This is a genomic window from Alteromonas sp. W364, assembly GCF_031846205.1.
In the GTDB taxonomy this organism is placed as follows: domain Bacteria; phylum Pseudomonadota; class Gammaproteobacteria; order Enterobacterales; family Alteromonadaceae; genus Glaciecola; species Glaciecola blandensis.
On the sequence record NZ_JAVRID010000011.1, the window covers coordinates 1 to 99,933 of the forward strand.

General features: G+C 42.8%; 84 protein-coding genes, 1 tRNA gene and 1 pseudogene. 28 read left to right on the plus strand and 58 right to left on the minus strand.

Annotated features, from left to right (window positions below):
* The first annotated feature begins 36 nt into the window (after positions 1-36).
* The gene (locus tag RM556_RS15640; RefSeq protein WP_311360513.1) at positions 37-453 is read left to right on the plus strand and encodes a DUF3429 domain-containing protein; all 417 of its coding nucleotides are present in this window, start codon (positions 37-39) and stop codon (positions 451-453) included.
* 20 nt (positions 454-473) lie between these two features.
* On the opposite strand, the gene RM556_RS15645 is transcribed toward RM556_RS15640, so the two are convergent.
* The 4 genes from RM556_RS15645 to RM556_RS15660 form a co-directional block, all read right to left on the minus strand.
* Complete coding sequence (locus tag RM556_RS15645) at positions 474-1,928, minus strand: phosphomannomutase CpsG (RefSeq protein WP_311375037.1); 1,455 nt, start codon at positions 1,926-1,928, stop codon at positions 474-476.
* A 78-nt stretch (positions 1,929-2,006) separates the two neighbouring features.
* Positions 2,007-3,425 (minus strand): mannose-1-phosphate guanylyltransferase/mannose-6-phosphate isomerase, encoded by a 1,419-nt coding sequence (locus RM556_RS15650; RefSeq protein WP_311375038.1) that lies wholly within the window; start codon positions 3,423-3,425, stop codon positions 2,007-2,009.
* 172 nt (positions 3,426-3,597) lie between these two features.
* A complete protein-coding gene (locus RM556_RS15655; RefSeq protein WP_311375039.1) occupies positions 3,598-4,425 on the minus strand; it encodes a pirin family protein in 828 nt (275 codons plus the stop codon).
* Between the two features lie 37 nt (positions 4,426-4,462).
* A complete protein-coding gene (locus tag RM556_RS15660; RefSeq protein ID WP_311375040.1) occupies positions 4,463-5,422 on the minus strand; it encodes a glutathione S-transferase family protein in 960 nt (319 codons plus the stop codon).
* A gap of 152 nt (positions 5,423-5,574) precedes the next feature.
* On the opposite strand from RM556_RS15660, the gene tcdA reads away from it, so the two are divergent.
* Positions 5,575-6,354, plus strand: coding sequence for a tRNA cyclic N6-threonylcarbamoyladenosine(37) synthase TcdA (tcdA, locus tag RM556_RS15665; protein WP_311360518.1), 780 nt, complete (start codon positions 5,575-5,577; stop codon positions 6,352-6,354).
* An 8-nt stretch (positions 6,355-6,362) separates the two neighbouring features.
* Here tcdA and RM556_RS15670 read toward each other — a convergent pair whose 3' ends face one another.
* Positions 6,363-7,046, minus strand: a complete 684-nt coding sequence (locus RM556_RS15670) for a hypothetical protein (protein WP_311360519.1) — start codon at positions 7,044-7,046, stop codon at positions 6,363-6,365.
* 128 nt (positions 7,047-7,174) lie between these two features.
* On the opposite strand from RM556_RS15670, the gene RM556_RS15675 reads away from it, so the two are divergent.
* The gene (locus tag RM556_RS15675; RefSeq protein ID WP_311375041.1) at positions 7,175-8,083 is read left to right on the plus strand and encodes a LysR family transcriptional regulator; all 909 of its coding nucleotides are present in this window, start codon (positions 7,175-7,177) and stop codon (positions 8,081-8,083) included.
* 15 nt (positions 8,084-8,098) lie between these two features.
* On the plus strand, positions 8,099-8,506 hold the full coding sequence (locus RM556_RS15680; RefSeq protein ID WP_311360521.1) for a hypothetical protein: 408 nt from the start codon (positions 8,099-8,101) through the stop codon (positions 8,504-8,506).
* A 21-nt stretch (positions 8,507-8,527) separates the two neighbouring features.
* Here RM556_RS15680 and RM556_RS15685 read toward each other — a convergent pair whose 3' ends face one another.
* The 3 genes from RM556_RS15685 to RM556_RS15695 all read right to left on the minus strand — a co-directional run bounded on the left by RM556_RS15685 (position 8,528) and on the right by RM556_RS15695 (position 12,643).
* A complete protein-coding gene (locus RM556_RS15685) occupies positions 8,528-8,998 on the minus strand; it encodes a DUF2919 domain-containing protein (protein ID WP_311360522.1) in 471 nt (156 codons plus the stop codon).
* Positions 8,999-9,124: 126 nt separating this feature from the next.
* Complete coding sequence (locus RM556_RS15690; RefSeq protein ID WP_311375042.1) at positions 9,125-10,642, minus strand: hypothetical protein; 1,518 nt, start codon at positions 10,640-10,642, stop codon at positions 9,125-9,127.
* A gap of 192 nt (positions 10,643-10,834) precedes the next feature.
* Positions 10,835-12,643: a GGDEF domain-containing protein gene (locus tag RM556_RS15695; protein WP_311375043.1), complete on the minus strand. Its 1,809-nt coding sequence runs from the start codon at positions 12,641-12,643 to the stop codon at positions 10,835-10,837.
* Between the two features lie 232 nt (positions 12,644-12,875).
* Here RM556_RS15695 and rimO point away from each other — a divergent pair, with 232 nt between their 5' ends.
* A complete protein-coding gene (rimO, locus tag RM556_RS15700) occupies positions 12,876-14,318 on the plus strand; it encodes a 30S ribosomal protein S12 methylthiotransferase RimO (protein WP_311375044.1) in 1,443 nt (480 codons plus the stop codon).
* Positions 14,319-14,495: 177 nt separating this feature from the next.
* Here the strand turns inward: rimO and kdsB are convergent, their stop codons facing one another.
* The 5 genes from kdsB to RM556_RS15725 all read right to left on the minus strand — a co-directional run bounded on the left by kdsB (position 14,496) and on the right by RM556_RS15725 (position 20,779).
* Positions 14,496-15,269, minus strand: a complete 774-nt coding sequence (kdsB, locus tag RM556_RS15705) for a 3-deoxy-manno-octulosonate cytidylyltransferase (RefSeq protein ID WP_311375045.1) — start codon at positions 15,267-15,269, stop codon at positions 14,496-14,498.
* Complete coding sequence (locus RM556_RS15710) at positions 15,270-15,470, minus strand: Trm112 family protein (RefSeq protein ID WP_311360526.1); 201 nt, start codon at positions 15,468-15,470, stop codon at positions 15,270-15,272.
* A 50-nt stretch (positions 15,471-15,520) separates the two neighbouring features.
* Positions 15,521-16,516: a tetraacyldisaccharide 4'-kinase gene (gene lpxK, locus RM556_RS15715; protein WP_311375046.1), complete on the minus strand. Its 996-nt coding sequence runs from the start codon at positions 16,514-16,516 to the stop codon at positions 15,521-15,523.
* Between the two features lie 2 nt (positions 16,517-16,518).
* Positions 16,519-18,267: a lipid A export permease/ATP-binding protein MsbA gene (gene msbA, locus RM556_RS15720; RefSeq protein ID WP_311375047.1), complete on the minus strand. Its 1,749-nt coding sequence runs from the start codon at positions 18,265-18,267 to the stop codon at positions 16,519-16,521.
* A gap of 115 nt (positions 18,268-18,382) precedes the next feature.
* Positions 18,383-20,779 (minus strand): DNA internalization-related competence protein ComEC/Rec2, encoded by a 2,397-nt coding sequence (locus tag RM556_RS15725; RefSeq protein ID WP_311375048.1) that lies wholly within the window; start codon positions 20,777-20,779, stop codon positions 18,383-18,385.
* A gap of 31 nt (positions 20,780-20,810) precedes the next feature.
* Between RM556_RS15725 and RM556_RS15730 the strand changes: the two genes are divergently transcribed.
* On the plus strand, positions 20,811-21,320 hold the full coding sequence (locus tag RM556_RS15730) for a DUF2062 domain-containing protein (RefSeq protein WP_311360530.1): 510 nt from the start codon (positions 20,811-20,813) through the stop codon (positions 21,318-21,320).
* A 25-nt stretch (positions 21,321-21,345) separates the two neighbouring features.
* Here RM556_RS15730 and ligA read toward each other — a convergent pair whose 3' ends face one another.
* The 3 genes from ligA to smc are packed head-to-tail and all read right to left on the minus strand — an operon-like array spanning position 21,346 to position 28,469.
* Complete coding sequence (ligA, locus tag RM556_RS15735; protein ID WP_311360531.1) at positions 21,346-23,379, minus strand: NAD-dependent DNA ligase LigA; 2,034 nt, start codon at positions 23,377-23,379, stop codon at positions 21,346-21,348.
* Positions 23,380-23,384: 5 nt separating this feature from the next.
* Complete coding sequence (gene zipA / locus RM556_RS15740; RefSeq protein ID WP_311360532.1) at positions 23,385-24,938, minus strand: cell division protein ZipA; 1,554 nt, start codon at positions 24,936-24,938, stop codon at positions 23,385-23,387.
* 39 nt (positions 24,939-24,977) lie between these two features.
* On the minus strand, positions 24,978-28,469 hold the full coding sequence (gene smc, locus RM556_RS15745) for a chromosome segregation protein SMC (RefSeq protein ID WP_311375049.1): 3,492 nt from the start codon (positions 28,467-28,469) through the stop codon (positions 24,978-24,980).
* Positions 28,470-28,652: 183 nt separating this feature from the next.
* Here smc and cysZ point away from each other — a divergent pair, with 183 nt between their 5' ends.
* Positions 28,653-29,399: a sulfate transporter CysZ gene (cysZ, locus tag RM556_RS15750; protein ID WP_311360534.1), complete on the plus strand. Its 747-nt coding sequence runs from the start codon at positions 28,653-28,655 to the stop codon at positions 29,397-29,399.
* Between the two features lie 15 nt (positions 29,400-29,414).
* Here cysZ and RM556_RS15755 read toward each other — a convergent pair whose 3' ends face one another.
* From RM556_RS15755 to nhaR, 5 genes are all read right to left on the minus strand, one after another.
* Complete coding sequence (locus RM556_RS15755) at positions 29,415-30,998, minus strand: sel1 repeat family protein (protein WP_311375050.1); 1,584 nt, start codon at positions 30,996-30,998, stop codon at positions 29,415-29,417.
* A gap of 48 nt (positions 30,999-31,046) precedes the next feature.
* Positions 31,047-31,946, minus strand: a complete 900-nt coding sequence (nlpI, locus tag RM556_RS15760) for a lipoprotein NlpI (protein ID WP_409220097.1) — start codon at positions 31,944-31,946, stop codon at positions 31,047-31,049.
* A gap of 109 nt (positions 31,947-32,055) precedes the next feature.
* Positions 32,056-32,361 carry a DUF1244 domain-containing protein gene (locus RM556_RS15765; protein ID WP_311375051.1) on the minus strand — a complete coding sequence of 102 codons (306 nt, stop codon included), beginning with the start codon at positions 32,359-32,361 and terminating at the stop codon, positions 32,056-32,058.
* A gap of 116 nt (positions 32,362-32,477) precedes the next feature.
* Positions 32,478-34,592 (minus strand): polyribonucleotide nucleotidyltransferase, encoded by a 2,115-nt coding sequence (gene pnp, locus RM556_RS15770; RefSeq protein ID WP_311360537.1) that lies wholly within the window; start codon positions 34,590-34,592, stop codon positions 32,478-32,480.
* A 112-nt stretch (positions 34,593-34,704) separates the two neighbouring features.
* Positions 34,705-35,607, minus strand: a complete 903-nt coding sequence (gene nhaR / locus RM556_RS15775; protein ID WP_311360538.1) for a transcriptional activator NhaR — start codon at positions 35,605-35,607, stop codon at positions 34,705-34,707.
* 132 nt (positions 35,608-35,739) lie between these two features.
* Between nhaR and RM556_RS15780 the strand changes: the two genes are divergently transcribed.
* Entirely contained in the window at positions 35,740-36,072 is a 333-nt protein-coding gene (locus RM556_RS15780) for an HPF/RaiA family ribosome-associated protein (RefSeq protein WP_311360539.1), read from the plus strand.
* Between the two features lie 61 nt (positions 36,073-36,133).
* Here RM556_RS15780 and RM556_RS15785 read toward each other — a convergent pair whose 3' ends face one another.
* On the minus strand, positions 36,134-38,311 hold the full coding sequence (locus tag RM556_RS15785; RefSeq protein ID WP_409220098.1) for a S46 family peptidase: 2,178 nt from the start codon (positions 38,309-38,311) through the stop codon (positions 36,134-36,136).
* 233 nt (positions 38,312-38,544) lie between these two features.
* Here RM556_RS15785 and RM556_RS15790 point away from each other — a divergent pair, with 233 nt between their 5' ends.
* On the plus strand, positions 38,545-38,766 hold the full coding sequence (locus RM556_RS15790) for a hypothetical protein (RefSeq protein WP_311375053.1): 222 nt from the start codon (positions 38,545-38,547) through the stop codon (positions 38,764-38,766).
* Between the two features lie 146 nt (positions 38,767-38,912).
* Here RM556_RS15790 and RM556_RS15795 read toward each other — a convergent pair.
* The 6 genes from RM556_RS15795 to ftsH all read right to left on the minus strand — a co-directional run bounded on the left by RM556_RS15795 (position 38,913) and on the right by ftsH (position 44,558).
* A tRNA-Leu gene (locus RM556_RS15795) sits at positions 38,913-38,999 on the minus strand.
* A gap of 15 nt (positions 39,000-39,014) precedes the next feature.
* Positions 39,015-39,425 carry a preprotein translocase subunit SecG gene (gene secG, locus RM556_RS15800; protein ID WP_311360541.1) on the minus strand — a complete coding sequence of 137 codons (411 nt, stop codon included), beginning with the start codon at positions 39,423-39,425 and terminating at the stop codon, positions 39,015-39,017.
* Positions 39,426-39,435: 10 nt separating this feature from the next.
* The gene (gene tpiA / locus RM556_RS15805; protein WP_311375054.1) at positions 39,436-40,176 is read right to left on the minus strand and encodes a triose-phosphate isomerase; all 741 of its coding nucleotides are present in this window, start codon (positions 40,174-40,176) and stop codon (positions 39,436-39,438) included.
* Between the two features lie 95 nt (positions 40,177-40,271).
* Entirely contained in the window at positions 40,272-41,612 is a 1,341-nt protein-coding gene (gene glmM / locus RM556_RS15810) for a phosphoglucosamine mutase (protein WP_311360543.1), read from the minus strand.
* Positions 41,613-41,627: 15 nt separating this feature from the next.
* Positions 41,628-42,464, minus strand: a complete 837-nt coding sequence (gene folP, locus RM556_RS15815; RefSeq protein WP_311375055.1) for a dihydropteroate synthase — start codon at positions 42,462-42,464, stop codon at positions 41,628-41,630.
* Positions 42,465-42,626: 162 nt separating this feature from the next.
* Positions 42,627-44,558 carry an ATP-dependent zinc metalloprotease FtsH gene (gene ftsH / locus RM556_RS15820; RefSeq protein ID WP_311375056.1) on the minus strand — a complete coding sequence of 644 codons (1,932 nt, stop codon included), beginning with the start codon at positions 44,556-44,558 and terminating at the stop codon, positions 42,627-42,629.
* A gap of 387 nt (positions 44,559-44,945) precedes the next feature.
* Between ftsH and yhbY the strand changes: the two genes are divergently transcribed.
* Positions 44,946-45,242 carry a ribosome assembly RNA-binding protein YhbY gene (yhbY, locus tag RM556_RS15825; protein ID WP_311360546.1) on the plus strand — a complete coding sequence of 99 codons (297 nt, stop codon included), beginning with the start codon at positions 44,946-44,948 and terminating at the stop codon, positions 45,240-45,242.
* Positions 45,243-45,381: 139 nt separating this feature from the next.
* The gene (locus RM556_RS15830; protein ID WP_311375057.1) at positions 45,382-46,176 is read left to right on the plus strand and encodes an SDR family NAD(P)-dependent oxidoreductase; all 795 of its coding nucleotides are present in this window, start codon (positions 45,382-45,384) and stop codon (positions 46,174-46,176) included.
* A 76-nt stretch (positions 46,177-46,252) separates the two neighbouring features.
* Here the strand turns inward: RM556_RS15830 and RM556_RS15835 are convergent, their stop codons facing one another.
* The gene (locus tag RM556_RS15835; RefSeq protein WP_409220099.1) at positions 46,253-48,637 is read right to left on the minus strand and encodes a Lon protease family protein; all 2,385 of its coding nucleotides are present in this window, start codon (positions 48,635-48,637) and stop codon (positions 46,253-46,255) included.
* A 393-nt stretch (positions 48,638-49,030) separates the two neighbouring features.
* Here RM556_RS15835 and leuS point away from each other — a divergent pair, with 393 nt between their 5' ends.
* From leuS to lipA, 13 genes are all read left to right on the plus strand, one after another.
* Complete coding sequence (leuS, locus tag RM556_RS15840) at positions 49,031-51,655, plus strand: leucine--tRNA ligase (protein WP_311360549.1); 2,625 nt, start codon at positions 49,031-49,033, stop codon at positions 51,653-51,655.
* A gap of 15 nt (positions 51,656-51,670) precedes the next feature.
* Positions 51,671-52,318: an LPS assembly lipoprotein LptE gene (gene lptE, locus RM556_RS15845; RefSeq protein WP_311360550.1), complete on the plus strand. Its 648-nt coding sequence runs from the start codon at positions 51,671-51,673 to the stop codon at positions 52,316-52,318.
* On the plus strand, positions 52,319-53,350 hold the full coding sequence (gene holA, locus RM556_RS15850; RefSeq protein WP_311375058.1) for a DNA polymerase III subunit delta: 1,032 nt from the start codon (positions 52,319-52,321) through the stop codon (positions 53,348-53,350).
* 15 nt (positions 53,351-53,365) lie between these two features.
* Positions 53,366-54,055 carry a nicotinate (nicotinamide) nucleotide adenylyltransferase gene (gene nadD, locus RM556_RS15855; protein ID WP_311375059.1) on the plus strand — a complete coding sequence of 230 codons (690 nt, stop codon included), beginning with the start codon at positions 53,366-53,368 and terminating at the stop codon, positions 54,053-54,055.
* A 15-nt stretch (positions 54,056-54,070) separates the two neighbouring features.
* Positions 54,071-54,388 carry a ribosome silencing factor gene (gene rsfS, locus RM556_RS15860; protein ID WP_311360553.1) on the plus strand — a complete coding sequence of 106 codons (318 nt, stop codon included), beginning with the start codon at positions 54,071-54,073 and terminating at the stop codon, positions 54,386-54,388.
* Positions 54,389-54,411: 23 nt separating this feature from the next.
* Positions 54,412-54,882 carry a 23S rRNA (pseudouridine(1915)-N(3))-methyltransferase RlmH gene (gene rlmH, locus RM556_RS15865; protein ID WP_311360554.1) on the plus strand — a complete coding sequence of 157 codons (471 nt, stop codon included), beginning with the start codon at positions 54,412-54,414 and terminating at the stop codon, positions 54,880-54,882.
* Between the two features lie 13 nt (positions 54,883-54,895).
* Positions 54,896-56,830, plus strand: a complete 1,935-nt coding sequence (gene mrdA / locus RM556_RS15870; protein WP_311375060.1) for a penicillin-binding protein 2 — start codon at positions 54,896-54,898, stop codon at positions 56,828-56,830.
* Positions 56,820-57,932 carry a rod shape-determining protein RodA gene (rodA, locus tag RM556_RS15875; protein ID WP_311375061.1) on the plus strand — a complete coding sequence of 371 codons (1,113 nt, stop codon included), beginning with the start codon at positions 56,820-56,822 and terminating at the stop codon, positions 57,930-57,932. Before mrdA ends, rodA begins: the two co-directional genes overlap by 11 nt.
* Positions 57,933-57,964: 32 nt before the next feature.
* Positions 57,965-58,918 (plus strand): septal ring lytic transglycosylase RlpA family protein, encoded by a 954-nt coding sequence (locus tag RM556_RS15880; protein ID WP_311360557.1) that lies wholly within the window; start codon positions 57,965-57,967, stop codon positions 58,916-58,918.
* 166 nt (positions 58,919-59,084) lie between these two features.
* Positions 59,085-60,239: a D-alanyl-D-alanine carboxypeptidase family protein gene (locus RM556_RS15885; protein ID WP_311360558.1), complete on the plus strand. Its 1,155-nt coding sequence runs from the start codon at positions 59,085-59,087 to the stop codon at positions 60,237-60,239.
* Positions 60,240-60,246: 7 nt separating this feature from the next.
* Positions 60,247-60,510 (plus strand): DUF493 family protein YbeD, encoded by a 264-nt coding sequence (gene ybeD, locus RM556_RS15890; protein WP_311360559.1) that lies wholly within the window; start codon positions 60,247-60,249, stop codon positions 60,508-60,510.
* Position 60,511: 1 nt separating this feature from the next.
* The gene (lipB, locus tag RM556_RS15895; protein ID WP_311375062.1) at positions 60,512-61,168 is read left to right on the plus strand and encodes a lipoyl(octanoyl) transferase LipB; all 657 of its coding nucleotides are present in this window, start codon (positions 60,512-60,514) and stop codon (positions 61,166-61,168) included.
* A complete protein-coding gene (gene lipA, locus RM556_RS15900; RefSeq protein ID WP_311360561.1) occupies positions 61,161-62,123 on the plus strand; it encodes a lipoyl synthase in 963 nt (320 codons plus the stop codon). Before lipB ends, lipA begins: the two co-directional genes overlap by 8 nt.
* Positions 62,124-62,130: 7 nt before the next feature.
* On the opposite strand, the gene RM556_RS15905 is transcribed toward lipA, so the two are convergent.
* The 17 genes from RM556_RS15905 to malQ form a co-directional block, all read right to left on the minus strand.
* Complete coding sequence (locus tag RM556_RS15905) at positions 62,131-62,565, minus strand: hypothetical protein (protein WP_311375063.1); 435 nt, start codon at positions 62,563-62,565, stop codon at positions 62,131-62,133.
* A 112-nt stretch (positions 62,566-62,677) separates the two neighbouring features.
* Positions 62,678-63,685 carry a cytochrome d ubiquinol oxidase subunit II gene (gene cydB, locus RM556_RS15910; RefSeq protein WP_311360563.1) on the minus strand — a complete coding sequence of 336 codons (1,008 nt, stop codon included), beginning with the start codon at positions 63,683-63,685 and terminating at the stop codon, positions 62,678-62,680.
* Position 63,686: 1 nt separating this feature from the next.
* Positions 63,687-65,069 (minus strand): cytochrome ubiquinol oxidase subunit I, encoded by a 1,383-nt coding sequence (locus RM556_RS15915; protein WP_311375064.1) that lies wholly within the window; start codon positions 65,067-65,069, stop codon positions 63,687-63,689.
* A gap of 87 nt (positions 65,070-65,156) precedes the next feature.
* Positions 65,157-65,708: a GbsR/MarR family transcriptional regulator gene (locus RM556_RS15920; protein WP_311375065.1), complete on the minus strand. Its 552-nt coding sequence runs from the start codon at positions 65,706-65,708 to the stop codon at positions 65,157-65,159.
* 152 nt (positions 65,709-65,860) lie between these two features.
* Positions 65,861-66,895, minus strand: coding sequence for an asparaginase (gene ansA, locus RM556_RS15925; RefSeq protein WP_311375066.1), 1,035 nt, complete (start codon positions 66,893-66,895; stop codon positions 65,861-65,863).
* 51 nt (positions 66,896-66,946) lie between these two features.
* Positions 66,947-69,754, minus strand: coding sequence for a DUF349 domain-containing protein (locus tag RM556_RS15930; protein ID WP_311360567.1), 2,808 nt, complete (start codon positions 69,752-69,754; stop codon positions 66,947-66,949).
* Positions 69,744-70,037 (minus strand): DUF1315 family protein, encoded by a 294-nt coding sequence (locus RM556_RS15935; protein ID WP_311360568.1) that lies wholly within the window; start codon positions 70,035-70,037, stop codon positions 69,744-69,746. Before RM556_RS15935 ends, RM556_RS15930 begins: the two co-directional genes overlap by 11 nt.
* A 1-nt stretch (position 70,038) precedes the next feature.
* Entirely contained in the window at positions 70,039-70,362 is a 324-nt protein-coding gene (locus tag RM556_RS15940) for a zinc-ribbon domain-containing protein (protein ID WP_311360569.1), read from the minus strand.
* Between the two features lie 95 nt (positions 70,363-70,457).
* The gene (locus RM556_RS15945; RefSeq protein ID WP_311360570.1) at positions 70,458-72,119 is read right to left on the minus strand and encodes an amino acid carrier protein; all 1,662 of its coding nucleotides are present in this window, start codon (positions 72,117-72,119) and stop codon (positions 70,458-70,460) included.
* A 174-nt stretch (positions 72,120-72,293) separates the two neighbouring features.
* Positions 72,294-73,421, minus strand: coding sequence for a M14-type cytosolic carboxypeptidase (locus tag RM556_RS15950; protein ID WP_311375067.1), 1,128 nt, complete (start codon positions 73,419-73,421; stop codon positions 72,294-72,296).
* 117 nt (positions 73,422-73,538) lie between these two features.
* Positions 73,539-74,108, minus strand: coding sequence for a thioredoxin domain-containing protein (locus tag RM556_RS15955; protein ID WP_311360572.1), 570 nt, complete (start codon positions 74,106-74,108; stop codon positions 73,539-73,541).
* A 187-nt stretch (positions 74,109-74,295) separates the two neighbouring features.
* A complete protein-coding gene (locus RM556_RS15960) occupies positions 74,296-75,762 on the minus strand; it encodes a glyceraldehyde-3-phosphate dehydrogenase (protein WP_311360573.1) in 1,467 nt (488 codons plus the stop codon).
* A gap of 403 nt (positions 75,763-76,165) precedes the next feature.
* Entirely contained in the window at positions 76,166-76,558 is a 393-nt protein-coding gene (gene msrB / locus RM556_RS15965) for a peptide-methionine (R)-S-oxide reductase MsrB (RefSeq protein WP_311360574.1), read from the minus strand.
* A gap of 34 nt (positions 76,559-76,592) precedes the next feature.
* On the minus strand, positions 76,593-78,152 hold the full coding sequence (gene gndA / locus RM556_RS15970; protein WP_311375068.1) for an NADP-dependent phosphogluconate dehydrogenase: 1,560 nt from the start codon (positions 78,150-78,152) through the stop codon (positions 76,593-76,595).
* Between the two features lie 86 nt (positions 78,153-78,238).
* Positions 78,239-80,365, minus strand: a complete 2,127-nt coding sequence (glgX, locus tag RM556_RS15975) for a glycogen debranching protein GlgX (protein WP_409220100.1) — start codon at positions 80,363-80,365, stop codon at positions 78,239-78,241.
* Positions 80,366-80,370: 5 nt separating this feature from the next.
* Complete coding sequence (glgB, locus tag RM556_RS15980) at positions 80,371-82,548, minus strand: 1,4-alpha-glucan branching protein GlgB (RefSeq protein ID WP_311375070.1); 2,178 nt, start codon at positions 82,546-82,548, stop codon at positions 80,371-80,373.
* A 39-nt stretch (positions 82,549-82,587) separates the two neighbouring features.
* Positions 82,588-84,783 (minus strand): 4-alpha-glucanotransferase, encoded by a 2,196-nt coding sequence (gene malQ / locus RM556_RS15985; RefSeq protein WP_311375071.1) that lies wholly within the window; start codon positions 84,781-84,783, stop codon positions 82,588-82,590.
* Between the two features lie 262 nt (positions 84,784-85,045).
* On the opposite strand from malQ, the gene gap reads away from it, so the two are divergent.
* Both gap and RM556_RS15995 read left to right on the plus strand, forming a co-directional pair.
* The gene (gene gap / locus RM556_RS15990) at positions 85,046-86,041 is read left to right on the plus strand and encodes a type I glyceraldehyde-3-phosphate dehydrogenase (RefSeq protein WP_311360579.1); all 996 of its coding nucleotides are present in this window, start codon (positions 85,046-85,048) and stop codon (positions 86,039-86,041) included.
* A gap of 123 nt (positions 86,042-86,164) precedes the next feature.
* Positions 86,165-87,100 carry a D-hexose-6-phosphate mutarotase gene (locus RM556_RS15995; RefSeq protein ID WP_311375072.1) on the plus strand — a complete coding sequence of 312 codons (936 nt, stop codon included), beginning with the start codon at positions 86,165-86,167 and terminating at the stop codon, positions 87,098-87,100.
* 58 nt (positions 87,101-87,158) lie between these two features.
* Here RM556_RS15995 and RM556_RS16000 read toward each other — a convergent pair whose 3' ends face one another.
* From RM556_RS16000 to zwf, 5 genes are read right to left on the minus strand one after another with little or no spacing between them, the layout of a single operon-like run.
* Positions 87,159-87,794 (minus strand): bifunctional 4-hydroxy-2-oxoglutarate aldolase/2-dehydro-3-deoxy-phosphogluconate aldolase, encoded by a 636-nt coding sequence (locus RM556_RS16000; RefSeq protein ID WP_311360581.1) that lies wholly within the window; start codon positions 87,792-87,794, stop codon positions 87,159-87,161.
* Complete coding sequence (gene glk / locus RM556_RS16005) at positions 87,794-88,753, minus strand: glucokinase (RefSeq protein ID WP_311375073.1); 960 nt, start codon at positions 88,751-88,753, stop codon at positions 87,794-87,796. The genes RM556_RS16000 and glk overlap by 1 nt, the downstream gene beginning before the upstream one ends.
* A gap of 5 nt (positions 88,754-88,758) precedes the next feature.
* Positions 88,759-90,579, minus strand: coding sequence for a phosphogluconate dehydratase (edd, locus tag RM556_RS16010; RefSeq protein WP_311375081.1), 1,821 nt, complete (start codon positions 90,577-90,579; stop codon positions 88,759-88,761).
* Positions 90,580-90,588: 9 nt separating this feature from the next.
* Positions 90,589-91,281, minus strand: a complete 693-nt coding sequence (pgl, locus tag RM556_RS16015) for a 6-phosphogluconolactonase (RefSeq protein ID WP_311360583.1) — start codon at positions 91,279-91,281, stop codon at positions 90,589-90,591.
* 9 nt (positions 91,282-91,290) lie between these two features.
* Positions 91,291-92,796: a glucose-6-phosphate dehydrogenase gene (gene zwf, locus RM556_RS16020; RefSeq protein WP_311360584.1), complete on the minus strand. Its 1,506-nt coding sequence runs from the start codon at positions 92,794-92,796 to the stop codon at positions 91,291-91,293.
* Positions 92,797-93,260: 464 nt separating this feature from the next.
* On the opposite strand from zwf, the gene RM556_RS16025 reads away from it, so the two are divergent.
* Both RM556_RS16025 and pyk read left to right on the plus strand, forming a co-directional pair.
* Entirely contained in the window at positions 93,261-94,112 is an 852-nt protein-coding gene (locus RM556_RS16025) for a MurR/RpiR family transcriptional regulator (protein WP_311360585.1), read from the plus strand.
* An 86-nt stretch (positions 94,113-94,198) separates the two neighbouring features.
* Positions 94,199-95,635 carry a pyruvate kinase gene (gene pyk, locus RM556_RS16030; protein WP_311375074.1) on the plus strand — a complete coding sequence of 479 codons (1,437 nt, stop codon included), beginning with the start codon at positions 94,199-94,201 and terminating at the stop codon, positions 95,633-95,635.
* A 63-nt stretch (positions 95,636-95,698) separates the two neighbouring features.
* Here pyk and RM556_RS16035 read toward each other — a convergent pair.
* The 7 genes and pseudogenes from RM556_RS16035 to RM556_RS16065 all read right to left on the minus strand — a co-directional run.
* Positions 95,699-95,923, minus strand: a pseudogene (locus RM556_RS16035) (2OG-Fe(II) oxygenase); the annotation flags it as partial.
* 115 nt (positions 95,924-96,038) lie between these two features.
* Positions 96,039-96,347 carry a DUF1272 domain-containing protein gene (locus RM556_RS16040; protein WP_311375075.1) on the minus strand — a complete coding sequence of 103 codons (309 nt, stop codon included), beginning with the start codon at positions 96,345-96,347 and terminating at the stop codon, positions 96,039-96,041.
* 433 nt (positions 96,348-96,780) lie between these two features.
* Entirely contained in the window at positions 96,781-97,296 is a 516-nt protein-coding gene (locus RM556_RS16045) for a hypothetical protein (RefSeq protein ID WP_311375076.1), read from the minus strand.
* A gap of 80 nt (positions 97,297-97,376) precedes the next feature.
* The gene (locus RM556_RS16050; protein WP_311375077.1) at positions 97,377-98,123 is read right to left on the minus strand and encodes a hypothetical protein; all 747 of its coding nucleotides are present in this window, start codon (positions 98,121-98,123) and stop codon (positions 97,377-97,379) included.
* Positions 98,124-98,137: 14 nt separating this feature from the next.
* Positions 98,138-98,572 carry an SMI1/KNR4 family protein gene (locus RM556_RS16055; RefSeq protein ID WP_311375078.1) on the minus strand — a complete coding sequence of 145 codons (435 nt, stop codon included), beginning with the start codon at positions 98,570-98,572 and terminating at the stop codon, positions 98,138-98,140.
* 120 nt (positions 98,573-98,692) lie between these two features.
* Positions 98,693-99,067: a hypothetical protein gene (locus RM556_RS16060; protein ID WP_311375079.1), complete on the minus strand. Its 375-nt coding sequence runs from the start codon at positions 99,065-99,067 to the stop codon at positions 98,693-98,695.
* A 459-nt stretch (positions 99,068-99,526) separates the two neighbouring features.
* The coding region (locus RM556_RS16065) for a hypothetical protein (RefSeq protein WP_311375080.1) at positions 99,527-99,933 on the minus strand (407 nt) is incomplete at its 5' end.

Sequence of the window (99,933 nt, forward strand, 5' to 3'; positions counted from 1 at the left end):
CCTTGATTGGCTTGTAAACAGTAAAAAGAGAAAGCAATGAATAAACAATTTTGGATTTTGGGTTACGCGGGACTCATACCGTTTGTGGGGCTTCCACTGTTAGCGTTTACTAATTTTTTAGATAATATGCTTGCATATCAATACTTTGTGCAGTATTCAGCAATCATCTTGTCATTTTTTGGTGGAATCCATTGGTTTGATGCTCTCCAAAAGGATGAAGCATCACACCAGCTTTATGTTGCTATGCTACCCAGTATTGTTGCTTGGCTTAGCTTGGTTACCTTATCTGGTTCAATCCTGTTAGGTGTTTTATCCTGCTCGTTTATCGGGATGCTCATGTATGATAAATACACATTGAAGATGGAAAAACACAAGATTATTGCATATACCCAATTGAGAATGATTTTGACAACCGTGGTCGTGCTATCGCATTTAGCAATGAGCTTATTGTAAGCTCATTGCCGTCGTATCATCTAGGCAGTAATTAACGCCATCAATTCTGCGGTTTTTTCTTTCATTAATGGAATATCACCTTTTGATTCAACATTAAGTCGAATAACCGGCTCGGTATTAGACTTACGTAAGTTGAAACGCCAAGAACCAAACTCCATGCCGATACCATCTGTCTTATCGATATGCTCCGCTTGATCTTGATAGTGCTCAACTACTTTTTTAATCGTTAAACCTGCGTTCTCTACTGTAGAGTTAATTTCTCCCGACGAAGGAAATGCCGCAATACGTTCTTTTACCAGCATAGAAAGCGGTTTGCCGCTAGAGCTAATAAGCTCAGCAACCAGCATCCAAGGGATCATACCAGAGTCACAATAGGCAAAGTCACGGAAATAGTGGTGTGCACTCATCTCGCCGCCGTATACTGCATCTTCCTTGCGCATCCTTTCTTTTATGAAAGCGTGCCCTGTTTTAGACTTAATAGGTTTGCCGCCGTTAGTCTTAACAATTTCTTCGGTATTCCAATACACTCTCGGGTCATAGATGATGCTAGCCCCTTTCTCTTTGGCTAAGAATGCTTGAGCGAGCAAGCCAACAATATAGTAACCCTCAACAAACTCACCCTGTTCATCAAATAAGAAACAACGGTCAAAATCGCCATCCCAAGCAATGCCCATGTCAGCTTTGTGAGCCAGTACGGCATCCGCTGTATCAGCACGATTTTCAGGCAATAAAGGATTCGGAATGCCATTTGGGAAATTGCCATCAGCTTGATGATGAACTTTGACAAACTCCACTGGCACATTCTGATGTTGAAAAAATAACTCAATAGCGTCTAGTGCTGGGCCAGCAGCGCCGTTACCCGCATTTACAACCAACTTTATTGGTTTAAGCTTGCGATAATCAATATATTCACTTAAATGCAAGACGTAGTCGTTGACACAACTTACGCGTTCGTAGCGCCTGGTTTCGAGCAGCTTAATCTCTTTGATCGAGTGAGATCCTTCAAGAAAATCTTTGTCACTCACCAGTTCAGCCCCACTGTAGGCTATCATTCGAGCCTGAACATTCATTTCATCGTAAGTTTGCGCTCTATCACGAATAGCAAATAAACCACTGTCGCCAGATATAGGAACTGAGCCAGACTTCACTAGCTTCATGCCGTTATAATTAATTGGGTTATGCGATGCTGTCACTTCAATACCGCCATCTACGCCTAAATGTTTAGTCGCAAAATAAATCTCTTCCGTTCCTGCCATGCCGATATCGAGCACTTTAGCACCGCCATCGAGTAAGCCTGCAGATAAGGCCAATTTAAGAGGTATCGAGGTTTTTCTTACATCTGCACCGACTACAACTGTTCTAGTTTGTAGTTCTTCAGCAAAAGCGCGCCCTATCCGATAGGCTACAGATTCCGTCAGTTGCTCAATGAGTTCACCACGGATGTCGTATGCTTTAAAGCAAGTAATACTTGTCATGTCATCAATCTTTTTTTTAATAATTATAGCGTTAGAAACGCGAGAACTGAGCTTGGTAGGCCAAGCTCGTGACCTTATTTATTTTTTAACACCAGCGCGACCATAGCGGTCCGAAAAGCGAACAATATCATCTTCACCAAGGTAACTTCCCGACTGAACTTCAATAAGCTCTAGTAAGATTTTCCCCGGGTTTTCTAAGGCATGTACTTCGCCAATTGGGATATAGATGGACTCGTTCTCAGTCACCAGTTTTGTGGTTTCACCGACGGTCACGCTTGCAGTGCCCGAAACGACAATCCAGTGTTCTGCGCGGTGATGGTGCATCTGTACACTCAGTTTCTCTCCAGGTTTCACACTGATGCGCTTCACTTGATAACGTTCGCCGTTATCAACAGAATCATAACTGCCCCAAGGTCTGAAAACTTCACGATGGAACTGAAACTCCGGTCGTTTTTTGGCTTTTAGTTCGTTTACCACATGTTTGATATCTTGCACTTTATTTTTATTAGCAACCAAGACCGCATCTTTCGTTTCAACCACGACCACATTATCAAGGCCAATCACAGAAATCAGTCTTTGCTCAGAGTTAATATAGCTATTATTAACGCCTTCTAGCATGACGTCGCCGACCGTTACGTTGCCATTTGCGTCTTTATCACTAGCTGTGTCCCAAAGCGAACTCCAACTTCCAACATCACTCCACCCTGCGTCTAATGGAATGACACAGGCATCCGCTGTTTTTTCCATCACAGCGTAATCGATGGAGTCATCTGGACACGCCGCAAATGCTTCCTCATCTACGCGCAAGAAGGTCATGTCTGTATCTGTTGCATTCATTGATTTGACACACGCGTGATAGATTTCAGGCGCATGTTTTTCTAGCTCAGTAAGATAGACACTGGCTTTGAACATGAACATGCCGCTATTCCAGTAATATTCACCACTGGCTAAATACTTCTCTGCGGTGGCAGCATCTGGTTTCTCCACAAACTCCGCGACATCAAAACCGTCGTTGGTTTGGGCAGCGCCAGCTTTTATGTAGCCATACCCTGTATGAGCTTCGTTTGGTACCACGCCAAATGTAACTAACTTGTTTGCCTCGGCAAGCTTGGAAGCTTTAGCTATCGCTTGATGAAATGCACTATGCTGACTGATCAGGTGATCTGCGGCTAGTACTAGCATGATCGGGTCTTCACCACTGGCGACGGAGTGCAGTGCAGCCAGCGCAATTGCAGGAGCTGTGTTTCGCCCTACTGGCTCGAGGATAATTTTATCATATGAAATATCAGCTGAGCGCAATTGCTCTGCTGCTAGGAAACGATGATCTTCATTACAAATGAATAAAGGACTGTCCATCGTTGCTTTCGGTAATCGCTGTATGGTTTCTTGCAGCATGGTCGCTTGCGAAGTAAGTGCGAGAAATTGTTTTGGAAGTGCAGCGCGAGATTTGGGCCAGAGTCGGCTTCCAGTGCCACCAGCAAGTACGACAGGTTTCATTTGTATTCCTTTAAAATCACAATTACTTCGATGTTATTGAAGAATGGCCGATTTTTCAATGACAAAGAAGGTGTAAAGCAAGAAATACTGCGCAATACTGAGAAACGGCTCAATATTACGCCATAAAATACATTAATTTTAAAAAACTAATCGAAGTTCAGATTCTTATCGTTTATGCTAATATACCTTGTTGATAATCACGCAAGGCCTGATTAATCTCTTCCTGACTATTCATCACAAAGGGACCGTATTGAACAACCGGCTCACCTATAGGTTCACCGCTTACTAATATTGCTCTGGCATCATCTGACGTTTGTATTGTGAGTGTATCTGCAAAGTCAATCACACCTAATTGTCCTTTACTTAGGCGCTTTCCAGAAATCTCTATATCTCCTTCATAAACATAAACAAAGCCATTATGACTTGCTTTTGTTGGCAATGTGACTTCCTCTGTTCCCACAAAATGTAAGTCGAAGAACTGTGGTTTCACCGCTTGTGTGCTGACGGCTCCTTGTTGGCCCTCATATTCTCCTGCCAATACACGAACAGTGGACGCTTTACCTATCTTCAGTTCTGGCACTTGTTTAGACGGAATATCATGATAGCCAGGTGCTGACATTTTTTCACTCGCAGGCAAATTAACCCAAAGTTGAAAACCTCGCATACGCCCTTCTGTTTGCATTGGCATTTCTTCATGAATAATGCCTTTTCCTGCATTCATCCATTGCAATCCACCGTCTTCGATAATACCTTCATTGCCAACAGAGTCCTTATGTCCCATCTTTCCAGTCAGCATATAAGTCACGGTTTGGAACCCGCGATGCGGATGTTGTGGAAAGCCTGCAATATAGTCCTGAGCATCTTCAGAACCGAACTCATCTAACATCAGAAAAGGATCGAGGCGCTTGAGTGCAGGCTGACCTAATACTCTTTTCAGTTTAACACCCGCACCATCCGACGCAGCCATGCCCTGCACTATCTGTATAATTTTACTATTCATAATATCTCCTAATGAGCCAATTTGCCCAAACGCTAGCCTACAGGTGCTCACGACCATGTGCTGATTGCAAATCCATCACGGGGCCCTTTGGGACAACTTGTGTTGGGTTGATCATCGTGTGGCTGTAATAATAATGACGTTTGATATGATCAAAGTTAGTTGTTTCTTCAATGCCGTCAATTTGATAAAGCTCCTTCACATAGCCAGACAATGCAGGATAGTCTGCTATCCGTTTCAAATTACACTTAAAATGCCCAACGTAAACTGGATCAAAACGAATTAAGGTTGTAAATAAGCGCCAATCGGCTTCAGTGATGCGGTCGCCCATCAAGTAACGTTGTGTGCTCAATCGTTCGTTTAGGGTATCTAAACCGTCAAACAATGCGCTTACGGCCGATTCATACGCCTCTTGAGTCGTTGCAAAACCAGACTTGTAAACACCATTGTTCACTTTGTCGTAAACAAACTCATTCACTTCATCGATACCATCGCGCAAAGTTTCTGGGTAATAATCATCTGTATTGCCAGTCAATTCATTAAATGCAGAATTAAAAATGCGAATGATGTCTGCAGATTCATTATTGACGATCTGATTTGTATGTTTGTCCCATAGAACGGGCACAGTGACACGAGTTGTAATATCGGCCTGAGCTTTGGTGTATATTTCATGCATGTAAGTGGACGAAAAAAGGTGGTCTTCTGTTGCACCATCATAACCACCAAACACCCAACCATTGTCCAGCATATCCGGACTGACCACTGACACACTGATATGCTTTTCTAAGCCTTTCAGCTTTCTAAAAATCAAGGTTCGATGTGCCCACGGACACGCTAGGCTAACATAAAGATGGTAGCGACCAGATTCAGGTGTAAACTCACTGCCATCTTCCTTGGATATAGTGTGTCTAAACTTCGAATCCTGGCGAACGAATTTGCCATTACTCTTTTTAGTATCGTACCATTGGTCTTGCCATTTACCGCCTACTAGTAATCCCATGATGATTTCCTCATAATGCCTTGCGTTTTCAATGTAGTTATTAAAGCATTAAATTTATCGGACGTAACTTGCTATTAATCGCATAAATCGTTCGATTAAATAGAATTATTTAAATGAATGGCATGATAAGAAACTTATTTAAGAGAAAATGAATGAACGAAGCGAGTATTCCAAGCCGTTTTTCTGGCTTAAGCCGATTATATTCGGCACAAGGTGTTAGAAAATTGATGAGCGCAAATGTTGCCGTTGTTGGCATTGGTGGCGTTGGCTCATGGACTGCTGAAGCGCTGGCCCGTAGCGCCGTTGGTAATATTACATTGATAGATTTAGACGACATTGCTAGCACTAACATTAATCGTCAGTTGCATGCCCTCGATTCGACGATAGAACAATCGAAAGTCGAGGTGATGCGAGCAAGAATGCTGGATATTAATCCCGATTGTCAGGTTAATGCTATTGAAGACTTTCTGACGTCAGAAACCCTTTCAAGCTATCTGTCCAATGAATTTGATGTGGTGATAGATGCAGTGGATAGTGTGCAGGCGAAAGCATCTATGATTGCATTTTGTAAACGCAACAAAATAAAAGTCATTACTGTCGGTGGCGCGGGCGGACAAATCGATCCGCTGCTGGTAACATGCAACGACTTAGCCAAAACAATACAAGACCCACTCGCGGCTAAACTTCGATCAGAATTAAGACGTTCTTATAATTTCAGTAAAAATCCAAAGCGTAATTTTGGAGTGGAATGCGTTTACTCCTCAGAGCAACTGCGCTATCCACAGCCCGATGGCACTGTTAGCTTCCAAAAAACACAGCAACAAGGCAGCGGTAAAATGGATTGCAGCACTGGCTTTGGAGCGTTTGTTGGTGTGACAGCCACATTTGGTTTAGTTGCTGCCAGCAGAGCAATCAAACATATACTCAAATAAGACTAATACTATGCTTTTGCGTCACCTTTATCGTCGCCTTTATTGTCACTTGAGCGATGCTTTTTCACATCAAAATACAAAGCGATAAGCAGCCACAAGGATACAATGCTGATGAGTAGCGCGGTATTTTCAGCCATCGCCATTACTTGTTCGCTCAGCACGGCAGTGCCGGCTATCAGCAGAAGGTAATACGGTAAGTTTAACAATCCAGCAGTCGCAATGACTTTCGGAGATTTTCTTTGGTTACCTTGAGAGAACATAAAAAAGGCTAAAGAATTAATGTGGATCATAGCCAACAGTAGATGTTTTAGTTTGGTTTTTTCGGTTTCAGGAGGCTCACCCTTCCTTTCTTGACGCCTAGCGGCCATTTTTCCCAACATAAAGTTAATGAACGATCCTATTGTCGCAGCCAACACCATGCAGATAGTTAAGTAAACCACATCCATGGTATTTGGCTTGGAGCCTACGACGAGGATGACAGCGAAAAACTGCCCTGGAAAATAAAAACCTATATAGATAATCGATTCGAGAAGGATGATCAAGAATATCATCACAAAAAAGCCGCTCGCCATGCTGCTTTGTAAAGACTCGAGAATGCTTAAGCCTGGTGGTATCACTTGGTAATGCACTAATAGAGCAATAAGACTAAGGGCAACAAGCGCTGACAAAGGTAAAAACGATGCGTATTTCATATCAAACCGATTAAAACGTGATTTATCGTAAGTTTACGCTATGCTTTAAGAGAAGATCAGGAAATTTAATTACATGTTTTTAATCATAAAAATCTCACACACAAAATTTATAGAAGGACAGGCACATTTTGTATAGGCCGAAAAGCACCTTAGAGCAGTGGCGAATACTACAAGCCGTTGTTGATTTCGGGGGTTATGCACAAGCTGCAGAAAAGCTCAATAAATCACAGTCCTCGTTAAATCATGCGGTTGCCAAACTGCAAAACATGCTAAACGTGCAACTACTTGAAGTTGTGGGACGTAAAGCTGTTCTCACGGAAGCCGGTGAGGTAATGCTTCGTCGTTCACGTTATTTAACACAGAACGTTGAGGACTTAGAATCGCTAGCAGTCAATATCAATCAAGATTGGGAGCCAGAAATTTCGCTGGTCGTTGACTTAGCCTACCCTCGTTCTCTTCTATTTCCTGTGTTACAGGACTTTCTTCCCGAATCGAGAGGCAGTCGCCTACAAATCATTGACCATGTGTTGACTGGCACCGAAGATGCAATCACTCGCCACAAGGCCGATTTGGTTATTCATATGCAAGTTCCTAAAGGATTCCTGGGCGAGCCAATTGCGCATATTGAGTTTGTGCTTGTTTGTCATGCGCAGCACGACCTTGCAAGTATGCAAAGCCCCATTGACCCAAATGAATTAGCACAGCACTTACAAATAGTCATCAAAGACTCTGCAGAGCGACCTGATGAAAAAAGCGGTTGGCTAAAATCAGAAAATAGATGGACCGTTAGCCAGTTCGATACGGCCATTGATTTGCTGTTGCAAAAAATGGGCTTCTGTTGGTTACCGTATCATCGTGTTAAAACCCTTATTGATGACGGCAGACTCGTTTCGCTGACGGTCGAAGGGAGCACTTTCAAACAAATGACTGCATTTTTAGTCTGTCCGACGCCGGATAATAAAGGCCCTGGGACACAGCTTTTAGAGAAGCTCATTTTACATCATCGTGAAATTGATTTACCTTCTTGTCTGGATTAATAAAAAAGAGTGGCTATGGAACAACAAGCTTTAAACCAATTGATGCGCGATAGTGCAAACGACGCAATCACAACAAGCCAAGAAGAATTCAATGTGCAGCTAGACTATTCAGTCGACAGTGTGGCGCAAGTGGATCAAATCATCCTTCAATTCTTGGAAAACTATAAAGAACAAGCGCTAGAAGACAAAGCCGTGTTCACCATATGCAATATATACGGTGCGTACATTGGTGAAACGTTTAGAAAACTAGCTGGCGGTCAATGGCAATACAATATCGAAAACGAAGATGCACCGACCATCATGTTGATTTTTAATGACAAGTCTTTTGCTTTCGCCGGTATTTGTTATGAGAGACTTGTGAATAATAGTAAAATTAGCGTCAAACGATATTTTGACGAAGCCCTTGGGCAGTTGACGCAGTAGTAATGAATGAAAGGCCCTAGACTATTCTTTTAAGGGCCAGTCTTTTATCAAGACCTTAACATTTGCGCTTAAGAATAAATACCACACTATTAGCATTGTCACCAGCAAGCTCAGAGCGCTAGGCCAAGAAAACTGAAAGTGTAGTTTTGTGACGATATAAAGCTGCAATAATATGTCAACGCAAAGAACAATGCCGATAAACCAAGGTAAAACGTAAAACAACTTGGCTTTACCTGCTTTCCAAATTTTTTCTCTAAAACCAATTACAAAAATTAAAACCAAGGCTGGAATTGCGCTACTCAGTGATAGATAAAATTGATATTTATCTGGATAAAACAAACTCAATAGCAAACCACCGTCCTCACGAAACGATAAAGAAGCAATGAAAACGACAATGCTTCTAGCAAGAAAAACCAGCGATAGCATTAACATCAGGGGTGGTTTTACACGCCCATTCTCATCATATTTATGTAGAGGCAATGGTAATTTCATGTGCTTGCTTTTAGTTTCCTTGAGCGGCCGTAGTACAACAGCCGCATTTTATACAAGGATCATCGCTAGAAGTATAGTGCTTTTCTCAAGCCTTTACTTCGCCTTACTCTATTTTACCCTTTGCCTTTATAGGCCACTGATTTGAGACTCCCATTGAATACTCACCTCATTTTCTGCATTCACATCTTCCACCATAATCATGAATAATGGTCCACTGTCCTCATCCAAGGTTAATTCACTTTGCGTTAGAATTATTTCAGTGCCATCAATCTCAGCAACAGCGGATACCTGATACGTATTATTCCTCAAAAACAAACTCGATTGATTGCCAAATACGACGGTACGAGTCGCTTCTGCAGTGGAAATAATTTCATCACTCTTGACGAAATAAACCACTATTCGAGAGAAATCTAAATTATCAACTAGATTCACCACTTTCACTTGGTGTTCGTATATGCTGCTTCCCTCAGAATTAGTTGTTTCAAGGGTTCGCAGAACCGGCCTATAAGCATCTACAATACCGTCATCATTTTCATCAATATTACCGTCGCCGTCTTCATCAACCGCTTCTTCTTGAATGTAATAGAATATTGTTTTGTAGGTATTTTCTGGCAAGCTCAACAATTGATTGGCAAATAACTTCTCTTCTGAATTTGTGTCAATAATTCTCACGCTAAAATCGCCATTATCTTTGTCTAAAGCAGTACTGAAAGTATTTTCAGCTAAGCTGGTAACATCAGCTGTTTCCGCGTTAGTAGCGGTAAAAATATCAACTGCCCCCGTATAATCTGGTAATAATTCACTCACTTGCATACCATTAAAGAAGCGTACCCTCGCCTCTGAGTCATCATCTGGCAAATTAGTTGTCGCGCTATTGGAAAGAAGATCTAAGACCACAGGAGCGCTACCAACACCTGTGTTATCGCGAATAGCGAGGACATATTGCGCGGTTAAGCTAAAAGTCACTTCATTTGATTGATAAACAACGTCATTGCTTCCGGCCTCAGTAACATAAAAAAGGTACTGTTCTTGATCGTACTTTAAATTATCAGAAAGCTCTTCTGGACTAAAGCTACCGATCAATTCTGCTTCATTGAAGGTTTCATCAGAGTCTGACAAATAAATATCATAGGCTGCTGTATTGCTACTGATATTCAGTACTCTCAAATTAAATTGGTCAAGATCATCGTCTTCATCGTCATCTATCACAGGTATGTCATAGCTTAAGATATTAGGTGCAAGAATATCGCCTGCCAACACTATCATATGAATACTATCAGCACTGAGCCTGAGTTGTTCTTGGCTAATCAGCGTTAAATCCGAGCGCGCTGAACTATCTTCTTCTTGCCAAGCGAGTTCAACAAAATAGGTATCAGTCGGTATCGTCTTAGTAGTGCCCGCTTCGCCAAAGCGGACCGAAGAGTAAGTAATCTCGACTTCATCATCATCGTCCTCGTCAAGATCTTCGTCTAGGCTTAAGAAAATTGCTGGCGCATTGGGCGATGCATTGTAAAGTTTAATGTATGCATCTTCGCCGTCATCGTCACTATCCGAACCACAAGCAGCCATTAATAATGCACTTGCGACAATAAAAGATGCTTTAAAAAGAACGGAAAGCCCCTGCCTATTTTTGTTGTTTATCATGTTTTTTCCTATATATGTGAAAGCGAACAAGCAACTGATTATTAATGCTTGTTATCACACGATAGGTCTCTGGATTAGCGAGGAAGTTCTATACCTTTACAGTCTTTTACAAAGCTTGAACTTTACTTACATTCACGGGCAAAAACTGACACTTCTTTACATTGTACTGTCAGTTTAGGATGCTGTGTAAACTCAGGTATTATTGGGCTGTTCTGATTGCAGACTAAGGCTGAGAGTCATGTCGTCAATCACGTCATCGAGATCATGAAATGTTTTGGTCGTGACATAGATACTCATACTAGACCTAACACTGATATTGATGCCTTTACTGACGCCCAAGTTTGTATTTTGCAGAGCAAATTGAATTCGTTGGAAGAAACTTTTTGCTGTTTCCTCTTCAATATCCGTCAAACACAATAAAAATTGTTCTGGCGCAATTCGACCCAGAATATCAGACTCTCTAGTGATGTTTTTAAACGTCATGGCAATTTGCTGCAGCGCTTCATCAGCGTTGCTTGAGCCTAATAAACGATTCACCTCTTTAAAATTACCCAAGTCAAATAAGGCCAAGGCATTCGACTTGTTGCCTGAGGGTGCACTAACCTTTTTGATTTTGGTTCTTGCTGCTTGGCTATTTAACAACTTAGTGACTGAATCGTAAGACTGCGCTTCAAGCTGCTTGCGATGGAACGCAAAAGCAAAAAATAGAATCACTGATAAGACAATCCCTATCGAAATATAGATAACACGCTCTCTGTTTAGTTTTGCTATGTTCAAGTCCGTTTCTAGCTCATCTATTTTGCTATATAAGCTCGCCACCCCTAGCACCTTTCCTGATGACTGGTTATTCGCTAATTTAATGCGCATTTGTTGGGAAAAAGTGTCTAAGTAATACTTGGCTTTTGCCTGGTCACCCAATGCTAAATGAGCCCTTGCAAGTAAACTCAAATGATCAGCATTTCCTCGCATGAAGCTAAGCGATGCTGGGCCTTTACTCTCTTCCTCAACAACAAAACCGCCCAAGCAAGCTAAATCTTCCTCGTAAATACACACTTCGGTTTTAAACCATCGATGCATTCCGGCATATATACTGGTTTCCATTCCTTCAAAATAGGCTTTCCAATTGCGCACAACTTCCTTTAATGCTGAACCGTTCTGCAAACTTTGATGATACCGCCCTAATGCATAGTAATACCAAGCATGCACAAGATTACCGAGCTCTTCTTCACGAGCCGTATCCAATAAATCAATTACTTTCAGCGCCTCTTCGTATTGTGAGCTAGCAATCAAAGAAGTAAATACACTAATGAGAGAAGCATATTTGTTAGCCCCTTCATAGTGCTTAAACCCCAGTTCATAAGTTTTCCAAAACTGCTCTGCAGCTAATACATGTTGACCAATTCGACCATATAGCAGGCCTATTTGATTATGAATATGCGCAACCGTAGGTTGATCACCTCGAAACGAATACTTTTCTAAGAGTTGATACAAACGAGCGAGTTTTTCTCCCTCACTGATTTCTTCTTCACAATAAGTCATTAGGCCAAGCTCCGCGCTTAAGCTAATATCATCGTGTTTTTCTTTGGATAACTCTCGTGCCTGAGCGTAATAATCACAACGTTTCTGATCTTCTTGTACATCATAAATGAAGCCTTTCTGGTAGACCGAAGAGGCATAGTAATATTGTGATTGGTCAGCCTGAGGGTCTGCTAGTAACTTATCAATTTCGGTTTGCGCTTCGGAAAAATTGCCAGTACAAATTAGCCAGTGCGTTTTTTCTGCACCCAACTGAAAGCGCGCATCTTGGGGGATGCTATCGCTATCGAGAAAACGATTAAGTTGTGGCATTAATTCACTGTTTGGACAATCAAAGGTTTTCACTTTCACACGTTCGATAAAGTCATTGATGTCGGGAGTATCTTGGGCGAGAGCAACCTTGATATTAAATGAAACGAGTACTGACAATATCGTGACAAACTTGATGCTGGGATGAAAAAACACGGATTACTCTTGTCTAATTGAAAAAGATGATGGTGAATAATTACACGGCATTGCTTCTTTTTCAATTTATCTGATGAATACAAAAACATTAGCTTGGCAGTCACTGGCAGGCCACTATCGAATTAAGCGCTAGTTTGTGCAGAAACAAAAGGCTGGAAAGCGATAAAGGAGTTCTGTTAAAACTCGGTTTACGCTATACTTCGCGCCATTAAAGCAAAGCATGAAAAATCTAATGACAGTTAATCAGTATAAGCCTAATCAGACCACCACTATGGAAGGTCCCAAAGACGTTTTAGCGCAGCAATCTATTGCCGTTAAACAACTTGAACCAACTCAGCAAACCACGAAAATTGGCTTTGTTAGTTTGGGCTGCCCAAAAAACCTAGTCGACTCAGAACGTATTCTAACTCAGTTACGTACAGAAGGTTATGACGTGGTGCCAAGCTATAATGACGCGGCGCTGGTCATCGTAAATACCTGTGGATTTATCGACTCTGCAGTGCAAGAATCTCTAGACACGATTGGAGAAGCATTAGCCGAGAATGGTAAAGTAATTGTGACTGGCTGCTTAGGCATTAAAGAAGACGAAATTAGAGAAGTACACCCAAATGTATTATCTATTACCGGTCCACATGCGTACGAGGAAGTTGTCAATCAAGTCCATGAGCACCTCCCAAAGCCAGAGCATAACCCTTTCCTGAATCTGGTACCCGACCACGGTATTAAGTTAACCCCAAAACACTTTGCTTATTTGAAAATTTCTGAAGGTTGTAACCATCGCTGTACTTTCTGCATTATTCCGTCAATGCGCGGGGATTTAGTCAGTCGTCCAGTTGGAGAGGTACTGAGTGAAGCCAAACGTTTGAAAGCAGCCGGTGTAAATGAACTATTGGTTATTTCTCAGGACACTAGCGCCTATGGTGTCGATGTGAAGTATAAGACTGACTTCTGGGACGGGATGCCTGTCAAAACACACATGCAACAGTTGTGTGAGAAGTTGGGTGAAATGGACATGTGGATCCGACTACATTATGTGTACCCTTATCCACACGTAGATGACTTAATCCCCCTGATGGCAGAAGGTAAAATTCTGCCGTACTTAGATATCCCATTCCAGCATGCCAATAAGCGTATTCTTCGCCTGATGAAAAGGCCTGGTTCTGCCGACCGAACGATTGAGCGAATCAAGAAATGGCGCGAGATATGCCCAGAACTCGTTATCCGCTCAACATTTATAGTTGGATTTCCAGGAGAAACCGAAGAAGAGTTTGAAGAGTTATTGACCTTTCTGAAAGAAGCACAACTCGACCGAGTCGGTTGTTTTAAGTATTCGCCTGTAGAAGGAGCAAAGGCAAACGAGCTACCTGATCCTGTCGATGAAGATGTAAAGGAAGACAGACTCCAACGCTTCATGGCTTTACAGTCAGAAATTAGTCAACAACGCTTACAAGATAAAATTGGTAGTGAGTACAACGTTGTTATTGACAGTATTGATGCTGAAGGCGCCGTTGCTAGAACTTTCGGAGATGCTCCAGAAATTGATGGTGTTGTACACCTAAATGGTGTTTTCGACGTCCAAGCCGGCCAACGTTTATGGGTTGAAATCATTCATGCTGACGAACATGATTTATGGGCAGTTCCCGTCGAAGAAGACGATGAAACCAGCACTGATTAAGTTATTTATGGTGCGTAATTTTCCATAAATTCGAAAAAGAACAGAAAACGAGTTTTTTTCAAAAAGTCATATTGCTAAAAGCCCACAAAGGTTACGCGTATCATTACGTGTAACCTTTTTCATTCTATTCACTTAAATACTACTCACTTAAATACTACTCACCTAAATACTAAGCACCTAAATATCGCTGCGGTTTAATCTTTCTAAGTCTTCTGGTGTGTCCACACCATGAGGTGGTGCATGGTTAGCAACGTCAACATGAATGTCGTAGCCATGCCACAGCACCCTTAGCTGTTCGAGCGATTCTGTCTTTTCTAATTGGCTAGGTGCTAAACTAGCATACTGATTGATAAAGCCGGCTCGATAACCATAAATACCAATATGCCTTAAGTATACCGATGCTAATTCGGCAATATCCGCGTTTTGAGCAACGACACCACTTCCCGCAAAAGCATCGCGGTCAAAAGGTATTGGCGCGCGTGAGAAGTACATTGCTCGCTTTCGCTTATCACTTAGCACTTTGACTACATTTGAATTGAATATGTCATTTACATCTTCAATCGGATACGCAAGTGTTGCCATTGGAATATCCTGGTTGTCATGTAAGTTTTGCGCTACCTGTTGAATGTTACCACTTGGGATAAATGGCTCATCGCCCTGCACATTAATCACAATCGTATCGTCGTCAATATCGTTGATGGTGATCACTTCTGCAATCCTGGTGGTACCCGACTCATGAGTATTGCTAGTCATGCACACCTCTGCACCGAAACTACCAACGACTTTTGCAATTCGTTCGTCATCGGTAGCCACAATTACTCTTGTGGCACCTGCTTCAACAGAGCGTTCGACGACATGCTGAATCATGGGTTTTCCATGAATGATAGCCAGAGGCTTGCCAGGAAAGCGTGTTGAACCATATCGAGCTGGAATAACGACAATAAAGTCCATTTATGCTCCCTTCAGGCTTTCAAGCTCATCAAGACTTAGCTCCCTAGCTTCTGTGTCCAACAGTACGGGGATATTATCCTTGATAGGATACGCAAGCCTGTCGAAGCGACAAATAAGCTCAGATTGTTCTTTTGGCAGCAAAAGCTTACCTTTGCACACAGGGCATGCAAGTATGTCGAGTAACTGCTTATCAAAAGCCATATAACTCTCCTTTTAGTCAATTTCTAATACAAGCTAACAAATCCTACAACTTACTGTACGCTGTTAAGCTTCTGTTCTATTTTCTCAAAAAATAACGCTTCTATATCCCCTTCAACTTCCAAATACCAACAATTTTCGTGCGCGAAAGGTTTTATTTTCACCGCGTCTTTCTCAGTCATTAGCACCATATTGTTGGGTAAATCGTGTTTGGTAAATTGGTGATGATCCGGAAATGGCAGTAATTCACCACACTCGATTTCAAGCGCTTTGAGTGTAGAAAAAAAACGTTTTGGGTCGCCGATCCCTGCTAACGCTGAGCATTGTTCGAGTGTGGATTTTTCTCTTATATTATCACTTATTTGACCGCTTTTGACGTTTACCCAGCGTGTCGCCCTCAGACGCATTTGAACGGTTTTAGGTTTCAATTCTTGTGAAATACAAGATGGAACTAACTCGCTATTGTGAACAATAACATCGACATTCTTTAGTCGTTTTTGAGTTTCTCTAAGCGGACCTGCGGGTAACAAAAACCCATTACCAATGCCTCTACCATCTATGACCACAATTTCAAAATCTCTTTTTAAAGCATAATGTTGCAAACCGTCATCACAAATAATCACATCGCAAGACAGAGTGGTCGATAAATAATCAGCCCCTCTTCTGCGCACCGGATCTATCACTACCGGACAAGACAATCGTCGACTGATTAAGGCAGGTTCATCGCCAACCAAACTCGGCTCATCAGTCGACTTAACGTGGTATGGAAATTCTGTTTGATCACCACCGTAACCTCTCGATAAGATGCCACAAGAATATCCTTTCGATGATAGGTGTTTTGCAATGGCAATTACCGTGGGTGTTTTACCATTACCACCTACGGAAATATTACCCACAATAATGACCTTTGCTGCAGGTTTACCCGATGAAAGTAGACCAAGCCTAAAGGCGAGCCTTCGTAAAGCGCTCAATAAATAAAACAAGGTACTTAGCGGTAAAAGAAGGTAGACCCATTTACGCTCGCTAAACCACGCTTTTTGAAGCGACATCATTAAGCCTGTGAAAACTGCATTTGATGCAATTGCGAATACATACCTTGCTTCGCCAGCAATTCAGTATGCGTGCCCCGCTCTATTATTTCGCCTTGCTCTACTACTAGAATGAGGTCGGCCTTTTCAATCGTTGACAAGCGATGTGCTATCACAATGTTTGTGCGGCTCTTTTGCAACTCATCCAGTGCTTGCTGAATGAATTTTTCAGATTCGGTATCTAGCGCCGAAGTGGCCTCGTCCAATATCAATACCGGTGAATCAGCTAGGATAGCTCTTGCAATCGCAATCCGTTGGCGTTGGCCGCCGGATAAGGTCACGCCATTTTCACCAACAATTGTGTCGAACCCACTCTTTTGTTGGTTCACAAAGTCGGTAACATGCGCAATATCCGCAGCTTTAATGATTTGTTCTCTGGTGACCGTGTCTGCGCAGCCATAAGCGATATTGTTCGCTACGGTATCGTTGAATAAGGTGACTTGTTGAGACACCAAAGCAAACTGTCTGCGAAGTGACTTTAAGCTAAGATCTTCAATAGCATCACCATCAATAATAATGTCGCCTGAATCTGCTTGATAAAAACGAGTCAGAAGATTTGATAAGGTTGATTTACCGCTTCCTGAACGACCCACTAGAGCGATGGTTTGTCCTGCTTTGACATCAAAAGTGATGTTCTTCAGAGCTGGCTCATCTTTACTCGGATAAGTAAACGTCACATCTTTAAAAGATAAATCGCCACTAATGCGCGTAAGCTCGCGTTTCCCGGTATCAACTTCGTCTTCATGGTCTAATAGCTCAAAAATACTGGAACAAGCTGCCATACCTTTCTGAAACTCATTGTTAACGGTAGTGATCTGTTTTAATGGTTTAAGCAAAGCCATCATAGCGAACACGACAGTGGTGAATACGCCTGGGGTTAAGTCTTGTAGCATACTTGGTGTACTTGCCAAAAATAAGACAAATGCCAAGGCAACAGAAGCGATCACTTGGATGGTAGAGACACTCAAAATCTGTGCCGTAGCAAGTTTCATAGTCTGTTGACGATTGTGATTATTCGTTTCTAAAAATTTCTCTGATTCTAATTTTTGTCCACCAAACATCAACACGACTTTATGTCCTTTCACCGCCTGCTCAACACCCGTCGTCAAAGAGCCCATTGCTTTTTGGATTGCTTTGCTGACCTTTCGGAAACGTTTGCTCACAAAGCTGACAATAATGGCGACTAAGGGGGCAATGATGAGGAATATTGCAGATAGCTGCCACGAGTTGTAGAACATCACCACTAATAAGCCAATGACAAATGCCCCCTCTCTGATCAAGGTCAAGAAGGCCTTTCCTGCAGCATTTGCGACTTGTTCGGTATCAAACGTCACTTTTGATATGAGATTGCCTGCAGATTGATGATCGTGAAATTCGACAGGCAAATGAATATATTTTTCGAACAACTGCTGACGCATTTTCATCACTACTTGAGAACTTATCCAACTCAAAGTGTAAGTCCCCATGAAATTGAATAAGCCGCGCACGATAAAAATGGGAACGATCGCATAGGCTGCAATGCGCAAGAAGTCAGAATTATCGTCATTCAAGCCCACATCTATCATTGGTTGTAGTTGTGAAATCACTAAAGAATCAATACTTGCATAGCCGAGCATGCCAATAATGGCGATAAAGAATGGCAGTTTGAATGGGACTAAGTATTTTAAAAAGCGTTTTACCACTTTCTGCTCAGGCTCTAAATTGGCAGTCATTCTGCGCGTAGCTCCTTGTTTTATAATTTATTGCTGTTAGGGCCTGTTGACCTTTACCACCAGAATCTATTTCTTCGCACATTCTAACGGAAGCGGCCTTAATCCCCAAATATTCTTAACGACGACGGATATTCATGTACCAAGGGCTTAAAAAGTCGCCACGCATGGTGTGAATATGGTAACCCTGCTGTCCAATTTCAATCCCTATGCTGCCGTCATACGCTGTATTAAGCACCTTTGTACCAATCGAAGCATAATTTGAAAGAACGTACGCATGCGGAAAGCCCCACTGATTCATAAATTTGCTACTAACCAAGGCGTATTCCGCTTGCACATGCTTTACAAACGCTAGGCTTGATGACGTTTTACTGCCGTGATGTGGCGACACCAGTATCGTTGATTTGAGCTCACCTGTATTTTTATATAAAGCGACAAGCTTACGCTCAACCTCTGCCTCAATATCTCCTGTTAATAAAACGCTGAATTCCCCTTTGCTTATTTTCAATACACAAGACTCATTGTTATTCTCACCACTCACAGCATGTAAGGGCCAAAGCACATCGATTTTTACGCCTTTCAACCATGGCTCCTGATTTTTATCTGTGCTTTGATAACAGCCATAATCAGGACCAAAGGCACTTTTAACGTTATATGTACTGAACAAGAAACCATTTCCCCCAGCGTGATCATTGTCGTAATGCGAGTTAACTAGGGTATCCACATCGAAAGAAAAGTCTCCCCTCCTGCCACCCATAGGCAAAATATCATCAGGAAATACTCGTCCAGTATCATAAATTAACACTTCGCCTTCTGATTCAATTAACACACTTAAACCTTGTCCCACATCTACAAGGGTCATTTTCCACCTGTGTTTTGGTACAGGCCACTCAAAAATGCTTAGGGACATACAAACAATGAGGCTGGAAACAATAAACTTACGTTGAGGCCAAAAAGGTAAGGCGATGAAGAGTAAGAGTACGATTACCAAACACCAAAAAAGGCCTGGATACGCTAAGCCACGAAAACCAGACATAGGCAATGATGTAGCGAAAGTGAGCAAGGACAATAGCAGATCAAACAATCCATCAAGTACAAACAGAATAGAAGTCGCTGCACTATTGAACGAAAGCAGCAGCAAAATAATAGATAGTAAGCTAAGAGGAACCAAAACAAACGAAAACAGGGGCAACAGCAGTAAATTAATAACAGGTGAAATGATGGATATTGTGGCAAAATTAGCGGCTGTAGCGGGTAACATAAACACACTTAAAAATACTTGTAAGTAAATGAGGTTCAGTACTTTTTGTTTGAGTGACATCCCCTTTTGTGTAAAACGCCATATAAAGAAAACAATCAACAGCACTGCTGAAAAACTAAACCAAAAGCTCAGGCTCAGTATGGATAGCGGGAACATAATTAAAAAAGTACACAGTAGAAATAAGAAAACGCTAGTAAAGCGCCAATACAAGGAGAAATAGACTAAGTAGAGATAACATATTAGTCCAAGAAGCGCTCGTAAAACGGGAACTTGCAGACCGCTTAGTACGGCATATAAAGCACAACAAGGTAGGCTAAGTACTAAGCAAATTCTAATGACGTTCCTTTGTAAAAGAAATGCACTTCGATATTTGCCACTTAGCTTAGCGCGTAAGTGATAAAATAGAAAAGCGATGGCTTTGAATATTACGATGAACAAACCTGTCACAATAGCCAAGTGCATGCCAGAGATAGCAAACAAGTGTGCTGTCCCGCTAACTTGGAGTATTTCCCAATCTTCAGCTGTCAAACCCTGACGCGCGCCAACAGCAAGCGACATGATCCAGCGACTGTGCTCCAAACCTATGCTCTGAACTTGATCAACAAGGGATTGGCGCCAAGTGATACTAGCATCGACAATTTGATTTGAGGGGCTGGCGCGCACCTTCCCCAAGGCAACAATATTCTTGCTTGCCAGCCATTTTTGCAATACAAAATCGCCAGAGTTTAACACACTGTGTGGTGGCGCTAATGTCACTAGCAATTGAACTTGATTGCCCTGGCGCAGTCGTAAAGTAGGTGCAAACCATGACACTCTAACAAACACGGGCTGAGTCAACGAGGTCACACCCAAACGCTTGATTTTGATTATATATACTTTGTTCGCGGGCGGTTTTTCCTGACTTTTTTTGATCTTAGCTAAAGGAGTTGGATATACATAGGTATCTTCGAGATAATTGATCTGTTCACCTTGATTTTGTTCAATATGAAGCGAGTCTACAACGCCCTCTATCATGATATTTTTATTAAAAAAACGATACGGGAGTTGCCAAGACGAATACCAATGTCCTACACTGCTCGCCCAAAGAATGCCGATGACCAAACCTGTTATCCAATTTCTGGAACAAAAGTACAAACAAAGTGCAGTTAAAACACACAACACAGGTAGCATAGACATCGCCGGTAAGACTGGCCAGAACATGCTACTAAAGCAGATCATGATGAAGGCGAACATCGGTTTTTCATGACTTGCCAATGAGGTCTCCTAGAGAGATAAAAACAGAAGAATGCCGAAAAAGTTTATACGACGTTATATGCCGGATCACAAAGCAGTGAAAGAAAACCGTTACCTCAAGGTATTCGGTAAACTGCTTCACGATCCTAATTTGTGGCATTTAAATCGTCGTTCGGCGAGTGGCGCATTCGGTGTTGGTTTGTTTTTTGCGTTTTGGCCAGTACCCTTTCAAATGATTTTTTCTACCGCTGTGGCTATCATCTTTAGAGTCAATTTACCTTTGTCGATAGCAACCGTTTGGATTACCAATCCACTCACCATGCCACCTATATTCTACGGTGCTTACCTTGTCGGGAGTACTGTACTTGGGACTGAAGTTGATAAATTTACGTTTGAATTGAGTTGGACGTGGTTAGCAGAAAGCTTAGGCACTATTGGCCCAGCCTTCCTATTAGGGTGTGCAATTTGCTCAGTGTTTTTCGGAGTATTGGGGTATTTCAGCTTAGATTGGGTTTGGCGTTATTCGGTCATGCGCGCTTGGAAAGCTCGGAAGTCTGCATAGACTTCCAAACTCATGCAGAGTGAGCTTATTGCTCGGCGAAGAAGGCTAACATTTGGTCTTCGTTCCACACCTCGATATTCAAAGATTCAGCTTTAGTTAACTTAGAGCCCGCTTTTTCACCCGCGATCAATAAGTCGGTTTTCGCTGACACACTGCCCGACACCTTAGCACCCAAATCTTGCAACTTAGCTTTCGCTTCACTTCTGCCCATTTGCGATAAAGTACCCGTCAGAACGATGGTTTTGCCTAGCAAAGGCTGCTGTTCTTTTGATGCCTCTTCTATTGCTGGCCAAGTGATCCCCAAAGCAATCAACTCTTCGATAATATCAATATTGAGCGGCTCACGCATAAAGTGGAACACGTGCTGCGCAACGATTTCACCAACATCTTGGACTTCAATCAATGAATCAATATCCGCGCTCATGATATCGCTCAGTTCACGGTAGTGAAGGGCCAAATTTCTTGCGGTCGACTCTCCTACTTCACGAATACCCAAAGAGTATAGAAACTTGGCGAGCGTCGTTGATTTTGCAGACTCCAACGCATTTAACAAGTTGACCGCAGACTTATCTCCCATGCGTTCTAAGGATGTCAGCATTGGCAGGTTGAGTTTAAAAAGGTCGGCTGGGTTTTTAATCAAGCTTGCTTCAACTAATTGCTCTACAATCTTGTCTCCTAAGCCATCAATATCGAAGGCCTTGCGAGATGCAAAGTGCTTAATTGCCTCTTTACGCTGTGCCGCACACACGAGACCACCGGTGCATCGCGCTACAGCTTCAGACTCTGTGCGTTCAACGTGTGACTCACACACTGGGCAATGTTGAGGAAAAGCAATTTCCTTGGCATCTTTAGGTCTTTCAGCGAGCACTACAGATACGACTTGTGGAATAACATCTCCAGCGCGACGGATAATCACTGTATCGCCAATACGAACACCAAGGCGGTTAATTTCATCTTGATTATGTAAAGTGGCATTCGACACTGTGACACCTCCAACGAACACCGGCTCCAAACGAGCAACAGGGGTAATGGCCCCTGTTCTACCCACTTGAAACTCCACGTCTAATAGTCGTGTCATTTCTTCTTGTGCTGGGAATTTTTGTGCCATCGCCCATCGTGGCGCTTTAGACACAAAACCAAGTCGTTGTTGGAGGCCAATATCGTTTATCTTAAAAACGACGCCATCAATATCGTAAGAAAGGCTGTTACGCTGCTCTCCAATTTTTCTGAAATAATCGATACAAGCTTGAGCGCCTCTCGCTACTGAAGACTCTTTACATAATGGAATGCCCCAGTCACCTAGCGCTGCTAGACGTTCTGTATGCAAATCGAGCTTAGTCAAACTCTCACCTTCAATGACGCCCATGCTGTAGGCATAAAACAATAAGGGGCGTTTCGCGGTAATTCTCGAGTCTAACTGTCGCAAGCTACCTGCAGCAGCATTTCTTGGGTTCGCAAATACTTTGGCACCCGCCAATCGTTGATTATCATTAAGCTGATCAAAGCCCTGCTTGGGCATGAAAACTTCTCCACGAACTTCAACGCGAGTAGGAATATTGTCTCCTCTCAGCTTGATAGGCACATTAGCAATAGTTTTCACATTTTGCGTAATATTTTCTCCGACTTGACCATCACCGCGTGTCGCCGCCTGAACTAATACGCCATTTTCATACAAAATCGACACTGCCAAACCATCAAGTTTTGGTTCACAACTAAACTCCAGATCGTTGAAATTTAATAAGCGGTCTTGCAGACGCTTTTCAAATGCGTTGAGGTCTTCTTCTTCAAAGCCATTGTCGAGTGACAACATTGCAACTTCATGCGTGACTTGCTCAAACTTCGACAAAGGAACACCACCAACCTTCTGGCTGGGAGAATCCGGACTTTGCAATACAGGGAATGCTTTCTCTAATTTAATAAGCGCTTTCATTAAGCGATCATATTCTGCGTCAGGAATGCTAGGCGCATCCATCACGTAATATTGGTAATTATGATCTTCTAATTGTGCTCGTAAGGTTTGTACTTCAACTTGCGCTTGTTCTTGAGTTAATTCGGTCATGCCTACTACTGTCGGTTAATTCGTTTTCTTTCAAACTCGCGGATACGCTCAGAATACTTCTGCAAGCCTTGTTTCGTGAGTACGCCTCGACTGCCATCCAAAATTTGGCAACCGAATTCATCTGCCAATTTCCTGGCCGCATTGTGCATCATATTAAAAACCTGCTGTGGCTCGCCTTCAATTGGCAACATCATAAACAGGGACAAACCTCGTGTACTAAAGTTTTCAATATTATCAATATCGAAAACCCCTGGTTTGAATAGGTTGGCTAGAGAGAACAGCACAGGACCTTTGCCATTGGTATTCACATGGCGATGGAAAATATCTTGTTCGCCAAATTTAAAGCCTAAGGTGAGCAGCATGGGTAGCAAAGCAGAACCAATGATTTCGTTACCCTCAGGAGCTCTAACATTCAATACGAGAACATCAGTGGGTTGCTCGACGGCGCCGCTTTGTCCTGCTGAAGGCTCAGCGTTTGCGCGCGCATCCTCACGTGAGGCAGAAATGGGCTCTACGTTGCTACTGGTATGTGATGATGCTTCTTCAGTGAAGTCGATGCGCATTTGTTCTTCGTTCGTCTTCACTGCATTTTGCACTTGAGGCTCTTTACGGATTTTATCCGCAACGCTCTTTTTGCGCCTGGAAACCAGTTTTCTAGCCTGTGCTGCGAGGCTAATTGGCTTCTCTTCTTCCGCTTTTGGTACTTCTTCTGCGTCAAGTTTAAACTCTGGCTCTACTCGCCCTTGAGAATCAACTTCCGGACGAACTGTTTTGGTAGGTGCTGCGGCTTTTGCAGGCGCGGTGGCTTCGTTACTCATCGGCGGTGTTGAAGCTGAAGAGGTAGGTGTTTCATCAGTATTCACAGGAGGCGTTGCCGCTTCTGGTTTCAATAGGAACGGGGGTGGCTCTGGAATACTCGTATCTGAAGATTGTGGCCGACTAGTTTCACTAGGACGAGTTTGGCGTTTAAACTCTGGCTTAGGTTGTGTCACGACACTGCCATATAACTTTGCTGGCGCCTCTTCGTGCTCCGCTGCCAGTTGCGCAAAGTCCATTTCTGAGTGGCTTAGCGAAAGACCTTCGTCTAATTCTGGTGTGTTAACTCTTACGCTACTCTCAGGTTCACCACCGCTTTGGTTTACGTCACTTTGCGACTCAAGCTCTCTTTGAATATCTATATCATCACCAACCAGCGCCTCACTTCTGACCATAGGATCAGTGGGGTCGATGTCCGGCATGCTATCTTGTTCAGCAACATTATGCTCATCGTTTTCTTCAAGGTCAGGGATGCTTTGATTAGTGAATTGCTCATTGCCTGCAGATGCGCCAGAAATAATGCGCACCGGCCCCACGCCAACATCATCGTAACTGTCGTCACTGGTACTGTGTGCCAATGGATCAACTGTAGGCTCGTCACCGTCGCCCTGCCAGTCTCTGGATTGAAATTTAGGTCTTTCATTGGCTTTGGCATTTTTTCTTATTGTCCAAATACCATGTACAAGGATCGCGACAATCACCACGACCCCTAGTATTAAAAATGTATAGCGCAAATCTTCCATTTATAACTACTCTTATTTTTATTCTGTAATAGCTGACACTTATTCTGCGATTGCTAGTGCTTCTTCTACGTCAACAGCAACCATTCTGGAAACACCTGGTTCAGCCATTGTAACACCAGTTAAATGACTTGCCATTTCCATCGCCACTTTATTATGCGTTATGTAAATAAATTGTACGGTTTTCGACATCTCAGAGACCAATTTACAAAAACGTCCAACATTTGCGTCATCTAAAGGAGCATCGACTTCATCCAACAGACAAAACGGCGCAGGGTTTAACCTGAATATAGCAAACACTAATGATAATGCGGTTAGTGCTTTTTCTCCACCTGAAAGCAGGTGAATTGTACTATTTTTCTTACCGGGTGGCTGAGCCATAATAGTGACACCAGTGTCTAGCATATCATCATCGGTAAGCGCTAAGTGTGCACTGCCACCACCAAAGACCTTTGGAAAAAGCATTTTCAGGTCACCATTAATTTGATCAAAAGTGGCCTTGAAGCGTGAGCGTGTTTCTCTATCAATCTTTCTAATCGCAGTTTCTAGTGTCTCTAGCGCTTGTGTAAGGTCGTCATTCTGAGCATCAAGATGATTTTTACGTTCAGATTGCGATTCAAATTCTTCGACTGCAGCTAAGTTTACAGCGCCCAGTCGCGACAGAGATGCACTTGTGCGTTCCAAGTTTTCTTGCCATAGCTTTTCATCGATGTCGTCAGGTAGGGTTTCTAAAATTGGTTTTAGTGCTTGTTGCATATCTTGCAATTGTTCTAGGTGTGACTGCGCTCTGACTTTGCAACCTTCAGCATGTAGACGCGTGCTTTCTATCTCAGATTTAATGCGCTCCGCCGCCTGATTAATACCTGATTGTCCTTTTTCTGCCTCAAGTAAACGCGCGTCAATCTCACTGAGTTTTTCTTGTAATTCTGTTTGACGAATCTGCTCAGACTCTTTTGCCTCAAGCAGCTCTTGTAGCTTATCTTGCTGCTCTTCTAAAGGCATGGACAATTCTTCTGCTTCTTCCTGGAGCAACTCGATTTTCTCTTTGATTTCTTCCAACTGCTCTTCTCGAGAAGACTGCTTCTCTTTGAGTAACGAGTATTTATTCTTGACTTGTTGTACTTGTAATGCCGAATTATGCGCTTGAGACACTAGTTGCTCAACATGAGCACGCGCTTGTTGCAAAGCTGCAGTCAGTTTTTCACCCTGCTCTTGCGTGTTGTGCATTACCTCTTCATATTCTGCAAGCTCTAAGGCATGGATTTCAACCTGTTCATTTAAGGTTTCGAGCGTTTCCTCTTCCTCTTGAGCATTCAGTTGATTCCGCTCTTTTTCTTGATACAGGCGCTGATAACGCATTTCTTGTTGTGCTATCTGTTGTTGTAATTGTGATAATTGCGTACTCAGCTTAAAGCTTTGCTCATCGTAATCTTTACACAAGGAGTCAGCCGCTAATTTGAGTTCGTTTATTTCAGCGAGTGCTTGCTGATGTTGCATCAAAGTCGCTTGTTTTGCTTCAACCGTTTCTTCAACTGTCGCGAGCTGGCTGGTCAGCGCTTTTATTTTAGCCACCCGACTCAAGCTTTGGTCAACTCGCGTGCCTGCACCGCTGATCATTGTATCTTTGCTCACCCACAAGCCACATTCACTGATGAGCGACTCGCCCGGCTTAAGCTGTGAGCGTAAAGTAAAGGCTTGATTGATATTTTCGACTAGCTTAATTTGGCAAAACAACTCGGGGACAAGTGAGTTTTGTAGCTTGGAAGCCAGCGTATTGACTGGCTTTGTGTCGCTCATATCACGAGTAAACACCAAAACTTGTCCATTGCGCTCAGGTAGAGCTGATGGGTCAAGTTCGTTTAAGCTGAGGTCGCTAATCACTTTAGGAAGCTGATAAATGGCTAGCACAATTTCAAATAGTGATTCATAGCCCGTTTCAACCTGCAAGTATTCACTCATCGGCACGGCATGGTCCATTAATCGTTGATAAGCTTGATCACCCAAGCCATTATCAGAATGGTCATTTTGTTCCTGAATAGAATCCAACGCTGCCTTTTGAGCGCTCAATCCCAACAATTCATTCTGACTTGTCGTTAACTGTTTATTCAGTTCATCAACTTTGGACTGTGCATCAGACAAGCGTGTAGATGTATATTTACGGTCTTCCTCTGCTTGTTCTAATGCTTCGTTAACCAATAACAATTCAGTTTGCAGTTCTTCAGCTTCCGTTTTTGGATCATTGTCGTTTAATTCACGGATCTCACTATCTAGTTCTCGAATACGCGACTCTGTGCGCAGCTGCATACTTAAAGTATTTTGTATTTGTCCATGACAGGTTTGGAGCTTTTGTTTGATAGCGTGATACTGCGTTTCACTTGCACGGTTCTTCTCGCTAAACTCGCTTAAGGCTTCTTCAGCCTCTTCTCTCGAGATTTGAGCATTCTCCAAGGCCTCTTCCATCAGAAGTTTATTGGGTTCTAGTTCAACCAATTCATCTTGTACGACAGATAATTCAATCGCGGTTTCGGCATACAGTTCGTCCAACTGTTGTGATTGAGTTTGCAGTTGCTGCAATTCCATTTGAATTTGTTGCTTTCGTTTTTTCGAGAATAACTGAGATTGTTCTATTTTAGTGATGTTGGTGCTGGTTTTAAAAATTACCTGCTGAATATCGTTGATACTTTGTTTGAGTGCTTCCTGCTGTTCGCGAAACGCAATGATATTGGATTCATCGCCCCTTTTCCTGGAAATAACTTCCTCTAACTCGGTTTGTTTTTTTTCAATTTCAGCTTCAGCTTGAGTAATCAGCTCATTTTGTTTTAACCAACGAGCCACCGCTAGCTGCCCTTTTAACTCTCTCTCACTGGCTTTCAATTCTTTATATCGGGTTGCCGCGGCGGCTTGACGTTTTAGCTTACTCAACTGCTCACCCAACTCTGAACGCACATCATCTAAACGTTCTAAGTTTTCTTTCGTGTGCTTAATTCGGTTTTCAGTCTCACGGCGCCTTTCTTTATACTTGGAAATACCCGCAGCCTCTTCCACAAATACCCTAAGTTCTTGGGGTCGACTCTCTATGAGCTTTGAAATCATGCCTTGCTCAATAATCGCATAACTTCTTGGCCCTAAGCCCGTCCCTAAGAATAGGTCTGTGATATCACGCTTACGACATTTACTGCCGTTCAGCATATAGCTCGACATTGCTTCCTTCGTTACTATCCGCTTAACAGACAATTCATTGTAACCGGCGTACTCGCCAGCAATGCGTCCCGATGAGTTATCAAAAACCAATTCGACAGAGCATTGAGATACTGCTTTTCTCGCTGTGGAACCATTAAAAATAACATCTGTCATAGCATCGCCGCGTAGGTTTTTAGCAGAGCTTTCACCCAAAACCCAACGAACCGCATCAATAACATTCGATTTTCCACAGCCATTCGGCCCAACCACTGCAGTCATTTCCCCAGGAAATGGTATGGTGGTAGGATCAACAAATGATTTAAAGCCCGCGAGCTTAATCTTTTTTAGGCGCATGAATCTCTACTGGTTTACTTTTATGTTATGAATAATCCCTAAGCTCAAAGCTTAAGGCCAAATGAAATGTAACAAAAGAAAAACTTAGTAACAATTCGCCTTAATTTACGGATTACACTACGATTTTTGTTCTATATACTGCTTTCGTAGAGTACTAAAATCTAAAAAAGGAAACTAGAAAATATGAGTAATAAAAGTGGGGCAAGTTATTTTTTTGATGGCTTCAGCCTAATTGGAACCAAGGGCTTGAAGCGTTTCGTTTTTGTGCCTTTGTTTATAAATTTATTGCTTTTTTCTACTGCGTTTTATTTCTTAATTCCGCAAATCCAAAGTGGTGTTGAATACATTGTTAATTTAATCCCCGAGTTTTTAGGCTGGTTAAAAACCATGCTCACTTATATTTTATGGCCGCTGGCACTGATCAGCGTGTTACTCGTCTTTGCTCTGATTTTCGGCAGCCTTGCAAACTGGATTGCGGCGCCATTTAATGGGCTATTGAGTGAGAAAGTTGAGCGTCACCTAACAGGTCAGAGTATGGGTGACGAGGGCTTGCTAAGCGCTTTGAAGGATGTACCCAGAACCCTCGGGCGAGAAATGTCAAAAATGTTGTATTTTATTCCTCGGGCGATTGGATTTTTGATTTTATTCTTCCTGATCCCAGTATTTGGTCAAATACTTTGGTTTATGTTTACTGCGTGGATGATGGCTATTCAGTATTGTGACTACCCTTTCGATAACCACAAGGTGGGTTTTCAGCCAATGCGAAACCAGTTGCTGCAACGCAAAGGTCAATGCTTCAGCTTTGGTATCATGGTTAATATATTTTCTTTAGTCCCTATACTGAACTTTTTAGTAATGCCTGTTGCCATATGCGGCGCTACCTCTCTTTATGTCGATGAGTTTTCAGGCCAACGACGCACAGTAAGATAGTGACTTAGCGAGGCTTTATAAATCGGTCCAAAAAACGCCAGCGTCATTGTCGCCATTTTCAAATGCGGCAATGGCTAGGTTATCATTAATCGCCGAGTAATTAGCTGTATTAACCAAAACCTGTCGCCATAAAGTTCTGTAAACACGGGGGATATTGCGTAGGTCGTGATATTCTAAAAAGGTCATTTGATGACTTGGTTTATAAGACTTTACGTCGGTATTTTTACATGTATTCGAAGGACTAATTCGATGAAGAATGGGATTATTACTCTCAAGCATTTGTAGCTTGTTGTGTGCGTCTAATGCTGTTGTCCACGTTGTATAGCGTTGCTCTGGTTCATATACTAAAACTGTCGCTTGTTTCTCTTCAACTAAGGACGGTTCCGAATCTCCTGCTTCATCTTGAGGCTTAGGATCAGCTAGCTGATTTTCATTATTTGCCGGCTCAACTGGCATTTGTTTCGCCAAGAGTAAATTTGGCGCCTGGTTCTTATTACAATGATAGTTTGCTAATTCAGGAGGTAGTGCATATTCATCGACAAAACCCGCAAAGTGAGCCAATTCATGTACGAATACCGCATAGGTATCTGATTGATCTAAATACATCACGCCATTGTTAACATTCGCTTTACCTTGTTCAGCAAACACTACCATGTGAGTAAAGCCCAAGGGTGTTTTCATTTTACTCAAGGGATACAGGTCGCATGAAAGGCGTGGCTGACCATCGAAGTTGGCTTGGCAATCTAGGGCGTTCGGCTTCAACCAGATCGGTTCGGCTAGGCAAATTGGTAAGGAAGCGAGTCTCGCGTCTTTTTCATATTCAGCTCGGAAAGATAACGCCTGTGCAAAAGAAACCAATGAGTTCGCAACAAATTGAACTGATTGAGCACACTCAGCATTTTCAGGGGGAACATCCCTTAGTACAGAAAGAGATTGAGGTGAGTATTTATCTAAGATCTTGAGCATGGTGACTGACGCAGCATAATCTTGCTCAGCAGCTGTTTTAAAAAATGCCTTAGCCTGCTCCTTCTCTCCTTTCTTCCAATACAAGTTCGCGACTTTATGAGCACTACTCGCATCAAAGGCAGCGGCTTTTGATAACCAACGCATAGCCTCATCATCATGCTTAGCTTCAAAGGTATATTTGGCCATTGAAATAATGGCGGGTTCATAACCTTGCTCGGCCGACTTTGTCATCCACTTCATTTTTTCGTCAAACTTTCGCTGCAATAAGGCGTATTCGAATTGACTCTGTGGATGGCCTAATTCTGAGGATTTTTTCAACCAACGACGAATCGATTTGGCGTCTTTACTCTGCATCGCATTGTAATAAAGAGCACCGCTACTGCCCATATCACCGGCAAGTTGCAACCAATGTTGTTTATCGAGTTGAATAGCAAGTTGGGTGAATAAGGTTTGCGCGTCGCCATTTCCGTTTTCAACGGCTGGGAAGAGTAATCGCAATGCCTGCTCTTTATCGTCTAGCTTAGTCGCTTGCGCCACCAGACGTTGTGGTGATTGGCAGACATCTGCGAAAACCAGAATGCTTAGCACGCTAGCTAGTAGCAAGAGTCGAAGATAAGCAAAAAGTAGTATCAAGCTTGTTCCACCTTAAGGTTCAAGACAGGTCATTAGCGCTAGACGCATTTACTGTGTAATCTCAGCGCTCTTACGTTTCTCTCTTAAGCGACTTAGCTCAATGCGCGAGTACCGATGTTCAACATACTCATAAACATTCGTACTAAGAGCTAGCTTAAAGTAATTTGAGGCTTTGATTCGGTTACCAAGATCACTGTGGTACTTGCCTAGATAAAAATAAGCCTCGCACAGTCGATCGTTAAGCTGTTTTTGGCTTGTCACGTCGTCAACCAGGTCAGCGACAACAGCGGATTCGTCTATTTTACCTAGATAAAAATCAACGATACTGGTGGCCCAATTATCATTGCTTAAGCCCTGCCGGTTCTTTGCTAGGTTGCTTAGTGCCGACGCACGATCTACTTCTTGCTCGACAATAAACGTCCACAACACTCGATATGGGTCAGCTTTATCTCTTGCTTGAAAACGGTTAAGGTCATCTACCGCCAATTCAGCACGGCCACCATAATACAAAGCAATACCGCGGTTCAGAATGGCAAATTCATAATCTGGATTGATATCTAGGGTTGAATCGAACGATTCATATGCTTGTATGAAGTCCATCTGCTGGATATGGTGAATACCTATCGAATTGTGTGCTTCCGCCATATCAGGCTTCAATTGCAAGGCTTGGGAATAGTCGAAACGAGCTAAACCTGCCAAGCCAACGCTGTCGTAGAGCATACCACGTTGGAACAAAAGCTCAGCTCGCTCTTCATCCTTCAAAGGTGCTTGAGTCAATATATGATTGTAGCGAGCGATTGCCATTTGAGAACGCGCATTAATTGGTTCAGGCTCAGCTAGCAAGAGGTTACCCATCGGCCCGTTAGCGCTGTCGCGTGAGCTTGCACAGCCCCCTGCGAACAAGATAGTAGATAACACTAAACTAATACCGACAATTTTAAATTTCACTATTGCTCAATTCCTTTTATTTCACACTTTAGCGTGTGCTAGATAGGTCTCAATGATTCATTTAGCTTAAGCTAACAAGTTCCTCAACAGATATAAAGCACTTCAGGCCTTATTTAGCTGACTTTGCCGCTCTTTTTGCGTTAAATGCATCCATTTGTTCGTCAGTAGCTGGAAGCTGGTGATTCTCTTTCCACTCACTGTAAGGCATTTTATAAACCGCTTCTCGCGCTTCATCATCACTCAAGTCAATATTACGGTCTGTCGCTGCGGCTAGATACCACTTAGAAAGACAGTTTCGGCAAAAATCTGCTAATAGCATTAATTCAATGTTTTGAACCTGCTTGTTATTATCTAAATGATCTACCAGACGACGAAAAGCTGCAGCTTCGACTTCTATTCTCTCTTGATCGTTCATTATTTTATCCAAAATAGGTCAGTTGTTATAAACAGAAAAAGGAGCCGAAGCTCCTTTTTATTCACTTTTACATGATGACTCTTGTTATACCAACAGAATCGTCATTAAATGTGGTCTTATTCGCCTTCGCTTGGTGCTTCAGGAGCTGGCTTTTCTAATAGCTCTTTGATACTCAAACGAACACGGTTTTGACGGTCAATTTCCATTACCTTAACGTCGACCATTTGGCCTTCTTCTAGGTAGTCAGTCACTTTATTCACACGGTCATGAGCGATCTGACTGATGTGTACTAGACCTTCTTTACCAGGTAATACTTCAACAAAAGCACCGAAGTCAACAATACGCATCACTTTACCGTGATACGTTGCACCAACTTCAATCTCAGCAGTTACTGCTTTGATTCTATCAATTGCAATGTCAGCTTTCGCTTTTTCAGTTGCAAAGATTTTGATAGTACCGTCGTCTTCAATTTCGATGTTTGTATCTGAAGCTTCAGTAATAGAGCGGATTGTTGCACCACCTTTACCGATAACATCACGAATTTTATCTTGGTCAACCTTCATCTGATAAATGCGTGGTGCATATTCAGACATTTCTTCACGGTGACCAGAAATCGCAGAATCCATTACGCCAAGAATGTGTAAACGTGCTTCTTTTGCTTGTTTAAGCGCAAGTTGCATGATTTCTTGAGTGATACCTTCGATTTTAATATCCATCTGAAGTGCAGTAATACCGTTTGTAGTACCTGCAACTTTAAAGTCCATATCGCCTAAGTGATCTTCATCACCTAAGATGTCAGACAAAACAACGAAGTTTTCGTCAGACTTCACTAGACCCATCGCAATACCAGCAACAGAAGCTTTAATAGGAACACCAGCGTCCATTAGTGCTAATGACGTACCACAAACAGATGCCATAGAAGATGAACCATTCGATTCAGTAATTTCAGAAACCACACGAACAACATACGGGAATTCTTCAGCAGAAGGCATTACAGCTTGAATACCACGCTTCGCTAAACGACCGTGACCAATTTCACGACGCTTTGGAGAACCAACAAAACCCGTCTCACCTACACAGTATGGAGGGAAGTTGTAATGTAGCATGAAGCGGCTATCTGAACGGCCACCTAACTCATCAATCATCTGTGCGTCACGTTCTGTACCTAAAGTAGCAGCAACGATTGCTTGTGTTTCACCACGAGTGAACAATGAAGAACCGTGAGTTCTTGGTAGCAAACCAGTTGCTACGTTCAATGCACGGATTGTTTCAGGATCACGACCGTCAATACGTTTTTCACCCGATAAAATGCGTGAACGTACTACGTCACTTTCAAGATCATGCAGCAATTCACTTGCTTCTTTCGGGTCTTGTTCTGGGTTTGCTTCTAAGATTGCAGCCAATGCTTTTTCAGTCACAGCAGTTACCGCATCTTTACGAACCATCTTATCTGAGATTTGATAAGCTTCAGTCATACCAGCTTCAGCAAGCTCTTTTACTTTTGCTTTCAATTCAGTATTTTCTGCTTCAGCTTCCCAGTTCCAAGATTCTGTTCCAACATCAGCAGCAAACTCTGTGATTGCGTTGATAACAGTTTGAGACTGTTCATGACCGTACATTACGGCACCAAGCATGACGTCTTCAGATAAAATATCAGCTTCAGATTCAACCATGAGTACAGCGCTTTCTGTGCCTGCAACTACAAGGTCTAATTGGCTGTCTTCTTGCTCTGAAGTACGCGTATTTAGGATGTAACCACCATCTTTATAACCAACACGAGCAGCGCCAACTGGGCCGTTGAACGGCATACCAGAAATAGCTAATGCAGCTGAAGTACCGATTAAAGAAATGATATCTGTTGGGATTTCTGGGTTAGCAGAAACAACAGTAATGATAATTTGCACTTCGTTTTTAAACCCGTTCGGGAATAAAGGACGAATTGGACGGTCGATCAAACGAGCAATCAAAGTCTCGCTTTCTGAAGGTCGACCTTCACGTTTGAAAAAGCCACCAGGGATCTTACCTGCAGCGTATGCTTTTTCTTGATAGTTAACTGTTAATGGAAAGAAGTCTTGATCTGACTTAGCTTCTTTTCTACCAACAACCGAGACCAATACGGACGTGTCGTCCATGCTTGCCATTACTGCTGCGGTTGCCTGTCTTGCGATTACACCCGTTTCTAGGGTGACAGTATGCTGACCATACTGAAATGTTTTAGTAATAGGAGTCACACTCTATCCTTTAGTTTATATGTATTTTATGCTTTTTAATGCGCCGCATAGTATAGCCGTGAAATACCCTGATTACTATTAAGTTATGGTGAATCTCTTCGATTTTTCAGAATTATTTAAAAATTTTATCTCTCGCGCTATTACAAACAGCAGCGACTGCTGGGTGGGTCACCTTTCGCTCAGCCGATATTGCATAGAATTTTTGTTTGATCTCACTAAGGCGCCCTACGATCTCAACCTTAAAGGTTTCGCATACTTCTTCTTCAATAATGGTGGGCATAAAGAACATACCGAAACCCGCTTGGCCGAAAGACTTCATCAATGCGCTGTCGTCGTATTGCCCTCTAATCGTTGGAAAGATGCCATTGTCGTTTGACCACTTATCGAAAAGTTGCCTAATCGCATACTGCTTAGTGGGTAGTAATACCGGTGCTTGATGTAAACAATCTGGAAATGAGCCGCTTAATTGCGACTTCACCGCGTTTGAAGCAAAAAACGTGAGCCCTGATTGCCCAAGGTAATGGTTGTAAGCCCTGACACTAAAGTTACTAGATAATGGTGTGTCGGTGAGCACCATATCGACTTCGTGTATCGCCAACTCGGCTAAAATAGTTTCTACCGGGCCCTCTCGACAAACTAGACTCACTTCTTTCGATAATTTTAAAGCGGGTTCTATAATCTTATAGACAATCGTTTTCGGTAAGGCACTCGCTGCACTGATTATGAATTCTGACGTACCGACCAATGGTGCACCGCGCAAGACATCACTAAGCTCTTTCCCTAATTCAAAGATTTCATCTGAATAGCGAAGCACTAATCGGCCTGTTTCTGTCAGTCTAAGTCTTCGACCCACTCGGTCAAACAAGGGTTGTCCAATGCGCTCTTCTAACATGCTCAGTTGGCCACTAATTGTTTGTGGCGTGATGAACAACTTCTCAGCAGCCTTTGCTATGCTGCCTTCTGTAGCCACTACCCAAAAGTAATGAAGGTGCTTGTAATTTAAGTTGTCAGACATTGTTTTGGGGGTTCCTTAGAATATGAACGTCAGTTTTTTCGAGCCTTTCTTATACATTTAAACGAATATATTCGTTCACTTTTAATTGATAATCTTGCTTCATCAACAGGATTTTCTTTCATAAGTGTAGTCATGCATTTCAAAATTGTGCAATTAGATGTAGAAATAAGTGAAGCTCAAGCTGAGTACTTGAACGAAACCTTACGCATGCAGCTCGGACGCTATACACAAGCGATTGATTTAGTCACTGTCACCTTCTGCAAGGATACCGATCAGTTTGGGCAAGCGGTCATTCACTGTGCCATTGACATAGACAACTTACCTGAAGGAAAAACTCAGGCTAATAATATTTCCACTACCTTAGAAATGGCTGCATACAATGCGGCAAGCAGGGCTAAACGACAATTAGATAGACATCGCCGCGCCAGTATGCGGCAAAACGTCCCTCCCTATATTTGCAAATAAAAAACACCTATCAATAAAAAAAACCGGCACGCGGCCGGTTTTTTGCAGTGACTATTTAGTCTTACTCGACAATAACGAGTTCGTCTAGCAAACTCTTCGCGCCATCGACTTCATCCATCACCCAAAGCATATAAGTACTGCTAGCATGGATCGCTCGGTTATATGTCGGATCATAATCCCAATCACCGATAATTGACTCATAAACACCGTCGAAGACGACACCAACAAACTCGCCTTTAGCATTTAAAGTCGGGCTACCACTATTACCACCGGTAATATCTACAGTACTTAAATAATTGATGGGTACTGAGCCCAACTTTTTATTCAAGTACTTTCCGTAGCGCTTCTGTTCAATGGCTGCTCGGAGACTTTCTGGCATATCAAACTCATCATCACCGGGAATATATTTAGCTAACATACCTTCTGCAGTAGTAAATGGCGTTGCTTGTAAACCATCTTGAGGCGAATAACCTGTTACATTCCCATAAGTAATGCGTAGTGTGCTATTCGCATCAGCATACACGGCTTCGTCGCGCGATTTTTTAAACGCAATTAAGGCCTTCATATACTCTGGTCTCACTTGCTGAAGCTTCCCTGCTAGGGCTTTGCTCTCTTTTTCTTGCGACATGTCATATTCGAATTGACTAGCAGCAAACTGCATGAATGGGTCATTACTGTTGCTCAACGAATCAAAGTCTTGCTCCATGATTGCAAGACGGCTATCGGCATCAACTAAAGTCGTTTCAGCATACATGCTATCGATTTTTTTATAGGCATTGACTAAACTCTTGCCTTTAATATCAAAAAACGCATCTATTGTCGCCACTCGTTGTTGAGCAGGTAGTTCAACGTACTTTGCCATGAAGTGCTTCAATAATGCTTTATCAACCTCAGCAACAAAACGCGAATTCATTGCTTGCACAGATTGCTTGAACCTAGCCATGTCTCGTTCTTGATAACCGCGATCTCGTTCCGCATCAGGTTTCGCTTTTTCATAAGCAAGACGCAGCAAACGCTTGGAGCTAGACCATAAACTTGTTCTACCCATGTAAGCTAAAAGAAGGTCGCGCTCTTTGGTCGCTTCAGATTCACCAATCAACTGATTTAGTAAAAGCAAACTAGCCCCATATTTGGCATTCATGTTCGGTGACGCGGCTAACCAGTTAGCAAGATCTGACTCCAACTGCTGCTTACGTTCTAACATGTCTCCTTTTTTGTAGCTTTCGACCATCGAACCATAATTTTTCGCGTAGTTTGCAAGCCCAGCAATGGTGCTTTCATACTTGATCCTATCATCACTTCCTGCTTTAGAATGCGCCTTGATCACATCAATAAATTCTTCACGATATTGCTTTGCTGTCGGATAGGTCCAAGTAAAAGTACTCTCAACTTCAAGAGAACTTCGGTAGCGGTTTGTTGTGCCAGGATAGCCAAGGATCATGACATAGTCGTTTTCTTCAACACCGTTGGCATTTACTTTTAAAAACGCTTTGTTTTGATAAGGAACGTTGTCCTCACTATAGTCAGCAGGTTTTCCATCTTTCCCCACGTAAGCACGATAAAACGCCCAGTCACCGGTATGACGTGGCCATTGCCAATTATCGGTGTCACCACCAAATTTTCCGATACTTGAAGGTGGCGCGTAGGCAAGACGTACATCTCGAATAGTTAATAGTTTAATTAACACATACGATGCACCACCATGAAAGCTAGAAACTGTGCAACGATAATCTTGACTGACTTCGCACTCTGCAATTAAACGCTTTCGATTGTTTTCGACAGCTTCATAGTAAGCATTACCGCTAAGTTCAGATGAAATATTGCCGGTCACTTTCTCAGTTACATCGCTCAACGATTCAGTAATGTAAACCCTACTCCCTGGTGCAGCGGGTAACTCATCTGATTTATTGTTCGCGACGAAACCGTTTTGAAGTAAGTTATTGGCCTCTGAACTGTTGTGTTGAATTGAACGATATGCACAGTGATGATTTGTGACTACTAAGCCCTGTGGAGAAAGGAAACTCGCAGTACATCCCCCTAGGCTAATAATCGCATTCATCGGAAATTTGGATAAATCAGACATATCATCGGGGTTTAGTTTTAAACCGGCATCGATTAATTGCTGTTTTATATCGGGTAATTGATGGGGTTGCCACATTCCTTCGTCCGCTATTGCTTGAGACGCTACTATTGTAAGTGCGCCGATTAGCCATTTTTCATGTCGTTTCCTTTTTATGATTTCTTATTGTATTGGTTTTAATGTTTATTTTTATTTTCAAACCAAGCCACATTGTAATCTAAGATCTCAAAAGAGCAAAAAGGCTTGCGACTTTTCTTTAACTATTTTAACATTCAAATATAGACGTTTAGACGTCTAAACATCCATTTGGAAATATGAATAATAATGCCCTACTATTGAGGTCTTAAGATACTTAGATAGGAACGGCGAGCTGACTTGGGGAGTTTCTGCTAGTGTTAAACCCAGCTATCGCAAATATTCACCTACAAAGTGACCCAGATAAAATCGATGGCGCTGAGATCGATAGGAATATGTGTGAGTTTCACGCCTTATTAACGAATGGCTGTCACCAAATACAAGTACACCACAAGACCCAAAATGAACACCTATTTCATCTCTACCTGCAAGCCCATTATCCATACTATATTTGTTTATACGTTAACAACTTATCTTAGTCGTCGTTTATGTTCCTATAGCAGAACTAATAGCAAAGGCGTGATTATCAGTCTAAATATAAACGCGCCAATGGAAAACGCCCGATTAAATCTTAAGATTTAGGCATAAAAAAACCCATATCTTTTTCAAGATATAGGTTTTTAATTGGTGCGGAAAGCGGGACTTGAACCCGCACGTCTGTTAAGACACCAGCCCCTCAAGCTGGCGTGTCTACCAATTCCACCACTTCCGCATTGTTTGTTTTGCCTTAGTTAGGCTTGTCTTCAACTTTTTCATCTTCAGCTTTGTCGCCTTCTGTTACGGCAGGGACAGCTGGTACATCGCCAGATGCTGGCAATGCTTGAGTTACCGACGGTACGTCGCTAACAACAGGAACTTCGCTTACTGGAGCTTGCAGCAATTCAAACTCATCAACTTCAGTATTGTCTTTAGAAGCAATCGTTCCTAAAGTTAAGCTGATACCAAAAAATAACGTTGCTAAGATAGCCGTTGTTTTGGTCATAAAGTTACCTGAACCCGATGAACCAAAAACAGTGTTTGAGCCGCCAGCACCAAAAGATGCGCCCATATCTGCACCCTTACCCTGTTGAATTAGCACGAAGCCAATCAAAAGCAGTGCAACAATAAGATAAGATGCCATTAAAATCTGATAAACCATGTAACCCTCGTTAACTTGCCGCTTGGCAAATTGTAGTAAAATCTTGAACTTTCAAACTGGCGCCACCAATAAGGCCGCCATCAATATCTTCTTGAGCGAATAGTTCATGCGCATTCCCCGCATTGACACTACCGCCATATAAGAGTCGAACACTTTGTGCTGCATTCGCATCTAACTTACTTAATTCTTGCCTAATAAAAGCGTGTACTTCTTGCGCTTGTTCAGGACTTGCTGTCTTGCCTGTGCCGATGGCCCAAATTGGCTCATAAGCGATAACTGATTGGCTAATATATTGCTTACCGCATTCGTTTGCCACCGCGTCAAGCTGTGCCTTAACGTAATCGAATACGCCACCCGATTCTCTTACTTCTAGTGGCTCACCAATACATAATATTGGTGTTAATCCGGCTTCGATTACTGCTTTGACTTTACTAGCAACGATGTCACTCGATTCACCGTGGTTTTCACGTCGTTCAGAATGGCCAACAATCACATATGTGCATCCAAGTTCGCTGAGCATCGCCAGAGAAGTTTCACCGGTGTGCGCACCTGATGCATACTCACTGACATTTTGAGCACCCAACGCGAATGCCGCATTATCAAAGTGTGATAGATAGAGACTCGGCGGACAGATGACGACATCAACACTGTTGTTTGCTGGTAGATTAGATAGAAAATCAGACACTAAAGCCTTATTTCCGTTCATTTTCCAATTACCTGCAACAAATGGTTTGCGATTGTTATTTGACACTTTAACTCCGAAGCCCTTTCAAAGCGGGCGTGATATTAACCAACCACTCACAAATATACAAGTGCTTGATACACAAATAAGTGCTTAGCCTAAGCTTATGACGCTTTTTTAACCACTTCAGCAATCTTTTCAGCCCAATGATCACTCAAAGACTTATCAATTGCTTCAACCATGACTCTAATTAAAGGCTCTGTCCCGCTTTTTCTTAGCAGTACGCGACCAGCATCACCCATTTCTTTCTCAGCTTCTTTAACTATGGCCTCAACTTCCACATTTTCAAGAGGGTTGGTCTGAGGATTTTGGTATTTCACATTGATCAAACGTTGTGGGAAACGAGTGAAGCCTGAATTCAGAGCACTTAAAGTCATATCAGAGCGCAGCATAGCAGCAATAACTTGCAAGCCAGCGACAATGCCATCGCCTGTTGATGCCAAATTCAAATTTAATACGTGACCAGAGTTTTCACCGCCAATCTTCCAACCGCGTTGCATCAGCATTTCCATCACATAACGATCGCCAACATCTGCTCTCGCAAAAGGAATACCTAGCTTCTCAAGCGCCACTTCCATACCTAAATTCGACATCTTGGTACCAACAACACCGCCGTTTAATTGGCCGGTTTTCATCGCTTCTCTTGCGATAATGAAGATAATTTCATCACCATCTATCACGGCGCCATTCTCATCTACCATCATGATACGGTCACCGTCACCATCCAGAGCAAAACCTAAATCAGCTTTATGCTCTTTGACCGCATCTACAGCAGCTCTCATGGAAGTTGCACCGACTTGATGGTTTATATTTGTACCATTTGGTTTCGTCCCAATTTCAATGACTTCAGCACCTAATTCAGACAACACATTAGGAGCGATGTGGTATGTTGCGCCGTGAGCACAATCCACCACTATTTTAAGGCCTTTTAACGACAAATCTGAAGGGAACGTGCCTTTACAATATTCAATGTAACGGCCGGCAGCATCGTCGATACGACTTGCTTTGCCTAATTTATCTGATTCAACGCACTCAATTGGCTTTTCTAATTGAGCTTCGATTGCTAATTCGATTTTGTCGTCTAATTTGTGACCGGTCGATGAAAAAAACTTTATACCGTTGTCGTAATATGGATTATGCGATGCACTAATAACAATCCCCGCTTCAGAGCGAAATGTTTTAGTCAGATATGCAATCGCTGGAGTAGGCATAGGACCCAGTAGGCCTATGTTAATACCGGCAGCTGACAAACCAGCTTCTAGTGCCGATTCAAGCATGTAACCTGAAATACGAGTATCTTTTCCAATCAGCACCTTATTAGTGCCCTGACCTGCTAAGACTTTACCTGCAGCGTAACCAAGTTTGGTAACAAATTCTGGCGTAATTGAGCTCTCCCCAACTTTACCTCTGATACCATCTGTACCAAAATACTTTCGCTTAGCCATACGACTTCCTTTTTATTATTCTACGTTTTGCAATTTATTCACGATGTTAACCGCATCCATGGTCTCTTCAACATCGTGCACTCTAATGATGCTTGCACCAGCAAGGGCGGCAATGGTAGCAGTCGCTACACTGCCTGCCAACCTTTGTTCAACATCTCTACCTAATAATTTACCAATCATGGACTTTCGAGATAATCCAGCTAGCACGGGAACATCAAACTGATCAAAATTTTGCAGATATTTTAGTAGCTGGTAGTTGTGATCTAGCGTTTTTCCAAAACCGAAACCTGGGTCAAGGATGATGTGCTCATAGGCAAGACCTGCATGCGTGCAGGCCTCTATTCGCTGCTCAAAAAAGCTGATAACTTCTTCAACAACGTGACCATATTGTGGCGCCTTTTGCATCGTTTCTGGATCGCCTTTCATGTGCATCAAACAAGAAGGAACATTGTGCGTCTGAGCAGCCCAAACAGCTGCATCAAGTGCACCTTCATTTTGTAGGGCTCTGACGTCGTTGATCATACTAGCACCGGCACCAACAGCTTCACGCATTACCTGAGCCTTATTTGTATCAATAGACACGATCACATCGAGCTCTTTTGTTAGCGCTTCAATGACGGGGATCACTCGTTCTAGCTCTACATCAACACTAACCGCTTGAGCGCCAGGACGGGTTGACTCGCCGCCTACATCAATGAAGGTTGCTCCGGCTGCCAGCATACGCCTTGCTTGCTCGATGGCTGAATCGACCTGATTAAACTTGCCTCCATCGGAGAACGAATCAGGGGTGACATTCAGAATCCCCATGACCTTAGGGCTTTCAAAATCTACTTCAACATGTCTAAATTTCATGAGGCTCGATATTTAATTCTTTAAGCTGCATAGCATGCCTGATTTTTTACTAATTTAAAATTGGATTATGTTATTCGACAGCAAAAAAAACGCCAGTTTGAATGGACTCAAACTGGCGTTTTTATTATTTCGAACAGCGTTTACACGCTGATGTTTGACTACCTAGTGCGTAACATCACTTGGGTCAGAATCAGGCGTATCTTTAGGCTCGCTTCCGGCGTTTAATGACGCGCCACCAGAAGGTTTGTCTGAATCTACTTTGTCATCTTTCTCCCAATCAGCGGGCGGACGAACTTCAACACGATTCATTAAGTCATCGATTTGTTTAGCATCGATAGTCTCATATTTCATCAACGCATCCTTCATTGACTCAAGGATGTCCATGTTGTCTTTCAAGATTTGTTCAGCTAGTTTGTAATTACGGTCAATCAGCATACGAATTTCGGCATCGATATCTCTTGCTGTCTCTGCTGACATAGGATTGCTCTGCGCACCCATAAACATTTCGTTATCGTCGTCTTTATAGCTGATAGGACCCATCTTCTCTGACAAACCCCATTGAGTCACCATTTTTCTAGCGATATCAGTTGCTCGCTCGATATCGTTCGAGGCTCCTGTGGTCACGCCGGCAGCGCCTAATGTAATTTCTTCCGCTATACGTCCACCGAACAGGGTCGCGATGCGAGACTCTAGTTCTTCTCTCGAGCTACTATATTTATCTTGTTCAGGTAAATACATAGTCACACCCAGTGCACGTCCGCGAGGGATGATCGACACTTTGTACACAGGGTCGTGCTTAGGTACCAAGCGACCGACAATTGCATGTCCTGCCTCGTGATACGCAGTATTGGTTTTTTCTTCTTCAGACATAACCATCGTTTTGCGCTCAGAGCCCATCATGATTTTGTCTTTCGCTTTATCAAACTCATCCATGCTTACGACGCGCTTATTCGTGCGAGCAGCAAATAACGCAGCTTCATTGACAAGGTTAGCTAAGTCAGCACCAGAGAAACCAGGCGTACCACGTGCGATAAGAGATGCTTCAACGTTATCACCCAACGGTACTTTGCGCATGTGAACTTTCAAAATTTGCTCACGACCACGGATATCAGGAAGTCCTACCATGACTTGACGGTCAAAACGACCAGGGCGCAACAACGCAGGGTCAAGTACATCAGGACGGTTAGTCGCAGCAATCACGATGATACCTTCATGGCCTTCAAAACCATCCATTTCAACCAACATTTGGTTCAAGGTTTGTTCACGCTCATCATGGCCACCACCATGGCCCGCGCCACGCTTACGGCCTACGGCATCAATCTCATCGATAAAAATAATGCATGGCGACGACTTCTTCGCTTGGTCAAACATGTCTCTCACACGTGAAGCACCGACACCGACGAACATTTCCACAAAGTCTGAACCTGATATACTAAAGAACGGTACTTTTGCTTCACCTGCGATAGCTTTGGCAAGTAGTGTTTTACCAGTACCTGGAGGACCCACCATTAAGACGCCTTTCGGGATTTTACCGCCAAGCTTTTGGAATTTCGTTGGATCGCGCAAGAAATCTACGAGTTCAGTCACATCTTCTTTCGCTTCATCACAACCAGCAACATCTGCGAAGGTTGTTTTTATTTGATCTTCACTTAATAAGCGAGCTTTGCTTTTACCAAAGGACATAGCACCTTTGCCGCCGCCACCTTGCATTTGTCGCATGAAGAATATCCACACGCCAATGAGTAGCAACATTGGGAACCAGTTGATGAAGATGGACGCCAGTAAAGATTGTTCTTCAGGCTTTTTACCGGAAACAACAACATTACCTTCTGTCAGAAGTTCATCCATCAACTTCATATCTAGATAAGGTATCTGCGTGGTGAACGTGTCGTTATTGCGACGCACGCCTTTGATTTCGTTAGTTGACTGATTGATCGTGACTTCTTTGATATCACCCCGCTTCACTTGCTCTAAAAAAGTGGAGTACGGAAGCTTCGAACCCGGGTTCTCGCCACCTGAAATACTTTGGAAGACCATCATAAGCACAACTGCTATAACAAGCCATAAAATGAGATTCTTTGCCATGTCGCTCAACGCTGCATACCTCTAAAAAATAAAATGAATCTGAATTAACCCAGTAAACATCTATACGGCGGTTTTACCAGAATAGATGAATAAAAGACTACTATACTTTGCTAGCCTATGCCACACAGTCATTTCGCTATGTCCGCATGCGGCTTGAATACGTTTTTTTACACTTGTCCACCCATCACTAAGGCTAGTTCACAAGCTCAATTAAATCCAATCTCTCGTCTAGCGATTGCCATCTTTCCTCGCCAATCAAGTATTCAAAATTTCTTTAGCCGATGAGTGAATGAAATTAGGAATGTTACAGAGATAGAGGTAGAATACTATTTTTCAAGGTATGCACCAAACATTTAAGGCTGTATATCTCATTTTAAACGTTACAAAAGATAACAAATGAACTTAACAAATAAACAAAAGCAATATCTGAAAGGCCTCGCGCACCCACTTAAACCTGTTGTTCAGCTAGGCAACAATGGCTTAACAGAGGGCGTATTAGCCGAAATTGAAAACGCATTAAGTTTTCATGAACTAATCAAAGTGAAAGTGCCATCTGATGACAAAGAGGAAAAGCAACTGATTATGGACGCCATCGTGGGTGAAACCAAAGCAGTGCATGTTCAATCTATCGGTCATGTACTTGTTATTTATCGTCAAAGCGATGAGAAAAAGATAAGTATTCCAAAAAAGTAACGCTGTATAGCAGCGTTTACATCCCAACTCTCTCTTTTCCTTCGCAATATTGCTTGGCAACGTATTCTCGATACTGTTGAACGTCAACAGTGTCTAATGCAAACATAATAATAAAAAAAGAAATCAAAAAGAGGATGATATGACGACAGAACAAACTGCAAACGCCGACCTTGGTATTGCTATTGTGACGGGTGCTTGCTCAGGCTTAGGTCATGCTAGCGCTGTGGTTCTAGCCAATGCTGGCTATAAACTCGCAATCTTCGATTTAAACGAAGAAGTGGGTCAACAACGAGTTCAGGAATTTGGTGCAGATCGTTGCCAGTTCTACAAAGTTGACGTTACCAATGACGAGAGTGTTGAAAAAGCAGTCTCTGATGTAGCCGCTGGCAAAGACGAAATTCGTTTATGCGTAAATTGCGCGGGCGTCGCACCGGCAAAGCGCACGCTCGACCGCGAAGGTGAAGCTATGCCATTAGCCAATTTCAAAACTGTGATCGATATTAACTTAGTGGGTACCTTTAATGTTGCACGTGTCGTCGCAAGCGCAATGGCTAAAAACACACCTAAAGGCGAAGCTCAGCAGCGTGGTCTTATCGTGAATACAGCTTCAGTAGCAGGCTATGAGGGCCAAATTGGCCAAACCGCTTATGCCGCGAGTAAAGGTGGCATTATCGGTTTGTGCCTTCCAATGGCGAGAGATTTAGCGCCTTTGGGCATACGAGTGAATACCATTGCACCTGGTGTTATGGGCACGCCGATGTTGTTGGCAATGCCAGATAAAGTGCAAGATGCGCTAGTACATAACGTGCAATTTCCTAAGCGTTTAGGCTTACCTGAAGAGTTTGGCAAGCTAGTGCTACATATGAGCGAAAATACTTACTTGAACGGTGAGACTGTGCGCTTAGATGGTGCGCTTAGAATGCCGCCAAAGTAGTTATAAATAAGCTACCTTCAATAAGTGCTTGTAAATACAAGCACTTACAAACCTACCACACCTACCAAACCAAGAGTTACTCGTCACCGCCACCATTTACTATGTTAGCAATATTGTACAGGCGATTGACGGCAAGATAGTGGATGCTTTTCTTAGGATAGCGCGACTTCGTATTTAGTTCGCCAGCTTCTCTGTCCATCAGTATCGATAAAGTTTCGTCAACTGTACTCGCGGCATAGATATGAAATAGACCTTGCTCTACGGCTTGAATAATTTCGTTATCTAACATCAGATTAAGTGAGTTAGACTTGGGAATAATAACACCTTGTTTGCCGTTCAAGCCACGCTGCAAACAGAGTGAAAAGTAACCTTCCACTTTTTCATTCACACCACCTACGGCTTGAACTTCACCATACTGATTGATCGAGCCAGTTACCGCTATTCCCTGCTGAACAGGTACTTCGGTTAACGCAGAAATTAACGCTACAAGCTCCCCCAGCGAGGCGCTATCGCCATCGATATAACCATACGATTGTTCCAACGCAATATTCGCCGACAGGGTTAGAGGGAAAAACTGCGCATATTTATGTCCCAAGTAACCTGTCAGTAACATGACGCCTTTGGAATGAATGGACTGCCCTAATTCTACTTCGCGCTCGATATCAACCACACCATTACTTCCTGCATAAACAGTTGCGGTTATCCGAGCAGGTGTACCGAAGGCGGTATCTCCGACTTCTAATACAGTAAGACCGTTGACTTTACCTACCGCTTCACCTTCAGTGGCAATCAGTACATGACCCTCTTTGATATCTTCAAGAAGTGACTCACTGACTCTGCCTGTGCGATTTTTCTTAGCTGCCAATGCTGATTCAATATGAATGGCGTCGAGAACTTGTTCCCCTGCTTGTGTGCAGAAATAATTCGCTTCGTTAATCAACTCGATAACGTCGGCAAAGCGAGCGCTCAACTTAGTTTGATGCTCGGCTAAACGCAAGCTGTACTCGACTAAGCGATTAATTGCACTGGCTGATACAGATTCCAAACCAAGTTTTCGAGTATGCGCTTTAGTGCGCGCAACAAAATCATTCAGGTTTTGCTGATTTAGCGGGATCTCATGATCAAAGTCGACCAAGACTCTAAATAACTCTTTAAATTCGTCATCATAATCCTGTAAAGCGTAATAAAGCTCACGCGAACCTAAGAGGACAACTTTCACGTGCAAAGGGATCACTTGCGGGGTTTGCGTAATTGAATTCACCATCCCCACATCTTGCTGTGGTAATTCCATTTTCAACTGACTAAACTTGAGGGCTAACTTCAAAGACTCCCAAACGTAGGGTTGTTCCAGCAATTTATCTGCATCTAACAATAAATAACCACCATTCGCCTTGTGCAAAGCCCCCGGCGTAATCATTCTATAGTTTGTATAAACACTGCCCTGCACGCTGGTATACTCGATTTTACCGAACAAATTTTGATGGCTAGGGTTAGCTTCATAGACAATCGGCGCCCCCGCATCTAAAGAGTGACGCACTAGTACATTAGGCACATAGGTATCGACTAAAATTGCACGCTTATCAAAGTCTTCTTGTTTCTCTTCTTTGGACACGGGTGCGAGTAATTCCGTAACCGTATCGATCAAATGGGGCTTGAGCTGGCGTAAATGCTTTAGAATAGCAATATCGCCAGAATGCTTATGCTCTAATTCTTTCAGCAATGGCCGAATACCCTGTTCGGCGGTTTCTTGCTTTAGCTTTCTTAGTTGCTCGGCACCTTGTCGTTGCCATAGCGGGACTTCGATCAGAGCTTCACTTAAACAGTCTTCCAGTTCATCAATCAAGTCATAGTATGTTTGGCGTTCTTCATCGCCTCGTTGAGCAAAGTCTGTATCGCTCATCGGCTTACCGTCGATGATTGGTGAAAAGCTTATACTGCCGCCCTCTTCTAGTAAGGCAACACCTTTGTTTAAAGCAATTTTCTCGACCGCATCAATTGCTTTGTCATATCGCAATTCTGTCGCTCGGGTGATCGCCGCTTTTTTGCGCTGATAACTTGGATTCTCAAACACAGCAGGGAACGTATCGAGTAATTCATCAAGCAAACTCTCAATATCTTTTACGAAGCCTTTGCTCTGGTTTGTAGGTAATTGCAAAGCAATCGGCTGACGCTCATCTTCAAAATTATTAAGGTAACACCAATCATTTGGAGTCTCTTGGTGCTGTGCTTGTTGACTGATAAAACTATGTACCAAGGTATAGCGCCCTGTTGCTTGCTCACCCATTACATAAAGATTATAGCCTGTAGAATTTACGCCAAGACCAAAGCTAAGGGCTTCTTTGGCTCGATTTTGGCCAATTAAGGCAGAATCTGCTTCCGGACTTTGCATTGCGATATCGAGCTCTTCTGTGGACAAGGCAGAGTTGAGCTCTGAGGCTGATATGGAAAGTTGTTGTCGCATTTTAGCTAGCGTCGATATCGGTAATGGCATGTTTATTCTTTTAATTAAGGCTGCATTCTTAAGCTTTTACGCTCATGTTATTCAGGTTTTCATTTAGGATTCAAGGTCAATTGCTCAAAAAACCAACTGCGGATACTCTTTGTGAAAATAGCTCCGCCTGCAATGGTAGAGGAAGTGCTAAGAAAATTCTTCAGTTTTATCTGCTTATGAAGATTTATTTCCTCATTTCAACTTTCGTGTGTTGTTCTATGCTCAGCGGTTTCCTTACGGTGTGCCAGCATTATGACCTCAACTCGGCACAAAGTTTCTTTGCTTATTCTATTGTCGTTCAACCCCTCAACAAGGTATTCTATAAGGCAGAAAATAACAAAAAGCCCAGAGATTTAGATTTACATGGCCAATACAGACCAAAACGAAGTGCAATACAATCCTCAAGAAGTAGAAAAAGCAGCTCAATCCCACTGGGAAGAAACGCAAGTATTTACTGCGAAACAAGATGACAATAGAGAAAAGTTCTATTGTATGTCGATGTTCCCTTATCCAAGTGGTCGACTGCACATGGGCCACGTGCGAAATTACACTATTGGCGATGTGGTCAGTCGCTTCCACCGTATGCAAGGCAAGAATGTTTTGCAACCAATGGGCTGGGATGCGTTTGGTCTTCCAGCCGAAAACGCCGCTATTGATAACAAAACAGCACCAGCGAAATGGACCTATCAAAACATTGAGTACATGAAGACACAGCTTAACTCGTTGGGTTTTGGTTACGATTGGAGCCGTGAGTTAGCAACGTGTAAGCAAGACTATTATCGCTGGGAACAATGGTTCTTCACTCGCTTGTTCGACAAAGGTTTAGTGTATAAGAAGAATGCCACTGTTAACTGGGACCCGATTGATCAGACAGTCTTGGCAAATGAGCAAGTCATTGATGGACGTGGCTGGCGCTCTGGGGCAGAAGTCGAGCAAAAAGAGATCCCTCAATGGTTTATTAAAATCACTGACTACGCCGACCAGTTGCTTGCCGACCTTGATAAGCTCAGCGATTGGCCGCAACAAGTTGTAACCGCCCAACGTAACTGGATTGGTCGTTCAGAGGGCGTTGATGTTACTTTTGATCTAGTCACTGAAACAGCTGGCTTAACGCAAGTTGAAGTATATACGACTCGTCCTGACACACTTTATGGCGTGTCATATTTGGCGGTTGCAGCACAACATCCTATCGCTCTAGAAGCTGCAAAATCTACCCCTGAAATCGCCGCTTTCATTGAAGAATGTAAGAATACCAAAACAACTGAAGCTGATATGGCGACGATGGAAAAGAAAGGTATGCCAACAGGGGTTGAAGTCATTCACCCTCTCACTGGTGAAAAACTACCGATCTGGATCGCTAACTTTGTATTAATGAGTTATGGCTCGGGTGCGGTAATGTCGGTACCTGCGCACGATCAGCGAGACTGGGAATTTGCAACAAAGTACGATCTACCCATCTTACAAGTGGTTGAGTTCAAAGCCGAAGACGCTGAAACCGCCAACATCAAGGAAAGCGCATATACAGAGAAGAACAACTTAGTAAACTCTGGTGAATATAGCGGACTTTCATTCCAAGCTGGCTTCGATGCTATCGCTGAAAAACTTGCCAGTTTAGGTTTGGGTAAAAAGAGCACTAACTATCGCTTACGTGATTGGGGTGTATCGAGACAACGCTATTGGGGTGCACCTATTCCAGTGGTAAACGACGAAGCTGGTAATTCTTATGCGGTTAATGCAGAAGACCTGCCTGTTGTCCTGCCTGAAGACGTTGTTATGGACGGTGTTACCTCTCCTATCAAAGCAGATCCTGAATGGGCAAAAGCGACTCACAATGGCATGCCGGTTACACGAGAAACAGACACCTTCGATACCTTCATGGAATCATCTTGGTATTACGCTCGTTATGCTTCGGCCCCAAATGATGCAATGTTAAATCCAAATGAAGCCAATTACTGGTTGCCAGTAGACCAATACATTGGTGGTATTGAACATGCGATATTACATTTATTGTATGCACGCTTTTTCCATAAACTACTGCGTGACGAAGGCTTAGTAAGTAGTGATGAACCTTTCAAAAAGCTACTTTGTCAGGGCATGGTCTTAGCAGATGCATTTTTCAATAAAGATGAAAAAGGGAAAGAAATTTGGCATGCACCGAAAGACGTTACAGTTGAGAAAGATGATAAAGGACGCATTGTAAAAGCCTACTTAGCTGACGGTACTGAAGTGCAACATGGCGGCATGATAAAAATGTCGAAGTCGAAAAATAACGGTATCGATCCTCAGTCAGTGATTGATATTTACGGGGCGGACACTATTCGTCTATTTACGATGTTTGCAGCGCCACCTGAGCAAACACTTGAGTGGATAGATTCCGGTGTCGAAGGCTCCAATCGCTTCTTGAAACGTCTATGGCGATTAGCTCATGAGCACTTCAGCGCATGTAAAGAAGCGGGAGCTGCACCAAGCCTGCAGCTTGATGCTTTGAGTAAATCTCAGAAAGCTTTAAGACGTGAAATTCATCAAACTATTGAAAAGGTGACGGACGATATAGGTCGTCGACAAACGTTTAATACGGCCGTTGCAAAAGTAATGGAGCTATTAAATAACCTGCAAAAAGCAAACGTTGAAGACGATCAGGACTTAGCATTGCAAAGAGAGGGTATTATGGCCATGATCCAACTGCTCAACCCAATCACACCGCATATCTGCGAACAATTATGGCACTTGCTAGATGGTGAAGGTGAATTACAAACATCTGCATGGCCAGAAGTAGATAAAGCAGCTTTAGTTGAAGATGAGAAGCTGATTGTCGTGCAAGTTAATGGCAAGGTACGCGCAAAGATGACGCTAGCCGCGGATATCTCAAGCGAAGACGCCCAAGCCGCTGCACTAGCGCAAGAAAATGTTCAAGCGTTTATTGAAGGCAAAACGGTAAGAAAAGTTATTTATATTGCCGGTAAACTCGTCAACATCGTTGCCAACTAAAGGTATACATCTAATATGCTTAATCATATAGGCAATACACAAGAGAAAGACAGTTTGCTTCAGCAAACCAGTCTTTCTTTTTGCGCGCTATTCTCTAAAGTGAAAATTGCCTTTGTCCTGGTGATATTTGTGCTAACTCTGCAAGGTTGCGGTTTCAAGCTTCGCGGCTCACAAGCCTTACCCAGTTTCTTAAACAATGTGGTTATTTTGTCGCAGTTTGATTACTTACCCCTTGCTAGAGCCTTAGATGACCGCCTACCGGTTTACCAGTTGAACAGTATTGTAGGTGAGAAAACGATCCCAAGTGGCATTGAGCCAACAACCGTCGTATTAATAAAGCTGCAGCCTGAGGGCTTAGAGCGCCGCCTACTCTCCGTTTTTTCAACAGGCCAAGTTGCTGAGTATGAGTTAATTTATTCGGTAGAATACGAAGTCATTTTTCCTTTTGCTGAACCCATACAGTCGAAAATGATTGTCGCACGCGAATATCAAGACGACCCTGATCAAGTGTTGGCTAAATCGCGAGAGCTCGACCTCGTATTAGACCAAATGCGTCAAGAATCAGCGGACCGCATCATTCGTCTTCTTTCAAGCCAATACACTGAAGCACTGAGTTCAATCGAAGATAGAAAGGCCAGAGCAATTCAGAGCAGAGATAATTAAATGCAGGTATATCCCAACCGTTTTGAACAGCATGTTCAACAACAAGGACTTAGCCCCTTTATTTTGATCTTTGGCGACGAGCCTCAACAAAAACTAGATATGATTGATTGCGTTCGAGCACACGTCAAAACGCAAGGGTTTGAAGAGCGACAAACCTTAGTAGCAGATACCGATTTCAGTTGGTCACAATTGATTGATGCCACTCAAACAATGTCATTATTTTCTGACAAGCAATACATCGAATTAACCTTACCGACGGGTAAGCCTGGCGCTGAGGGCAGTAAAGTACTGACGGCCATCAGTGAAAATCCTTCTCCAGACACAATAATTTTAATTCAAGGTCCCAAAATTGGTAAAGATGTTCAAAAGGCAAAGTGGTTTAAAGCCCTAGATAGCAAAGGCATGTTTTCTCACTGCTACCCACTTGAAGGCAAACAATTGCAGCAATGGGTGCAACAACGGTGCCGCGAACAACAAGTCAACGTTACCCCTGCTGGTATGGCAATGATTTGTGACTTTAGTGAAGGAAACCTGTTAGCTGCCAAACAAGAAATAGAAAAGCTGTCCTTGATGTATGGAGACTCAGGTCAAACAATAGATGAGAAAATGTTGGCCAATAGTATGGTCGATCAATCTCGTTTCACGGTTTTTCAATTTATCGATGATTTACTTGCTGGTGATATGCAAAAGGCGATAAAAATTCTCTATCGCTTGGAAAGTGAAGGTGTTGAGCCGAATATTATTTTATGGAGCCTAATTAAAGAGGCGCAAACCTTACTAGAATGCAAATCGATGCAAAGCTTGGAAGGTAATATCAACTTTAATAAAATGCGGATTTGGCAAAGTAAACAAGGCCTGTATCGAAGCGCTTTGCAGAGATTGTCAGACGCAGATTTACAATTAATGATGACGCATTTACAACAAGCCGATCTTATTCTGAAAAGTGAACAAACTCGAAAGCCATTTATACTATTGAGTCATTTAGCTGTCATGTTCATGCCTGCACCTTTGCAGCATTTACCATTACGTTAATAAAATAGACCACCTATGCCCTATTCTGAGCCGAACTCTTCAGCATTAACACCGACCGCTATTTTCGGTGGCATGTTTAATCCCCCGCACTTTGGCCATTTGCATCCATTGCAAGACGCATTGAGCCTATTGTCTTTAGACAAGCTTGCGTTGATGCCTTGTCATATTCCGCCGCACAAAGTAACACCAAAAGTCAGCACAGAGCATCGACTTGCGATGCTTGCTTTGTTATGCGCGGAAGACCGTCGCTTTTGTATTGAAGATATCGAAATACGCTCAAACAAAACAAGTTATACAGTTGAAACCCTTAAGCAATTGAGAAAAAGAACACAATCGCCTCTTTGGTTATTCATGGGCACTGACTCATTCAATAGTTTACGTTCATGGCATCAGTGGCAGTCACTTATTCAATTGTGTAACATTTTCGTGTTAAAGCGTGGTAGAGAAGCACTACTGCACTTTCCAGAAATATCAGAGTATATGGACTGTAGCGCTAAAAGACACCTAAATGAAGCGCAGTTACTCAGTTTACACACACAAACTGGTAAGGTAGTTGCATTGGAAACGAAGTTGCTGAATGTCTCTTCAACTCAAATAAGAAACGAAATTCGTACTCGAAATGAGTCTGAAGCAAAAATCAGCGAAGCATTGTTGCCTGAATCGGTGTTAAACTATATCCATAAACACCATTTGTATGAATCATAAACGATAGGAATCAACTTGAACCAAAGTGAAATCGTAAAATTCGTCGTCGACAAACTAGACGACATGAAAGCTAGAGACATCATTGAAATAAACGTAGAAGATAAATCCACGATAACTGACATGCTTATTGTCTGTTCGGGAAATTCAAAACGCCACGTGTCATCCATTGCTGAGAACTTAGTCGTTGAAATGAAAGCGGCTGAAATGCCTCCCCTTTCTGTAGAAGGTAAAGAAAGCGGTGAATGGGTGCTAGTCGACCTAGGTGATGTTGTTGTGCATGTCATGCAGGATGAAACGCGCGACTTTTATCAACTCGAAAAGCTTTGGCAATAGCCTAGTCAAATCTGGCTGTCACTATGCAAATTCAAATTGTCGCGGTAGGGAACAAAATGCCCAATTGGGTTGTCGAAGGCACGAATGAGTATATTCGACGCTTCCCTAGAGATATGCCAGTGTCCTTCTTAGAAGTCACTCCTGGTAAACGCGGCAAAAATGCAGATGTGCAAAGAATTCTGTATGAAGAAGGGCAACGTTGTTTACAACAGATACCAAAGGGAAACAAAGTAGTGACTTTGGAAGTGTTGGGTAAACCCCTCTCTACACCGCAATTAGCCAAAGAGTTGGACAAGTGGAAAATGGACGGGCGCGATATCAGTTTATTGATTGGCGGTCCCGAAGGCCTATCACCTGAGTGTCAACAAGCTTCAGAACAACGCTGGTCTTTGTCTAACTTAACGCTACCCCATCCAATGGTTAGGGTTATCGTCGCAGAGAGTTTATACCGAGCATGGTCTGTCACACAAAATCACCCTTACCATAGAGAGTGAGTAGAAAAGCATAATGCCACAAAAGCGCCAAACGATACGCGACCACACTGCAGAAGCGAATTTATTTGCCCGTAGAACGGTAGTGGCGATTGTCTTTGTTTCATTGCTGATGCTGGTCATTATTATCAACTTGTATAAATTGCAAGTTACCCAATATGAAGATTATCAAACTCGTTCAAACGGTAACCGAATTCAAGTATTGCCAGTGGCGCCTAATCGAGGCCTCATTTACGACAGAAATGGTGTTATTTTGGCTGAGAACAAACCCGTTTTCAGCCTGGAGATTACGCCTGAAAAAGTAGACGAACTCGACGAAACACTGGAACAGCTATCCGCTTTAATGTCATTGACTGACGCCGAGGTCAATGCATTTAAGAAACAAATGAAGCAACAACGTCGTTTTAAACCGATTTCTATTCGACAACAACTTTCACACGACGACGTAGCGTTGTTTTCAGCAAAGCAGCATCAGTTCCCGGGTGTCAGCATCGAAGCCCGTTTATCTCGATACTATCCTTTCAAAGATACGCTTACACATATGCTAGGTTACGTCGCTAAGATCAATAAAAAAGACTTAGAAAAGCTCGGACAAAGCGAGCAACTGTCGAACTATGCTGCAACACATGACATAGGAAGACAAGGTGTTGAGCGTTTCCATGAAGAAACACTGCATGGCAAAGTAGGATACCAGCAAGTAGAGGTGAATAACCGTGGGCGTATTATTCGGGTATTGAGCTTCGACCCTCCTACTCCGGGTAGAGACATCGTACTTAATATAGATATTAATTTACAAAAGAAAGCTCAAGAAGTACTGGCTGGCCGCAGAGGTTCGGTGGTTATCACCGATCCCAAAACTGGCGGTGTCATGGCCTTGTATAGCAGCCCAAGCTACGACCCTAATTTGTTCGTTCATGGTATAAGTACCAAAGATTATTCTAAACTTCTGCAATCAAAAGACAGTCCACTCCTTAACAGAGCAACACAAGGCCGGTATCCCCCTGCCTCTACAATCAAGCCTCACCTCGCTTTGCTTGGCTTAGAAACCGGCGAAATTGACGAGACCACGACAATTAAAGACCGCGGTACATATCGATTGAAAAACGTTGACCATGTTTGGCGTGACTGGAAAAAATGGGGACACGGCGACGTAGATGTCACTAAGTCGGTCGAAGTATCTTGTGATACGTTCTATTATGATTTGGCCTTTAAATTGGGCATAGATCGTATCAGTGATAGCATGAAGCAGTTTGGCTTTGGTAGCCGTACTGGTATTGATTTGCATGAAGAGTCTGGCGCCAATATGCCTAGTCGTGGCTGGAAACGTGCCAGGTTCGGAGAGCCTTGGTATATCGGTGATACGATTCCCGTAGGGATTGGACAAAGTTTCTGGAATGCGACGCCGCTACAACTCGCTCAATCACTCAATTTCCTTGTGAACAAAGGTGAAAAACACACCCCTCGTTTAATTCAGGGCTACATGGTTGAAGGCGCTGTCGATCCAATTCCCGTGGTAATGCAAGAACCGATACAAATGATCGATGAAAAGAACTGGGACATTATACTCGATTCACTATATGGAACGGTGAACCGAGAGCATGGTACAGCGCATACCGCATTTAGAGGGACCGATTACGTTTCAGCCGGTAAAACTGGCACGGCACAGTTATTTTCTGTTGCTCAAGACGCTGAATATGAGGAAGAGAACGTTTCTGCTCGTTTGCGAGACAACGCCATGTACGTAGGTTATGCGCCCTACTCTGAGCCTGAGATTAGTTTATCTGTAGTCATTGAAAATGCTGGCGGCGGTAGTTCTAATGCAGCACCGGCCGCTCGCACGATAATGGATTATTACTTTAGTGAAGTTAAAGCAAAAGGTATTGCACAAAAGGCAAATAGCACAGCGCCTGACAACGTCAGTATTGTGAGTGGAGTCAGTAGTGGCAACTAAATTTACAACCGTAAAAACCACTTTTCTGGAACGCCTTCACATCGATGGCTTTTTATTGTTCGCCTTACTGTGCCTGATGGGCATTGGTTTAGTCACAATCTACAGTTCGGGTGGCCAAGATTGGGACTTAGTCACTCGTCAGTTCACACGCCTAGGTATTGCATTGTTAGTGATGGTTGTCTTGGCGCAAATACCACCGATGGCTTATCGAAGACTGGCTATTTATTTTTATGGTTTTGGGCTGTTCATGCTACTCGGGGTTCTATTCTTCGGGGTTGTGGGTAAAGGTGCACAACGCTGGTTAGATCTTGGGATTATCCGGTTTCAGCCGTCTGAGGTAATGAAACTTGCTGTGCCGTTAATGATTGCTTGGTATATCAGCAAGTTCAACCTGCCGCCACGTACCCGCAATATTGCAATCGGCTTCATCATCGTTTTTATACCCACCATCTTAATTGCTAAACAACCCGATTTAGGTACCAGTCTATTAGTAGCAAGCTCAGGTATCTTCGCACTTTTTCTCTCTGGAATGACATGGCGCTTAATCTCAGTGATAAGCATTATGGCCAGCTTGTTCGCGCCGATAATGTGGATATTTCTCATGCAGGGGTATCAAAAACAAAGAGTACTCACTTTTTTGAACCCTGAAAGCGATCCATGGGGATCTGGTTACCACATTATTCAATCTAAAATCGCGATAGGCTCTGGTGGAGTCAGTGGTAAAGGTTGGTTGCAAGGTACTCAATCTCAATTAGAATTTCTACCAGAGCGGCACACTGATTTTATCTTTGCTGTTTTCAGCGAGGAGTTTGGTCTGATTGGCGTAATCGGTCTATTGTTTATTTATATGTGTATTATTATCCGGGGCATGATGATTGCGAACTTAGCCCAAGATGCATTTAGTAAATTACTGGCAGGCAGTATCACCCTGACCTTTTTTGTTTATGTATTCGTAAACATGGGCATGGTATCTGGCTTGCTGCCAGTTGTGGGTGTTCCTCTTCCCCTTGTGAGCTACGGTGGAACATCAATGGTGACTCTGCTGGCTGGATTTGGTATTTTAATGTCAATCAGTACACAAAAACGACTGATGTCGAGATAAATTTATAATAATAACTCAAAAGTGACAATGGAATGAACGCGCTAAATAGACACTTGTGCTTATGTTTGATGGGCTTGAGCTTGTTCGCCTGTGAGTCAAACAATAGTAGCCGCTACACCCAAAAACAAGATAGTGCTCCACAGTTTCGCTATGGAGAACTCGAACTTGAAGATGCCGTACCTCGGTATGAGCCCTATGCGCCGGCAAATAGCAGGCCCTATACTGTATTTGGTGAATACTATACGCCGATGTTTACAGGGAAAGGGTTTGTGGAAGTTGGCGGTGCATCTTGGTATGGACAGAAATTTCATGGCCATTTAACTTCCAATGGCGAAATTTACGATATGTTCGAAATGACCGCCGCACACAAAACATTGCCTCTACCTTCTTTCGTGAAAGTCACTAATTTAGACAATAATAAAACGACGATCGTACGAGTAAATGATCGCGGCCCTTTTCATCCCGACCGCGTGATTGATTTGAGTTATGCCGCTGCGAAAAAACTAGACGTGATTTCCCACGGGGTCGCAAATGTGAAGATTGAAGTCATCCATATTGATGAAAATGGCATCATGACAGTAGGCAATGGCGAACCACAACAACCACAAGTGCCTCCATCGATCGCTGCACCAAATCAAAAACGAACCGCATTAGCAGCCCAAGCTGAACCCAAATCAAACGATAATAATAGAGTTGACCTCGCTCCCGCAAAGGCACTTAGCCCTAGCCTATTGGCTACCGAAAGACCTAGTTTAGATGAGTTATTTGTGCAAGTGGGTGCATTTTCAAATCAAGAGGCAGTCATCGAATTATCCGAAGGTTTAAGTCGCTTATATCAAGTACCTGCCGACACGCCTTTAATAGATAATGTGTACCGATTACGTTTAGGGCCATTAAAAAATGAACAAAAGGCCGAAAAACTTATCGAAGAATTGAAAAATATTGGATTTGATAATGCCTTTCCTCTCGTCGTGCCAGCAGATTAAACAATAAATCCTGTATTGCACTAGTAGTCGGTGGGTAGAATGTTATAAAATCCACAGTTAACAAATCATGAATGAAAAGCTGTATTCGTCATCATAAAAATAATAAAGGCGGGTAAGTCAGGCAATTCATATCAAAATGATAAACCACAAACCAACGGTTGAATAAATGCGCTTAAAAATAGTTTCTACGTTACTCCTTGCCGCGACTTGCTTTTTAGCTAACGCTGCTATCGTTATCCCTCCACCACCGAGTGTTGCCGCCGGCGGCTTTATGCTGATGGACCACAACACCGGTCACGTTATTGCTGAAAAAAATATTGATATGCGTCTTGCTCCAGCAAGTTTGACGAAAATCATGACAATCTATGTCATCGGAAAAGAAATCAAAGCTGGCAACATAAGCCTTGATGACATGGTGACAATTTCTGAGAATGCTTGGGCGAAAAACTTCCCAGACTCTTCAAAAATGTTTATCGAAGTAGGTACAAAAGTCTCCGTTCGTGAATTACTCAACGGTATAGTTGTGCAATCAGGTAACGATGCTTGTGTGGCGATGGCTGAACACATCGCAGGAAGCGAAGACGCTTTTGCTAGTATGATGAACGCACACGCCCAAAGCCTGGGCATGAGCGCGAGTAATTTTGTGAACAGTCATGGCCTACACGACCCTGACCACTACACTTCACCTCGTGACATGGCGACCCTATCTTCTGCGTTAATTTCTGAATTACCTGAAGCCTACGCTTTGTATAGCATTAAAGAGTTTACTTATAACGGCATTAAGCAATTTAATCGAAATAGTTTGCTATGGGACAAAAGCCTTAATGTAGATGGCATTAAAACGGGTCACACCTCTGACGCAGGCTACAGCTTAATTACTTCTGCAACTCAAGGTGATATGCGCCTGATATCGGTTGTTATGGGCACAGACAGTGAGCGCTCTAGAAAGGTGGAAAACAAAAAGCTGCTGCGTTATGGTTTCCGCTTCTATGAATCAGTCACGCCATACCAAGCCGGTGATAGCTTCGTTGCTCACCGCATTTACATGGGTGATCGTGAAACGGTCGACTTAGGTTTAAATCAGTCCACTCCTATCACCATCCCTCGTGGCCAAGTTGACAAATTAAAAGCCCATTTCGAGCTTAGCGAAAGCTTAGAAGCACCGATTGCCAAAGGCCAAGTTGTTGGTAAGTTGTTTCTGCAGCTTGAAGGCGAAAATGTGGCGACTTACCCTTTAGTCACACTACATGAAGTAGAGGAAGGTGGCTTCTTTGATAAAGCAATGGATTGGGTATCTCTTAAATTAGGTTTCGAAGATTAATATGACGATGGATACAAAGTTCGATGAACTCCTAGACTTTCCTTGTTTACAAACATTTAAAGTCATGGGTGTGGCGCACCCAACGCTACCTGAGGTTGTTGTAACACGTTTGCAAGAGTTAGCGCCAGGCGACTATTCGCCTAGCGTTAAGCCTTCAAGCAAAGGGACTTATCACTCTATGTCACTCAGTGTGAAGGTAGAAAGCAAAGACCATATGGAAACCATTTACACAGAGTTGTCAAAACTCGAGTTAGTACGAGTGGTTCTGTAGCTTGAGTGAATCGACACTCCCTACTATCGTGCGTCAATTAGGTAGGAAAGAATATACGCCTACTTGGCAAGCTATGCAGAAATTTACTGACGAGCGTAATGAGCATACTCCTGATGAAATTTGGTTAGTTGAACATCCACCTGTATTTACTCAAGGCCAAGCAGGCAAGTCAGAGCATATCCTAGCGGCTGGAGATATTCCGGTAGTGCAAGTTGACCGCGGTGGTCAAGTGACCTATCACGGTCCTGGACAACAAATGCTGTATATTCTCATTGACGTTCGACGTAATAAATTAGGTGTTCGTCACTTGGTCAGCGCATTAGAAGATAGTATTGTCGCGCTGATGGCCGACTATGACGTTAAAGCCCACGCAAAGAAAGATGCGCCTGGTGTTTATGTGGACGAAAAGAAGTTATGTTCTGTTGGCCTGCGCATACGTAAAGGATGTTCATTTCATGGTTTAGCCTTAAATGTTAATATGGACCTGAGTCCTTTTCAACGAATAAACCCTTGCGGATACGCGGGAATGGAAATGGTGAATAGTATCAGCCTAGGTGGCCCGGAAAGTTTATCGCAAGCAGGTCCACAATTAGTTGAACATTTTTGTACTCTTTTGGGTATTAAGCACAAAGAATTTAGAGAAGGTGACGATGAATAATACACGTCCACAAGCTGGTGTAAAATTAAGAGATGATGAGAAAGTTAAACACATTCCCATCACAATTGTCCCCACCGAAAAAGAACAAATGCTGCGAAAGCCTGAATGGATTAAAATCAAGCTTCCTCGCACCACTGACCGCATAGAGCATATTAAAGCGACCTTACGTAAAAATAAGCTACATTCGGTATGTGAAGAAGCGAGTTGCCCTAACTTAGCAGAGTGCTTTAACCACGGTACAGCAACCTTTATGATCTTGGGTGATATCTGTACTCGTCGTTGCCCTTTCTGCGACGTTGCTCATGGCAAGCCACTTCCACCTAGCGCGGAAGAGCCTGAAAAATTAGCCAAAACGATTGCAGAAATGGGATTGAGCTATGTCGTTATTACTTCGGTTGACCGTGATGACCTGAGAGATGGTGGCGCTCAGCACTTCGTTGATTGCATCAATGCCATTCGCGAGCACAGCCCAAGTACAAAAATTGAAGTCCTCGTTCCTGACTTTAGAGGAAGAATGGATCGTGCCTTAGAGATTTTCAAACAAGGCGTTCCTGATGTTTTCAATCATAACTTGGAAACTATTCCACGCTTGTATCGTGAATGCCGACCTGGCGCTAATTATCAGTGGTCACTTGATTTGCTGCGCAAGTTCAAAGAACAGCACCCTGATATTCCGACAAAGTCTGGCCTAATGATGGGCATGGGCGAAGAAGCCGATGAAATGCAAAAAGTACTAGATGACCTTAGAGCCCACAATGTGGACATGCTGACACTTGGTCAATACTTACAACCAAGTAAGCATCACTTCCCAGTTAAACGGTATGTGCCGCCTGCAGAGTTTGATGAACTCGGCGACTACGCAAAAGGAATTGGTTTTACCCATGCTGCTTGTGGGCCGATGGTACGTTCTAGTTACCATGCTGATAAACAAGCGGCGGGTGTAGAAGTTAAATAAGAAAGGGCTATTGTGCCCTTTCTTCCTTCGCTTTTTTGATAGTAAAAAGCCACTGTGGCGTTACCACAATTAAAATGAGCAAGATGAACGGGAATAATATGGATGCAAGCGTACTAAACAATGCGTAATTCATAAGATACCCGAACTCTGGGTACTCCGTATCAAAGGCCACCGTCACAGTATCTCCTGTCGTGAGGAAGCCCGCAGCACTATAGACGTGCGCATTAACCCAGAACCAATACTTCGTATCATCATAGATGTACTCAACAAGTACTTCATGCATTTCCGGCGTATGTTGAGAAGTCGTCATATACGATGGTCTGTCTCTGGTAACACTATATTCGACGACTTCTCCGCTGACCGTTTCTGAGAATAAATAAGCAGGTAGCGCCTCTCTCCCGACAAACAAAACACTACATATCATCCCTAATAATATGCACATGCTGACATTTAATTGCCGCAGCTTTTTCTGGTAGTTCATAAAACATCCTTATAAGTACACCTCATCCTAGACTAGCAGATTTATCAGCAATTTGCCCTATGTGCTTTATTGCTTAGTAATAGCGTAAGTCCTCGGTTTTGCCTCTAAAGGTGTAGTATGAAAACACCGTGTAAGCCCCGATAAATGGCAACACAAACAAACTACCTACCAATATAATCATAAGTGACTCTGGTGCACTCGCGGCTTCAAATAAGGTAAGTTCGCCAGGCACAATGTATGGATAGAAGCTGAAGCTTAAGCCTAAGAAACAGCACACGAATACAATCACGACAATCACAAAGGGAAGCCAAGCTCCTCGGTCGTCTTGCAGAGGAAGTCGATGCAAAACTGCGTATCCAAGTGCAAACATAGCGACACAAAGTAGCGGTATGGCGGCATAAAAATAGGCCCAAGGTAACTCTGTCCATATTTTTAAGACAGAAGGATTTATGTAGGGGTTAACCAGACAAACCGCAATAATACCGATAGCACTGACCGTACCGTAACTCTTCGCCCACATGATGGCTCTGTTTTGCAGTTCGCCCGAGGTTTTCATGATCAACCAAGTTGCCCCTATCAAACCATAGGCGGCGACCACACATAAGCCGCTAAACATGGCGAAAGCAACAGAGATCAAAGTATATTCCAAACCCATAACATACAAGCCAAGCATAAAACCTTGCATGAAAGCCGTGCCGATCGAGCCAATTTTGAATACGTAGTCCCAAATGATTTTTCGTTTGGGTTTTACTTTCGCTCTAAAATCAAAAGCGACACCACGCAGAATGAGCGCTAACAGCATGAGCGTAGCCGGTAGATAAAATGCCTTTAAAATCGCACTGTGCGCTGCTGGGAAAGCAACTAATAACAAACCTACCGCAAGTACTAACCAAGTCTCATTAGCGTCCCAGAATGGCCCTATTGAAGAAATAGAAACATCTCTACTGTGCTCATCTTGCATAGGAAGTAAAATCCCGACACCTAGGTCAAAGCCATCAAGGATCGCATATAGCAAAATAGAAACAGCGGTCAGGATGGCAAATACAAGCGGCAGACCTTGTGCTGAAAATAAGAAGTCCATTTTATACCCCTCCCGCGCTTGCATTTGCATTGAATTGATTACCTTTTCGCTCTGGTAAGCCCGGTGGTGACAAATCATATTCTTCAATTTTCACTGCACGTCTTGCCATTAAGAATAGCGTACGCACATATACAACAAGCAAGACAACATACATGGTCATGTATAGAACAAAAGTCAGTAAGACATTCTCGGAGGCTATCGTGGTCACCGCATCTGCGGTTTTCAAGACGCCGCTGACAAGATAAGGTTGACGCCCAATTTCAGTAACATACCAACCGGCTAATGTCGCAACCCAACCCGCAAAAGTCATACTAATAAGAGTCATTAGCTGGAATGTAGACATAGCGCGTTTTTTCACTAAGGTAAAGGTACACCACCAAGCGACAAGCAACATAGTAAATCCTAAGCCTACCATAAGCCTGAAGCTATAAAATACAGGAGCCACAGGTGGATGCTCGCCTGCAAAGTCATTCAAGCCTTGCAACTCACCTTCCGGATCGTGGGTTAAGATCACACTAGCAAGCTTTGGAATTTCTAGGGCGTATTTATTGCTTCGTGATTCTTCATCTGGGATCGCAAACAACACTAACGGCACGCCTTCTTGAGTTTCCCATAAGCCCTCCATCGCAGCTACCTTTTGAGGTTGATGCTCGAGCGTATTTAAGCCGTGTAAATCCCCCACAAAAACTTGCGTAGGCGCTAACAACGCAGCACTAAAGATCGCTGTTTTTAAGGTTAGTCTTGGGGCTTTTTTATTGTCACCCCGATAAATTCGATAGGCCGATAGTCCTGCGACCAAAAAGCAAACAGTCAGAGCAGAAGCCAACAGCATATGAGTGAAGCGATACGGAAAAGAAGGATTAAAAATAATGGTCATCCAATCCGTAGCATAAGCTACCCCTTCCCTCATTTCGAAACCATCAGGTGTTTGCATCCATGAGTTTAGTACCAATATCCAAAAGGCCGACATCGTTGTGCCAAATGCGACGAGGAAAGTGGCGCCTGTATGAACCCACCGAGGAACACGATGAAAACCAAATAGCATAATGCCTAGCATCGTTGCTTCTAAAAAGAATGCCGTTAACACCTCGTAGGCAAGCAAAGGTCCTGCGATGTTACCAATGGTCTCCATGAAACCGGGCCAATTGGTACCAAACTGAAAGGACATTGTAATACCGCTCACAACCCCAAGCGCGAAGGTTAAAGCGAATACTTTTACCCAGAAACGATATGCTCGCATCCATACTGGGTGATTCGATAAGTCATAGCGTACTTTGAAATAAAACAGTAACCAACCAAGTGCAATGGTGATAGTTGGAAATAGAATATGAAAGCTAATATTAGCGGCAAACTGAATTCTAGACAGTATCAGTACATCAAACATAATAGACCTCGGACACAATCGCTCTAAAAAATGGTGAGCGTGGAGAAAAAGAAAAAGGACTTATTTAAAGATTGACTAAGATTTCTTTCATTCCGACTTTTTCATTAAAAACTTGTCTTTCATGTCTAAGACTTTGCCCACCCCTGAGCCCAGTTTCATTAAGGTATTCAATTTTTCAGGGCTGAGTGACTGCAGACTTTGCGTCCAGTGAGTAATATTTTCTAATAGATCATGGATTTCTGAAATCTGCTCTTGCGCATACACTTCAGATGCATTCCCAGGCTCATCGAGCATAATATCTCTCAGCAGGCTTAAGGTTGGATCCATCTCGCGCTTACGGCGTTCCTCAAAAACTCGATTGGCCATATCCCAGATAGTCCCTTTGTTGCGATAGTAGTCTTTTCTATCACCGGGTTTGTGAGTTGTCGTCACCAACTGCCAAGACGCTAATTCCTTCAAGCCCATACTCACGTTACCACGTGAAATACTGAGCGTTTCTGCAATATCATTCGCGCTCAGTGGCTCCTCAGTCATCACAAGCAAAGCATATATTTGCCCAACGGTACGATTAAAGCCCCAACGGCTGCCCATCTCACCGAAGTGCATCACAAAAGACGCTATCATGGGTGTCATTTTCATAACCAAACCTTTTGAAGTTTCAATAATTTCTGAAACTATAATACATAATTGATCTAAATCAACTAATTCATTGGGGAAATTAGGTAATTGAAGCTAGTAACTGGAAGGAATTTGGTACACGAACGCAATCAAATCAAATCAATGCGTGTTTGTTACTTACGAGAAAGCTCGCCGCGCAGGTCTTGCATCATCAGCTGTTTGCGCTTTTCTATCGGTAAATCAGCTTTACTGAGCAAATAGTGTAATTTAGCAAGTGTCGCCTCTGGTGTCATATCGCCGCCAGATATTAAGCCGGTGTCTTGCAAAATATGTCCATTCGCATACCCACTCATATTCACTTTGCCCCGGAAACACTGGGTACAATTGACGACAATAATCGCCTGCTTCTGTGCATTGACAAGTTGTTCCAATAAGCGTTCATTGTGCGGCGCATTGCCGACTCCGTAGCTTAATAATATAAGGGCATTTACTGGCTGTTGGATAATATTTTTTACCACATCTGCAGAAATACCTGGATACAAACTAACTAGACCAATAGGTTGAGATATCACTGGACTAACGCGCATTCGCGCTTGAGTTTTAAAAGAAGGGTCAGTCGCTAAACGTCTTACGTTGTCATGATTGACTTCAATATTAATACCCGCTTTCAATAGTACTGGAAAATTGGGCGAGTCGAAGGCGTCAAAACCGTCCGCATCGACTTTGCGAGCGCGATTGCCTCTTAACAGCTTGTTGTTGAAAAACAAGGTAACTTCAGGGATTGGATAATTTGCCGCAATGTATAGCGCATTGAGCAAGTTCGTTTGCCCGTCCGAACGTAATTCTGCCAATGGGATTTGGGATCCAGTCACTATGACTGGCTTTGCAAGATCCTCTAGCATGAATGACAAAGCAGATGACGTATATGCCATGGTATCAGTGCCATGCAAAATAATAAAACCATCGTAATCATCATAATGACGATCAATATCATCAGCAATCAACTGCCAGTCTGCCGGTGACATGTCACTGGAATCGAGCAGCTCATCATATTCATGGATTGTAAACGCTGGCATTTCGCTGCGTTGAAACTCTGGCATTTTGGCGAGTGTTTCACTTAAATAGCCTTCAGCCGGAACGAAGCCATTCTTAGAGGGCTTCATACCAATTGTACCGCCAGTATAAGCTACATAAATATGTTTACGCATTCTCTACTCTCATGATGCTATCAGTGCCTATTCTGCTTGCGCTTAGCTTACTCATTGAGCTTCAAACACTTTCTTCAATCGTTTGAGTAACGCCTGATCTTCTTTCTGCAATGGACCATGTGACACCCAATCGGCTAGTAAGGTCTGTAGGGTCTGTGGCTCATTGCCTTCAAGTTTAGAAGCCATCATCTGCAATTGTAGTTCTTTGCGCTGCTTTTCATCAGCTTTGTTGCTTGGCAAATCATGTAAGACTTCGGCTTGGATCGTAATAGCTTTACGGTCTGCAGATGCTGTATTGCTTTGTTTAAAGAGGCTCTGAAACCGCTTGGGAAGTTGCTCGAAGGTATCTGGCAGATCAACGTCTTCATTCTCACCGCTTTTCCACGCTGCTAGCGTCGTGAATAAGCTATCCCACTGCGCTTCACTTCGTTGCTTATCGAGAGCGCGAGACTTATCGTTAATATTTTCTAACACCCGTTCGATTTTTTGCCCTTCAATTTTTGCAAGCTTTGGTGGAAGTTCGCTCATATGAACTTTTGCCGAGTTCGCTTGCTCTGTCAGTTCAGCCAAACTAGCAGAATCGTTAGCAGCATCAATCGCTTTATGGATTGGTTGTAAGATATCAGCGATTAACTTCTGTGAGGCAGAGATTTCGCCGGCTTGCTCGTCTCTTTTTTCATTGAGTTTAGCAAACACTTTATCATTGGCCGCGCGAAATGCTTTCCACAACTTGTCATCAATGTTTTTTCCCGCAAACCCCAAGGCTTTCCATTGCTGCTGGAATTGTTTCGCTTGATCCACGGCTTGCGTCAAATCTTCACTGTCATTGAGTCGCTCAGCCCGAGTGACCAATTGCTGCTTTTGCTCTGCGTTTTCGGCATAGTACTGATCGAGTTTGACTTGGATCGGTTTTTGAGCGGCATAGTAATCTTTTTGCAGTCGCTTTCTTTGGTCGTGTTCTAAAACACCAATTTCACGCCATTTCTTATTCAGCGCGCTGAGTGAGCGCCCTAAACTCGCCACATTCTCTTGTTCTTGCAAAGCGGATAGCTGCTGAATCAACTGCTCTGCAACTTTAGCGTTCTCGGCTCTTAGCTTTTCCTGTTCAGCGTAGTGCTCACGACAAGGCGCAAATGCCTGCTCTAAAGCCTCATCGAATCGCTTGTTGAGTTCATCATCCTCTTCTGTACCCAACTTGCCTAAACCGTTCCAATCTGACCTTAGCACCTTTACTTGCTTAGCTCGCTCACCTAGGTCATCAATATTTTTCTCATTCGCCAGTTTCATTGCATCTTCAAGCAAGGCCGGCTTTCTTGGCGCAGCTATAAATGCTTGAAGCTCCTGTAACTCAGTGACTTTATCAGAGAGTTCATCAAATAACTTTTGTTGCGCGCGCTGCGCTTTTTCAGGTAAGCCTTCGAACTGTGCTTTTGCATGTCTAAACGTTGAGATAGCTGGCTTGTAGCTACCTTGTCGAATCATGCGCTGCACTGTTAGCAGCTTACCTACCGCCTTTTTTTCTTGTTGTTTGATTTCCTCAAACGCACTATTCAGCGTGCTTCGATACTTTTTTTCAGCGGTTTTCCAAGCGCTTAATACACTTTCAGGCAAAGGTAAATTAAGGTCGCTTCTTAGCGCTTGCCATTGTTTTTTCAAAGCATGCAATGCTTCATTTAACTCTTGTGTTGTCAAACCTTCAGAAAGACCTTCCAACTCTGTCAGCAAGGCCATTGCTTTTACCTTGTTTTCCTTTGCTTCAGGCAAGGCAATGAGAAAGGCTCTATATTGCTCGATGTGTTGGACGATTTGTTTGATATGGCGCTTGTGAGCGGTTGTCTGAGGTCGATTACGCGCATCTTCTACGTCACTTGCTATATCTTCTAATGCGTTACTTAATAGCTTTGATTGTGCTAACAGGCTTGGATCATCAATTGACGCCAATATTGCATCTATTTGTTGTTTAACCTGATTAAATCGATTCTCAATTTCAGCCAAGGCATTGGTAGTTTCTTTCAGCTCGTTAGCACTTTGCCACTCACCTTTCAGCGCCGCTAAACGCTTTTCCAGTGACTCACCCACACGCAAGTACTTTTCTGCAAGTATCAAGGCGGATTCTTCATCCAGAATAGAAAAAGACTTTTTCAAGGTTTCAAATTGTGAGACTAAGCCTTGTCTATGTTCATAGATGTACTCATAGTCATTTTGATCTTTTAACGCGAGCATTTTTGAAATAACCAAGGTAGCATCTTGTTTCAGCTTAATTGGTTTCGCTTCTAGTTCTTTTAATTCGTTAATTCTCTTCTCAGCAGCGGCGACAACCACGTCAAACTGACTGAATTTCAATAATTTACTTAACTCATTGATATCGCTAGTACGATTAACAATAACGAGTTGTTGAGCCTGATTGGCATGCTCTCGAAAATAAAGGCGAGTGGTATTCACCTTGTCGATTTTAAGCAAGCTAGCTAAGGCCAGCGCATCGTTTTCTTGCAAGCGTCGATTCGAAGACAAGAGGTCTTCTAATAAATTTGTATTTTTTGACTCAGCAACAAAAGCCGCAAATTCACTCGCACTGATCAAGTTGGAGTCTGGGTTATTAACCTCAGCTAACACCTTTTCGTAGGCACGTTTTTTAATTCGTGAGTTTTCAGCGGTTTCAGACGCTTTTAACCATAAGGCAAAAGAATTTAATTTGTCCAGCGCTGCTAAACTCACTCTCGCATCGCTATCGTTGAACGCTAGTTCATGCAACGCTTGCTTATCACTCGCTTTGTCTAAAGAAAGACTTTCAATTGCCTGAATACGGGTGTCTGGATCAGAGTGAAGGTGTTTTGCTTTAAATAAACGTTCAAATATCATCTTGTTTAAACCGCGCTATAGGGCTTTGATTAGTGGCTTCTTGTTGTAGCTCTTGACGCAATTGAGATTTGCTTTTTTGTACCACTTCGCCGTCTTTGCCTATGGTCATGTGTTGTTCAGATTGTTCAATGCGTGATTGATATAACAGCACCGCTTGCAAAGAGTTTTCCTTTTGCTCTTCGGTCAACGGCGTGCCATCAGGCCACTTACCGGTTTCTACCGCATTGCGCAAATTGTCATATATTTGCGGCGTCATGGCTTGAACTAACTGTTGTACATCCATCTTATTTCCTTTTTGCTAAAACAATTCGCACGCGATTGACGGCGTACCAAGCAAAACCAAATACTGTGGCAGCTATCGACAGATTATACTGGATTTCTCCAGGCTCTGAGCCACCCCAATAAATAAAACCGAAACCCGCAATAAACATTAAAATCGCAACCATAGATTGATTTTGTAAGCTTTGCATCGCTTTGTAACGCTTCAGGCTTGCTTTTCTCGCAATGTCTTCAGCACTTGCATTGCCGATGTTAAAACCACAATGGCTGCATGTTTTTGCTTTATCTGAAATGGGTTTAGAACAGGATGGGCATGCTGTAATTGCCATACATGTCTCCTTAATAAAATCTTAGGTTCTTATACGTAAAAAGAGATTAATCGACCAGTCGATTAAACTCTTTTTATTTTACTATTTGCTAGGAATTATTTTTTTACTTTTTCCCAGTATTCGTTCACCGATTCTTTCATTTCTTTGCGTAGCATCATGATCCCAAACAGGTTTGGTAAAGTCATAACGACTATCGCCACCGCAGATAAAGCCCAAACTAGCGTGGTATCCGAGATAGCTGCCCAGAAGAAACCAGCACAATAGATCACTCGGTAAGGCATAACTGAACGAGGACCTAACAAATAAGTCATTGCTCTATCACCGTAATAAGACCAAGCGATAGCGGTCGAGAACGCGAATAATAGTAGCCCAATCGAGACAATGTACTTACCGTATTCGCCAAAGAAACCGCGAGTAAAGGCAATCGCCGTGAGATTCGCAGAGTGAACCAGTGACTTACCCTCAACAATGATAGATTGTTTGACTAACGCGCCATCTTCCACCAGTAAACGCCCAGTATATGGGTCTTCGGTTGAACCTACGCTATAAGTCACATCTTCAGCGAAAGAGCGACTGTTCAGTAAAGTAAATCCATCGCTGACAGCAACACCATTCACCACTTGAATTTCACCGGTGAAGTTAGTAATTGCATCTTCGTCGACTTTGTTTAGATGCTTGAATAGAACCTGTACATCTTCGTTTTTAGATTCTTGATACTCACCTGCGATAAACATCATGTCTGAACGGTCGAAAATATTTTGATGTTTCTCTTTCCAAACGCCAGACGACAAGATCACTAAGCCGGTAATAGTACAGATAATAATGGTATCGATGAACGGTTCTAAAATAGACACCATACCTTCTGATACAGGTTCTTTGGTTTTTGCTGCGGCATGCGCAATTGGAGCAGAACCTTGACCGGCTTCGTTACTAAACAAACCACGGTTTACACCACGGTTAAAAGCATAGGCGAGTGTCGCACCTAAGAAACCACCAGCAGCGGCTGAACCCGTGAAAGCATCGCTAATAACAGCCCCAAATGCAGGACCGATATTCTCGACATTCGCAAAAATAACGGCAAACGCACCAATAATATAAACGACTGCCATCAAAGGAACGATTTTAGACGTAACGGCTGCAATGCGTTGAATACCGCCAAGGATAACTAAGCCTAATATTATAGCGAGAACACCACCAACCAACATTGGAGAAAAACCAAATGTTGACTCAATACTCGTTGCGATACCATTACTTTGAGGAAGGTTGCCTGTTCCGAATGAACTGATCACCGTAGCGATTGCAAACGCGACAGCCAACCATTTCATATTTAATCGTCTGTCCATGTAGTACATGGGACCACCAGCCATGGTGCCATCTTCAGTTTTAACACGATATTTGTGTGATAGTGTGACTTCCACAAATTTCGTTGTCATACCCAAGAATGCTGTTGCCCACATCCAGAATAATGCAGCCGGGCCACCTAAGAATATAGCAAACGCAACACCACTGATATTTCCGGTACCGACTGTGCCCGAGAGCGCTGTAGTTAGTGCACGAAAGTGTGTGGTATCACCAGGTTCATCACCCTTATCAAGCTTTCCAGTAACGACCAACCAAGCGTGTTTGAAAAAACGAATTTGCGGGAATTTCAAATAAATCGTAAAAAATGCACCTACGCCAAGTAAGACATAGGGAAACCAAGCTGCACTGCCTAAAAATCCATCTATAAGGTTAAAAAAGTCTAATAAGCTTTCCAAAGTAACGTCCTCTTTTTCTTATTTTTATATGTCAATTTGAATCTATTGTTCATGCTTTGCTGGTATTTGCAAGGTGGCATAAGCTGTCACCCACGCTTTTCAGCGCTTCTGCCGGCCCAGAATCAAGCTTTCTTAACTTTAGCACCCAAACGGGTGCTTTGTCGCGTGTTAACTTTAGCGAAGTTCCGAACTCACCGCTCTTACTGCTATTAAAAGGTCTTCACCCAATTGTTGGCAACGTGGCGCTGACCAACCATAAGCAGGATCAGGTAAGTTCTGATTATCTTTGAACGGCATTTCCAATGTATATGAAAGACACTGATAGCGGTGGCCTACCGCATTTGCACCGATTGTTAGGTTGGCTTTACCTGGTTCGTCTTTATCGTAACCAAACACATCTTGGAATTCTGGCGTAGCCATTAGCAAGGCTTGCTTAAAGGTATTTTCGAGTTCTTCAAGCTTGGTATTGTAGTTCGGGTTTCCTTCGCATCCTGCCACGAAGTTATAGGGTAAAGCCTCGTCGCCATGAATGTCTAAGAACATATCGACCCCAATTTCATCCATCGCTTTTAAGGTGTGATAAACCTCGGGACTTTTCTCTAATGAGGGCGTTTCCCATTCTCTGTTGAGGTTCGTTCCCACGGCATTCGTTCTCAAATGACCTCTCGCCGAACCGTCAGGATTCATGTTTGGGATCACGTAAAATGTATTTTGTTCTAATAAACTTTTCGCAACACCGTCATCTTCATCCAACAAACGTCCAACCATACCTTCAACTAGCCATTCCGCCATTGACTCACCAGGGTGTTGACGTGCTGTTACCCAAATTTTATTTTTGCCTTCAGCTTCTTCACCGATAACGAGCAATGACATATCACGTTTATCGATGGTATAACCCAAATGACGTAGCTCGCAATCAAAAGACATTTGTGCTGAAGAAAGGAAATCTTGATGACGCTCATAGCTGTAAGGAGTGAAGTATGCGAAGTAAACAGAGTCATACTCTGGTACGAAGTTTATCGTTAAGTTATCACCATCATATTCTGTATCAACACGAAACCATTCGTCTCTATCATAAGAAGCAAGTGCCTGATAACCCGGCCAACCATCAGGATAAGCAGAACCTTTCAGGTCACCAATCACGATTTTGTGCTCAACAAACTTTGTTGACTGTAATTTAAAGTGAAACCACTGATAAAAGTCGGAATTATTATCTTTGTTGATAGCAAGCTGAATATCTTGGGGATCTTGCGCTTGAATGACTCGAATATTACCACTATCAAACTGACTGGTGATGACCATGTATACGTCCTCTATTTAATTTTTCGCGTACTTTACCACATGCTAAAACATCAGTAAGTAGACAAGCACAAAATATTCATAGAGCTCTGTCATTCGGTGTTCGGTGGACTGTATCTTTTAGCCTGCAGTTCTCAGCTTCAAGCCTAAATAAGTGCTGTATCCCATATCACTACGAATGACCTCTAAGTTTTCATTGAGTACATAATATGTTGGATAACCACTAATATTAAAGCGAGATTTATGTTGTTCACCACCTAATAATATAGTGCCATTGACTTTATTATTCTTTGCAAAGGCTTCTATCTCCTCTTGCGATTGATAATCCAAAGCAACCCTAATGACATTATATTGGTCGGTATTCACTGCATCCAAGTTCCCGATGCTCATTTTACAAACCGCGCACCAAGGTGCGAAAAAGTAGACAAGCGTTTTCTTATCATTCGGCTCCAGTGCGTAAATTTCACCTTGTAAATCGATGAAGTTCTGCGGACTTATTTGAATAGAGCCATTCGTTTCGAGTAGGTTTCGGTTTTGCCACGTCATAAAGCCAAGAACGATAATAGCCCCTAACAGCAAATCCCTTGGCCATGAGCTTGTAGTAAAAAATGATTTGATACCAGCAAGTACACCTTTACCTTTTATTTCGGCAGTACTTTCTTGCTCTTTTTCCTGTGTATTCTCTTCCATCGCGCTTACCACTCATCGTTTGATTGAACTGCACTAGCACAATACTAGCAAAGACAAAGTCATTTAATTTAGTTTACACAGACCTCAAACAACATGAAGTTCTTTCAAAAAAAAAGCGAAAGTATCTCACTTTCGCTTTTCTATTTCGCTGTAGCTGGTGGTAGCAATGTTGGCTACCAAAACTCAGTTAACTGTTAGTAAGCGGTTCAGCACTTGGTACTAAAGGGTACTTCAAACCAGCCATGTCACGAACAACACGCATTACTTGGCAACTGTAACCGAACTCATTATCATACCAAACGTAAAGCGTTGCGCGATTCTCAGCGACAATAGTTGCTTGAGAGTCAACAACACTTGCCGCGCGAGTACCAACTAGGTCAGTAGACACGATTTCGGTAGATGCAGTGAAATCAATTTGATGCTGCAAGTCTGAGAACAAACTCGCCGTTTGCAGGTAGTCATTTAAGCTATCTTTGTCGGTTGTTGACTTCAAGTTCAAACTTAAAATCGCCATAGATACGTTTGGTGTCGGTACACGAATCGCATTACCCGTTAATTTCCCTGCTAATTGCGGATAAGCTTTCGCTACCGCCTTTGCAGCGCCAGTTTCAGTAATAACCATGTTCAGTGATGCACTTCGACCGCGACGATCCGCTTTATGGTAATTATCAATTAAGTTCTGATCGTTAGTAAATGAATGCACTGTTTCTACATGTCCGTTCTCAATACCATATTCTTCATCTAGCGCTTTAAGAACTGGCGTGATCGCATTGGTTGTGCAACTTGCGGCAGATAGAATATTGTCTGTATCGAGGATATCAGCATGATTAACACCGTGAACGATGTTTTTGATATCGCCTTTACCCGGTGCAGTTAACAATACTTTGCTTGCGCCCTTCGCTTTTAAATGCAGACCTAGACCTTCTTCATCACGCCACATACCCGTGTTGTCGATTATAATGGCATTGTTAATACCATATTGGGTGTAATCAACTTCTTCAGGACTGTTGGCATAAATAACTTGGATATAAGAGCCGTTTGCTTTTATCGCTTTGCGTTCCTCATCAACCGTAATGCTACCATTAAAAGGCCCATGCACAGAGTCTCGGCGCAATAAGCTTGCACGCTTCTCTAGGTCGCCTTCACGGCCGCCTCGCACAACAATAGCACGTAGACGCAGCTTATTGTTCTTGCCTTGTCTTTCAATTAACAGACGTGCTAACAAACGCCCTATTCTGCCGAAGCCGTATAGAACAACATCTGTTGCTTTATGCTCATCTTCAGCATTATGGACTGCTTTTAGTGCTTCATCTAAGTAGCTTTGTAAATCAGTTTGATCTTTGCCTTTGCCATAATGGAAATCAAACGCCAGTTTACCGATGTCTATTTCAACAGGCGCTAAGTCCATGTTGCTAATTGCTTCGAGTACTGGCCAACTTTCACGTAGTCTAAGCTTCACTCCCTCGTGACGTCTCACTGTGCGATGTGCCTTAATAACATCAATGGCGCTAGCGTTTAGTAAGGTACGGCCATAAACGGTGATTTCAACGCAATGATTGCGATAAAGCTTACCAATGATAGGTAGCATTTTTTCCGCGTATTCCTGACGCTCTTGCCAACTAGTGAGTAATTCCTGTTCGAACTGCTGATTCATGCAAAGTACCTTTTAAACATAGGTTGTTGAATGGGTTTCGGGGCGCATTCTATTCAAACGAGGGCCTTATGCCAAATTGTTGATAAGTTTCACTTTTTCAGAATATTCTAGAGATGCATGATGAATGTGTGTAATTTATCAACAAATACAGCAGTTAGCGCTAGACTCTGTATTGGGTTGATGTGATTTGATATCGTAAAGGCGATTGGCTTTGTCGTTCTTGGAAACGATAGAGAAGTTCAAATGCAAAAAATGTGAGCAATAAGCCCTTGTTAATACATTACTATTTAAATTTAGATAGCTATTCGGTGCGCCAGACGCAAAGAATTCGTAGGCCATGTTGGGCAGAAATTCATTTGTAAGAAATTTTCATCAAAAAAATATAGATTTGCTATGATTTCGCTCAATTATCCTTAGCTTCGAACTGCAGCGACAATGAATTCACACAGTATCGTTGTCCGGTAGGTTGAGGGCCATCTTCAAAAACATGACCGAGATGAGCCTCACATTGCTTACACACAATCTCAATTCTGCGCATACCAAGAGAGTCATCTGGACGATATAGCACGTTGGCATCCGCGCTTTGTTCATAAAATGAAGGCCAACCACAGCCTGCGTCGTATTTAGCGCCTGAATCGAAGAGTTGAGCACCACAACATTTGCACAAGTAATTTCCCGTCGACTCATTATTCAAGTACTCACCAGTATAAGGTCGTTCAGTGCCGGCCTGACGTGTTACTCGATATTCCTCAGCAGAAAGTTTTTCTTTCCAATCTTTATCAGTCATGTTCGTCATGTCAACTTTCCTCTTTTAGGCTCAAAACGGCTCACTATTTTTTTACCGCAACCATGGGTCTGTCAGGGTGATTCCATTCTATATGGTATTTTTTGCCTTCTGGTTTATCTGTGCGTGAAAAAGTATGTGCGCCGAAGAAATCACGCTGACCTTGTAATAAGTTAGCAGGCAATACATCACAGCGGTAGGAGTCGTAATAGCTTAAGGCGCTGGACATTGCCGGACAAGGTATGCCAGCAATCGTTGCTGAAGCAATGGCACGACGCCAATTTGATTGATAATCGTTGATTTGCTTGATGAAGAATGGGTCTAGCAATAAGTTCTCTAAGTGCTCATTGCTTTCATATGCTTGGGTAATCGATTGTAAGAAAACCGCACGGATGATACACCCTGCTCGCCATATCTTGGCAATCTCAGCAAAATCAAGCTGCCAGCCATGCTCTTTCGCAGCAATACTCATCAATTGAAAGCCTTGGGCGTAAGCACATATTTTGGAGCAATATAAAGCATCATGTAACTGCTTGATGACTTCTTCCTTTGAACTGTGCGTTGTCATTGAAGCATCAGGACCACTCAGTTTCTGACTTGCCGCCACCCGCTCTGACTTAAATGACGATAAACTTCTGGCAAAGACCGCTTGAGTGATGGTTTGTGCCGGGCTTCCGACTTGCAAGGCACTGACAGCAGTCCACAATCCCGTACCTTTTTGACCCGCTTTGTCCATAATCACGTCAACTAACGCGGCACCTGTTTCAGGGTCCTCTTGATCTAATACTTCAGCACTGATTTCAATCAGGTAGGAGTTCAATAAACCTTGATTCCACTCTCTGTAGGTTGCCGCAATTTCTTTTGGTGACATATTCAGGCCGTTACGCATGATATGGTAAGCTTCGCATATCAATTGCATATCTGCATATTCAATCCCATTATGTACCATTTTCACATAATGACCCGCGCCAACAGGGCCAATATAGGTAGTACACGGCTCGCCTCTTGTAACTGGTTTTCCTGGCTCAAAAGATTCAATGGGCTTACCTGTTTCAGGGTCAACCTTAGCAGCGACTGCCTGCCAAATAGATTCGATGCGAGTCCAAGCATAAGGATCACCAGAAGGCATAAGTGATGGCCCGAAGCGCGCGCCGACTTCCCCGCCTGAAACAGCCGTTGAGAAAAATACAAATTTTCCTTTGTATTTGGCTTCACGCTCAACAGAATCAGTCCACAATGAGTTTCCAGTATCTACAACGATGTCGTCAGCCTCGATACCAGCGTCAATCAAATGATGACAAACATGGTCTACAGGTTCACCTGCTGGGACTGACAAAATAATAGTATGCGGTGCTTTGAGGTTACTGAGTAACTCTGTATAAGATCGACAGGCGACAACACGCGCTTCGTCAGTGGTTCTTTCCAATTCGTCCTGTGCCAGAATGGCGTCAATTTTGGCTTGGTCCAAATCAAAACATGCAACTTTATAACCGTTGTCAGCTAGATTTAAAGTGAGGTTTTTACCCATCACACCTAAACCAATAAAGCCGATATCACATAGGCCGCTTTGTTCCGTTTGTTGCAAATGCTTGGAAGACACACTCATTAATCAATACTCATTGGATTTGAATTGCGCGGGATCATACCACCCATTTTAGGTAGGGATAAATAGCTGAATCAAAAAAGCGCGCTTTATACGTTTTTTCTAAACAGGCAAAAACAACGAGCTGGCATCGAAAACAAGGGGCTGACCGGAATAGATTGATAATCGCTAATGGCATTAATATGGGTATTCAAGACACATTCCCAGTGTTCGGAGCTGAGCAATAAGGGTAAGTTAAATTCAACATCTTCTGGTGAGCTGTTGATGCAATATAACCATTGTTGCGCTTCCTTGGTCGGTTCATTGTCACTTTCATTCAATGCCTCGATGATATGTAAGGCGAAACAGTGATGATTATCATTGGTCCAATCTTGATCTCGTTTATGAGACCCATCAACACGATACCACTCTGCTGAGGCTACATTCACTTCATTACTAAACTGATCGTCGTCAAACATCATCCTTGCCAACAGTGGATTATCTCTACGTAAGGAAACGACATGTTGTGTAAATGCTAAAAACTCTTTTTGTCGCTCATCCAAGGACCAATCGAACCAGTTTAATTCGTTGTCTTGGCAATAGGCATTATTATTACCTTGCTGAGAACGGCTCAATTCATCACCGCCCAATATATGGGGTGTGCCTTGCGATAAAATCAATGTAGCGAATAAATTACGTTTTTGTTGTTCACGTTGATGCTGTATTTCTGGTGCTTCAGTTGGTCCTTCGACGCCAAAGTTACAGCTCAGATTGTGATTATGTCCATCATGATTGTCTTCTAGGTTTGCTAGGTTATGTTTTTGTTCATACATCACAATGTCTTGTAAAGTATATCCATCGTGATAAGTAATATTGTTTACGCTGGTTTGCATAGGCCTGATGCCTTTTCTAAAAACATCACGAGAGCCCATTAATCGAGTGGCAAAATCGGCTTTTAGACCTGTATCTGAGCGCCAAAAACCGCGCACTGAATCCCTAAATTTATCATTTACTTCTAACCAATAGTCCGGGAACTGACCAAGCTGATATCCACCTGGACCGATATCCCAGGGTTCAGCGATCATCGTCACGCCTTTGAGAACAGGGTCCTGACGTAAAATTTTGAATATTGCGGCATTTGCATGGAAGTCGAATGGTTCTCGCCCTAGCGATGCAGCTAAATCAAACCGGAAGCCATCAACCCCTATTTCCGAAACCCAGTAGCGTAAAGCATCAATAATCATGTTCATCATGAAAGTGTTGGCAGCGTTGATCGTATTTCCGCAACCAGAATAATTCATGTAAGTGGGCGTATTCACTTCATCATTAATCACTTGAAGATAGGCATGTTGATGGCACAAGCCTTTGAAGGATAATATGGGACCGGGTTCACCACTTTCCGCAGTATGGTTGAAGACCACGTCTAAAATCACTTCTATACCGGCCTTATGATACTCTTGAATCATTAATTTACATTCTGACAACGCGTCCTTATTGGCATAGCGCGGCTCAGGACTAAAAAAATTAATAGGATTGTAGCCCCAATAATTCGTGAGTCCTTTTTCTGTAATATAAGGTTCTGGCATAAACGCAAACAAAGGTAAAAACTGAACGCTGGTAATCCCCAGGTCTTTTAGATGTTTGATAACGGCGGGATGACACGCGCCTAGGTATGTTCCTCTTTGCTCTTCAGGCACTTCAGGGTGCAGCTTGGTTAATCCTTTAATATGCGCTTCATAAATCACGCGATGACTTACTGAAGGTCTCTCACTATGCAATTTACAATACACAGTTTCAGGTAAATCAGTACAAGGCGTCACTACCGATTTAGGCATAAAGCCTGCATTGTCAAACACACTTTGCCCCAGTATCTCACGCTGTTCGCCGTTATAGGCATCACGCTGCCAATGCAACGGACGATTAATTTGTTTTGCATAGGGGTCTATTAACAAACGCCCGACATCCATCTCGTCATTGACTTTTCGGTGGGCTTTTGATTCGATTCGATATCCATATAGCTGACCCGCTTGCACACCACTAACAAAGCCAAACCACTTTGACTGCAGCCTTTGTTGGAGTTGAATTTGCGCAATTTCTACTTCGTTTGAATCAAACAGACATAGATAGACTTTACTCGCGTCTGGGCAGTAAATCGAAAAATTACACCCCTGCTCATCAAGGCTGGCACCGAAAGGGCTTACATTGCCTTTGCGTAGTTGAAACGCAGTACTTTGCATTGTCATTATGTAGACTCTTTCCACGCTAAGAAAATCACGCTAAGTGGTGGCAAGTTAACAACGACAGAGTGTTCACAATCATTCCACGGTGTGTTTTGCGAATCAACTTTGGGGGTATCAGCCAAATAAGCACTGCCGCCAAACTGCGCATCGTCAGTATTCAACAGGAGTGTATATTCGCCTACCTGTTCACAACCAACACGAAACTGCTCTCTAGGGATGGGAGTGAAATTAGCAATGCAAAGGACCTGCTCGGTATTATCGGCATTGCGTCTAAGCAAAGAAACAACCGATTGTTCTGCATTATTGTGGTCAATCCACCGAAAGCCGCTAGGTTCATGATCTAGTTCATGCAGTGCTGAATGCTTTTGATATACTTGATTCAAACGCTTGTATAAGGCCTGAATACCCGCGTGCTTTGGCTCATCTTGCAAGTGCCAATCTAGAGAAATATCGTGGTTCCACTCTCGGTTTTGGGCAAATTCGTTACCCATAAATTGTAATTTTTTGCCTGGGTGCGCAAACATAAAGCCATAATACGCTCGCAGATTTGCAGCCTGTTGCCATTCATCGCCTGGCATTTTTTGCAACATTGCACCTTTACCATGCACTACTTCATCGTGTGAAATAGGTAACACAAAATTTTCATCGAATGCATATACCATACTAAATGTCAGTTCACCGTGATGAAAACGGCGATAGGCAGGATCTTTGGCAATGTAATGCAGTGAGTCGTGCATCCAGCCCATATTCCACTTAAAGCCAAATCCAAGACCACCGGCATCAACGGGTTTTGAGACCCCCGCAAACGAGGTTGATTCCTCGGCTATGGTCATCGCATGTGGATGTTTCGCATAAACCTCTGTATTCATCCACTGTAACAGGCTAATAGCCTCATAGTTATGATTACCGCCGTCTACATTCGGGATCCACTCACCGTCATTTCGAGAATAATCGAGGTATAGCATTGACGCTACAGCATCTACTCTGATTCCGTCAACGTGATATTTATCAAACCAAAACAAGGCATTTGCAACCAAGAATTGTCTCACCGTTTGTTTACCAAAGTCGTAAATACATGAGTTCCAATCTGGATGCCAACCCTTGCGTGGGTCTTCGTATTCGTACAAATGCGAACCATCGAACCTAGCTAAACCGTGGCCATCTTCAGGAAAATGCGCGGGAACCCAATCAACAATCACTGCAATGCCTTCTTGATGGCATTTATCAACAAAGTACTTGAAACCATCTGGTTCACCGAAGCGACTGGTAGGTGCGAATAGGCCAACGGGTTGATAACCCCATGAGCCATCAAATGGAAACTCTGACACTGGCAGCACTTCGATATGAGTGTAGGCCATCTCTTTGACGTAAGAGACTAACTCATCAGCTAGCTCATGATAGCTTAAGTAACGACGATTTTGGTCCCCTGGTTTGCGCCAAGAACCCAAATGAACCTCATACACACTCATCGGTTTATGGTAGTGATCAATGTTCTCTCGCTGCATCCAAGCCTGATCTTGCCATTCATAAGCATCTTGGTCATAGATAACAGAACAGTGTGATGGATATTGTTGATGATGAAAGCCCAATGGGTCTGCTTTATCCGGCAATCGATGCCCTTCAGCATCTTTAATAGCGAACTTGTAGGTATCACCAGTATGCAGTTCTGGTACGAATAAGACCCAATAGCCTAGATCCGTTTTCTGCATAGGATGCTTCACATCATCCCAAAGATTAAAATCTCCAATCAACGAGACCGCAGAGGCATTTGGCGCAAACACAGCGAATCGAACACCCGATACACCTCGAGCTTCGGTCAACTGTGCACCAATTTGTTGATATAGGTTTTCTGCTTGATGGTCTACAAAATGCACTGCATGAAACGCTTCATCTTGAAATTGGTAGGGGTCGATAAAGGAGTGTTGTGTATCACCGTAATGGGCTGTTACTGAATATATAAATTTTTTGCTTCTGGATTTTGTAAATTCACAAATAAACAAGCCACTCTCTGTTTGAGTGGCTTCGCTAAGGAGTTTCTTAGACTTAGCATTGAATACCTCTACTTTTGTAGCGCTTGGTAACCACAGACTCACGCGTGTTTTGTTTTTTACTTGTGTTGCACCCAAAATAGTAAATGGGTTTGCGCAACGGCCATGCGTTAGTTCTGTAGCTACAGCCATAGAAGCTCCAATATTGTTATTTTTCGGTAAAAGTCCCGCTTACTCGCTACTTGCTGCTTTACGGCGACCACTTAAGTTCTTCGCTAAGGCAACAATATCACTATCATCAAAAATATCCTCTAAATTTCTGGATAACTTACGTTTCCAATTTGGATATTCCTTAAACGTACCTGGGATATTCACCGGCTTGTCCATTTGCAACCAGTCTTCTAGCTGAAGGCTGAGCAATGCACTTGAGCCGGTTGCCATATGTGTTTGCATGCCATAGTTAAGCTCGGTGGACATGCCAACATCATTCACATTATGGCTTACATTTTTAGTAATTGAATGATGACCATGTAAAGTGTCCAGTATATGCTGTTTATTCTCGTGACGACTATCGTAAAGCGTTGCTAGGACATCAGCATCTGGATATAGGCCGAGCTCTTTTCCTAATGCTAAATCGTCGCAGTGCCAATACCCTATTAAGGTCGGCATGTCATGGGTCGTCAGCGTAGACATAGATTGTTCTGGGTAGTGAGACGGCGAATAGAAACCACCATCCTCGGCTTGTTCGAAGAAGAAGACACGATAGGAATACATACCGTTATCGGCTAACTTTGAACGAATCTCTTCTGGCACGGTACCTAAATCTTCACCAATCACTAAACTTTGATTGCGTTGACTTTCAAGCGCTAAAATACCAAGGAGGTCTTCAACTGGGTAGCAAACATAGCCCCCTTTACTTGCATGATCGCCGCGATAAACCCACCATAAACGCAACAAAGCCATGACATGGTCGATTCTCAATGCGCCAGACGCATGCATGTTTGAAGAAAATAAATCGATGATCGGTTGATAGGCTTGCTCATACAATTTGATAGGATCCATTGGAGGCAAGCCCCAATTTTGGCCTAGCGGTCCAAGAATATCAGGAGGTGCGCCAACGGAGGCATCGATGCAGTAGAGATCTTGATTACCCCAAATTTCTGCACTTCCTTCACTCACCCCCACCGCTAAGTCACGATAGAGGCCGATGAGCATACCAGCGTCATTTGCCGCTTTGCTAGCATCTTCAAATTGCAGGGCTGCTTGCCATTGTAAAAACAGATAGAACGTGACTCTTTCTTTATTCTGCTTAGCAAACTCAGCAACAGCTGGCATGTCATATGATTTATATTCTTCAGGGAATACAGGCCATCCCCAATAATCTTTTCCATCAGCTTTCAAACGCTCTTGCAATGCTTCAAAAACAGCGAGGGTTTGCAGACTTTCCCCCCCTTCTTTTACAAATTGCTTAAAAGCCTTGTTATGCTTCGTATTTTTACTTAAATAGACAGACCGAAACTCAGTAAACACTTGGTTTAAAGCTGCTAACTTAACTTCTGCAACACCCTCATAGTCGACATATTCCGTTGCTCTGAGTTCATTTAAACGCGCTTCAAGGCCAAAACTTTGAACCCACATTTGTACGACTTTACTGTCGAATTCAGGCACTTGCTCGACATCAATATACAGATAATTCAGCCAACGACGAGAGCTTGGGCCATAAGGACTACAAGCATCTGGATTAGCAGGGTAAAGTTCATGTATAGGGTTAAGGCCAATAAAATCAGCACCTTGACAAGCCGCATTTTTGACTAGCACGGTCAAGTCAGAAAAGTCACCAATACCCCAGTTCTTTTGGCTGCGAACGCAGTACAGTTGAACGCTTAAGCCCCAAATCTTTTTACCATTTTCAATCGGTTCAGGAATAAAACACCGTTCGGGAACCTTTATGAGACGTGAGCGACCCAATTCAGCATCGCCGAGCGAGACTGTCAGTTCGTGGTAACCCATTGGTAAGTCTACATCTAAGGCAACAGCATATTCATGAACTTCCTCATCTTCCAATTCGGCCACGTTAAGCAATTGTTGCTCAACTGGTTCGATTTCAAAGCGTTGCTCTTCACCAGACTCCAATGTTAACAAAACGTTATAAACTTCAGCCGCTGTATCTATAGAAACACGCAATGGGAAGACTAAAGCTTCATCATGCTTAAATACTTGCACTGGATTGACCAAGTTTAACCATTGTTGCGTTACGCTATCTTCAACTTGTTGCTCAAGCAATGTAAGGTCATCGACCTCGTAGCCCATTGCTTTCAGCAGTTTTATCTTGGTTTCATCGGTAACCGTTGCAGGGTTACCCCAAGCATCGACAAATGCTGATTCGATGCCTCGAGAAGCGACTAAACCTTCAATAATTTGGTTCATTTAATTCTTCCTAGTTGCCTTGGTCTCAACTTTTTGATGCACCACAGACAGTTGTTAGCGTTTTTGCAACATAATTTTAACGCGCCATTATTCATTAAGTAAGTCTAATAGGAAATTGAATACGTTTGCATTACTATTTTACACTAAAAAATATGTAATTAAACAACAAAGGCTAATATAACTTTGCAATAAAAGTGGTTTTGATCAATAATTTTTGTAATTTTATTTCAATTGATGAATTTACATTCAAAAGAGGTCTCACATGGCGATTAATGTCGGAATTAATGGATTTGGTAGAATTGGGCGTTTAGTGTTACGCGCGGCTGCAACAAGAAGCGATATCAACGTAGTAGCAATCAATGACTTACTAGATTTAGACTACATTGCTTACATGTTTAAATATGATTCTACACACGGCCGCTTTGACGGCACTGTAGAGGTTGTAGGAGATAAGTTAGTCGTCAACGGCAACGAAATCCGTGTGACTGCAGAACGCAATCCAGAAGACTTAGCATGGGACGCAGTAGCAGCAGATGTAGTTATTGAGTCTACGGGCCTATTCTTAACTAAAGAAACCGCTGAAAAGCACATAGCAGCGGGTGCAAAGAAAGTTGTCATGTCAGCACCGTCTAAAGACGACACACCCATGTTCGTCATGGGAGTTAACCATGAAGAATATGCAGGTGAAGCTATCGTTTCAAACGCATCTTGTACAACCAACTGTCTCGCACCCATCGCGAAAGTCCTAAACGATACCTTCGGGATCAAAGACGGTTTGATGACAACAGTGCATGCAACAACAGCAACGCAGAAAACGGTTGATGGCCCTTCAGCTAAAGACTGGCGTGGCGGACGTGGTGCTTCTCAAAATATCATTCCTTCTTCTACCGGCGCAGCAAAAGCGGTTGGAAAAGTCATTCCTGCATTGAATGGCAAATTAACGGGCATGGCTTTCCGTGTTCCGACTGCCAATGTGTCTGTTGTTGACCTTACCGTTAACCTCGAAAAAGGCGCTAGTTACGAAGAGATCTGTAAAGTAATGAAAGCTGCAGCAGAAGGCCCTCTTAAAGGTATTCTTGGTTACACAGAAGACGCTGTCGTTTCGCAAGACTTTATCGGTGATACACAGTCAAGCGTGTTTGATGCAGATGCGGGTATTTCACTAACAGATACCTTTGTGAAAGTGGTATCTTGGTATGACAACGAAGTTGGCTACTCAAATCGAGTACTCGATTTAGTTGCGCATATTTCAGAGTAGTCGCAACGTTGACATAAAAAAGACGGCCTTCTCGCCGTCTTTTTTCTTTTCAGACCGATGGTTTGTATACTTACGCCCTACCCTTAACCGTTTTACTGATTAATTTAACTACTTGGACACACTATGCTGACTGACACAAAGATTGACTATACAGTGCTCGACACAGTGAACAGGGCGAGTATTGATAAAGTCGATATCCTTGAGATTACAAACAAGCATTGTCGAGCAAAGTTGAGTCTTTTCGGCGCACATTTACTCAGTTTTATACCACAGAAGGATCAACGCGAGCGCCTTTGGTTAAGTTCTGCGGCAATATTTGATAAAAGCAAAGCGATTAGAGGCGGTATTCCTGTTTGCTGGCCGTGGTTTGCAGACATCTACCCTGAACACCACAACGATGAATCTAACAGTCAGTCTCTTCATGCTTCACGCGATTATCCGGCACACGGTTTTGTGCGCACCCAAGATTGGGATGTGAGTGCCATTAGCGAAAGCGAAGACGAAACTAAGATCACACTTCAACCTAGTAAGCTTGGCTTGTTTGGCTTCGAAAAGTCGCTAAATGTAGAAATTGAGTTTACATTTGCTGAGAAATGCACTGTTAAACTAAGCAGCCAAAACCTGTCTAGCATTTCGCAATCAATCACCGCGGCACTCCATTCTTACTTGAATGTACCTAGTATTGATACACTAGAATTACACGGTATTGAAGGTAAGTTCATCGACAAACTGGAAGATAGTCGCTTGTTTGATAGTCCGGCGCGTTATCGTATACAACAAGAGGTTGACCGTATCCATTTAGTCGATGACAGCAACAAGATGGAAAAGGTAAGTGTCAGTTTCGATGAACGAACGACTAGCAATGTGGCTAATCTATCCGTAGCGCATACTGGACACGATTCTGTGATCATCTGGAACCCTTGGATAGATAAGAGCGCTAAGATGGCTGACATGCCCCCAGAAGGTTACAGAAACATGCTCTGTATAGAAGCTGCAATAAGCTCACCGCATTGTATCGCCCCGAACGAGAGGCATGTACTAGAACAGATAATTGACTAGAGACGAAAAACGCTCCTCAGGAGCGTTTTTTTAATGGTTTGCTTACATTCGTATTGTGCTAAATGGCGACAGCCTGTTTTGCCAACTCAGTGATAATAGACCATTGTTTATTTTCAATTGCATCCGTTGGCGCCAACCAAGAGCCACCACAACACTTCACATTAGGCAGAGCCAAATACTCTTTATAGTTACTCGGGCTAATGCCGCCGGTAGGACAGAAAGCGACATCAGGGAATGGTCCGCCAATAGATTTCAATGCTTTTACGCCGCCCGCGGCCTCTGCAGGGAAGAATTTCAAATGGTCGTATCCCGCATCTTTCGCTTTCATCAAATCAGAAATATTTGAAACGCCAGGTATCAGAGGAATAGTCCCTTCTTTACCTGCTTGCAATAAGTCGGCAGTCAAACCTGGGCTAATCGCAAACTTAGCGCCGGCCTCAGTAACTGCTTTCAGTTGCTCTCTGTTGGTGACCGTACCTGCGCCAATATAGGCGTCAGGAAGTTCTTTCGCAATGACGCGAATAACGTCCATTGCGGCTTCGGTACGAAGAGTCACTTCAAGTACGTTAATACCCCCGTCCATTAACGCTTTCGCGATTGGTACAGCATCTTCAACGTTTTCAATTACGAGAACAGGTACAACCGGTCCTTGCTTAAAGATTTCTTCTGAGGAAAAGGTCCAGTTATTCATCATCAATTAGTCTCTTTTGTTTGTTGTAATAAATAAGCTAATGCGCCAAGCAATCCATGATCGGGCTCATTAATTAAGTAAGTAGGAATATTTTCTACATAGCCTGCAAAGTTACCTTTCGCCTCAAACTGCTGACGAAACTCACTGTTTACAAAGAATTCGCCTAAACGTGAGGCAATGCCACCGCCGATGAAAACACCACCCGTAGTACAAAGATTTAGTGCCAAATTGCCAGCAAAACTGCCCATAATCCGACAGAACTGCGTAACAGCAGCGACACACAGTGTATCTGTGCCTGCGAGGGCACGCTCAGTGATATCAGCAGGATCATTATAATCTTCAGGCTCTCCAGCGTTAACCGCTAGTGCACTATAGATATTCACGATACCGCGGCCAGAGAGTACCTCTTCAGCAGATACACGACCTAACTTTTCTTTAAGGTAACGCCAAATCACGATGTCTATTTCATCATTTGGTGCAAAGTCAACATGACCACCCTCACCGTCTAAGGTCTGCCAACCAGCAGCAGTTAAGGTTAGATGTTCAACTCCCAAGCCCGTGCCAGGTCCAAATACGACGATGTTCCCTTTCGGGTCAGCTTCACCTCTACCAATTTTTATGACTTGATCGGCAGATAAGGTTGGCAAAGAATGCGCTACTGCCGAGAAGTCATTGATAACGTGTAACTGCGATAGGGACAATTCATCGCGCAAGGCTTTTTTGGAGAATTGCCAAGTGTGGTTTGTCATTTTAACTAGATCATGATTAACAGGGCATGCAATAGCAATGCAACCATGCTCGAAGCTGTCTTGTCCCACATCATCACCGAATTGAGTAATTGCCTCAGCAATTGTGTCAAACTCAGTACATAGATACTTTTTAATAGCTTTTATTTGGCCATTTTCAATTTGGGCCAAACGTATATTGGTCCCACCGACATCAGCGACGAACATGTTACTCATATTTATTACTCTTGCTCAAAAAACAGTGAACAGGCGCCTTCTTCAGCTCCTGACAAAGATGCTCGCATGCCTGCGAATAACTCTCTACCCATGCCTACATGGCTATCGCTTAGACTCGCAACGGCAGGTTCACGCGCAGCTAACTCGGCATCATCAACATGTAAAATAAACTCACCTGTTGCCGTATTCAGCTCAATCAGATCACCATCGTGAACTTTGGCAATTAAACCACCTTTATAAGCTTCAGGCGTTAAATGAATAGCAGCAGGTACTTTACCCGATGCTCCTGACATGCGGCCATCTGTCACTAAAGCCACTTTGTACCCTTTGTCTTGTAGCACACCTAGTGGCGGTGTTAAACGGTGTAGTTCTGGCATACCAATGGCCGATGGACCTTGGAAACGTACGACAACAACACAGTCTTTGTTAAGCTCACCATCTTGGAATGCTTTATCTAGTGCATATTGGTCTTCAAATACCACGGCAGGCGCTTTGATGTGGCAATTAGGATCGCGCAAAGCTGAGGTTTTCATGACTGCTCGTCCAATCTTACCTTCTAAGACAGATAGGCCACCGTCTGGTTTAAACGGTTGCTCTACTGTCGCAAGCACTTCTTTGTCCAAGGATGCTTGTGGGCCATCTTCCCAAACCAATTCGCCGTCACGAAGCTTAGGTTCTTTGGTATATTGCTCTAAGCCTTTACCACAAATAGTGTTCACGTCGTTATGCAGCAAACCAGCATCTAAAAGCTGCTTGAACAACAAGCTCATACCGCCAGCAGCGGTAAAGTGGTTGATATCAGCAGAACCATTAGGATAAATACGAGTTAATAGTGGAGTGGCTTTAGATAAGTCAGAAAAGTCATCCCAATTTACGATTAAACCAGCAGCTCTTGCAACGGCAACTAAATGCATTGTGTGATTAGTTGAACCACCTGTGGCTAACAAGGCAACAATACCGTTAACCATAGCTTTAGCATCAACAATATGACCAATCGGCATATAGTTTTCACCTAAATCCGTTAAGCGTGTTGCTTGCACGGATGCGGCCTTGGTCAATGCATCACGTAAAGGTGTACCTGGGTTAACAAATGAGGCTCCCGGCAAGTGCAGCCCCATGACTTCAACAACCAGTTGGTTACTGTTTGCAGTACCATAGAAAGTGCAGGTTCCTGCAGAATGATAAGACTGAGACTCGGCTTCCAATAATTCATCACGGCCAACTTTACCTTCTGCGTAAGCTTGTCTTACTCTGGCTTTTTCTTTGTTTGGTAGACCTGATGGCATTGGGCCCGCAGGTACAAAAACAGTGGGTAAATGACCGAAGCTAAGGCCACCGAGCAAGAGACCGGGGACGATTTTGTCACAAATTCCCAACATCACAGTGGCATCAAACATATTGTGCGATAGGGCAATAGCTGCGCCCATGGCTATATTATCGCGACTCATCAGGCTTAGTTCCATACCGGCATTACCTTGCGTCACACCGTCACACATTGCCGGAACACCACCAGCAAATTGAGCGACACTGCCCACAGATCTCACTGCATCTTTAATCTGCTGCGGATAGCTTTCATATGGTTGGTGAGCTGACAACATGTCGTTGTAAGAAGATATAATCGCCACATTGGCTTTTGTCATGCTGCGTAGGTCTGATTTGTCATCTTTATTACAAGCAGCAAAACCATGAGCTAAGTTGCCGCAAGATAACTCGCCGCGCAGTGGACCTTGCTTTCTAGCTCTTTCAATTTTTGCTAAATACGCAGCACGCGTGTCTTTGCTACGTTCAATAATTCGTTGTGTTACTTCTTGGATAATTGGATTCATCATATTCTCCTAAGGTGCCCACATTAATTCAACAGTCGCTTTGTCACACACTGCTTTAATCGGCTTTTCGAGTTCACTTGCATTCTCAATGGCATCGTTAAGTACATCTAACTTTTTTTGCCCGGTCAAATGTAAGAATACATGTGCACTACTCACTAAAGCCTTCAAGGTGAAGGACATTCTTTGATGTGGCGCAGTCGTGGGTTGCGTTGCTATAAGCATAGCAGGTGAATTGAGATCTAATCCCGCTTCTACTTGCGCACTGCACGGAAATAATGATGCTGTATGACCATCTTCCCCCATTCCTAATATGACAATATCAAAGGGTAAACCCACGTCTTCAAACGTACGCGTAAGCTCATCGACACCATCCTCGGCATTATCATGTTGCGTCTTCAAGGCAACAAATCGGGCAGCGGCAGCTTTATCCTGTAGTAGGTTTTCACGGACTAGCTTCTCATTACTAGCGGCATCTTGGTTATCAACCCAACGTTCGTCAGCCAAGGTAATCGTGACTTTTGACCAATCTACGGGACGAGAGCATAGCGCTTTGAATAAAGGTAGCGGCGTACTACCACCACTAACTACGAGGCTAGCTTTACCTTTCTCACTAATTGCTTGCTTTAATGTATCGGCAATGCGCTGGCTAAAAACACTAACCAGCTCATCAGCAGAAGTAAACGTGTGTGTGTGTAAACTCATAGTTATCCCCTACTTCCTTAGCACTTTGCTTTCGTACCACGAGCGCTCTTCACGCGCTAGCAATGCTATTGAAGAAACAGGTCCCCATGTACCTGCCTGATATGTAGCTGGAGGCTCATTGCTCGCATCCCAAGCTGCTCTGATTGAATCAACCCAAGTCCAAGCTTGTTCAATCTCATCACGGCGGACGAACAAAGCTTGGTTGCCGATCATGACTTCTAACAGTAACTTTTCGTAAGCATCCGCGATACGGTCTTCGGAGAAGGCTTCTGAGAAACTCAAATTCAGTTTCGACTTTTGCAGATCCATAGAACCAGAACTTGTTAGGCCTGGCACCTTATTCATCACAGTGATTTCGACACCTTCATCTGGCTGTAAACGGATCACAAGCTTATTTTGAGGCAAGGTAGCAAAGCTGTCGCCGAATAAATTATGCGGCTGTCGTTTAAAATAAATAACCACTTCACTGGTTTTATTTGGTAAACGCTTACCTGTACGCAAATAGAATGGCACGCCGGCCCAACGCCAATTATCAATTTCAGCTTTAATAGCAACAAACGTTTCCGTCGTACTTTTTTCGTTCGCATCAGGTTCGTCAAGGTAACCCGGGACTTCTTCACCACGAACAAAGCCAGAGACGTATTGGCCACGCACGGTTTTTTCTGCAACATTGCTAGCATTGATTGGACGCAAAGCTTTCAATACTTTTAGTTTTTCATCACGAATACTATCTGCGTCTAGGGTTGTCGGTGGTTCCATGGCTACTAAGGACAATATTTGCAGTAAGTGGTTTTGAACCATATCGCGCATCTGGCCAGCGTCGTCAAAGTATCCCCAACGCCCTTCAATGCCTACCGATTCAGCAACACTGATTTGAACGTGATCAATACAGTTATGATCCCAGTTAGTTGCGAAGATACTGTTTGCAAATCGCAAAGCAATTAGGTTAAGTACCGTTTCTTTGCCAAGGTAATGGTCAATACGATAGATCTGCTTTTCGTCGAAAAACTCAGCGACTTGCTCATTAATGACTTTAGACGACGCTAAATCATGACCAATTGGCTTCTCAAGTACGACGCGTACGCTTGGGTCGATGACCTTTGCAGCATCCATCCCTTGGCAAATATCACCATAAATAGAAGGTGGTGTTGCGAAATAACACACCATCGTGCGAGATACATCTACATGCTCGCACAGCTTCTTATAATCCTCAGGGTTTTTCATATCTATTTGGACATAATCCAAACGTTCACTGAAACGCTTCCATGTATCTTTGCAGATCGCTTCGCTGGTAAATTTTTCTATATTCTCTTTAACTTCTTTTGCATAGTCCTTTTCAGACATATCTTGGCGTGCCACTCCGACAATCGTCGTGCCACCGTTAAGTAAGTTTGCTTTTTCTAGCTGATAAAGAGAAGGGAGTAATTTACGTCTTGCGAGGTCACCCAGGGTGCCGAACAACACGAAATCAATTGGTTCATATCCAGTACTAGTAGTCCCAGTATCTATACTCATAGTAGCCTCTGTGCATGGCAAGCATGCGAATTTGTAATTATTGACAGGTAATTATCGCCTATAGTAAACAACAAATGTAGTAATATTACAACCAAAACTCATGCAAAACTGACGGTAAATTAACAAAATAACAACAGATTCATTATCTCCTTTTCCTTCGCATTTAAATTCGCCTATTAATCATACAAATCCAAGGCAAATATGGCGATAAGACCCTCGAACAGTCTAATTAGTGAAATATGGTGGGCACGATTAATCCCAGTATCCATACTCTTTGTAAGGACTAATATAGATTATTTGTAAATTATTTTTGTCAAAAACTTACAACAAAAATGACAAGAGCAAAAAATAAACGTAGTATAATTACAGTTTAATTCATTAAATATCATTGAATTGTTATAACTCAGGTTTCATCCGTATTGATATAAAGGGTGATGCGAAGGGTTATCAGCAGAGTATTATGCATGAACATTCTAGAAAAAATAACACGACAAAAAGCGGATTTTAGTAAATCCGAGAAAAAAGTAGCTGAGGTCATCCTTGCTAATCCTCAAGTTGCCATTCATTCTTCAATCGCTACATTAGCAAAAATGTCCAATGTGAGTGAACCTACAGTCAACCGCTTCTGCCGAAGATTAGACACCAAAGGCTACCCAGACTTCAAACTCCACCTTGCACAAAGCTTGGCGAACGGAACACCTTACGTAAACCGCCACGTGGATGAATACGATGGTCCATCTGAATATACGAATAAAATCTTCGAATCCACTATGGCATCACTCGAAGTCGCTCGTCAGTCGGTGGACGTTGCCACAGTAAATCGCGTGGTTGATTTGCTGACTCAAGCGAAAAAAATATCCTTTTTTGGCATGGGAGCTTCTTCTTCTGTCGCTCACGATGCCTTGAATAAATTTTTCCGGTTTAATGTACCGGTTGTCTACTTTGAAGATACCTTAATGCAACGCATGAGTTGTATGAATTGTACCGAAGAAGATGTGGTTGTATTGATCTCGCATACCGGACGTACCAAAAGCCTTGTTGAGATAGCCCAAATTGCTCGAGCAAATGACGCTGTGGTTGTGGGTATTACCTCTGGCGACAGTCCTTTAGCGAAAGAGTGTAATTATGTTTTATCGTTGGCAGTACCAGAAGATACTGACTTATATATGCCAATGGCGTCACGCATAGCTCAGCTAACTCTTATTGACGTCCTCGCGACAGGGTTTACTTTGCGCAGAGGCACTAAATTCAGAGAAAACTTAAAGCGAGTAAAAGATACCTTACGAGGTAGTCGCTTTACAAAAACCGACAATTAATTGTAAGAAATTTTCAGAGCTGAAATAAAAGAGTCATTTTAAAACTGTTTAATACCTTATCAAAACAACGAGAACCGAGTAAAAATATGTCGCGTAGAACAAAGATACTAGCAACTTTAGGTCCAGCAACGGATACACAAGAAACAATAGAAGCTATTATAGCTGCCGGTGCCAACGTAGTGCGTATGAACTTTTCGCATGGTAATGCTCAAGATCATATTGAACGAGCAAACAAGGTAAGAGCAGCGGCCAAAAAACTGAATAAATACGTGGCTATACTCGGTGATTTACAGGGGCCTAAAATTAGGGTTTCGCGTTTTGTTGACGGCGCGGTGAAACTCGATGTTGGACAAGCGTTTGTTTTGGACGCTGAGCTAGGCGTAAATGATGGCACAGATCAAATTGTTGGTATAGATTACAAAGCCCTACCCGACGACGTGAGTCGTGGCGACTTATTGCTATTAGATGATGGCCGCATTCAACTAGTTGTTACAGCGGTTGAAGGTAGAAAAGTCATTACTAAAGTCACCGTTGGTGGCAAACTTTCCAATAATAAAGGTATCAACCGTCAAGGCGGTGGACTTTCGGCTGAAGCACTGACAGAAAAAGATAAAAGAGATATTCTGACCGCCGCTGAAATCGGTGTTGACTATTTAGCGGTCTCCTTCCCTCGTTCTGGTGCTGACTTGAATTACGCAAGAGAGTTGGCCCAAGCAGCAGGCTCGAATGCGCAAATTTGTGCAAAAGTAGAACGTGCAGAGACGGTGGCTTGCGATGAAGCAATCGATGATATTATCTTAGCATCAGACGCTGTGATGGTTGCTCGTGGTGACTTAGGTGTTGAAATTGGTGATGCTGAATTGGTTGGTGTTCAGAAGAAACTGATCGCTCGCTCGCGTCAACTCAATAGAATAGTGATTACCGCTACGCAAATGATGGAATCGATGATAGAAAGCCCGATGCCAACTCGTGCCGAAGTCATGGATGTAGCCAACGCGGTTTTAGATGGTACTGATGCTGTGATGCTCTCTGCGGAAACCGCTGCTGGTAGTTACCCAGTTGAAACAGTAGAGGCGATGTCTCGCGTGTGTGAAGGTGCTGAGAGTCACCCAAGTGTGAAAATTTCAAAACATCGCTTGGATGAATTCTTCAAAGACGTGAGTGAAACAACCGCAATGGCAGCTGTTTATGCAGCAAACCACTTACCAACGATAAAAGCGATTGTTGGCCTAACCGAGAGTGGTACCACACCGAAACTGATGTCGAGAATTACCACATCCTTGCCTATCATTGCGATGTCACGCCACATTGCCACCTTAAATAAGATGGCTCTTTATCGTGGAGTGATCCCTTTGCATTTCGATTCAACAAAATCAAAGCCAGGTTCTATGACCGCTGACGTTATTGCCGCACTTAAAGAGTCAGGCCTGATGGAAATTGGCGACCAAGTGATGTTGACCTACGGAGATCAAATGGAAACTGTTGGCGCTACTAACGCATGTAAGATTGTGACTATCGTTTAAGCGCTTGCTGCAGACAATTGATGAAATAGACAAAGCCCTCTACTGATACAGAGGGCTTTTTCAGATAAATTCACCGCCCTCTTTTGCTTGTTTTAACACTATATTAAGCCGGTAATGCTTACCTTTCTCTACCTTATCCGTGTGCGCTTTTATTTCACTTCCTTCTTTGAAGCGCAGTAGGTAAACGTCAAACATCAGTAGCCATTTACTACCAAGCAAAAACATTTTGTCATAACCAGATAATTGGCGGCCTTTTTCCCATCTAAAAAGTTTCAATAATGAGCTCATAGTGTTCTTGGAACATTACGCCTTGCTAAGCGGAAAATAATGGTTAGCTATAATCGCAAAGCGATGATCAACTGTTATTTTTCCGTTTGAGCAAGTTGTTATGTGATTTTATTAATCACCGATCTTCCGGTTTGATGTGTTTAGCTTTTATTGAGAACTCTTTAAGCTCATCAATACTATATTTGGTATGCACTCTTTCAGTTGAAGGAGGCTGATGGTTAATACTTAAACCTTTACGCCTAGCCATTTTAGGTCGAATAGGTCGAGGAGCAAAACCACCACCACAATTTGGGCATACATTTTCTAGTATTTCGTTTACACATGTTACACAAAAAGTGCATTCGTATGTGCAAATCATTACTTCATTGGAATCTGGTGCTAAGTCTTTATCACAGCATTCACAATTAGGTCTAATTTGTAGCATATTTCAAACTCCGTTTTGATTCACCAGATAGCTAATAGATAGAATACTAAAACAAAGTAGAAGATTGGAGCGATATCCCAATAACCATAACTACTATCGCGCATAAATTTTAAATGTGCAAATCGCCAACACCCAATGAAAACTACCAGATAAAATGCAAACGCAATAGCAGGTATAGAGGCTATCAATTTTTCATCGGAAAATCCGACACCAAACGTCAATGTCATCAGAGACACAAACATCGAAACTGGCAAAAGTATAAAACCACCAATTATCAAAAGTAAATTTCGGCTTATCCAGCTCATACACTTTTAGTCATAATACACTTTGCGTAAGCGGCGTTGGCCGCTCTTGGCGATGTCCGCTTCAATTTCTTTGTTATGTTTCACTTCCACGCCTTGTTGTCAGATGAAACAGATGTGTTGAACAACGACTAGTACTTCCAACCATCATTAGCAAGCACCTCACAGTCAGAATTTTGAATACAAGAATGAAGTAATGCAATTGGGTCTGAAATATGGGCAAGGTCCAATTTGTCTTTTAGAATAGACTTAGCCTTATTGTAATCAGGATACTCTTCATTATATTCGGCAAGCATGAACTGTGCTGTTTTTCTCATTTCAGAAAGTTGACCACCACCTGAAAATTTAAGTAAGTCGAACCAATATGGTATTTCGATAATCATAGAAACAAATTCAGTTAGATCGTTACCAAGTTTTCCTGCTTGACCTTCAGATGAAATGAATAATATTGAACGTTTTTCGATTTCCCTTTCACCATAAGCTACATAAACACCACCGGAACCTTCTCCAGCAATTATTTCTGTAGAATAGTTTGGAGATAGTGTTATCCAGTCTGTATTTTTATCAATATTTAGTAATTCAAAGTCGAGATAATCACCTAGGCACTTGATCACTTCACTATCAAAAAGGTCTAAATATTTAAACATGCTCGATGATTCCGCGTGAAACATAACACTTTGAATAAGCGGTTTGTGGCGTTCTTCCACAGTTCCGGTTAATGGTTTTTTTAGGTAACCGGTAACTCCGAGCTATCAATTGAAAATATAGGTTTCTCAACTCTATTAGTAATTGTGAAAATTGAGTCACGCCATGCTCCGTGGAAAAGAATAAACCAAGTAGAGTCCCTGAATTGGTTCGAAAATAATTGCTTTGAGTATAAAACACTACCACTCTTGTCAAACAATGCAAAGTTGATATCTATCCCGCCAATTTTATAAGTTAGGGTCGTAGTAGCTCGAATATTCCTAGACTTATTCCATTTGCTGGTTTTTTTATGTATTCGTTCCAACTGGAAATCACAACCTAAGACCTTTTCAGCAATTAGATCAATGGTGTTTAAAATCTCAAAAGGTACGTTGAGCCTATTTCCTACAATTTTAAGTGAATCAGTTAGATAATAAAGAGACTTAACACATTTACTATGGTCGGTAAGCTCGCAAAAATCATCGAATATAAAGTCATCTCTTTTATAAGCCGCTATTCCATCAGATCGTGGTGGGATGTAATCCTCACCTGAATATCTTCCCAGATATACATTCAGCTTTGCCAACCCTGCAAAATCAAACTTATCAGGCAGATATATACAAAAAATATCTTCAACTAAGTTCCAATAGTTCATCAAGTACTTATTTTGTTCAAGCTTCTCTTTACTCGATTTACCACCGTTAACTAATTGAACATCGCGAAGTATCATAAGGTTACCTAACACCAAATAAGCAGTAGCTGTGCGCTCTTCCCAGATATCCGTCTTCATTTTCTTTGTTATGCCTAAACACTAATTTTACCTTCGATCCACCATTCTATGTATTTTTGCATACTTGGCGCTACCCAACTTCGACTATCACATTCATGGCTCCAAACAAAAACATCATCTCGCCTTACTTTGTTACCTTGCAGTGGAAAGAAGAATTGGTCACCATTTCCTGCATCTGCAAAAAATAACATTGAATTAAATGGCATATAGAGCTCGGAAAAGTCAACACTCTCACGAAATTGAATGTTAGTAGCAATAATCGTATCCAAAGGCCAAACTAAGCCTAAGTCATATTCACCGAGCACACCATCAGTCTCTAGAAGACATGACTTCAAACAATCAGGTAGTTTCAAGTCAAGTTTACTTTCTGCTTGGGCAATGTCCGATGTGTCTGCGCGATGTGCAAATCGACATTCTTTGCCTAAACCTTCAATCAACAATTTCCACATTACTCAATTCCATGGTGAGCATAACGTTAAGCTAAGGGGCAAATGCGTGTACGGCATAACTTGAAGAGGCCGTAGATATATTTTTCCCAGCGACCGAAAGGGAGAGACTTGAGCGCCTCGTTAGGTGCCAAACCATTGTTTTCCTTCCAGATCTTTTTTTAGTAATAAGAATGCTGGTAGCGTAATTACCATGAATACATATCCCACAAGTGATTTTTCATTTGCATTGTAAAAGTATTGAATTCCAAATATCAAATCTAGGAAAAAGCAAAGAAATCCAAATACAGCAACGAAAACTACGTTTCCTCTCAGACACCCAAAATGTTCAGCGCGAATACTACAACTGGTTGTAAAACTAACAGCAATTAAAGAAGCTAAAGTAAATCCTAAGCCTTGGCCAATAATTAGGTTTGAATAGTTAGTAACCCTTATTGCCACAGTCAACAAAAAGACTAATCCAGAAAATATCAATAAAACATCAGCAATTTTAGACATAGGCACTTAACACCAAATTAAGCGGCTTTTCCCACTCTTGGCAATGCCAGCTTTACCTTTTTTGTTATATGACGGGCTCAATTTGATTCACCAGATAGCTAATAGAAAGAATACTAAAACAAAGTAGAAGATTGGAGCGATATCCCAATAACCATAACTACTATCGCGCACAAATTTTAAATGTGCAAATCGCCAACAACCAATGAAAACTACCAGATAAAATGCAAACGCAATAGCAGGTATAGAGGCTATCAATTTTTCATCAGAAAATCCGACACCAAACGCCAATATCATCAGAGACACAAACATCGAAATTGGCAAAAGTATAAAACCACCAATTATCAAAAGTAAATTTCGGCTTATCCAGCTCATACACTTTTAGTCATAATACACTTTGCGTAAGCGGCGTTGGCCGCTTTTGCCAACGTCCAGTTATGGAGTTGTTTTACCTCAAGCTGTTTAGCAAGACTTGTCGCCCGCTAGCCATTTTTTGAGTTTTAAATCTACATCCCATGGTTCAGCCATAGAAACACTCCCCTCTTCAATAGAAACTGTTACAGGTTGAGGTGAGGGCAACAATATGATTCGAGCGAATGGCATGAAAGGTATATCAGAATTATCGCGTCCAATAGTAAACACAATTTTGTCACCTTCTCGTGTTTTTCGAGTTGATATATCGTCATTACTAATTGATGCCGGGATAGTCCAGCAAACGCTTGTGTATTCATCAATAAGGCTAATCGAATCATTCATATTGGAATCAAGCGAGAATCTAGATGTCTCACCACTGGGTGCAGAAACGCAACCGAGTATAGTGATGCTTACTACTAAAAAAACAACGTATTTCACAACTTCCTCCTTGAGGT

Bases quoted from the DNA above. Each gene is read 5' to 3' on its own strand.
- cydB (WP_311360563.1), bottom strand. From the start codon at position 63,685: ATGGACTTCTTATTTTCAGCACAAGGTCTGCCGCTTGTATTTGCCATC.
- RM556_RS15950 (WP_311375067.1), bottom strand. From the start codon at position 73,421: ATGGTCATCACCAGTCAGTTTGATAGTGGTAATATTCGAGTCATTCAA.
- RM556_RS15765 (WP_311375051.1), bottom strand. From the start codon at position 32,361: ATGAACGATCAAGAGAGAATAGAAGTCGAAGCTGCAGCTTTTCGTCGT.
- nhaR (WP_311360538.1), bottom strand. From the start codon at position 35,607: ATGTCTGACAACTTAAATTACAAGCACCTTCATTACTTTTGGGTAGTG.
- msrB (WP_311360574.1), bottom strand. From the start codon at position 76,558: ATGACGAACATGACTGATAAAGATTGGAAAGAAAAACTTTCTGCTGAG.
- gap (WP_311360579.1), top strand. From the start codon at position 85,046: ATGGCGATTAATGTCGGAATTAATGGATTTGGTAGAATTGGGCGTTTA.
- folP (WP_311375055.1), bottom strand. From the start codon at position 42,464: ATGAAATTTAGACATGTTGAAGTAGATTTTGAAAGCCCTAAGGTCATG.
- lptE (WP_311360550.1), top strand. From the start codon at position 51,671: ATGCTTAATCATATAGGCAATACACAAGAGAAAGACAGTTTGCTTCAG.
- RM556_RS15660 (WP_311375040.1), bottom strand. From the start codon at position 5,422: ATGGGATTACTAGTAGGCGGTAAATGGCAAGACCAATGGTACGATACT.
- gndA (WP_311375068.1), bottom strand. From the start codon at position 78,152: ATGAGTGTGTCTTCCAAGCATTTGCAACAAACGGAACAAAGCGGCCTA.
- RM556_RS15880 (WP_311360557.1), top strand. From the start codon at position 57,965: ATGAACGCGCTAAATAGACACTTGTGCTTATGTTTGATGGGCTTGAGC.
- ligA (WP_311360531.1), bottom strand. From the start codon at position 23,379: ATGACCGAATTAACTCAAGAACAAGCGCAAGTTGAAGTACAAACCTTA.
- RM556_RS16000 (WP_311360581.1), bottom strand. From the start codon at position 87,794: ATGATGAATAACTGGACCTTTTCCTCAGAAGAAATCTTTAAGCAAGGA.
- RM556_RS15940 (WP_311360569.1), bottom strand. From the start codon at position 70,362: ATGGCAATTACAGCATGCCCATCCTGTTCTAAACCCATTTCAGATAAA.
- glgX (WP_409220100.1), bottom strand. From the start codon at position 80,365: ATGCAAAGTACTGCGTTTCAACTACGCAAAGGCAATGTAAGCCCTTTC.
- glgB (WP_311375070.1), bottom strand. From the start codon at position 82,548: ATGGCTGTAGCTACAGAACTAACGCATGGCCGTTGCGCAAACCCATTT.
- mrdA (WP_311375060.1), top strand. From the start codon at position 54,896: ATGCCACAAAAGCGCCAAACGATACGCGACCACACTGCAGAAGCGAAT.
- rlmH (WP_311360554.1), top strand. From the start codon at position 54,412: ATGCAAATTCAAATTGTCGCGGTAGGGAACAAAATGCCCAATTGGGTT.
- RM556_RS15655 (WP_311375039.1), bottom strand. From the start codon at position 4,425: ATGAATAGTAAAATTATACAGATAGTGCAGGGCATGGCTGCGTCGGAT.
- RM556_RS15930 (WP_311360567.1), bottom strand. From the start codon at position 69,754: ATGATATTTGAACGTTTATTTAAAGCAAAACACCTTCACTCTGATCCA.
- RM556_RS15920 (WP_311375065.1), bottom strand. From the start codon at position 65,708: ATGAAAATGACACCCATGATAGCGTCTTTTGTGATGCACTTCGGTGAG.
- tcdA (WP_311360518.1), top strand. From the start codon at position 5,575: ATGAACGAAGCGAGTATTCCAAGCCGTTTTTCTGGCTTAAGCCGATTA.
- leuS (WP_311360549.1), top strand. From the start codon at position 49,031: ATGGCCAATACAGACCAAAACGAAGTGCAATACAATCCTCAAGAAGTA.
- msbA (WP_311375047.1), bottom strand. From the start codon at position 18,267: ATGACTGCCAATTTAGAGCCTGAGCAGAAAGTGGTAAAACGCTTTTTA.
- malQ (WP_311375071.1), bottom strand. From the start codon at position 84,783: ATGAACCAAATTATTGAAGGTTTAGTCGCTTCTCGAGGCATCGAATCA.
- secG (WP_311360541.1), bottom strand. From the start codon at position 39,425: ATGGTTTATCAGATTTTAATGGCATCTTATCTTATTGTTGCACTGCTT.
- RM556_RS15935 (WP_311360568.1), bottom strand. From the start codon at position 70,037: ATGGATGTACAACAGTTAGTTCAAGCCATGACGCCGCAAATATATGAC.
- RM556_RS15835 (WP_409220099.1), bottom strand. From the start codon at position 48,637: ATGCGACAACAACTTTCCATATCAGCCTCAGAGCTCAACTCTGCCTTG.
- zwf (WP_311360584.1), bottom strand. From the start codon at position 92,796: ATGAGTATAGATACTGGGACTACTAGTACTGGATATGAACCAATTGAT.
- ybeD (WP_311360559.1), top strand. From the start codon at position 60,247: ATGGATACAAAGTTCGATGAACTCCTAGACTTTCCTTGTTTACAAACA.
- RM556_RS15645 (WP_311375037.1), bottom strand. From the start codon at position 1,928: ATGACAAGTATTACTTGCTTTAAAGCATACGACATCCGTGGTGAACTC.
- RM556_RS15830 (WP_311375057.1), top strand. From the start codon at position 45,382: ATGACGACAGAACAAACTGCAAACGCCGACCTTGGTATTGCTATTGTG.
- RM556_RS16050 (WP_311375077.1), bottom strand. From the start codon at position 98,123: ATGAAGACGGATATCTGGGAAGAGCGCACAGCTACTGCTTATTTGGTG.
- RM556_RS15885 (WP_311360558.1), top strand. From the start codon at position 59,085: ATGCGCTTAAAAATAGTTTCTACGTTACTCCTTGCCGCGACTTGCTTT.
- ansA (WP_311375066.1), bottom strand. From the start codon at position 66,895: ATGCGTAAACATATTTATGTAGCTTATACTGGCGGTACAATTGGTATG.
- glmM (WP_311360543.1), bottom strand. From the start codon at position 41,612: ATGGCTAAGCGAAAGTATTTTGGTACAGATGGTATCAGAGGTAAAGTT.
- smc (WP_311375049.1), bottom strand. From the start codon at position 28,469: ATGCGCCTAAAAAAGATTAAGCTCGCGGGCTTTAAATCATTTGTTGAT.
- RM556_RS15915 (WP_311375064.1), bottom strand. From the start codon at position 65,069: ATGTTTGATGTACTGATACTGTCTAGAATTCAGTTTGCCGCTAATATT.
- RM556_RS16060 (WP_311375079.1), bottom strand. From the start codon at position 99,067: ATGTCTAAAATTGCTGATGTTTTATTGATATTTTCTGGATTAGTCTTT.
- RM556_RS15780 (WP_311360539.1), top strand. From the start codon at position 35,740: ATGCATTTCAAAATTGTGCAATTAGATGTAGAAATAAGTGAAGCTCAA.
- RM556_RS15680 (WP_311360521.1), top strand. From the start codon at position 8,099: ATGGAACAACAAGCTTTAAACCAATTGATGCGCGATAGTGCAAACGAC.
- RM556_RS15955 (WP_311360572.1), bottom strand. From the start codon at position 74,108: ATGGAAGAGAATACACAGGAAAAAGAGCAAGAAAGTACTGCCGAAATA.
- RM556_RS15960 (WP_311360573.1), bottom strand. From the start codon at position 75,762: ATGAATCAGCAGTTCGAACAGGAATTACTCACTAGTTGGCAAGAGCGT.
- lipA (WP_311360561.1), top strand. From the start codon at position 61,161: ATGAATAATACACGTCCACAAGCTGGTGTAAAATTAAGAGATGATGAG.
- RM556_RS15670 (WP_311360519.1), bottom strand. From the start codon at position 7,046: ATGAAATACGCATCGTTTTTACCTTTGTCAGCGCTTGTTGCCCTTAGT.
- rimO (WP_311375044.1), top strand. From the start codon at position 12,876: ATGACAGTTAATCAGTATAAGCCTAATCAGACCACCACTATGGAAGGT.
- RM556_RS15640 (WP_311360513.1), top strand. From the start codon at position 37: ATGAATAAACAATTTTGGATTTTGGGTTACGCGGGACTCATACCGTTT.
- pgl (WP_311360583.1), bottom strand. From the start codon at position 91,281: ATGAGTTTACACACACACACGTTTACTTCTGCTGATGAGCTGGTTAGT.
- RM556_RS16025 (WP_311360585.1), top strand. From the start codon at position 93,261: ATGAACATTCTAGAAAAAATAACACGACAAAAAGCGGATTTTAGTAAA.
- zipA (WP_311360532.1), bottom strand. From the start codon at position 24,938: ATGGAAGATTTGCGCTATACATTTTTAATACTAGGGGTCGTGGTGATT.
- RM556_RS16045 (WP_311375076.1), bottom strand. From the start codon at position 97,296: ATGTTTAAATATTTAGACCTTTTTGATAGTGAAGTGATCAAGTGCCTA.
- RM556_RS16040 (WP_311375075.1), bottom strand. From the start codon at position 96,347: ATGCTACAAATTAGACCTAATTGTGAATGCTGTGATAAAGACTTAGCA.
- pyk (WP_311375074.1), top strand. From the start codon at position 94,199: ATGTCGCGTAGAACAAAGATACTAGCAACTTTAGGTCCAGCAACGGAT.
- RM556_RS15650 (WP_311375038.1), bottom strand. From the start codon at position 3,425: ATGAAACCTGTCGTACTTGCTGGTGGCACTGGAAGCCGACTCTGGCCC.
- cysZ (WP_311360534.1), top strand. From the start codon at position 28,653: ATGAGTAATAAAAGTGGGGCAAGTTATTTTTTTGATGGCTTCAGCCTA.
- glk (WP_311375073.1), bottom strand. From the start codon at position 88,753: ATGAGTAACATGTTCGTCGCTGATGTCGGTGGGACCAATATACGTTTG.
- RM556_RS15685 (WP_311360522.1), bottom strand. From the start codon at position 8,998: ATGAAATTACCATTGCCTCTACATAAATATGATGAGAATGGGCGTGTA.
- RM556_RS15730 (WP_311360530.1), top strand. From the start codon at position 20,811: ATGCCGAAAAAGTTTATACGACGTTATATGCCGGATCACAAAGCAGTG.
- holA (WP_311375058.1), top strand. From the start codon at position 52,319: ATGCAGGTATATCCCAACCGTTTTGAACAGCATGTTCAACAACAAGGA.
- edd (WP_311375081.1), bottom strand. From the start codon at position 90,579: ATGAATCCAATTATCCAAGAAGTAACACAACGAATTATTGAACGTAGC.
- lpxK (WP_311375046.1), bottom strand. From the start codon at position 16,516: ATGTCGCTTCAAAAAGCGTGGTTTAGCGAGCGTAAATGGGTCTACCTT.
- nadD (WP_311375059.1), top strand. From the start codon at position 53,366: ATGCCCTATTCTGAGCCGAACTCTTCAGCATTAACACCGACCGCTATT.
- RM556_RS15710 (WP_311360526.1), bottom strand. From the start codon at position 15,470: ATGGCTTTTGATAAGCAGTTACTCGACATACTTGCATGCCCTGTGTGC.
- yhbY (WP_311360546.1), top strand. From the start codon at position 44,946: ATGAACTTAACAAATAAACAAAAGCAATATCTGAAAGGCCTCGCGCAC.
- RM556_RS15905 (WP_311375063.1), bottom strand. From the start codon at position 62,565: ATGTGCATATTATTAGGGATGATATGTAGTGTTTTGTTTGTCGGGAGA.
- kdsB (WP_311375045.1), bottom strand. From the start codon at position 15,269: ATGGACTTTATTGTCGTTATTCCAGCTCGATATGGTTCAACACGCTTT.
- RM556_RS15995 (WP_311375072.1), top strand. From the start codon at position 86,165: ATGCTGACTGACACAAAGATTGACTATACAGTGCTCGACACAGTGAAC.
- RM556_RS16055 (WP_311375078.1), bottom strand. From the start codon at position 98,572: ATGTGGAAATTGTTGATTGAAGGTTTAGGCAAAGAATGTCGATTTGCA.
- RM556_RS15690 (WP_311375042.1), bottom strand. From the start codon at position 10,642: ATGATAAACAACAAAAATAGGCAGGGGCTTTCCGTTCTTTTTAAAGCA.